General features: G+C 66.0%; 107 protein-coding genes and 2 riboswitches (2 of these 109 running past the window's edge). Of the genes, 52 read left to right on the top strand and 55 right to left on the bottom strand.

What is annotated here, in order from left to right; translation table 11 throughout:
- From RPR59_RS12910 to RPR59_RS12875, 8 genes are all read right to left on the bottom strand, one after another.
- A protein-coding gene (locus tag RPR59_RS12910) for a helix-hairpin-helix domain-containing protein (RefSeq protein WP_313914697.1) crosses the window boundary here: on the bottom strand, window positions 1–126 show its beginning. Its footprint begins 429 nt before the window's first position; the window shows 126 of its 555 coding nt (coding positions 1–126); the start codon lies at window positions 124–126; the stop codon falls past the left edge of the window.
- A gap of 79 nt (window positions 127–205) precedes the next feature.
- Entirely contained in the window at window positions 206–1,195 is a 990-nt protein-coding gene (locus RPR59_RS12905; protein ID WP_313914695.1) for a type II secretion system F family protein, read from the bottom strand.
- 13 nt (window positions 1,196–1,208) lie between these two features.
- Window positions 1,209–2,183 (bottom strand): type II secretion system F family protein, encoded by a 975-nt coding sequence (locus RPR59_RS12900; RefSeq protein WP_313914693.1) that lies wholly within the window; start codon window positions 2,181–2,183, stop codon window positions 1,209–1,211.
- 54 nt (window positions 2,184–2,237) lie between these two features.
- Window positions 2,238–3,524 carry a CpaE/TadZ family protein gene (locus RPR59_RS12895; protein WP_313914691.1) on the bottom strand — a complete coding sequence of 429 codons (1,287 nt, stop codon included), beginning with the start codon at window positions 3,522–3,524 and terminating at the stop codon, window positions 2,238–2,240.
- Window positions 3,524–4,156: a CpaD family pilus assembly lipoprotein gene (locus RPR59_RS12890; protein WP_313914689.1), complete on the bottom strand. Its 633-nt coding sequence runs from the start codon at window positions 4,154–4,156 to the stop codon at window positions 3,524–3,526. Before RPR59_RS12890 ends, RPR59_RS12895 begins: the two co-directional genes overlap by 1 nt.
- Window positions 4,157–4,181: 25 nt before the next feature.
- The gene (locus tag RPR59_RS12885; protein WP_313914688.1) at window positions 4,182–5,729 is read right to left on the bottom strand and encodes a type II and III secretion system protein family protein; all 1,548 of its coding nucleotides are present in this window, start codon (window positions 5,727–5,729) and stop codon (window positions 4,182–4,184) included.
- Between the two features lies 1 nt (window position 5,730).
- Entirely contained in the window at window positions 5,731–6,765 is a 1,035-nt protein-coding gene (gene cpaB / locus RPR59_RS12880; RefSeq protein WP_313914687.1) for a Flp pilus assembly protein CpaB, read from the bottom strand.
- A gap of 54 nt (window positions 6,766–6,819) precedes the next feature.
- On the bottom strand, window positions 6,820–7,293 hold the full coding sequence (locus tag RPR59_RS12875) for an A24 family peptidase (protein ID WP_313914686.1): 474 nt from the start codon (window positions 7,291–7,293) through the stop codon (window positions 6,820–6,822).
- 48 nt (window positions 7,294–7,341) lie between these two features.
- Between RPR59_RS12875 and RPR59_RS12870 the strand changes: the two genes are divergently transcribed.
- Together RPR59_RS12870 and RPR59_RS12865 are read left to right on the top strand one after the other, a co-directional pair.
- Entirely contained in the window at window positions 7,342–8,283 is a 942-nt protein-coding gene (locus tag RPR59_RS12870) for an alpha/beta fold hydrolase (RefSeq protein ID WP_313914684.1), read from the top strand.
- Window positions 8,280–9,383 (top strand): NAD(P)/FAD-dependent oxidoreductase, encoded by a 1,104-nt coding sequence (locus tag RPR59_RS12865; RefSeq protein WP_313914683.1) that lies wholly within the window; start codon window positions 8,280–8,282, stop codon window positions 9,381–9,383. The genes RPR59_RS12870 and RPR59_RS12865 overlap by 4 nt, the downstream gene beginning before the upstream one ends.
- 16 nt (window positions 9,384–9,399) lie before the next feature.
- On the opposite strand, the gene rnhA is transcribed toward RPR59_RS12865, so the two are convergent.
- The 3 genes from rnhA to ispH are packed head-to-tail and all read right to left on the bottom strand — an operon-like array spanning window position 9,400 to window position 11,749.
- Entirely contained in the window at window positions 9,400–9,843 is a 444-nt protein-coding gene (gene rnhA / locus RPR59_RS12860; protein WP_313914681.1) for a ribonuclease HI, read from the bottom strand.
- Complete coding sequence (gene thrB / locus RPR59_RS12855) at window positions 9,840–10,796, bottom strand: homoserine kinase (RefSeq protein WP_313914679.1); 957 nt, start codon at window positions 10,794–10,796, stop codon at window positions 9,840–9,842. Before thrB ends, rnhA begins: the two co-directional genes overlap by 4 nt.
- A 2-nt stretch (window positions 10,797–10,798) precedes the next feature.
- The gene (gene ispH, locus RPR59_RS12850) at window positions 10,799–11,749 is read right to left on the bottom strand and encodes a 4-hydroxy-3-methylbut-2-enyl diphosphate reductase (protein WP_313914678.1); all 951 of its coding nucleotides are present in this window, start codon (window positions 11,747–11,749) and stop codon (window positions 10,799–10,801) included.
- A gap of 117 nt (window positions 11,750–11,866) precedes the next feature.
- Here ispH and RPR59_RS12845 point away from each other — a divergent pair, with 117 nt between their 5' ends.
- From RPR59_RS12845 to RPR59_RS12815, 7 genes are all read left to right on the top strand, one after another.
- Window positions 11,867–12,514, top strand: coding sequence for a hypothetical protein (locus RPR59_RS12845; RefSeq protein ID WP_313914676.1), 648 nt, complete (start codon window positions 11,867–11,869; stop codon window positions 12,512–12,514).
- An 86-nt stretch (window positions 12,515–12,600) separates the two neighbouring features.
- Window positions 12,601–12,698, top strand: a riboswitch (glycine riboswitch).
- A 1-nt stretch (window position 12,699) separates the two neighbouring features.
- Window positions 12,700–12,801: riboswitch (glycine riboswitch) on the top strand.
- Between the two features lie 66 nt (window positions 12,802–12,867).
- Complete coding sequence (gcvT, locus tag RPR59_RS12840; RefSeq protein WP_313914674.1) at window positions 12,868–14,013, top strand: glycine cleavage system aminomethyltransferase GcvT; 1,146 nt, start codon at window positions 12,868–12,870, stop codon at window positions 14,011–14,013.
- Window positions 14,013–14,384 carry a glycine cleavage system protein GcvH gene (gcvH, locus tag RPR59_RS12835; RefSeq protein ID WP_313914671.1) on the top strand — a complete coding sequence of 124 codons (372 nt, stop codon included), beginning with the start codon at window positions 14,013–14,015 and terminating at the stop codon, window positions 14,382–14,384. Before gcvT ends, gcvH begins: the two co-directional genes overlap by 1 nt.
- A 161-nt stretch (window positions 14,385–14,545) precedes the next feature.
- Window positions 14,546–15,904 carry an aminomethyl-transferring glycine dehydrogenase subunit GcvPA gene (gene gcvPA, locus RPR59_RS12830; RefSeq protein WP_313914669.1) on the top strand — a complete coding sequence of 453 codons (1,359 nt, stop codon included), beginning with the start codon at window positions 14,546–14,548 and terminating at the stop codon, window positions 15,902–15,904.
- A gap of 114 nt (window positions 15,905–16,018) precedes the next feature.
- Window positions 16,019–17,692 carry an aminomethyl-transferring glycine dehydrogenase subunit GcvPB gene (gcvPB, locus tag RPR59_RS12825; protein WP_313914667.1) on the top strand — a complete coding sequence of 558 codons (1,674 nt, stop codon included), beginning with the start codon at window positions 16,019–16,021 and terminating at the stop codon, window positions 17,690–17,692.
- A gap of 60 nt (window positions 17,693–17,752) precedes the next feature.
- Window positions 17,753–18,622 carry a formate/nitrite transporter family protein gene (locus tag RPR59_RS12820; RefSeq protein WP_313914664.1) on the top strand — a complete coding sequence of 290 codons (870 nt, stop codon included), beginning with the start codon at window positions 17,753–17,755 and terminating at the stop codon, window positions 18,620–18,622.
- A gap of 60 nt (window positions 18,623–18,682) precedes the next feature.
- Window positions 18,683–19,363, top strand: a complete 681-nt coding sequence (locus RPR59_RS12815) for a DUF938 domain-containing protein (RefSeq protein WP_432280317.1) — start codon at window positions 18,683–18,685, stop codon at window positions 19,361–19,363.
- On the opposite strand, the gene RPR59_RS12810 is transcribed toward RPR59_RS12815, so the two are convergent.
- Window positions 19,360–20,259, bottom strand: a complete 900-nt coding sequence (locus tag RPR59_RS12810; protein WP_313914660.1) for a DMT family transporter — start codon at window positions 20,257–20,259, stop codon at window positions 19,360–19,362. The two genes, RPR59_RS12815 and RPR59_RS12810, sit on opposite strands and share 4 nt — an antisense overlap.
- A 57-nt stretch (window positions 20,260–20,316) precedes the next feature.
- On the opposite strand from RPR59_RS12810, the gene proS reads away from it, so the two are divergent.
- The gene (gene proS / locus RPR59_RS12805; RefSeq protein WP_313914658.1) at window positions 20,317–21,849 is read left to right on the top strand and encodes a proline--tRNA ligase; all 1,533 of its coding nucleotides are present in this window, start codon (window positions 20,317–20,319) and stop codon (window positions 21,847–21,849) included.
- A gap of 55 nt (window positions 21,850–21,904) precedes the next feature.
- Here the strand turns inward: proS and glpD are convergent, their stop codons facing one another.
- Window positions 21,905–23,374 carry a glycerol-3-phosphate dehydrogenase gene (glpD, locus tag RPR59_RS12800; RefSeq protein ID WP_313914656.1) on the bottom strand — a complete coding sequence of 490 codons (1,470 nt, stop codon included), beginning with the start codon at window positions 23,372–23,374 and terminating at the stop codon, window positions 21,905–21,907.
- A 105-nt stretch (window positions 23,375–23,479) separates the two neighbouring features.
- Between glpD and RPR59_RS12795 the strand changes: the two genes are divergently transcribed.
- Together RPR59_RS12795 and RPR59_RS12790 are read left to right on the top strand one after the other, a co-directional pair.
- Window positions 23,480–25,813: a ribonuclease R family protein gene (locus RPR59_RS12795; protein ID WP_313914654.1), complete on the top strand. Its 2,334-nt coding sequence runs from the start codon at window positions 23,480–23,482 to the stop codon at window positions 25,811–25,813.
- Between the two features lie 75 nt (window positions 25,814–25,888).
- Entirely contained in the window at window positions 25,889–26,197 is a 309-nt protein-coding gene (locus RPR59_RS12790) for a hypothetical protein (protein ID WP_313914652.1), read from the top strand.
- A gap of 6 nt (window positions 26,198–26,203) precedes the next feature.
- Here RPR59_RS12790 and RPR59_RS12785 read toward each other — a convergent pair whose 3' ends face one another.
- Window positions 26,204–28,009 (bottom strand): ABC transporter transmembrane domain-containing protein, encoded by a 1,806-nt coding sequence (locus tag RPR59_RS12785; protein WP_313914649.1) that lies wholly within the window; start codon window positions 28,007–28,009, stop codon window positions 26,204–26,206.
- 142 nt (window positions 28,010–28,151) lie between these two features.
- Between RPR59_RS12785 and RPR59_RS12780 the strand changes: the two genes are divergently transcribed.
- On the top strand, window positions 28,152–29,384 hold the full coding sequence (locus RPR59_RS12780) for a polyhydroxyalkanoate depolymerase (RefSeq protein ID WP_313914647.1): 1,233 nt from the start codon (window positions 28,152–28,154) through the stop codon (window positions 29,382–29,384).
- Window positions 29,385–29,416: 32 nt separating this feature from the next.
- Here RPR59_RS12780 and RPR59_RS12775 read toward each other — a convergent pair whose 3' ends face one another.
- The 4 genes from RPR59_RS12775 to RPR59_RS12760 form a co-directional block, all read right to left on the bottom strand.
- Window positions 29,417–29,827 carry a YkvA family protein gene (locus tag RPR59_RS12775; protein ID WP_313914643.1) on the bottom strand — a complete coding sequence of 137 codons (411 nt, stop codon included), beginning with the start codon at window positions 29,825–29,827 and terminating at the stop codon, window positions 29,417–29,419.
- 11 nt (window positions 29,828–29,838) lie between these two features.
- Window positions 29,839–30,309: a pyridoxamine 5'-phosphate oxidase family protein gene (locus RPR59_RS12770; protein ID WP_313914641.1), complete on the bottom strand. Its 471-nt coding sequence runs from the start codon at window positions 30,307–30,309 to the stop codon at window positions 29,839–29,841.
- Window positions 30,310–30,888: 579 nt separating this feature from the next.
- Window positions 30,889–32,067: an acetyl-CoA C-acyltransferase gene (locus RPR59_RS12765; RefSeq protein WP_313914639.1), complete on the bottom strand. Its 1,179-nt coding sequence runs from the start codon at window positions 32,065–32,067 to the stop codon at window positions 30,889–30,891.
- 132 nt (window positions 32,068–32,199) lie between these two features.
- Window positions 32,200–32,613, bottom strand: coding sequence for a MaoC family dehydratase (locus RPR59_RS12760; RefSeq protein ID WP_313918508.1), 414 nt, complete (start codon window positions 32,611–32,613; stop codon window positions 32,200–32,202).
- A gap of 194 nt (window positions 32,614–32,807) precedes the next feature.
- Between RPR59_RS12760 and putA the strand changes: the two genes are divergently transcribed.
- A complete protein-coding gene (gene putA, locus RPR59_RS12755) occupies window positions 32,808–35,789 on the top strand; it encodes a bifunctional proline dehydrogenase/L-glutamate gamma-semialdehyde dehydrogenase PutA (RefSeq protein ID WP_313914637.1) in 2,982 nt (993 codons plus the stop codon).
- Window positions 35,790–36,135: 346 nt separating this feature from the next.
- On the opposite strand, the gene RPR59_RS12750 is transcribed toward putA, so the two are convergent.
- Both RPR59_RS12750 and RPR59_RS12745 read right to left on the bottom strand, forming a co-directional pair.
- Window positions 36,136–37,317, bottom strand: coding sequence for a mechanosensitive ion channel family protein (locus RPR59_RS12750; RefSeq protein WP_313914635.1), 1,182 nt, complete (start codon window positions 37,315–37,317; stop codon window positions 36,136–36,138).
- A 10-nt stretch (window positions 37,318–37,327) separates the two neighbouring features.
- A complete protein-coding gene (locus RPR59_RS12745) occupies window positions 37,328–38,344 on the bottom strand; it encodes a DNA topoisomerase IB (RefSeq protein WP_313914632.1) in 1,017 nt (338 codons plus the stop codon).
- Window positions 38,345–38,461: 117 nt separating this feature from the next.
- Between RPR59_RS12745 and RPR59_RS12740 the strand changes: the two genes are divergently transcribed.
- Entirely contained in the window at window positions 38,462–39,016 is a 555-nt protein-coding gene (locus RPR59_RS12740; RefSeq protein ID WP_313914630.1) for a type 1 glutamine amidotransferase domain-containing protein, read from the top strand.
- 106 nt (window positions 39,017–39,122) lie between these two features.
- Window positions 39,123–40,052: a right-handed parallel beta-helix repeat-containing protein gene (locus RPR59_RS12735; RefSeq protein ID WP_313914627.1), complete on the top strand. Its 930-nt coding sequence runs from the start codon at window positions 39,123–39,125 to the stop codon at window positions 40,050–40,052.
- A 59-nt stretch (window positions 40,053–40,111) separates the two neighbouring features.
- Here the strand turns inward: RPR59_RS12735 and RPR59_RS12730 are convergent, their stop codons facing one another.
- From RPR59_RS12730 to RPR59_RS12720, 3 genes are read right to left on the bottom strand one after another with little or no spacing between them, the layout of a single operon-like run.
- Window positions 40,112–41,863, bottom strand: coding sequence for an asparagine synthetase B family protein (locus RPR59_RS12730; RefSeq protein ID WP_313914624.1), 1,752 nt, complete (start codon window positions 41,861–41,863; stop codon window positions 40,112–40,114).
- Window positions 41,864–41,917: 54 nt separating this feature from the next.
- Entirely contained in the window at window positions 41,918–43,279 is a 1,362-nt protein-coding gene (locus RPR59_RS12725) for a putative O-glycosylation ligase, exosortase A system-associated (protein ID WP_313914622.1), read from the bottom strand.
- A complete protein-coding gene (locus RPR59_RS12720; RefSeq protein WP_313914620.1) occupies window positions 43,272–43,427 on the bottom strand; it encodes a hypothetical protein in 156 nt (51 codons plus the stop codon). The genes RPR59_RS12725 and RPR59_RS12720 overlap by 8 nt, the downstream gene beginning before the upstream one ends.
- A gap of 107 nt (window positions 43,428–43,534) precedes the next feature.
- Between RPR59_RS12720 and RPR59_RS12715 the strand changes: the two genes are divergently transcribed.
- A complete protein-coding gene (locus RPR59_RS12715) occupies window positions 43,535–44,776 on the top strand; it encodes a TIGR04063 family PEP-CTERM/XrtA system glycosyltransferase (RefSeq protein WP_313914618.1) in 1,242 nt (413 codons plus the stop codon).
- The gene (locus RPR59_RS12710; RefSeq protein ID WP_313914616.1) at window positions 44,746–45,618 is read left to right on the top strand and encodes a hypothetical protein; all 873 of its coding nucleotides are present in this window, start codon (window positions 44,746–44,748) and stop codon (window positions 45,616–45,618) included. The genes RPR59_RS12715 and RPR59_RS12710 overlap by 31 nt, the downstream gene beginning before the upstream one ends.
- 1 nt (window position 45,619) lies before the next feature.
- On the opposite strand, the gene RPR59_RS12705 is transcribed toward RPR59_RS12710, so the two are convergent.
- Window positions 45,620–45,934, bottom strand: a complete 315-nt coding sequence (locus RPR59_RS12705; protein WP_313914614.1) for a hypothetical protein — start codon at window positions 45,932–45,934, stop codon at window positions 45,620–45,622.
- 276 nt (window positions 45,935–46,210) lie between these two features.
- On the opposite strand from RPR59_RS12705, the gene RPR59_RS12700 reads away from it, so the two are divergent.
- Window positions 46,211–46,837 (top strand): S24 family peptidase, encoded by a 627-nt coding sequence (locus RPR59_RS12700; protein ID WP_313914612.1) that lies wholly within the window; start codon window positions 46,211–46,213, stop codon window positions 46,835–46,837.
- A gap of 3 nt (window positions 46,838–46,840) precedes the next feature.
- On the opposite strand, the gene RPR59_RS12695 is transcribed toward RPR59_RS12700, so the two are convergent.
- Window positions 46,841–47,020, bottom strand: coding sequence for a hypothetical protein (locus tag RPR59_RS12695; RefSeq protein WP_313914610.1), 180 nt, complete (start codon window positions 47,018–47,020; stop codon window positions 46,841–46,843).
- A 134-nt stretch (window positions 47,021–47,154) separates the two neighbouring features.
- Between RPR59_RS12695 and RPR59_RS12690 the strand changes: the two genes are divergently transcribed.
- The 7 genes from RPR59_RS12690 (at window position 47,155) to RPR59_RS12660 (ending at window position 59,540) form a co-directional block, all read left to right on the top strand.
- A complete protein-coding gene (locus tag RPR59_RS12690) occupies window positions 47,155–47,406 on the top strand; it encodes a hypothetical protein (RefSeq protein ID WP_313914608.1) in 252 nt (83 codons plus the stop codon).
- A 64-nt stretch (window positions 47,407–47,470) separates the two neighbouring features.
- Window positions 47,471–49,450 (top strand): BamA/TamA family outer membrane protein, encoded by a 1,980-nt coding sequence (locus RPR59_RS12685; protein ID WP_313914607.1) that lies wholly within the window; start codon window positions 47,471–47,473, stop codon window positions 49,448–49,450.
- The gene (locus RPR59_RS12680) at window positions 49,447–53,625 is read left to right on the top strand and encodes a translocation/assembly module TamB domain-containing protein (RefSeq protein ID WP_313914606.1); all 4,179 of its coding nucleotides are present in this window, start codon (window positions 49,447–49,449) and stop codon (window positions 53,623–53,625) included. The genes RPR59_RS12685 and RPR59_RS12680 overlap by 4 nt, the downstream gene beginning before the upstream one ends.
- A 64-nt stretch (window positions 53,626–53,689) precedes the next feature.
- The gene (locus RPR59_RS12675; RefSeq protein ID WP_313914605.1) at window positions 53,690–55,465 is read left to right on the top strand and encodes an SLC13 family permease; all 1,776 of its coding nucleotides are present in this window, start codon (window positions 53,690–53,692) and stop codon (window positions 55,463–55,465) included.
- 135 nt (window positions 55,466–55,600) lie between these two features.
- The gene (locus RPR59_RS12670; RefSeq protein ID WP_313914603.1) at window positions 55,601–57,469 is read left to right on the top strand and encodes a PhoX family protein; all 1,869 of its coding nucleotides are present in this window, start codon (window positions 55,601–55,603) and stop codon (window positions 57,467–57,469) included.
- A 324-nt stretch (window positions 57,470–57,793) separates the two neighbouring features.
- A complete protein-coding gene (budC, locus tag RPR59_RS12665; RefSeq protein ID WP_313914602.1) occupies window positions 57,794–58,552 on the top strand; it encodes a meso-2,3-butanediol dehydrogenase in 759 nt (252 codons plus the stop codon).
- 13 nt (window positions 58,553–58,565) lie between these two features.
- A complete protein-coding gene (locus RPR59_RS12660; RefSeq protein WP_313914600.1) occupies window positions 58,566–59,540 on the top strand; it encodes a quinone oxidoreductase family protein in 975 nt (324 codons plus the stop codon).
- 17 nt (window positions 59,541–59,557) lie between these two features.
- Here the strand turns inward: RPR59_RS12660 and RPR59_RS12655 are convergent, their stop codons facing one another.
- The 4 genes from RPR59_RS12655 to rsmI form a co-directional block, all read right to left on the bottom strand.
- Window positions 59,558–60,166 (bottom strand): DedA family protein, encoded by a 609-nt coding sequence (locus RPR59_RS12655; protein ID WP_313914598.1) that lies wholly within the window; start codon window positions 60,164–60,166, stop codon window positions 59,558–59,560.
- Window positions 60,167–60,212: 46 nt separating this feature from the next.
- Window positions 60,213–61,175 (bottom strand): glutathione synthase, encoded by a 963-nt coding sequence (gshB, locus tag RPR59_RS12650; RefSeq protein ID WP_313914596.1) that lies wholly within the window; start codon window positions 61,173–61,175, stop codon window positions 60,213–60,215.
- 126 nt (window positions 61,176–61,301) lie between these two features.
- Window positions 61,302–61,655, bottom strand: coding sequence for a YraN family protein (locus tag RPR59_RS12645; RefSeq protein ID WP_313914593.1), 354 nt, complete (start codon window positions 61,653–61,655; stop codon window positions 61,302–61,304).
- A 39-nt stretch (window positions 61,656–61,694) separates the two neighbouring features.
- Window positions 61,695–62,546 (bottom strand): 16S rRNA (cytidine(1402)-2'-O)-methyltransferase, encoded by an 852-nt coding sequence (rsmI, locus tag RPR59_RS12640; protein ID WP_313914591.1) that lies wholly within the window; start codon window positions 62,544–62,546, stop codon window positions 61,695–61,697.
- On the opposite strand from rsmI, the gene RPR59_RS12635 reads away from it, so the two are divergent.
- Window positions 62,545–63,741, top strand: coding sequence for a penicillin-binding protein activator (locus RPR59_RS12635; RefSeq protein ID WP_432280264.1), 1,197 nt, complete (start codon window positions 62,545–62,547; stop codon window positions 63,739–63,741). The genes rsmI and RPR59_RS12635 overlap by 2 nt on opposite strands.
- Before the next feature lie 27 nt (window positions 63,742–63,768).
- Here the strand turns inward: RPR59_RS12635 and hemW are convergent, their stop codons facing one another.
- The 3 genes from hemW to rph are packed head-to-tail and all read right to left on the bottom strand — an operon-like array spanning window position 63,769 to window position 66,325.
- A complete protein-coding gene (gene hemW / locus RPR59_RS12630) occupies window positions 63,769–64,917 on the bottom strand; it encodes a radical SAM family heme chaperone HemW (RefSeq protein ID WP_313914588.1) in 1,149 nt (382 codons plus the stop codon).
- A gap of 29 nt (window positions 64,918–64,946) precedes the next feature.
- Window positions 64,947–65,612 (bottom strand): RdgB/HAM1 family non-canonical purine NTP pyrophosphatase, encoded by a 666-nt coding sequence (rdgB, locus tag RPR59_RS12625; RefSeq protein WP_313914587.1) that lies wholly within the window; start codon window positions 65,610–65,612, stop codon window positions 64,947–64,949.
- Window positions 65,609–66,325, bottom strand: coding sequence for a ribonuclease PH (gene rph / locus RPR59_RS12620; protein ID WP_313914586.1), 717 nt, complete (start codon window positions 66,323–66,325; stop codon window positions 65,609–65,611). Before rph ends, rdgB begins: the two co-directional genes overlap by 4 nt.
- Before the next feature lie 103 nt (window positions 66,326–66,428).
- Between rph and RPR59_RS12615 the strand changes: the two genes are divergently transcribed.
- From RPR59_RS12615 to RPR59_RS12600, 4 genes are all read left to right on the top strand, one after another.
- Entirely contained in the window at window positions 66,429–66,941 is a 513-nt protein-coding gene (locus RPR59_RS12615) for a DUF6438 domain-containing protein (protein WP_313914585.1), read from the top strand.
- Between the two features lie 32 nt (window positions 66,942–66,973).
- Window positions 66,974–68,017 carry a heat-inducible transcriptional repressor HrcA gene (hrcA, locus tag RPR59_RS12610; protein WP_313914584.1) on the top strand — a complete coding sequence of 348 codons (1,044 nt, stop codon included), beginning with the start codon at window positions 66,974–66,976 and terminating at the stop codon, window positions 68,015–68,017.
- 25 nt (window positions 68,018–68,042) lie between these two features.
- Window positions 68,043–68,630, top strand: coding sequence for a nucleotide exchange factor GrpE (gene grpE / locus RPR59_RS12605; RefSeq protein ID WP_313914582.1), 588 nt, complete (start codon window positions 68,043–68,045; stop codon window positions 68,628–68,630).
- Between the two features lie 143 nt (window positions 68,631–68,773).
- Window positions 68,774–71,521 carry a [protein-PII] uridylyltransferase gene (locus tag RPR59_RS12600; protein WP_313914580.1) on the top strand — a complete coding sequence of 916 codons (2,748 nt, stop codon included), beginning with the start codon at window positions 68,774–68,776 and terminating at the stop codon, window positions 71,519–71,521.
- A gap of 13 nt (window positions 71,522–71,534) precedes the next feature.
- Here RPR59_RS12600 and RPR59_RS12595 read toward each other — a convergent pair whose 3' ends face one another.
- A complete protein-coding gene (locus RPR59_RS12595) occupies window positions 71,535–73,409 on the bottom strand; it encodes a cation:proton antiporter (RefSeq protein WP_313914578.1) in 1,875 nt (624 codons plus the stop codon).
- Window positions 73,410–73,484: 75 nt separating this feature from the next.
- Here RPR59_RS12595 and RPR59_RS12590 point away from each other — a divergent pair, with 75 nt between their 5' ends.
- Window positions 73,485–73,880 (top strand): VOC family protein, encoded by a 396-nt coding sequence (locus RPR59_RS12590; RefSeq protein ID WP_313918506.1) that lies wholly within the window; start codon window positions 73,485–73,487, stop codon window positions 73,878–73,880.
- Between the two features lie 9 nt (window positions 73,881–73,889).
- On the opposite strand, the gene RPR59_RS12585 is transcribed toward RPR59_RS12590, so the two are convergent.
- The 3 genes from RPR59_RS12585 to thrS form a co-directional block, all read right to left on the bottom strand.
- Window positions 73,890–74,783 (bottom strand): glycoside hydrolase family 16 protein, encoded by an 894-nt coding sequence (locus tag RPR59_RS12585; RefSeq protein WP_313914576.1) that lies wholly within the window; start codon window positions 74,781–74,783, stop codon window positions 73,890–73,892.
- Window positions 74,780–75,313, bottom strand: coding sequence for a translation initiation factor IF-3 (gene infC, locus RPR59_RS12580; RefSeq protein WP_313914574.1), 534 nt, complete (start codon window positions 75,311–75,313; stop codon window positions 74,780–74,782). The genes RPR59_RS12585 and infC overlap by 4 nt, the downstream gene beginning before the upstream one ends.
- 134 nt (window positions 75,314–75,447) lie before the next feature.
- Window positions 75,448–77,448, bottom strand: a complete 2,001-nt coding sequence (gene thrS / locus RPR59_RS12575) for a threonine--tRNA ligase (protein WP_313914572.1) — start codon at window positions 77,446–77,448, stop codon at window positions 75,448–75,450.
- A 129-nt stretch (window positions 77,449–77,577) separates the two neighbouring features.
- Between thrS and RPR59_RS12570 the strand changes: the two genes are divergently transcribed.
- The gene (locus tag RPR59_RS12570) at window positions 77,578–78,621 is read left to right on the top strand and encodes a sodium:calcium antiporter (protein ID WP_313914569.1); all 1,044 of its coding nucleotides are present in this window, start codon (window positions 77,578–77,580) and stop codon (window positions 78,619–78,621) included.
- An 8-nt stretch (window positions 78,622–78,629) separates the two neighbouring features.
- Here the strand turns inward: RPR59_RS12570 and metH are convergent, their stop codons facing one another.
- From metH to RPR59_RS12550, 4 genes are all read right to left on the bottom strand, one after another.
- A complete protein-coding gene (gene metH / locus RPR59_RS12565) occupies window positions 78,630–81,239 on the bottom strand; it encodes a methionine synthase (protein WP_313914567.1) in 2,610 nt (869 codons plus the stop codon).
- A gap of 114 nt (window positions 81,240–81,353) precedes the next feature.
- Window positions 81,354–82,403, bottom strand: coding sequence for a homocysteine S-methyltransferase family protein (locus RPR59_RS12560; RefSeq protein ID WP_313914565.1), 1,050 nt, complete (start codon window positions 82,401–82,403; stop codon window positions 81,354–81,356).
- 101 nt (window positions 82,404–82,504) lie between these two features.
- On the bottom strand, window positions 82,505–83,452 hold the full coding sequence (gene metF / locus RPR59_RS12555) for a methylenetetrahydrofolate reductase (RefSeq protein WP_313914563.1): 948 nt from the start codon (window positions 83,450–83,452) through the stop codon (window positions 82,505–82,507).
- Entirely contained in the window at window positions 83,449–84,408 is a 960-nt protein-coding gene (locus tag RPR59_RS12550; RefSeq protein WP_313914561.1) for an ArsR/SmtB family transcription factor, read from the bottom strand. The genes metF and RPR59_RS12550 overlap by 4 nt, the downstream gene beginning before the upstream one ends.
- 148 nt (window positions 84,409–84,556) lie before the next feature.
- Between RPR59_RS12550 and RPR59_RS12545 the strand changes: the two genes are divergently transcribed.
- The 3 genes from RPR59_RS12545 to RPR59_RS12535 all read left to right on the top strand — a co-directional run bounded on the left by RPR59_RS12545 (window position 84,557) and on the right by RPR59_RS12535 (window position 86,102).
- Complete coding sequence (locus tag RPR59_RS12545) at window positions 84,557–84,868, top strand: hypothetical protein (protein ID WP_313914559.1); 312 nt, start codon at window positions 84,557–84,559, stop codon at window positions 84,866–84,868.
- Between the two features lie 98 nt (window positions 84,869–84,966).
- Window positions 84,967–85,152: a hypothetical protein gene (locus RPR59_RS12540; protein WP_313914557.1), complete on the top strand. Its 186-nt coding sequence runs from the start codon at window positions 84,967–84,969 to the stop codon at window positions 85,150–85,152.
- Window positions 85,152–86,102 (top strand): aldo/keto reductase, encoded by a 951-nt coding sequence (locus RPR59_RS12535; RefSeq protein WP_313914555.1) that lies wholly within the window; start codon window positions 85,152–85,154, stop codon window positions 86,100–86,102. The genes RPR59_RS12540 and RPR59_RS12535 overlap by 1 nt, the downstream gene beginning before the upstream one ends.
- 10 nt (window positions 86,103–86,112) lie before the next feature.
- Here RPR59_RS12535 and RPR59_RS12530 read toward each other — a convergent pair whose 3' ends face one another.
- On the bottom strand, window positions 86,113–86,928 hold the full coding sequence (locus tag RPR59_RS12530) for an LD-carboxypeptidase (RefSeq protein ID WP_313914553.1): 816 nt from the start codon (window positions 86,926–86,928) through the stop codon (window positions 86,113–86,115).
- Window positions 86,929–86,991: 63 nt separating this feature from the next.
- On the opposite strand from RPR59_RS12530, the gene RPR59_RS12525 reads away from it, so the two are divergent.
- From RPR59_RS12525 to RPR59_RS12505, 5 genes are all read left to right on the top strand, one after another.
- Window positions 86,992–88,386 (top strand): UDP-N-acetylmuramate--L-alanine ligase, encoded by a 1,395-nt coding sequence (locus RPR59_RS12525; RefSeq protein ID WP_313914551.1) that lies wholly within the window; start codon window positions 86,992–86,994, stop codon window positions 88,384–88,386.
- Window positions 88,387–88,471: 85 nt separating this feature from the next.
- On the top strand, window positions 88,472–89,071 hold the full coding sequence (locus tag RPR59_RS12520) for a hypothetical protein (protein WP_313914549.1): 600 nt from the start codon (window positions 88,472–88,474) through the stop codon (window positions 89,069–89,071).
- Window positions 89,068–89,277 carry a helix-turn-helix transcriptional regulator gene (locus RPR59_RS12515; protein WP_313914546.1) on the top strand — a complete coding sequence of 70 codons (210 nt, stop codon included), beginning with the start codon at window positions 89,068–89,070 and terminating at the stop codon, window positions 89,275–89,277. The genes RPR59_RS12520 and RPR59_RS12515 overlap by 4 nt, the downstream gene beginning before the upstream one ends.
- Window positions 89,274–89,471, top strand: coding sequence for a hypothetical protein (locus RPR59_RS12510; protein WP_313914545.1), 198 nt, complete (start codon window positions 89,274–89,276; stop codon window positions 89,469–89,471). Before RPR59_RS12515 ends, RPR59_RS12510 begins: the two co-directional genes overlap by 4 nt.
- Before the next feature lie 41 nt (window positions 89,472–89,512).
- A complete protein-coding gene (locus tag RPR59_RS12505) occupies window positions 89,513–90,229 on the top strand; it encodes an alpha/beta hydrolase (protein ID WP_313914543.1) in 717 nt (238 codons plus the stop codon).
- Window positions 90,230–90,401: 172 nt separating this feature from the next.
- On the opposite strand, the gene RPR59_RS12500 is transcribed toward RPR59_RS12505, so the two are convergent.
- Window positions 90,402–91,109, bottom strand: coding sequence for an SIMPL domain-containing protein (locus tag RPR59_RS12500; RefSeq protein ID WP_313914540.1), 708 nt, complete (start codon window positions 91,107–91,109; stop codon window positions 90,402–90,404).
- 102 nt (window positions 91,110–91,211) lie between these two features.
- Between RPR59_RS12500 and RPR59_RS12495 the strand changes: the two genes are divergently transcribed.
- The 4 genes from RPR59_RS12495 to RPR59_RS12480 all read left to right on the top strand — a co-directional run bounded on the left by RPR59_RS12495 (window position 91,212) and on the right by RPR59_RS12480 (window position 93,318).
- Entirely contained in the window at window positions 91,212–91,631 is a 420-nt protein-coding gene (locus RPR59_RS12495; protein ID WP_313914537.1) for a VOC family protein, read from the top strand.
- A gap of 73 nt (window positions 91,632–91,704) precedes the next feature.
- Window positions 91,705–92,433, top strand: coding sequence for a hydroxyacylglutathione hydrolase (gloB, locus tag RPR59_RS12490; RefSeq protein ID WP_313918504.1), 729 nt, complete (start codon window positions 91,705–91,707; stop codon window positions 92,431–92,433).
- A gap of 40 nt (window positions 92,434–92,473) precedes the next feature.
- Window positions 92,474–92,896 carry a hypothetical protein gene (locus tag RPR59_RS12485; protein ID WP_313914535.1) on the top strand — a complete coding sequence of 141 codons (423 nt, stop codon included), beginning with the start codon at window positions 92,474–92,476 and terminating at the stop codon, window positions 92,894–92,896.
- Window positions 92,893–93,318, top strand: a complete 426-nt coding sequence (locus RPR59_RS12480; protein WP_313914533.1) for a hypothetical protein — start codon at window positions 92,893–92,895, stop codon at window positions 93,316–93,318. The genes RPR59_RS12485 and RPR59_RS12480 overlap by 4 nt, the downstream gene beginning before the upstream one ends.
- Window positions 93,319–93,369: 51 nt before the next feature.
- On the opposite strand, the gene hslU is transcribed toward RPR59_RS12480, so the two are convergent.
- The 6 genes from hslU to RPR59_RS12450 all read right to left on the bottom strand — a co-directional run bounded on the left by hslU (window position 93,370) and on the right by RPR59_RS12450 (window position 98,078).
- Window positions 93,370–94,677, bottom strand: coding sequence for an ATP-dependent protease ATPase subunit HslU (hslU, locus tag RPR59_RS12475; protein WP_313914531.1), 1,308 nt, complete (start codon window positions 94,675–94,677; stop codon window positions 93,370–93,372).
- A 79-nt stretch (window positions 94,678–94,756) separates the two neighbouring features.
- Window positions 94,757–95,881 (bottom strand): FAD-dependent oxidoreductase, encoded by a 1,125-nt coding sequence (locus RPR59_RS12470; RefSeq protein WP_313914530.1) that lies wholly within the window; start codon window positions 95,879–95,881, stop codon window positions 94,757–94,759.
- Window positions 95,871–96,422, bottom strand: a complete 552-nt coding sequence (gene hslV, locus RPR59_RS12465; RefSeq protein WP_313914528.1) for an ATP-dependent protease subunit HslV — start codon at window positions 96,420–96,422, stop codon at window positions 95,871–95,873. Before hslV ends, RPR59_RS12470 begins: the two co-directional genes overlap by 11 nt.
- 259 nt (window positions 96,423–96,681) lie before the next feature.
- On the bottom strand, window positions 96,682–97,095 hold the full coding sequence (locus tag RPR59_RS12460; protein WP_313914526.1) for a holin family protein: 414 nt from the start codon (window positions 97,093–97,095) through the stop codon (window positions 96,682–96,684).
- A 36-nt stretch (window positions 97,096–97,131) separates the two neighbouring features.
- On the bottom strand, window positions 97,132–97,671 hold the full coding sequence (locus tag RPR59_RS12455) for a glycoside hydrolase family 108 protein (protein ID WP_313914524.1): 540 nt from the start codon (window positions 97,669–97,671) through the stop codon (window positions 97,132–97,134).
- Between the two features lie 227 nt (window positions 97,672–97,898).
- On the bottom strand, window positions 97,899–98,078 hold the full coding sequence (locus RPR59_RS12450) for a hypothetical protein (RefSeq protein WP_313914522.1): 180 nt from the start codon (window positions 98,076–98,078) through the stop codon (window positions 97,899–97,901).
- 84 nt (window positions 98,079–98,162) lie between these two features.
- Between RPR59_RS12450 and RPR59_RS12445 the strand changes: the two genes are divergently transcribed.
- Window positions 98,163–98,870, top strand: coding sequence for a Crp/Fnr family transcriptional regulator (locus RPR59_RS12445; RefSeq protein WP_313914520.1), 708 nt, complete (start codon window positions 98,163–98,165; stop codon window positions 98,868–98,870).
- Between the two features lie 95 nt (window positions 98,871–98,965).
- On the top strand, window positions 98,966–99,697 hold the full coding sequence (locus RPR59_RS12440) for a metallophosphoesterase family protein (protein ID WP_313914518.1): 732 nt from the start codon (window positions 98,966–98,968) through the stop codon (window positions 99,695–99,697).
- A 19-nt stretch (window positions 99,698–99,716) separates the two neighbouring features.
- Here the strand turns inward: RPR59_RS12440 and RPR59_RS12435 are convergent, their stop codons facing one another.
- The 4 genes from RPR59_RS12435 to rplM form a co-directional block, all read right to left on the bottom strand.
- On the bottom strand, window positions 99,717–100,469 hold the full coding sequence (locus tag RPR59_RS12435; protein ID WP_313914516.1) for a class I SAM-dependent methyltransferase: 753 nt from the start codon (window positions 100,467–100,469) through the stop codon (window positions 99,717–99,719).
- 135 nt (window positions 100,470–100,604) lie between these two features.
- On the bottom strand, window positions 100,605–104,138 hold the full coding sequence (locus tag RPR59_RS12430) for an autotransporter domain-containing protein (RefSeq protein ID WP_313914514.1): 3,534 nt from the start codon (window positions 104,136–104,138) through the stop codon (window positions 100,605–100,607).
- A 200-nt stretch (window positions 104,139–104,338) separates the two neighbouring features.
- The gene (gene rpsI, locus RPR59_RS12425) at window positions 104,339–104,875 is read right to left on the bottom strand and encodes a 30S ribosomal protein S9 (protein ID WP_313914513.1); all 537 of its coding nucleotides are present in this window, start codon (window positions 104,873–104,875) and stop codon (window positions 104,339–104,341) included.
- On the bottom strand, window positions 104,875–105,354 hold the full coding sequence (gene rplM / locus RPR59_RS12420) for a 50S ribosomal protein L13 (protein ID WP_313914511.1): 480 nt from the start codon (window positions 105,352–105,354) through the stop codon (window positions 104,875–104,877). Before rplM ends, rpsI begins: the two co-directional genes overlap by 1 nt.
- A gap of 224 nt (window positions 105,355–105,578) precedes the next feature.
- Here rplM and mntR point away from each other — a divergent pair, with 224 nt between their 5' ends.
- Window positions 105,579–106,019, top strand: coding sequence for a manganese-binding transcriptional regulator MntR (gene mntR, locus RPR59_RS12415; protein ID WP_313914508.1), 441 nt, complete (start codon window positions 105,579–105,581; stop codon window positions 106,017–106,019).
- Between the two features lie 76 nt (window positions 106,020–106,095).
- Entirely contained in the window at window positions 106,096–107,460 is a 1,365-nt protein-coding gene (locus RPR59_RS12410; protein WP_313914505.1) for an Nramp family divalent metal transporter, read from the top strand.
- Here RPR59_RS12410 and RPR59_RS12405 read toward each other — a convergent pair.
- Genes RPR59_RS12405 through RPR59_RS12395 form a run of 3 tightly spaced genes read right to left on the bottom strand, consistent with a single transcriptional unit; the run spans window position 107,365 to window position 109,611 of the window.
- Window positions 107,365–108,279, bottom strand: coding sequence for a hypothetical protein (locus RPR59_RS12405; protein ID WP_313914503.1), 915 nt, complete (start codon window positions 108,277–108,279; stop codon window positions 107,365–107,367). The two genes, RPR59_RS12410 and RPR59_RS12405, sit on opposite strands and share 96 nt — an antisense overlap.
- Entirely contained in the window at window positions 108,260–108,577 is a 318-nt protein-coding gene (gene cutA / locus RPR59_RS12400; RefSeq protein WP_313914501.1) for a divalent-cation tolerance protein CutA, read from the bottom strand. Before cutA ends, RPR59_RS12405 begins: the two co-directional genes overlap by 20 nt.
- Entirely contained in the window at window positions 108,574–109,611 is a 1,038-nt protein-coding gene (locus RPR59_RS12395; RefSeq protein ID WP_313914499.1) for a COX15/CtaA family protein, read from the bottom strand. Before RPR59_RS12395 ends, cutA begins: the two co-directional genes overlap by 4 nt.
- 117 nt (window positions 109,612–109,728) lie before the next feature.
- Between RPR59_RS12395 and RPR59_RS12390 the strand changes: the two genes are divergently transcribed.
- The 3 genes from RPR59_RS12390 to dxs all read left to right on the top strand — a co-directional run.
- Window positions 109,729–110,118, top strand: coding sequence for a MerC domain-containing protein (locus RPR59_RS12390; protein ID WP_313914497.1), 390 nt, complete (start codon window positions 109,729–109,731; stop codon window positions 110,116–110,118).
- Window positions 110,119–110,158: 40 nt separating this feature from the next.
- Window positions 110,159–110,617 (top strand): Fur family transcriptional regulator, encoded by a 459-nt coding sequence (locus RPR59_RS12385; protein ID WP_313914493.1) that lies wholly within the window; start codon window positions 110,159–110,161, stop codon window positions 110,615–110,617.
- 63 nt (window positions 110,618–110,680) lie between these two features.
- Window positions 110,681–112,096 carry the 5' portion of a 1-deoxy-D-xylulose-5-phosphate synthase gene (gene dxs / locus RPR59_RS12380; RefSeq protein WP_313914491.1) on the top strand. Its footprint extends 510 nt past the window's final position, so only the first 1,416 of its 1,926 coding nucleotides appear in the window; the start codon lies at window positions 110,681–110,683; the stop codon falls past the right edge of the window.

Here is a 112,096-nt window from a genome sequence, read left to right as displayed (position 1 = left end):
CGCCTCCAGCGTACGATACCGCTCTTTCCACCTGCGGCCGCCGGGGTGGCTTGCAAGGCCGAAGAACCAGCCGGCGATCAACGCCAGCGCCAGAACGGCGAACTGGGTCGTGGTTTCAAAGATCATCGTTCGCCTCCGCAGCCTCTGGATATTTCGGGAGGTTAACGATTGTTCCGGCGGGGACGTTCCCTGTGCCGTCGAAGCGTTACTTGATCAATGCGTCCTTGATCGAGCAGGCGGCCGGGCCGAGGATGACGACGAACAGCGTCGGCAGGATGAACAGGATCAACGGCACCGTCATGATGGCGGGCAGGCGCGCTGCCTTTTCCTCGGCGCGCATCATGCGTTCGTTGCGGAATTCGGCCGACAGCACGCGCAGGGCGGAGGCGAGCGGCGTGCCGTATTTCTCTGTCTGGATCATGGTCGTGACCACGCCCTTCACCGCGTCCAGCCTGACGCGCATCGCCAGGTTCTCGAACGCCTGGCGCCGGTCGGTCAGAAAGCCCAGCTCGATGGCCGTCAGGGAGAATTCCTCGCCCAGTTCGGGATAGGCCCGGCCCAGCTCCTTCGCGACGCGGTGGAAGGCGGCGTCGACGGTCAGGCCCGCCTCGGCACAGATCACGAGCAGGTCGAGCGCATCGGGCAGGCCCTTGCGGATCGCGTCGGACCGCTTGGTGATCTTGTTCTTCAGATAGATGTCCGGTCCCTTGTAGGACAGGACCAGCGTACCCGCGACGAGGCCGTATGCCTTGAGCGGGCTCCAGGTCGCGAACATGCTCGTGCCGTAGACGATATAAGCCACCAGGCCGCCGAATATGATCGGCAGGACCATCCGGCCGAAGATCACCGCGACGGCATAGTCCTTGGACCGGATGCCCGCCTGCAGCAGCTTGATCTGCGCCGCCTTCACCTGGTCGTCCTGCAGGACCTTCATCGACTGCAGCAGGTTGCGGATCCAGTCGGTCGTGTCGTTCTTCTGGACGAGCTTGGCACGGCGCTTGGAGGTGGAGGCGGTGATGCCGGCCTTCAGTTGTTCGCGCCGGTCGTTCAGCGCCTTCACGCGCTTCGCCATCGGGTTGCGAACGGTCGTCGCGGCATAGATCGCGGCCATTACCGACATCGCCGCCACCGCGGAGAGCAGGGTGGCAACCCAGAGGACGTCGATGCCGAGGATCGTGGGGCCGGGTGCAGTCATCGCGGGTTCGTCCTCAGATCTCGAAGCTGACCATCTTGGCCATGATGAAGGCGCCGATGCCCATCCAGACCAGTCCGCCGATCCCCGCCACCATCAGGCGTTCGTCGATGAAGAAGTTCAGCATATATTCCGGGTTGATCACATAGATCAGCAAGAAGACGATGAACGGCAGCGAGCCGACGATATAGGCCGATGCCTTGGATTCCGACGACATCGCGCGGATCTTCAGCTTCATCTGCGCGCGCTTGCGCAGGACGTCGGCCAGGTTGGCGAGGGTTTCGGCCAGGTTGCCGCCGGTTTCCCGCTGAATGGCGATCGTGATCACGAAGAACTGGAATTCGGGCGTGCCGAGCCGGTCGGCCGTTTCCTGCAGCGCGACGTCGAGCGTGCGCCCGATCTTCATCTTGTCGGCGATGGCGCGGAATTCCTCACCCACCGGCCCGTCGATCTCCGCGCCCACCACGCCCATGGTCTCGGTGATCGGCAGACCCGAGCGCAGGCCGCGCACGAGCAGTTCGATCGCGTCGGGAAACTTTATGGTGAACTTGTTCACGCGGCGCTTGATCATCCGGCCGACGACGAAATGCGGCAGCCCCGCGCCCATGAACAGGCCCAGGAACAGCGCCAGCAGCAGCGGCGCGCCGCGCGTCCAGAACAGGATGGTGGCGACCAGCAGGATACCGACGGTCGCCATGCCGTATTGGCCGACGGTGATGTTCCTGCCGGTCATGGCGAGCCGCTTCTTCAGAAGTGCCGGGTTGGGCAGGAAACGTGCCGCCGCCAGATCCATGCGCGTTGCGCGCGCGGCGGAGATGCGGCGCATCTGCGCCTCCATCTTCGCGCCCGTAGATGCCGCATGCCGGGTGCGCACATTGCCGAGCCGCCGCGCCGCCGCGCGTTGCGGCGACGGGCCCATCAACGCGAAGGCGAACAGCGCCACGACGCCGATCGCGCCCAGGCAGATCAGGAACAGCGGCATCAGCGCCATGATTCGGTCGCCTCCGTGTCGGTGCCGGGCCGGTCGCGGGACCGGGCCAGCGGGTTACGCCTTGGCCGGCTGCGCCTTTTTCGGACGCAGCGAACCCAGCCTGTCGAGCAGGGATCCGCCCTTGCCGCCCTTCTTTCCGCCGGCCGCGGTCTCGCCGCCGCTTTCCTCGCTCGCCTGCACGACATGCTCGGCAAGGTGGGCCAGCGGCGCCACCGTCTTGGCATTCTTGCCCGCCTCGGCGAGCGGCTTGCCCAGCTTGGCGGCCTGTGCGGCGAGCTTCTGGTCGAAGGGAACGACATAATCGACCTTGTGCTCGATCGAGCCTTCGAAGTCCTTGCGACTGATTTCCAGTTGCGCCGCCGGATGCACGCGGTTGGCGACCAGTATCACGCGGGTCTGGGGCGCGTTCGACTTGAACCACGAGAGGATGCGAATGGTGTCGCGCGCCGCGGCCAGGGTCAGCTCGGTAACGACGACGGCGACCTGAACGTCGCTCGCCAGATGCGGATGCTGCACGATCATGGCCCTGGGCATGTCGATCACCGTGCACTCGAACGCGCCGCGCAATTCCTCCTGCAACTGGAAGAAGGCGGAGCCATCGCTCATCATCGGCGAATTGATCGGCGCCTCGGCGGACAGGATGGCGAGCTTGTCCGAAGCGCGCACCATCGCGCGCTCGATGAACAGCCCGTCGATCCGGCCCGGATTCTCGATCGCGTCGGTCAGGCCGCGTCCGGGTTCGAGGTCGAGCGACAGCGCCCCGGTGCCGAAATGGACGTCGAGGTCGAGCAGACCGGTGGTGCGGCCGCCCTTGGCGCTCAACAGCCAGGCGAGCGACGTCGCCACGGTCGAGGCGCCGACGCCGCCGCGCGTGCCGATCACCGCGAGCGAGCAGTGCGGATGGTCCGGCACATCCTCGCTCAGCTTCGGCGCGTTCAGCATCGCCTGGGCCTGCACAAAGGATTCGCGCATCATGTCGGGATTGAGCGGCTTCAGCAGATAGTCCTGGATGCCGCTGGCGAGCAGGTCGCGGTACAGGCGGACATCGTTCACCTGGCCGGTGGCGATAACGACCGTTCCGGGTTCGCACACTTCCGCAAGCGCGTTGATGTCGTTCAGCGGATCTCCCGATTCGGAAAGGTCGACGAACAGGATGTTGGGGCTCGCCGACACCGAAAGCGTCTGGACGGCATTGCGCAGGCCGCCCTTGTTGACCTTTTCGCCGGCCCAGCCCTGTTCGATCGCGATCGGCCGCAGGGCTTCCGCCGTGTTGTCATCGCAGACGAAGGCGATGAAGGGTTCGCGCTGGCCGGTGCGCCCGGCTGACCAGGGAGCGTTCATCAGTTGCCCTCCATGCTGCCGGCATCCTTCAGGTCGCCCTTGCCGGTCGGTTCTTTGTTGCGGAACGTGTCGATGGCCTTGATTGCCGTCGACGGGTCGGTCGTGCCGGCACCGGGCTGGCCGCGCACCAGATCCTGGGGTTGCGCGACCATGGCGGCGAGGTTGGAATTCACCGCGCAGCCGTAGTTGGTGTCGGTATGCGCGTCGAAATTGGGCTGATCGACACCGCGCAGATCCGGGCAGCCCGGCACAGATGCCCTGCTGCGCACGACCACCACCCGGGCCGTGCCGGGGGCCGCAGTGCCGCTGGTGACCGGTGCGTTCCTGCTGAGCAGGATGCCATGGCGCGACGCCGCGTCGGCGACATCGTCGACGACGGCAGGGTTCTGCGCGTTGGCGTCGTCGACATAGACGGCGTCGCCGTAACCGAGCCGCATCGTGCCGAGCCAGTCGGCGAGACGTTGCTGCTCTCCGGTGGCGAGCCCGCCCGCGGCGGTGGCGAGGTCGATGCTGTATTCGGCGCGGCTGACGACCGGCTGATGCGGCGATTCGAGCCCGCGATAGGCGCTGCCGGCGCATCCGGGCAGAAGGAGCGCCGCGGCGAGCGGGGCCAGGATCACGGAACGGGACATTGCATTCATCTCCTGACGCTGCGCGTTACTGGATGCTGAAACCAGGTGAGGCGATTTGCGGCTGCTGCCCGGTCGGCTCCGCCCGCGATGTCGTGGCCTGCTTTTTCGGGACGGGCTGCTGCGGCGCCGGTCCGGGCGGGACGGACCCGGCCGCGCCCAGCGACGGGCTGGCCGCGCCTTGCGATTCGGTGGTCGGCTGCGGCCGCGGCGCATCGGACTGGCTGCGCACCTGGCCCAGCAGGACGCGGCCGAGATCGGTCGGCGCCTGATATCCGTCGGTGGGCAGGGCGATGTTCCGGGAATCGGTCGGCTTCACGAGATAGGGCGTGATGACGATGACCAGCTCGGTTTCGCTGCGCTGGAAAGCGTTGGACCGGAACAGCGCGCCCAGCACGGGCAGGTTGCCGATGCCCGGCGTGCCTTCGAAGCTGTTATTGTGCGTGTTCGACAACAGTCCGGCGATCATGAAACTCTGGCCGGAACCCAGCTCCACGGTCGTTTCCGTCCGCCGGGTCTTCAGCCCCGGAACGTTGGTCCCGTTCACATCGACGGCGTTCGCATAGTCCAGTTCCGACACTTCCGGCCGGACGCGCAGCGAAATGCGCCCGTCGGCGAGCACCGTCGGCGTATAGGACAGGCTGACGCCATATTGCTTGTATTCGACCGAGACGGCGCCCAGCCCCTGACTGATCGGGATGGGGATCTCGCCGCCTGCGAGGAAGGTCGCGGTTTCCCCCGACAGCGCGGTCAGATTGGGATTGGCGAGCGTCGACACCTGGCCGTTGCGTTCGCCCAGGTCGAGCGCGCTGAGCAGGTCGAGCCCGAGCAGGTGACCGGCAAAGCCGAGCGTGGTCCGCTCGTTGCTGCCGCCGAAGTCGAAATTATAGGTCGTTCCGCCCGTGTCGGGATCGGTGTCGATCGATCCGGCGCTGCGGCCCGAACCTATGCCGAACAGGAAGCCGCCGGTGCGATCCTGGGTCAGCAGGTTGTTGCCGATATTCTTCACCAGCGACCGAGACACTTCGGCGACGCGCACCTGCAGGTTCACCTGCAGGGGCGTGGCGGTGCGCAGGCGCGTCAGCACCTTCGTATTCTCTCCGACGAAGGCCTGGACGAGCTGCTGCGCATCGGCCGCGTCATCCGGATTCGCCACCGTGCCGGTCAGCAGCATCATGCCGTTCATCGGCGTGGCGGTGATGTGCGCCTCGGGCATCGCCATGCGCAGCATCGACTGGACCGAATTGATGTTCTGGCCGACGCGCACCGTGGTCGCATAAACGACGTCGCCGGATTTGGACGTGGCATAGACGTTCGTCTCGCCCGGCCCTTTGGCGAAGATGTAGAGCTGGGTGGGCGAGCGCACCTGGACGTCGGCGACCTTGTCGTCGGCGACGAACAGATCGCTCATCGGCTTGGTGAGCGTCACCAGCCGGCCGCGGCCGATGTCGAGCTGCACGACCGAATCGGGTTCGGGGCGCACATTCTGGGCGGCGGCAGGTGTCGCCGCACCGATCGCGGCGGCGGTGGTGGCGAGCGCCAGTGACAGCCGCAGCGTGTTGAGCTTCATTCGCATTTCAGTTCTTTCCCCCGACCGGGACCACCGTTACGGCGTTGCCGCGGGCAACCCGCACCGTCGGACCGGTGATGACATTGCTCTGGCCCACGCCGCTGGCGGCGACGCTGCCATCGCCCGGTGCCGACATCTGCGGCGGCCCCATGGTCGCCTCGCCGGGCACCGTCGCCCGCTGGAAGCGCGAAACGTCTGCTCCGGTGGAATAGGTCGGGCGGGTGTCGATCGGCTGTGCATCGACGAAGGCGAGCATCTTCTTTTCCGCGTCCGGATCATCGGGCACGTCGACGGCGCCCGACGCGATCGCCTGCTCCAGCTCGCCGCGATTGTCGGCAAGCGAACGCAGCGATAGCGAAAGCTGGCCGATCGTCTGCGCGACGGCGATCTTTTCCGCGATCTTGGGCGTCACCTCGACGGTGACGGTCGAATAGGTCTGGACGTCGACCTTGCCGTCTTCGCCCACCTTGTTGTCGGTGCGCTGGTCGGTGGCGAGCACGCGCAGGTTGCGCAGGACGGTTTCCGACGCCTTCAGCGCCGGCCCGTCCCCGCCGCCTTCCACCGACTGCGTCAGGATCAGGTCGACACGGTCGCCGGGAAAGACGAATCCGGCCACTGCGCTTTGCGCCGATACCGGCACCGTCACGGCGCGCATACCGGGCGACAGCGCCGCGGCCAGGAAGCCCCGATCGCCGGGCTTCACCAGGGCGCCCTGGGTGATGGGCTGACCGGCGGGAATGGCGAAGCGCACGACCGTGCCCTGCAACGTCGGCAGGTCGGTCTTGCCCTTCAGGTAATAGGCATCCTCGACCAGTTCTTCCGGCCAGGGCTGGAATTTCAGCGAGGCGGCATCGAGGATGGTGCCGACGGGCAGCGCTCGGGCCGCGACCAGCACTTCCTTGCCGGACACCGTGGCGGGCGCGGGCATATTGGCGTCGGCCCTGGGTGCCGACGATCCCGTCATCAGGCTGCGCGCCATGAAGGCGGTCAGGGCCGCCATCACAAGCGCGCCCACCAGAAGCATGATCTTTCTGCCGTCCATGACGATTCGCAGCCTTTCGAAAGGGGTTCGGGCCGGTTGATCCAGCGTTAAGTATCAGCCCAATGGGTTAAAAATCGGTTCGCGGAACAGCAGCAGCGCCGCCATCGCGATCGCCACGCCATACGGTATCTCCACCCGTGCCGCGGATTTTCGCACTTTCTTATCGACCAGCATCGCGATGGTCAGCGCGCCGCCCAGCAGCGACATCCAGATGAGCATCCAGGCCAGGGGCTGCAGCGGCAGCCAGAGCGCGAGCGCGCCCAGCATCTTCACGTCGCCGCCGCCCATCTGGCCGGCGAAGAAGGCGCAGGCGAACAGGGCGAAGACGCCCAGCCCGATTGCGAGCTGAATCGCCATGCCGGGCCAGATCGACAGGTCGTTCGCCCACCACCAGACCGGCGCCAGCAGCGCGATCGCGGCATTCTTCCAATTGGCGATCTCGCGCGTACGGGCATCCTCGATCCCGGCGGCGACGAGCAGGACAAGCAGCGCCAGTGTCAGCGCCTGCAGGATATTTTCCCCCAGCATGGGACAGCCATCTAGACGCGATGGCTTGCTAAAACGTAACCACTGGCCATGGCAGATTCCGCCGCTTTGGCCCGATCAATTCCCGACGATGCGCGGATCACCCGCTGGCGCGGCCCCGGCGGCGGTGATCTGCGCCGCTTCGACCGGCCGGCCGCGGGTGCGGCGTGCGGCGCTATCCTGTTCCAGGGCGGACGCGGCGATTTCGCCGAGAAATATCTGGAAAGTTTCGCGTATTGGCACCGCGCCGGCTGGCACGTCACGTCCTTCGACTGGCGCGGCCAGGGCGGGTCCGGCCGATTCGGCGCCAGCCGTGGCGGCGACATCGACGACTTCGCCACCTATGTCGCGGATCTGCGCGCTTTCTGGGCGGACTGGCAAGCGCAGGCGCCGGGACCGCATGTGATCGTGGGGCACTCGATGGGCGGGCATATCGTGCTGCGCGCGCTGGCCGAGGGAGCCGTCACCCCCGCGGCGGCGGTGCTGGTGGCGCCCATGCTGGGGCTGCGCTCCCCCCTCGGCGCCCGGCTGGGTGAAGCGGTGGCGCGGTGGATGACCCGGCTGGGCGATCCCGGCCGGCGGGCGTGGAAGGGCAATGAGAAACCGGCCACGACCGATACGCGCGAATCACTGCTGACCCACGATCATCGCCGCTACTTGGACGAGATCTGGTGGCAGCGGCACGATCCCGACTTGCTGCTCGGTCCGCCGAGCTGGCGCTGGCTGCACGAGGCGTTCCGTTCGACCCGGACATTGCGGGAGAGCGATTCGCTGGCGCGCGTGGGGACGCCGGTGCTGGCCCTCGTGGCGGAGGCCGACGGGTTGGTCGACCCGGTTGTGGCGAAGCGCATGCTGGCCCGGCTGCCCGATCACCGCACCGTCTGCTTCGGTCGCGAATCGGCGCACGAGATCCTGCGCGAGGCCGACCCGGTGCGCGACCGCGCCCTGGCCGTGATCGACAGATTCCTGGCGGAACGGGTGGCATCGTCATGAACCGATATGACATCGTCATCGTCGGCGCCGGCATGGCGGGCGCCAGCCTGGCCGCGGCGATCGGGGATGCGGCGTCGGTGCTGCTGATCGAGGCAGAGGATCAGCCCGGCTATCATGCGACCGGACGATCGGCGGCATTCTGGTCGGAAACCTATGGCGGGCCGGGCGTGCAGCCGCTCACCACGGCTTCCGGCCCGTTCCTCAATGCCCCGCCGCCCGAATATGGCGGCGAATCCTTCCTTCTGACGCGCGGCGAACTCATCATGGGGCGCGGGGAGGACGCCGAACTGCTCGACGGGTTCGAGCGCCGCTTCGCGGGTTCGGGCGTGGCCCTGCGCCGCTCCAGGCCGCGGGACCATGTTCCCGGCATTCTGCCGGCCTGGAATGACGGATTATGGGGGCCGAGCTGCGCCGACATCGATGTCGCACGGCTTCATGCGGCATGCCTGAAGCAGGCGCGCCGACAGGGTGTGGCGCTACGGTCGCGGGCGGAGCTGGTGTCGGCGGCGCGGCAGTCCGGCGGCTGGGCGCTGGAGCTTGCCGATGGCGGACAGGTGGGTGCGGCCGTGCTGGTCGACGCCGCCGGGGCCTGGGCCGACGCGGTCGCCCGGCTGGCGGATGTGCGGCCGCTGGGCATTCAGCCCTATCGCCGGACCGTGGTGCAGGTGCGGGTCGATCCGCCCGCGCCCGCCGATCTGCCGCTGGTAAGTGACGTTCGGGGCGGCTTCTACTTCAAGCCGGAACCCGGCGGCCGCCTGTGGCTGTCGCCGCATGACGAGACGCCGACCGACCCCTGCGATGCGGCGCCCGAGGAATTCGACGTGGCGCTGGCGATCGACCGGCTGCAACACGCCGTCGACTGGCGGATCGCGGCCGTGGAGCGCAAATGGGCGGGGCTGCGCAGTTTCGCGCCCGACCGGCTGCCCGTTTACGGCTTCGCGCCCGATACGCCCGGCTTTTTCTGGTTCGCCGGGCAGGGCGGTTTCGGTATCCAGACGGCGCCGGCGGCGGCCCGGCTCGGCGCGGCGCTGCTTCTGAACGAACCCGCCCGAATGGCACCGGCCCTGGACCCTGAACGCTACGCTCCGGCGCGGTTCTGAAGATGCGAGGACGGCATCACCGCGCCGCCGTCGCCGCATCGCTTGCCAGGCGGTCGGCGCGTTCGTTGTCGGGGTGGCCGGCATGGCCCTTGACCCAGACCCATTCGACCTCGTGCCGATCGGCGGCGGCGACCAGCGCCTGCCACAGCTCGGCATTCTTCACCGGCTTCTTCGCCGCCGTCTTCCAGCCATTGCGGCGCCAGCCGTGAATCCACTTGGTCAGTCCGTCCATGACATATTTGCTGTCGGTTGACAGCGTTACCCGGCAGGGGCGCGTCAGCGCGTTCAGCGCCTGTATTGCGGCGGTCAGTTCCATGCGGTTGTTGGTGGTATTCGCCTCGCCGCCCGCCAGTTCCTTCTCATGCCCGGCGGCGCGGATCACGGCGCCCCAGCCGCCGGGGCCGGGATTGCCCTTGCACGCGCCGTCGGTGGCGATCTCGACATGGGTGAGCGGCTTCATGCGAACGCTTCCTCGCCCAACCGCTCATAGATTTCCAGCCGGCGCAGATAGGCCAGCGGGTCCTTGCGCGTCACCATCGCGTCGGCCGGCGTATTGAGCCAGTCCCAGGCTCGCGTCAGAAAGAAGCGGATACACGCGCCGCGCGCCAGAACGGGCAGGGCCGCGCGTTCGTCGTCGCGCAGGCCGAAGGCTTCGGCGTATCCGGCCATCAGCGCGTGGGAGACATCGCGCTCCAGCGTGCGCCCCGCATCGTCGAACGCCCAGGCGCCGTGCATGATGGCAAGGTCCAGGGCACGAAGGTCGGTGCAGGCGAAATAGAAATCGATCAATCCCGTCACCTCGTCGCCCAGCATCAGGACGTTGTCGGGAAACAGGTCGGCATGGATCGCGCTGCGGGGCAGGCCCGCGGGCCAGGCTGCGGTAACCTGGGCCAGGGCCGTATCGATCCGGGCGAACAGGTCCGGCGCGATTCGGTCGAGATCGCCGCCGCAGCGATCGAGCAGCGGGCGCCAGCTTTCCAGCCCCATGCTGTTCGGCCGGACGCGATCGAAATCGCCGAGCGCAGCATGCATCCGGCCCAGCGCGGCGCCGGCGGAGCGGGCCTGGGCGGGCGTGGGCCGCGTGACCGAAACGCCGGGCAGGAAGCGGATGAGGCAGGCGGGCCGGCCGGCCAGTTCGTGGATCTCCCTGCCTGCGCGGTCCGCGATCGCCGGCGGCACCGGCTGGTCGCGCGCCGCCAAATGGTCGAGCAGGGCCATGAAGAAGGGCAGATCCTCTGCGGAAACGCGTTTTTCGTACAGGGTGAGGATGAACCGGCCGGTGGTGGTGTCGACCAGATAGTTGCTGTTCTCGACGCCTTCGGCGATGCCCTTGGCCGAACGTAATTCGCCCGCATCGAACCGGGTGAGAAAGTCGCGCAGCGTCTCGGTGGGAACGCGGGTATAGACCGCCATCGTCAGGCGGCTTCGAGGCCGCGCGGCAGCTTGAAGGCGATGTTTTCGCGCGCCGTTTCCACCTCGCGCTCGATCACGTCGAACCGCTCCGCAACGCGGTCGACGACCTCGCGAACGAGAATCTCGGGTGCCGATGCGCCGGCGCTGATGCCCAGCGTTCCGACCCCTTCCAGCCAGGCGAAGTCGAGGTCGGACGCGCGCTGGATCAGCTTGGCATCCTTGCCCTCGCGCTCGGCGACCTCGACCAGGCGCAGCGAGTTGGACGAATTGGGCGCGCCGATCACCAGCACCAGGTCGCAGGCCGATGCGATCGCCTTGACCGCGGTCTGACGGTTGGAGGTCGCATAGCAGATGTCGTCCGCGCGCGGCGCGACGATGTCGGGAAATCGGCGCCTCAGGACGTTCACGACCGCCGCTGTGTCGTCGACGGACAGGGTCGTCTGGGTCAGGAAGGCCAGGTTGTGCGGATCGGCAGGGGTAAGCGCTTCGGCATCGGCGACGGTTTCGATCAGCGTGATATCGCCCGCATCCACCTGGCCGAACGTGCCGATCACCTCCGGATGGCCGCGATGGCCGATGAACAGGATGTGCTTGCCGCTGCCGATCAGCCGCTCGGCCTGGCGATGCACCTTGGATACCAGCGGGCAGGTGGCGTCGACATAGGTCAGCCCGCGTTCCTCCGCCTTGCGCGGCACGGCCTTGGGCACGCCGTGGGCGGAAAAGACGACCGGCGCATCCTCGGGAACCTGGTCCAGTTCCTCCACGAACACGGCGCCCTTGTCGCGCAGGCTGTCGACCACGAACCGGTTGTGGACGATTTCATGCCGGACATAGACCGGCGCGCCGAACCGTTCGAGCGCGACCTCGACGATCTTGATGGCACGGTCGACACCGGCGCAGAAACCGCGCGGCGCCGCGATCAGAAGTTCGATGACCGGTTTTTGCTGGCTCATGATGGCGCTTGCCTCTACGCGATTGCTTGCACGGCGCAAAGGCGGTTCCTATGGTCCGCCACCGCCGCGGGCCGGACGTATCACGGCCCGTCCCAGTATCGAAAGGTGTGTTGGATCGTGAACTTGTGCAAGCCCGGTATCGCTGCAGCCCTGCTGACCGTGCCGTTTATCGCCGGATGTTCGAACCAGGGCAAGATCGACCCCACCGGCGGCATCACCGCCGTCCGCACAGCCTGCCCGCGCGTGGGCGTGCCCGCCGGCACCGGCGACATCACCCTGTTCGATCCTGCGAACAGCCGGCTGGCGAGCGACATCGACGTCACCGCCACGATCACCAATGTCCGCGCCAACTGCACCGACGCCACGTCGGACGTGGTCAGCGCGATCAGCTTCGATATCTTTGCCAGGCGCGCGGAAGCGGGGCCGGCCCGCGACGTGACGCTGCCCTATTTCGTCACGGTCGTTCAGGGCGGCACCTCCGTCACGGCCAAGCGCGTGGCGCGGGTCACCGTTCATTTCGACCAGGGACAGTTGCGGGCGCGGACGAGTGCGCAGGGCACGGCGATCGTGAACCGTGCCGCCGCGACCTTGCCGCAGGATATTCGCGACCGGATCACGCAGAAGCGGAAGGCGGGTGATATGTCGGCCGCCGTCGATCCGCTGAGCATCCCCGAAGTGCGTGACGCCGTGCGCTCCGCGACGTTCGAGGCGCTGGTCGGCTTCCAGCTCACCGAGGACCAGCTCAAATACAACCTTACGCGGTGACAAAAATCGCGTCGCGCGGTCGCGAGAGCGTTTGACTCCGCCTACGCGATTCTCCACAACATGGCGTCGATGCCGGGCGACCGGCATGGGCCAGCGCGGGAGAGCGTCCGACCCTTTCGGGGGCGGGCCGCCGAAGGAGCAACCGCCCCGGAAACTCTCAGGCCAACGGGACCGCGCGGGCAGGACACTCTGGAAAGCGGACGCGTTGCAATGGCGCGTCCCACCGAAGGGGTAAGCGGGCTGTTCCAGGGCAGCTCCGTGAAACTCTCAGGTTCCATGACAGAGGGGGCGATGGACGTTCCGGTGCTTGGCGGCGCTTCCATCCTGCTCGCTCCTGTGAAAGGCCGTGACCGTTGACCGAGACCGAATCTTCCGAGACCTTGGCCACATTGCCGCTCGATGGCTGGCACCGCGCGCGCGGTGGCCGCATGGTGCCGTTCGCCGGCTATCACATGCCCGTTCAATATGAAGGCGTGATGGCCGAACATAGCTGGACGCGCCGATCGGCCGGGCTGTTCGACGTCAGTCATATGGGGCAACTCACCGTCAGCGGGCCGGATGTCGATGCCGCGCTAGAGGCGCTGATGCCGGCAGATTTCAAGGGGCTGGGCGAGGGGCGGATGCGCTATTCGCTGCTGCTCGCCGACAATGGCGGCATTCTCGACGATTTGATGGCGACGCGCCTGCCGGACGACAATGTCTTCGGTGCGGCGGGCTTTTACGTCGTGGTGAACGGTGCGGTGAAGTTCGAAGATATCGGCCATCTGCGCGAGCATCTCGCCGACGAGATCACGCTCAACCATATGGAGGGTCGCGCGCTGCTGGCGCTGCAGGGCCCGAAGGCGGCGGATGCGCTGGGCCGCCTGGTTCCCGGCGTCGGCGATCTCGCCTTCATGCGCGGCGGCTCGTTCGGCTGGCAGGGGCGCGGGCTGTGGATCAGCCGGTCGGGCTATACCGGCGAGGACGGGTTCGAGATCTCGCTGCCCGCCGAGACGGCGGAAGCCTTTGCTGAGGCGCTGTGCGCCGAACCGGAGGTAAAGCCGATCGGTCTGGGCGCGCGCGATTCGCTGCGGCTGGAAGCAGGCTTGCCGCTTTATGGCCACGATCTCGATCCCGACACGACGCCGATCGCCGCCGATCTCGGCTTCGCCCTGTCGAAGCGCCGGCGCGGGGAAGGCGGCTTTCCCGGCGCCGAGCGCATCCTGAAGGAACGCGAGGACGGCGCGATCCAGAAGCGGGTCGGGCTGGTCATCGACGGGCGACAGCCGGTCCGCGAGGGTGCCGATGTGGTCGAGGCGGACGGGACGATGGTCGGCCGCGTCACCTCGGGCGGCTTCGCGCCCACTATCGGCAAGCCGATCGCCATGGCCTATGTCCCCTGGGCGAGCGCCGAACCCGGCACCACCATCCACCTGTCGCAGCGCGGCAAGCTTCACCGGGCGGAAGTCGCGGCCATGCCCTTCGTCCCCCATCGTTACGTTCGTGCAGGAGCAAAATAATGCCCCGTTTTTTCACGCAAGACCATGAATGGATCGACGCCGACGGCGATACGGCGACCGTGGGCATCACCGAATATGCGCAAGGCCAGCTCGGCGACATCGTGTTCGTGGAAACGCCCGATGCCGGCAAGGAATTCGCGCGTGGCGACGATGCCGCGGTCGTCGAATCGGTAAAGGCGGCGTCCGACGTCTATTCGCCCGTGTCGGGCACCGTGACCGAGGCCAATGGCGATCTCGACGACAGCCCCGAACTCGTCAACGAGGACCCGGAAGGCAGGGGCTGGTTCTTCAAGCTGGCGCTGAAGGACAGGCGCGAACTCGACGGCCTGATGGACGAAACGAAATACAAGGCCTTCGTCGACGGGCTTTGATTCTTTTCGGCCCCTCCTTTCAAGGGAGGGGCTGGGGCGGGTGGCGAGCGCAGCGAGCTTGGTCACCGTCACCCAGCAATGCACCGCCGAGGGTATCGAGCCCTCACCGCCGCATGACCCACCCCCTGCCCCTCCCTTGAAAGGGAGGGGGGAGATAGACGATGCGTTACCTGCCGCTTACCCCCGATGATCGCACCGCGATGCTCGCCGAAATCGGCGCGGGATCGGTCGACGAGTTGTTCGCCGACGTGCCCGATCATGCCCGTCTCGACGGTCCGATCCGTGATCTGCCCGGCCATGCCAGCGAAATGGCGGTCGAGCGCCATATGGCAAAGCTGGCGCGGAAGAACCTGACCGCCGGCGACGGGCCGTTCTTCCTCGGTTGCGGCGCGTACCGGCATCATGTCCCGGCGACGGTCGATCACATCATCCAGCGCGGCGAGTATCTGACCGCCTACACGCCCTATCAGCCGGAAATCGCGCAGGGCACGCTGCAGATGCTGTTCGAATTCCAGACGCAGGTCGCGCGCCTGTTCGGCTGTGACGTGGCGAATGCGTCCATGTATGATGGTTCGACCGCCTGCTGGGAAGCGATCACCATGGCCGGGCGCGTGACGAAGCGCCACCGCGCGGTGCTGTCCTCGGGGCTGCATCCGCATTATGTTTCGGTCGCCAATACCATGGCGACGTTCACCGGCGATACGCTGATCACCGCAACGCCCGAACTGACCGCGGAGCCGGATACAGACGCGCTGATCGAGGCGATTGACGACCAGACGTCGTGCGTGGTCGTGCAATATCCCGACATTCTAGGCCGCATCGGGGACCTGTCGGAACTGGCGGAAGCGTGCCATGCCAGGAAGGCGCTGCTGATCGCCGTGGTTACCGAGCCGGTGGCGCTGGGCGCGATCAAGGCACCGGGAGAGATGGGCGCCGATATCGTCGTCGGCGAGGGGCAGTCGCTGGGCGTCGGTCTCCAGTTCGGCGGGCCCTATGTCGGCCTGTTCGCCTGCTCGCAAAAGCTGGTGCGGCAAATGCCGGGCCGGCTGTGCGGCGAGACGGTCGATGCCGAGGGCAAGCGCGGTTACGTGCTGACGCTGTCGACGCGCGAACAGCATATCCGCCGCGAAAAGGCGACGTCCAACATTTGCACCAATTCGGGCCTGTGCGCGCTCGCGTTCTCGATCCACATGACGCTCCTGGGCGAAAAGGGGCTGCGGCAACTGGCGCAGGCCAACCATACGCTCGCCTGCAAGGCCGCCGACCGGCTGGCGCAGGTCCCGGGCGTCGAGCTGGTCAATACCGCCTTCTTCAACGAATTCACGGTGAAGCTGCCGACCGAGGCGCGGCCGGTGGTGCGGGCGCTGGCCGACCAAGGGGTGCTCGCGGGCGTGTCGCTCGGCCGGCTCTACCCGGCGGACGACATGCTGGCGGGCGGGCTGGTCGTGGCGGTGACCGAGACCACGACGGAGGATGACATCGAACAGCTTGCAACAGCGCTGAAGGAGGTGCTGGCATGATCCGTCGCGTCCCCGTGTCCGTTTGCGCTGAGCTTGTCGAAGCGCCGTTCTTCTTTTTGACCCAAGAAAAAGGGCAGGGCTTCGACACGCTCAGCCCCAACGGGAAGTAATCCGATGGCTTTGAACCAGAGCGGCTGGAAGCCCGAAATGACGAGCGGCGAGGAGCGCGGCCCGGTGGCAACCTTCACCGGCGCGCGCGCGCTGATGCGCGACGAGGCGCTGATCTTCGAGATCGGGTCGACCGACACCACTGGCGTCGATTTCGACATCCTCCCCGGCACGGGGAGGGAGACCAGCGAAGCTGGTGGAGGGGGGGCTCCATCAAGTGCAGCGTCTGCCGATAGCCCCCTCCACCGTCCTGCGGACGGTCCCCCTCCCCATGCTGGGGAGGATCGGCTCGGCGGCCTCGCGCGCACCCGAGAGATCGGCCTGCCCGGCCTGTCCGAGCCGGAAACCGTGCGCCATTACACGCGCCTCAGCCGTCAGAACTACGCCATCGACACCGGCATCTTCCCGCTGGGTTCGTGCACGATGAAGCATAATCCGCGGCTGAACGAACGTGTCGCGCGGATGCCGGGATTCGCCGATATCCACCCGCTGCAGCCGACCGACACGGTGCAGGGCGCGCTCGAGGTGATCCACCAGCTTTCGTACTGGCTGGTGACGCTTACGGCCATGCACTCGGTGGCGATGAGCCCCAAGGCGGGCGCGCATGGCGAGCTGTGCGGCATCCTCGCCATCCGCGCGGCGCTCGAGGCGCGCGGCGACACGCGTCAGGTGATCCTCGTGCCCGAAAGCGCGCACGGCACCAACCCGGCGACCGCCGCCTTTGCCGGCTACAAGGTCGAGGGGATTCCGGCGAACAAGCAGGGTCGCGTCGACCTGAATGCACTGAAGGCGCGGCTGGGCCCCGATGTGGCGGCGGTGATGATCACCAACCCCAATACCTGCGGCCTGTTCGAACCCGACATGAAGGCGATTTCGGACGCGGTCCATGCAGCGGGCGGCTTCGTCTATTGCGACGGCGCCAATTTCAACGCGATCGTCGGGCGGGTGCGGCCGGGCGACCTGGGCGTCGATGCGATGCACATCAACCTGCACAAGACCTTTTCCACCCCGCATGGCGGCGGCGGGCCGGGATCGGGACCGGTGGTCTTCTCGCAGGCGCTGACCCCTTATGCGCCGCTGCCCTTCGTCGAGAAACGCGACGACGGCTTCCATCTGGTCGAAGAGGAAACCGCCGACGAGAACCACGCTCACAGCTTCGGCCGCATGGTCGCGTTCCACGGTCAGATGGGCATGTTCACCCGAGCGCTCGCTTACATGCTGAGCCACGGCGCCGACGGTCTGAAGCAGGTGGCGGAGGACGCCGTCCTCAACGCCAATTATGTGCTGCGCAGCCTGTCCGACGTGCTGCAGGCGCCGTTCGGCGACAGCGGGCCGTGCATGCATGAGGCGCTGTTTTCGGACAAGGGGCTGGCCGAGGGCTTCTCCACGCTCGACATCGCCAAGGCGCTGATCGACGAAGGCTATCATCCGATGACGATGTATTTCCCCCTCGTCGTCCACGGCGCGATGCTGATCGAGCCGACCGAGACGGAATCGAAGGCCGGGCTCGACCAGTTCATCGGCGCGGTGCGCTCGGTGGTCGCGCGCGCGAAGGCGGGCGACGAGGCGCTGAAGGGCGCGCCCTGGTACGCGCCGCGCAGGCGGCTCGACGAAACGCTGGCCGCGCGCAAGCCGGTTCTCGTCTGGCGAGATCCCGAACCGGCGCAGGCGGCGGAATAAGGGAACCTTACCGCCGGTCCGGCGTCATCGCTGGATGACACCGCAGCCATATCGCCGCCGATGAGCAACCGCGAGCACGAGGAGCGCGAGGCGGCGCAGTCGCACGAAGCGGAAGAAAATGCGGCCGACCTCAGCCATGAGGAGGAGGTCGACGTCGAGGAACGGCGCGCGCCGCCGGCCAGGATCGTTCACGAGGTCATCCGCCGCCAGGGGATCGAGGAACTCGAACGCCCCGACATGTCGCTTCTGTGGTCGGCGATCATCGCCGGCGTCTCCCTCAGCATGTCGGTGCTTGCCAAGGCGGTGCTGGACCTGCGCCTTCCCGAAAGCGCGGCCAAGCCGGTCCTGGTGGACCTTGGCTATACCGTCGGGTTCGTCATCGTCATCATGGGTCGGCTGCAACTTTTCACCGAAAGCACCATCACCGCGATCCTCCCGCTGGTCACGACGCCGAGCTGGCACAGCCTCGGGCGTACGGCGCGGCTGTGGCTGATCGTCTTCCTCGCGAACATGGCCGGCACGTTCGCCTTCGCCCTTTTCTCCGATATCGGCGGATTCGGCTCGGCCGAGCTGAAGCAGGCCATCATCGCCGTCAGCGAGCCCCTGCGCGGCCGCGACGCCGGGAATATACTGCTCGCCGGAATTCCCAGCGGGTTTCTGATCGCCACGATCGTCTGGGTCATGCCCAGCTCGGCCGGGCAGCGGATCTGGGTCATCATGCTCATTACCTGGGTCATTGCGCTGGGCCATCTGTCGCATGTCGTCGCCGGCGCGGCGGAGGCATGGGTGCTGTGGCTTGCCGGTGCGGAATCGCTAGGCTGGGTGATCTTCCATTTCATTCTGCCCGCGCTTGCCGGCAACATCATCGGCGGCACCGCCCTGTTCGCCTTCCTCGCCCATGCCCAGGTCAAGCGCGAAATCCACGAATGAGCGCGATTGGCGCACCCGTCGCGACGCGCTACACCGGCTGGCAGGGGGGAACGCATGATGATGAAAGATCGCGGCAGAACCAATGACGCCGGCCCCGGGGGCTGTGCGGGCACGCCCGATCCCACACCCTGGATCGCGGCCGCGGATAGCGGCGCCACCCGCAAGCACGCGCCCGCCACGCTCAGGAACCGCGACGCCATCGCCGGCCTGCTCGCCACCTGCCTGCCGGAGAAGGGCACGGTGCTGGAGATTGCGAGCGGAAGCGGCGAACATTGCGCCTGTTTCGCCGCGCGCTTTCCCCGGCTCCACTGGCAGCCGAGCGATCCCGAACCGTCCGCCCGCGCCTCGATCGCGTCGTGGTGCGCGGATCGCGCGAATGTCGCGCAGCCGCTTGCGATCGATGCCGCCGCCGAAGACTGGCCGATCGCGCGCGCCGATGCGATCCTGTGCATCAACATGGTGCATATCAGCCCGTGGGAGGCGACGCTGGGCCTGATGCGCCATGCCGGCCGCCTGCTGCCCCCGGGCGCGCCGCTTGTCCTTTACGGCCCCTATTTCCGCGACGAGGTGGAAACCGCTTTGTCCAACATCGCCTTCGACCAGAGCCTGCGCGAGCGCGATCCCCGCTGGGGCCTGCGCCGCCTGGAAGATGTCGAGATCGCGGCCGGCGAACACGGCTTCCTGCCCGAACGGGTGGTCGACATGCCGGCGAACAATATCGGCGTGATCTTCCGGCGCTAGGCGCCGGCGCGCAGCCGGGCCAGCCGGTGTTCGCGCCAGACGATATAGAGCCCGCTCGCGATGATGATCGGTGCGCCGATCAGCGTGGCGGTGGTAGGCAGGACCCCGAACAGCAGAAAACCGTACATCGTCGCCCAGATCAGGCTGGAATAATCCATCGGCACGACAGCCGATACCGGCGCGAATCGCAATGCGGCGGTCAGGCTCAACTGCCCCATGCCGCCGATGATACCGATGCCGGCCAGCATCGCCCAGGTGGCGGCGTCGTGCGGCTGCGCCTGGAAGGCATAGACCGCGCCCAGCGGCGGCACCGACAGGGCGGAGAACCAGAACACGGTCGTGCCCGCGCCCTCGGTTCTGCCGATCTGGCGCAGCAGGATGGCGATCAGCGCAACGAAGAAGGCGGCGCCAAGGCCGACCACCGCGCCGAACAGCGGAATGTCGCCGCCGCCCGGCTGCGCGACGATCAGCACGCCGATGAATCCCGCAATCACCGCGCCCCAGCGGTGCCGCCCCGTCGGCTCGCGCAACAGGAGGGCGCCCAGGATCGTGGCGAAGATCGGCGCGGTGAATTGCAGCGTCGTGGCCTCGGCCAGCGGCAACAGCGTAAGCGAACCGAAATTGCACACCATGCCCATCAGCCCGACCACGGTGCGCGCGCCGTGCGCGCCGATTCGGCTGGTCCTGAGCGCGTTCAGCCCCGCGGTCGCCGCGACGAAACCCAGCACCAGCGGGATGGCGCAGAGCTGGCGAAAGAACATGATCTCGCCCAGTTTCGCGCCGCGCGCTTCACTGAGCTTGATCAGCGCCGCCATTGATGCAAGGCACAGAATCGCGAACAACCGCAGGCCCAGGCCCGTCAGCGTCCGGTCCCGCTCCGGTTCGTCGCTTCCCATTGACCCGCTTTAGGTTGCCGTTACAGGCTGGATAAAGCGTAATCTTTGAAAGCCGTCATGCCCAAGCACGCCCTGCCCGTCACCCGCGAAGACGATTTCGCCCAATGGTATCAGCACGTCATCACCGAAGCCGATCTGGCCGAGGAATCGGGCGTGCGCGGGTGCATGGTCATTCGGCCCTGGGGCTATGGCATCTGGGAACGCATCCAGCGTCTGCTCGACGACCGGATCAAGGAAACGGGGCACGAGAACTGCTATTTTCCGCTCTTCATTCCGCTGTCGAACTTCGAGAAGGAGGCCGAGCATGTCGACGGCTTCGCCAAGGAGATGGCGGTCGTCACCCATCACCGGCTGGTGATGAAGGACGGCAGGCTGATTCCCGATCCCGAGGCGAAGCTGGAAGAGCCGCTGATCGTGCGCCCGACCTCGGAAACGGTGATCGGCAACGCATTTTCGCGCTGGATTCAGAGCTGGCGCGACCTGCCGGTGATGATCAACCAGTGGGCCAATGTCGTGCGCTGGGAAATGCGTACCCGCATGTTCCTGCGCACCTCGGAATTTCTCTGGCAGGAAGGCCATACGGCGCATTCGACCGAGGAGGAGGCGCGACTGGAGACGCTGCGCATGCTCGAGGTCTATCGCAGCTTTGCCGAGGAATGCGTCGCCATGCCCGTGATCGCGGGCGAGAAGCCGGAGAATGAGCGCTTCCCCGGCGCCGATGCGACCTGGTCGATCGAGGCGATGATGCAGGACGGCAAGGCGCTGCAGGCCGGCACCTCGCACTTTCTGGGGCAGACCTTCGCCAAGGCGCAGAACATCCGCTATCAGAATTCCGAAGGCGAGTTCGACCATGCCTGGACGACGAGCTGGGGCATGTCGACACGCATGATCGGCGGGCTGATCATGGTTCACGGCGATGACGACGGCCTGCGCGTGCCGCCGCGCATTGCACCGCACCAGATCGTCATCGTGCCGCTGTTGCGCGGCGGGCCCGAGGATGAGCAGATCAAGCGGTACTGCAACGAATTGTGGTACGAGCTGCGCAAGCAATACGCCTTTGGCGAACCGCTGCGCGTCTGGCTGGACACCAAGGAGACCAGGCCCGTCACCAAGCGCTGGGGATGGGTGAAGAAAGGCGCGCCCGTGATCCTGGAAGTCGGCGGCCGCGACGTCGCCGGCGGCAACGTCTCGGTCATCCGCCGCGACCGGCTCCACCGCGAGGACGGCAAGCTCGACAGCACCGTGATGGCCAAGGGCGAATTCCTCGACGCGGCCAAGGCGATCCTGGAAAGCGCGCAGAAACGGGCGTTGCTGGGCGCGCGCGAGCGGATGGAGGCGAGCATCAGCCGTTCCATCACCGATTTCGACAAGCTGGTCGATTATTTCCGCAGCGGCGGCAAGCATCCCGGCTGGGCCGAGGTGCAGTGGGCGCGCCCGACGGGCGCCGAGCTGGACAAGGTCGTCGAGCGGCTGAAGGCGCACAAGCTGACCTTTCGCAACGTGCCCAACGATGCGCGCGATGCGGACGGCACCTGTATCTTTACCGGCGAACCGGCGGTCGAGCGCATTCTGGTGGCGCGCGCTTATTGATCCCGCCGCGGCTGTGGCGCCTTGTCGACAGGCCGGACGCGATCCGGTCGGACGTTCAGGCGACCGCTTCTTCCGTCGACTGCATCCACCAGTCGGCGAAACCGGCGCGCTCTTCGTCGCTCATCAGCAGTCCCAGTTTACTGCGCCGTTCTAGCGCGTCCTCGACCGTCACCGCCCATTCGCGCCGCTGCATCCAGCGCGCTTCCAGTTCCGTCAGACCGGAACCGAAGTGCCGGCCCATCGCCGCCTCGCTGTCGATCCCGTCGAGCATCTCGGTCAGCCGGGCGCCATAGGCCCGCGCCATGCGCAGCGAGCGGGAATCGCCCAGGAACGGCCAGCGCTCGCGCACCGAATCGAGAAAGCGATCGAAATCGGGAATGGCGCCGCCGGGGAAGGGGCGGTTGCGCGTCATCGGGCGCGGATCGATGCCGAGCGGCGGGCCGATCTTCGCCAGCGCATCCTCCGCCAATGCGCGCGCCGTCGTGATCTTGCCGCCGAACACCGAAAGCACCGGCGCGGCGTCGACATCGCATTCCAGCTTGTATTCGCGCGTCACCGCGCTCGCATCGCTTTCGCCGTCGTCATAGAGCGGCCGCACGCCGGACCAGTGCGATGTCACTTCGTCCGGTCCGACATGGCGGCTGAAATAGTCGTTCACGGCGGCGCAGAGATAGTCGACCTCGTCGCGCTCGATCCGCGCGTCGTCCGGGCTGTCGACCGGTATGTCGGTGGTGCCGACCATGGTATAGTATCCCAGATAGTTGATCGCGAAGACGATCCGTCCGTCGGGTTGCTGCAGGATATAGGCCTGCGCTCCGTTATACAGGCGCGGCACGACGATATGGCTGCCTTTCACCAGCCGCACCCGGTTTTTCGTGCGCACGCCGATCCGATCCAGCGTTCCGGCGACCCATGGGCCGGTGGCGTTGACCAGCCCGCGCGCGGTCACGCTGCGTCCGTCGGACAGCATCGCCTGCCAGTGGTCGCCATGCCGGATGGCGGCGGTCAGTTCGGTGCGGGGCGCGATTTCCGCACCGGTTTCGGCCGCGTCGATCGCATTGTGCAGCGTCAGCCGCGCATCGTCGACCCAGGCATCGGAATAGACGAAGCCCTTCATCGGCCATTTGAGCTGGCGGATATAGACGCTGTCTTTGGCCTTCAGCGAGCGCGACCGCGGCAGCGACGATTTGCCCGCGAGCAGATCGTAGAGCCACAGCCCCGCGCGGATCACCCAGCGCGGCCGCCCGCCATGCTGCATCGGCAGGACGAAGGTCATGGGCTCGATCAGGTGGGGGGCTGCGCGCAGCAGCCGCTCACGTTCCCGCAACGCCTCGCGCACCAGGCCGAATTCGTAATATTCCAGATAGCGAAGCCCGCCATGGATCAGCTTGGTCGAGGCCGAGGACGTATGCCCGGCCAGGTCGTCCTTTTCGACCAGCAGCACCTTGAGCCCACCCAGCGCCGCTTCGCGCGCGATGGCGCAGCCGTTGATCCCGCCGCCGATGATGAGGAGGTCGTAGGTCACGCCCCTGCTCTAGCGGCAACCGACATCGCGGCGAAAGCCGGAAAGTGACGCCGCTTCCGTCCCATTGCTGGCGTGCGGCCCGCGAAATTCCTATATCGGACGTCAATGGCAAAAGAAAAGACAACCAAACAAGCCGGACTGCCGACACGGCAGCAGATACTGGATTTCATCGAAAGTTCCGACCAGCCCGCGGGCAAGCGCGAGATCGCGCGCGCCTTCGGGTTGAAGGGGCAGGACAAGATCGGCCTCAAGAAGCTGCTGCGCGACATGGGCGACGAAGGGCTGATCGACAGCGCACCCGGCCGCGCCTTTCACAAGATGGGCGGGCTTCCCAGGGTAACGGTGCTGCGCATCACGGATGTGGATGACAGCGGCAATGTCTGGGCGCAGCCCGAACGCTGGGAGGCCGAGGGCATCCCCGAGCCCCGCCTGCGGGTGAAGGAGCGCTCGAAACGCGGCGCGCTCGGCGTAGGCGACCGTATCCTCGCGCGCACCGAGGAGGCAGGCAAGGGCTGGATCGCCCATCCGATGAAGAAGCTCAAATCGTCCGGGGAACAGATGCTGGGCGTTCTCCACGAGGAGAATGGCGCATTGTTCCTGAAGGGCGTGGAGAAGAAGGAGCGGCGCGAATTTCGTGTGTCCGATGTCGGCGATGCCGAACCGGGCGACCTGGTACTGGCGGAGAAAGCGGGCAGGCCGCCGCGCATGACCGCGCGTATCGTGCAGCGCCTGGGCGACCCCTTCGCCCCGCGCAGCTTCTCGATGATCGCGATCCACAAGCTGGGTATTCCGGACACCTTCTCCGACGAGGTGCTGGAAGAAGCGCGGCGCGTCGCAAGGCAGAAGCTGGGCGAGCGCGAAGACCTGCGCGACATCCCCATCGTCGCGATCGACCCCGCCGACGCGCGCGACCATGACGACGCCGTCTGGGCCGCGCCCGATGACGATCCCGACAATCAGGGCGGCTGGAAGGCGATCGTCGCCATCGCGGACGTCAGCTTCTACGTCCGCCCCGGCTCCGCGCTCGACCGCGAGGCGCGCCGGCGCGGCAATTCGGTCTATTTCCCCGACCGCGTCGTGCCGATGCTGCCCGAGACGCTGTCGGCCGGTATCTGCTCGCTGAAGGAAGGCGAGGACCGTGCGGCGGTGGTCTGTCACCTGCGGATCGGCAAGGACGGGACGCTGAAGGCGTGGCACTTCACCCGCGCGGTCGTCCGTATCGCCGCGAACATCGCCTATGAGGACGCGCAGGCGGCGATCGACGCCGCCAACGACCGAACCCGTTCGTCTCGAGCGAAGTCGAGAGACGCCGAGGCGAACGGGCAGGGGGCACGTGTTTCGACTTCGCTCGACACGAACGGCGGGTTGCCCCGCGAACTGGTGGACACCTCCCTCAAACCCCTCTGGGCCTGCTGGGCCGCGCTCAACAAGGCGCGCAGCAAGCGCGAGCCGCTCGACCTCGACCTGCCCGAGCGTCGCATCGAACTCGACGAGCAGGGCCGTATCCTGTCGGTCGCCCCGCGCGAGCGGCTCGATGCGCACAAGCTGATCGAAGATTACATGATCGCCGCCAATGTCGCCGCGGCGAAGGCGCTCGAGCGCAAGAAGGCGCCGGTCATGTACCGCATCCACGAGACGCCGGGGCGCGAGAAGCTGGTCGCGCTCAAGGACTATCTCGACACCTTCGACATCAGCTTCACCCTTGGTCAGGTCATCAAGCCCGCCACCTTCAACCGGGTGATCGACCGCGTCGGCGATGCCGATTTTCGCCCGCAGGTGATGGAGCAGATCCTGCGCACGCAGACGCAAGCCTATTACGGCCCCGCCAATCATGGCCATTTCGGGTTGTCATTGGGCAGCTATGCGCACTTCACCTCGCCCATCCGCCGCTATGCCGACCTGATCGTCCACCGCTCTCTCGTCGAGGCGTTCGGCCTCGGCCCTGGCGGGTTGACGAGCGAGGAAGCCGCCAACATGGAACATATCGGCGAATCCATCAGCCAGCTCGAACGCCGTGCGATGGAGGCCGAACGCGACACCACCGACCGCTATGTCGCCGCCTATCTTTCGGAAAAGGTGGGGCAGGTGATGGAGACGCGCATCACCGGCGTGCTCAATTTCGGCTTCTTTGCGACCGTCGACGGGATCGGCGGCGACGGGCTGGTGCCCGCGCGCGATCTCGGAAGCGAATATTTCCGCTATGACGAGGCGGGGCAGAAACTGGTGGGAGAGGATTCGGGCGAGGAATTCACGCTCGGTCAGCGCCTGCCGCTGAAGCTGGTCGAGGCCAACCCGGTGTCCGGGGCGCTGCGCTTCGAACTGCCCGATGGCAAGGGTTCGGCATCTACGGGCACGTTCAAGCACAAGGGAAGGCCCAGGCGCGTTATCAAGCACCGCGGCCGGCCGAAAAACATCAAGCACCAGGGCAGGAAGGGTTAGCGGGCCATCAGGGAACGCCGTGGCCGCCTCCGGGGTTGGACGACATGAGCGTAATCACCGATCAAGAGCGAGGACATGGCTACATTCCCGGCAATCCGCACCAGGCGCTGGCGCAGGATCATCGCCCATTTCCTGTCCAAGGGCGCGAGTTCGCGCGACAAGGCGATCGCCTGGGAGCCGCAGAACGAGGCCGACCGCAGCCTTTTCGAGGATCTGCGCGCGCGCGGCGTCGTCAAACAGGACAATCGCGGCGGATTCTATGTCGACATGGATGCCTATGGCCGCGACGCCGAAATACGCGGACGTATCCGCACCGGCGCGATCGTCGCGACCTTGCTCGGCATGATCGGTGGCGCCGCCGCGCTCAGGAAGCGCAGAGGCTGAATCGCGTCAGGCGGCTTGGCTGAACTGCAGGCTGGCGAGCCGGGCATAGAGCCCGTCGCGTCGGATCAGGTCGGCATGCGACCCGGTCTCGACGATCCGGCCTTCGTCCATCACCACGATCCGCTGCGCCGCACGCACGGTCGCGAGGCGGTGCGCGATCACCAGGGTCGTGCGGTTCGCCATCAGGCCTTCCAGCGCCTCCTGCACCAGCCGTTCGCTTTCGGCATCGAGCGCGGAGGTCGCCTCGTCGAGGAGGAGGATGGGGGCATCACGCAACAGCGCGCGGGCGATGGCGATGCGCTGGCGCTGTCCGCCGGACAGGCGGGCGCCGCCTTCGCCGAGGAAGGTGTCCAGCCCGTCCGGCAGCGCGCGCAGGAAGGAAGCGGCATTTGCAGCCTCTGCCGCCCGCCACAATTCCGCGTCGCTCGCTTCCCACCGGCCATAGCGCAGATTGTCGCGCGCCGACGCGCCGAAGATCACCGTCTCCTGCGGCACCATGGCGATCTGGGCGCGCAGCGCCGCCGGATCGGCGCGGTGCACCGGCACGCCGTCGACCCGCACCTCGCCGCTGGAAGTGTCGTAGAAGCGCTCGATCAGCGCGAACAATGTCGACTTGCCGGCGCCCGAAGGGCCGACCACCGCCACCGTCTCCCCCGGCGTCACCTCCAGCGAGAAATCATGGAGCGCCGCCAGATCCGGGCGGCTGGGATAATGGAAGGTCACGTGATCGAACGTGATCGCGCCGAGAACCGGGGCCGGCAGCGCGACGGGGTCGGCGGGCGCGGTGATCTCCGGCTCCGCCGCGAGCAGTTCGGACAGCCGCGCCGCCGCGCCCGACCCGCGCAGCAATTCGCCCAGCACGTCGCTGAGCGCCTGGAATGCGCCCGTGACGATCACCGCGGTGAAGACGAAGGCGGTTAGCGATCCGCCCGACAATTCTCCGCTCGCGACCGCATGGACGGCATCCCACAGGATCAGCGTCACGGCGCCGAAGACGAGGGTGATGACGAATGCCGTCAGCACCGCGCGGATGCCGATGCGGCGTTTGGCCGTGGCGAAGCCTTCACCCACTGCCGTTTCGAACCGTTCGCCTTCGCGCCGTTCCTGCCCGAACGCCTGGACGATCTTCATCGCCCCCAGCGTTTCCACCGCGATCGCGCCGATATCGGCGATCCGGTCCTGGCTGCTGCGCGAATATTGCCGCACCCGGCGCCCCAGCAGGATGATCGGCAACAATACCGCTGGAATGCCGATGATCAGCCACAGCGCCAGCCGCGGCGCCAGCGTGAACAGATAGGCGATGCCGCCGACCGCCAGCACGAGATTCCTGAGCGCCACCGACAGGGTGGTGCCGACGACGACCTCCACGACGGCGGTGTCGGCGGTAAGGCGCGACGCGATTTCCGAGGGGCGGTTCTCCTCGAACCAGCGCGGCGTGAGGCGCAGGAGATTGCGCTGCACCGCGATCCGCATGTCGGCGACGGTGCGCTCGCCCAGCCAGGACACGAAATAGAATCGCGCGGAAGAGGACAGGGCCAACACGATGATGACCAGCAGCATCTCCTCGAAATAAGGCGCGATCGTCTCGGTGCCGGCGCCGGTGGCGAAGCCGTGGTCGATCACCTGCTGGAACGTATGCGGGATCCACAGCGTCGCGACGGCGGCGACCGTCAGCGCCACCAGCGCGCACGCGATCTGCAGCTTGTATTTCGCGGTGTGGCGCCAGACGATCAGGAGATTGCTGAGCTTGCGCTGCTCGGGTCGGGCGGTGGCGGGAGCGGGCGGGGTCGGAGTCGGGGGCGTATCGGCCATGCGCCCGGTTAGCGCGATCGGCCGCAGGAAGAAAGGCCGCCGGCCGGATGACCGGCGCGCGTTGCGTTGCAGCATGAAACCGCTATACCTTGCGATCCCGTGGCCGTTTTCACAGGGTGGCGGGCACGCAAGAAGGTCCTCGATGCTTTACGACGCGTACGAAATGCAACGTTCCATGCTGGCGGGCGCCAGCGCGCTGGCCAATTTCGGCGCGGGATGGCTGCAGAATCCGAACAATCCGTTCGCCTATTTCGGCGGCGGCCCCGTCATGGCGTCCGCGCTCGAGGTCTTCGCCCATGCCGCCGCGCCGCGCGGCAAACCCGAATTCGGGCTCGACACGACCACGGTGGATGGCAGAACCGTGGCGGTCCGCGAGGAAATCGTCCTGCGCAAGCCGTTCGGCCAGTTGAAGCGGTTCGTGCGCGAAGGCGTGGCGGGCGGCCCCAAGCTGCTGATCGTCGCGCCGATGTCGGGCCATTTCGCCACGCTGCTGCGCGGCACGGTGGAACGCATGCTGCCGTTCGCGGACGTCTATATCACCGACTGGCGCGACGCCAAGCACGTGCCGGTGTCGGCGGGGCGGTTCGATCTCGACGACTATATCGACTATGTGATCGATTTCCTCGCGAAGATCGGGGAGGAGGGCGATCCGCGCGCGCACATGCTGGCCGTGTGCCAGCCATCGGTGCCCTGCTACGCCGCGACCGCCGTCATGGGCGCGGACAAGCATCCGAACCGGCCGCGCACGCTCACCATGATGGGCGGCCCGATCGACACGCGAGAGGCGCCGACCGCGGTGAACCTGCTCGCGACCGAACGGCCGCTCGCCTGGTTCGAACAGAATGTGATTGCCACCGTTCCGGTGACCTATGCCGGTGCGGGGCGGCAGGTTTATCCCGGATTTCTGCAGCTTGCCGGATTCATGTCGATGAATCTCGGCAACCACCTGATGAGCCATTGGGAGATGTTCAAGCATCTGGTCCAGGGCGACGAGGAAAGCGCGACCGCCACGCAGGGATTCTACGAGGAATATCGCTCGGTCTGCGACATGACGGCCGAATTCTATCTCCAGACGGTCGAACTGGTATTCCAGGAGCATGCGCTGCCGAACGGCGCGATGTGCCATCGCGGCGAACGGGTCGATCTGGACGCCATCACCGATACCGCCCTGTTGGCGATCGAGGGTGAGCGCGACGACATCTCCGGCCTGGGCCAGACGAAGGCGGCACTGACGCTCGCGGAAAAGCTGCCGGCGAAGGACAAGAAATACTATATGGCCTCCGGTGTCGGCCATTACGGCATCTTCAACGGTTCCAAGTGGCGCACCCGCATCGCGCCGGTGCTGGAGGACTGGATCACGGCCCACCAGGACTGAGGACGCCCGGTCGCGCACGGCACGGCGCGCTCTCAATCCCACCAGGTGGCGATCCAGCCCCAGACCAGCCAGGCCGCGAGCGCCCAGACGGCGACCACGATCAGCACGCCCGGTATCGAGACCGGCCGCTCCGACGCCGCCTCGGCGGCCGCGCGGTGCTCCGCCATCCGGCCGCGCGGGATCAGTCGCTCGAACAGCCATATTCCGGCCGGGATGAGCACCATGTCGTCGACCAGGCCCAGAACCGGAATGAAGTCGGGGATCAAGTCGAGCGGTGAGAGCGCATATGCGGCCACCAGCAGCCCGACGATCCGCGCCGGCCACGGCGTGCGAGGATCGCGCACCGCCAGCCAGACGGCATGCGCCTCGACGCGGACACGATGAGCAAGCGACGGCCCCATGCGCCACGCATCGCTGCGCGCCGGGGGCCGGTCAAGCCGCAAGTGCTCCCGCGTCAGAGCGCGACGTCGGTATGCTCGCCCATTTCCCCGGTTCTCACCGTCCTTCCGGTCAGCAGCTTGAACATCCCTTTGGCGCTGGTGTCGGCCTCCCAAATCTCGGCATCGCCGAGTTCGAAGCGCATCATCTTCAGCTTCGGGTCCTGGCGCCCGCCCTCGTACCAGGCCTCCACCGCCTTCGACCAGTAACGGTCGATGACCGCCGGATCCGTTTCCTCGACCAGCGTGCCGCGGATGCAGGCGAACAGGTCGTGCCCCTTGGCGGCGAACTGCGCCATCGCCTTGCCGCCCTTGGCGATGCGGTTGGATTTGGTGGTGTAGAACCAGAAGGCGCTGTTCGCGTCCTTGTCGAGCTGCGCCGTCATCGGTTCGGAATGTTCGCCGTCGCCTTCGATGCCGACCATCACGAACGGGCTGTCGGCCAGCTTCTTCCACATTTCCTTTCGGATATCGGCGGCCTCGGTCATGGATCGTCTCCTATGGGTGCTGTCGGCTGCACCAACGCGTCTCGGGCGCCGGTGTTTCCGCCCTCGGGTCTACGCAGCCGAACGGGGTTCAGCGCGATGACGATCCGGCGCGAGCGCCGCCCAGCGCGCGAAGAGGTCGACAATGTCCCCCGCCGGTGACCAGCCGCGCCACTTCCGCCCCTCCTCCCCTCCCTTTCAAGGGAGGGGTCGGGGGTGGGTGCGAGCGCAGCGAGCTTCAACACCAGCCAAAGCGAAGCCGAGGCATCGAGCCCCGGTTTCGCTGAACCCACCCCTTGCCCCCCCCCCTCGAAAGGGAGGGGAAATAGAACCACCTCCCAACCCGTCGTTCCTGCGAAGGCAGGAACCCATGTCTCTCGCCGCACCACACCACGCAGAAACCATTTTCCTACATCCACCGGTCTGTGCCACCACCGGCATTGCTCTTTGATATCGGTTATACTCTCCCGCGCGCCCGCGCACCCGCGCGTCGAGGTGCGACTCTGTGCGACCTTTGGCGGATTTCCGCACCCGCGCCTGCCCGCCTCCGCCGCGGCGGCGGGGCGGAGGCTGTCGACCGCCTCAAAGCACCTCGAACAGGCCGGCCGCGCCCATGCCGCCGCCGACGCACATCGTCACGACGACATATTTGGCGCCGCGCCGCTTGCCCTCGATCAGGGCGTGGCCGGTCATGCGCGCGCCCGACATGCCATAGGGATGGCCGATCGAGATCGACCCGCCATTGACGTTGAGCAAGTCGTTCGGAATGCCGAGCTTGTCCTGGCAATAGAGCACCTGCACCGCGAACGCCTCGTTCAGCTCCCACAGGCCGATATCGTCCATTTTCAGGTCGAAGCGGTCGAGCAGCTTGGGGATCGCGTAGATCGGACCGATGCCCATCTCGTCGGGCTTGGTGCCCGCCACCGCCATGCCGACATAGCGGCCGAGCGGGGTGAGCCCCCGCTTCTCGGCCGTCCTTTCCTCCATCAGCACGCTGGCGGAGGAACCGTCGGAAAGCTGGCTGGCATTGCCCGCCGTGATCGTGCCCTCGGGGCCGACCACCGGCTGCAGGCCCTTCAGTCCTTCGATACTGGTTTCGGGACGGTTGCCCTCGTCCTTCGACAGCGTGACCTCCTTTTGGGAAACTTCCTTCGTTTCCTTGTCGGTCACGTTCATGGTCGCGGTGACGGGGATGATCTCGTCGTCGAACTTGCCCGCTGCTTGCGCGGCGGCGGTACGCTGCTGCGATTGCAGGCTGTACTGGTCCATCTGCTCGCGCGTGATGCCGTAGCGCCCGGCCACCACCTCGGCGGTCTGCAGCATCGGCATATACATGTCGTCGTGCATGGCGAGCAGCTCGGGATCGGGCGCGACGCGCATCTGCGGCGTCTGGACGAGGCTGATCGATTCGACGCCGCCGCCGACCGCGATGTCCATATTGTCGACCATGATTTCCTTGGCCGCCGTGGCGATCGCCATCAGGCCGCTCGCGCATTGCCGGTCGACCGACATGCCCGCGACCGACACCGGAAGGCCTGCGCGCAGCAGCGCCTGGCGCGCGATGTTGCCGGCCTGGTGCCCCTGCTGGAGCGCGGCGCCGAAGACGACGTCCTGCACTTCCTCGCCGGCGATCCCGGCGCGCTCGACCGCGGCCCTGATCGAATGGCTGGCGAGCGTCTGCGCCGGCAGGGCGTTGAACGCGCCGCGATAGGCGCGGCCGATCGGGGTGCGGGCGGTGGAGACGATGACGGCTGAACGCATGATGGTTTCCTCTCTTTCTCTCCCCTCCCGCTTGCAGGAGGGGCCGGGGGAGGGCGATCCCCCTTGTTGAACGGGTGTTTCGCGAGCGCGTGTTCGACCTTGCTTGACCTCTTCCGCAAGCGGGAGGGGCACTCAAACGAATATCTGGCTGATCCACTCGGCGACCATTGCCGGCTTCTCCTCGTCTTCGATCTCGACGGTGAATTCGGTGGTCTGCTGCCACTGGCCGGCGCGCTTTTCCTCCAGCGACAATAGCTTGAACCGGCCGCGCACGCGCTTGCCCGAGCGCACCGGCTGGAGGAAGCGTACCTTGTTTCCGCCGTAGTTCACCCCCATCTTCATGTCTCGGATCGGCGGCTGATCCGTCTTCGATGCCAGTAACGGCATCAGCGACAGCGTTAGAAAGCCGTGCGCGACGGTGCCGCCGAACGGCGTCTGCCTCGCCGCCTCGGGATCGACATGGATGAACTGGTGATCGCCGGTCGCATCGGCGAAGGTGTCGATCATCGCCTGGGTGACCTCCACCCAGTCGGAAACCCGTTCCATTCCTGCGCGTTGGGCCAGTTCGTTGATGCTGATCGCGTCCACAACCGCTTCCTTTGCCGACCTATCTGTGCATAGCGTCGGCAGTTCATAGGCTGTGCTGCGGCCCGCCCGCAAGTCTCGCCCCGACCGAAGGTACGAATATGACCACAGACGTAACGTCCGCGGCCCGAAACTCCATGCGCCGTCTACACCGGATGCCCGAACCCGATGTTCTAAAGCCGATGCTGAACGATGCGCGAATCACCCCCGAATCGCGCCCCCGGGTCGAACGCTACGCCCGCAACCTGATCCGCGACATCCGCGAGGCGGAATCGGAAAGCTGGATCAACCAGTTCCTGCAGGAATATCAGCTCAGCTCGCCGGAGGGTATCGCCCTGATGAGCCTGGCCGAGGCCTATCTGCGCGTACCGGATGCGCGCACCGCCGACCTGCTGATCGCCGACAAGCTGAACGACGGCAAATGGCGCACGCATGAGGGGCGCTCCAGATCCCGGATCGTCAATTCCGCGACCTGGGGACTGGTTTTGGGCCGCGCGCTCACCGACGAGGGGGACCAGGGCACGCTCAAACGCCTGATTTCGCGCACGAGCGAGCCCTTCGTGCGTCAGGCCGTCGGCGCGGCGATGAAGGTGATGGGCGAGGTCTTCGTCATGGGCCGCGACATCGAGGAAGCGCTCAAGCGGATGCGCAAGCCCGCGAACCGGCATTTCTCCGCCAGCTTCGACATGCTGGGCGAGGCGGCGCAGACGCAGGAGGACGCCGACGCCTTCTACGATGCCTATTGGGACGCGATCAAGAAGATCGGTGCCGACCAGAATCCCGACCACACCATCTCGATCAAGCTGTCGGCGCTGCATCCGCGCTACGAAGTGCCGCAATATGACCGCTGCGTTCCGGAGATCACCGATCGCCTGGCCCAGCTCTGTGCCGAGGCGATGCACCAGAATGTCGCGGTGACCGTCGATGCCGAGGAGGCCGACCGCCTGGAAATGAGCCTCGACATCGTCGGCGCGATCGCCAAACGACCGGAATTCCGCGAATGGAACCGCTTCGGCCTTGCCGTTCAGGCGTACAGCAAGCGCGCCCGCGCCGTTATCCAGTGGGCCAATTCGCTCGACCGGCCGATGAACGTGCGACTGGTCAAGGGCGCCTATTGGGATACCGAGATCAAGCACGCGCAGGTCGAGGGGCTGTCGGATTACCCGGTCTATACCCGCAAGGCGGCCACCGATGTCTGCTATCTCGCCTGCGTCAGGGACATGCTGGCGGCCGAGAATATCGGCTGCGCCTTCGCCACCCACAACGCGCTGACCGTCGCGACCATCCTCGACTGGGCGGGCGACCGCCGCGATTTCGAGTTCCAGCGCCTGCACGGCATGGGCGAGGGCCTTTACGACCGGCTGGTCAACGAAGAGGATTATCACTGCCGCATCTACGCGCCGGTGGGCGGGCACCGCGAACTGCTCGCTTATCTCGTTCGGCGCCTGCTGGAAAATGGCGCCAATTCGAGCTTCGTCAATCAGCTCTCGAACGACGCCTATGACGATTCCGACCTGCTGAAGGACCCGGTGGAGAAGGTGGAGGCGGTGAACTGTACCCGTCTGCCGCAGATTCCGCTGCCGCGCGACATCTTCGGCGAATGGAAGAACAGCGAGGGCATCGACCTCAACGACCGGCCGACCCTGCTCGAGACCGCTCGCGGGGTGAACGCGATTCCCTTCGAACCCGAAGGCGGCGACGCGGTCCATGCCGATCCCCATCATCCCACGGGCCGCAGCCGCGCTGCGATCGAGGCCGGCCGGACGCCGGACGCCGATGTCCACAACGCCGTGACGCGCGCGCAGGCCGCCTATCCCGAATGGGACCGGCGCACGGTGAACGAGCGCGCCAACATCCTCGAGCGTTGGGCCGACCTGATCGAGGAGAACCGGATCGAACTGATGGGGCTGGTGGTGAAGGAGGCGTTCCGTTCCATCCCCGACGCGCTCAGCGAAGTGCGCGAAGCCGCTGATTTCTGCCGCTATTATGCGCAGCGTGCGCGTAAGGACCTGACGGTGCACGAACTGCCGGGGCCGACGGGCGAATATAATGCGCTCAAGATGGAGGGCCGTGGCACCTGGGCGACCGTTTCGCCGTGGAACTTCCCGCTCGCCATCTTCACCGGCCAGAATGCCGCGGCGCTGGTCTGCGGCAACAGCGTGGTCGCGAAACCGGCGCCGCAGACGCCGGCGATCGCCCGCAAGGTGGTCGATCTCGCGCATCAGGCCGGCGTACCGGAGGATGCGATAACGCTGGTGACCGGCGGCGCCGATGTCGGGGCGGAGATGATGTCGGACCAGCGCATCGCCGGCGTCGCCTTTACCGGCTCGACCGCAACGGCAAAGAAGATCGCGCAAACCCTGCTCGTCGGCGAGCATCGCCCGATCATCCCGTTCATCGCGGAAACCGGCGGCGTGAACGCGATGATCGTCGATTCGACCGCGCTGCCCGAACAGGTGGCGGCCGACGTGCTGACCTCGTCCTTCCGTTCGGCGGGCCAGCGTTGCTCGGCGTCGCGCCTCCTGATCCTGCAGGAAGACAATGCCGACGAGATGATCCATATGCTGTCGGGCGCCATGGACATGCTCCATGTCGGCGACCCCGGCGATCCGGCGACCGATGTCGGCCCGGTCATCGACCGCGCGGCCTATGACAAGATGATGGCCTATCGCGAGACGATGCGCCCGCGCTGGATCAAGACGGTCGCGGTCCCGGAGGACGAAGGGCTTTTCGTCCCGCCGACGATGATCCAGATCGACGATATCGAGGATCTCGATACCGAATGGTTCGGCCCGATCCTGCACGTCACGACCTGGAAGGCCGGCAAGCTCGAAGAGACGATCAAGCGCGTGAACGCCAAGGGTTACGGCCTGACGATGGGGCTGCACAGCCGCATTGCCCGCAACGCCGATCTGCTGCGCACGCACGCCCGCGTCGGCAACGCCTATGTCAACCGCTCTATGATCGGCGCGGTCGTCGGCTCGCAGCCCTTCGGCGGCGAGGGTCTGTCCGGCACCGGCCCGAAAGCGGGCGGCCCGCATTATCTGCCGCGCTTCTGCGCCGAGCGGGCGGTGTCGATCGATACGACGAGCGCCGGCGGCAACGCCTCGCTGCTCAGCCTCGACGACGGAATGTGAGGGAAAGGGCCGCCGGGGATGAACCGGCGGCCCGTTATGCACCGTTACTGTCTCATGGCGTCTTCCTCCCCTCCCTTTCAAGGGAGGGGCCGGGGGTGGGTGCGAGCGGAGCGAGCTTCAATGACGGGTAAAGCGAAGCCGAGGCATCGAGCCTGGCCTCGCTCACCCACCCCTTGATCCCCTCCCTTGAAAGGGAGGGGAGATGGATGACGGCTTCCACGCGCCCCGCTCCTGCGCAGGCAGGAATCTCATGTCTCCATCGGCTTCCGCGCCGCCTGACGCATCAGCGGCGATGATGAGCTTGGCCGTTTCGCGGTGGCCCTCCGCCGTGTTCGGCGGTTCCTCCTTATGCCCCGCGCATCACCGTGCCCTTGGCCGGCTCCGGCACGCCCGGATCCACCGGCTTGCCATCGGGACCGGCGGCAAAGGTCATCTGCGTCGGATAGGCGATGTCGATGCCGTCATCGTTGAACTTCCGCAGGATGGCGATGCCGATCGCCGAGCGGCGCTCGTAGAAGATTGCAAAGTCCGGGCCTTCGCTGTCGAACACCAGCTCGAAATCCAGACTGCTGGCGCCGAAGCCGACGAAGCCGCAGCGCGAGAAAGTGCAGTCGTGCCGTTCGACGATCTCCTGCATCATCGCAGGGATCTTCGCGCAGACCTCCGGCGGTGTCTGATAGGTGACGCCGATCATGAACGTGCCGCGACGGTGGATGCGGTGGGTGTTGTTGGTGATCTGCTTGTCGAGCAGGTTGCGGTTGGAAATGATCAGCTCTTCGCCGCTGAAGGCACGCAGGCGGGTCGACTTCAGCCCGATCTGTTCGATCGAGGCGAAGGTGTCGTCATAGGCGACGCTGTCACCCTTGCGGAACGGCCTGTCGAAGATGATCGACAGCGCCGCGAAGAGGTCCGCGAAGATTCCCTGCGCGGCCAGGCCGATGGCGATGCCGCCGACGCCCAGGCCCGCGACCAGGCCGGTCACGTCCACGCCCAGATTGTCGAACACCACGATCAGCGCGACGGCGAAGACCAGGAAACTCACCAGCAGGCGGATGATCCCCATGGCGCTGCCCAGCGCCTCGCCATGCCCGCCGCTTTCCGTGCGGTGGGTGATGAAGCCCAGGATGATCTCTCGCGCCCAGACCGCCGCCTGGAAGACCGCCGCCACGGTGAACAGGAAGATGACCGTCGTCTGCACCAGCAGCGGCGCGTAGGAATAGCCGACGACCAGCTTGATCGCGGTCATCAGGATGAAGAAGTTGGTCGTTTTCGCGAACGCCCGGCCGATGATGTGGCGCCAGCCGGTGCTGTCCGGCTTGCGGCTGCCCAGCTTCGCGCCCCAACGCTTCACGCCCTGCAGGACGACGAAGATCACGGCCGCGACGACAACCGCGATCGCGATCTGCAACCAGTGGTGGTCGATCCACTGCCAGCTCGATCGGAACAGATATTCCGCCTGTTCGTGAAATCCCGCGGTGTCGATGCGGGCTTCGTTCGTGGCGGCGGCGGCCGCGGCGTTGCTGTTCATGATACTCCTGTCAGGCTGCATTGGCAGGATGCGGCGCATCGGCGACCGCTTCGCTTTCGAGAAACGCGATCAGACCGCGTTCGTGCCGCGACAGATAACGCGTCGCGCGCGGAAGGCAAAGCTCGGCGCGGAATCCTGTCTGCCCGTCCTTGCACAGATCGATGAGGCGGGGATGGACGTAGGATTTGCGCGCGACCGCCGGCGTGTTGCCGAGCGCGTCGACCACCGGCTCCAGCATGCGCTTGAGGCTGAGGTCGCTTTCGGCCTCGGCCAGCGCTGTGAAGGCGAGTACGCTCGCGCCCCAGGTGCGGAAATGCTTGGCGGTGAACTCTTCGCCCATCGCGTCGTGAATATAGGCATTGACATCACTGGACGTCACCGGGTGCGCCGTGCCGGCATCGTCCAGATAATGGAACAGGTGCTGGCCAGGCAGGTCGTGGCAGCGCTTGACGAAACGGCTGAGCGAGCCGTCGGTCACGCGGGCGACGCGTTCCTTGCCGGATTTGGCGCGATATTTCAGCTTCAGCGTGCTGCCCGACACCGTGGCATGGCGCTTGCGCAGCGTCGTGGCGCCGAAGCTCTTGTTCGCCTTGGCATAGCCTTCATTGCCGATGCGCAGATTGCCGAGATCGAGCAGCCGCACGACGGCGGCGACGGCGCGCTCGCGACACAGATCGTGCCGGCGCAGATCGGCCGCGACGCGTTTGCGCAGGTCGGGCAGCCGGTGGCCGAACGCGACGCAGCGATCGAATTTCGCCGCTTCCCGGTGCTCGCGGAAATCGGGATGATAGCGATATTGCCGCCGCCCCTTCTCGTCGAAACCAACCGCCTGGATATGGCCGGCGGGGTCGGGACAGAACCAGCAGTCGCGATAGGCCGGCGGCATGCCGATGGCGTTCAGCCGGTCGATCTCTTCGCGATCGGTGATGCGGTTGCCGTCGGCATCCCAATAACCCCATCCGCCGCGAACCTTGCGTCGCGTGATACCGGGGCGGCTATGGTCGGAAAATTGCAGGTCGGGGGGCACGATCGGTCCTCTTGGAACGCGAAGAATGCGCGGGCGTCCCGCTTCGTTCCGGAACCGCCCCGCCGGCTCGGTGGTTTAGGTCCCACTATCCACCCCCTTGGAAAACGGAGAGAAACCATGGCCGATCTCGCCAACAAGCGCGTGCTCATTCTTGCCACCGACGGGTTCGAGAATTCCGAACTGTTCGAATTCCGCAAGGCGCTGATGGAAGCCGGCGCCGACGTCGAACTCGCATCGATCGAAACCGACCCGATCACCGGCGTCATTCACGATTCGGAAGAAGGCGATTCGATCACCCCCGACATGACGCTCGATCAGGTCGACGTTTCCCGCTTCGATGCGCTGGTGCTGCCCGGCGGCGTCGGCAATCCGGACAAGATGCGGTTGCAGGAAAAGGCGGTGAAGATCGTCGGCCGGTTCATGGACGAAGGCAAGACGGTCGCCGCCATCTGCCATGGGCCGTGGCTGTTGATCGAAGCCGACGTGGTCGACGGCCGCAAGGTTACGAGTTGGCCTTCCGTGCGCACCGACCTGGCGAATGCCGGGGCGGAGGTCGAAGACCGCGAGGTCGTCGTCGACGGCAACCTGATCACCAGTCGCAAGCCGGACGACATCCCGGCATTCAACAAGGCGGTCATCGACGCCCTGGCCAAGGTGGAAGAGGCGGCGTGACGGACATGCGAGCGGTCGTAACCTTCTGGTGAGACCGCGATGCTAGACAAGGGCGCGTGGCCGAACGGCGGTCGCGCGCCCTTTTTCGTGCTGGAGATCCGATCCGATGCGCCTCGCTTTCCTCTCGCTCAGCCTTGTCGCACTGACGGCGCCGGCGGCGGCGCAGTCCGGCGGCGCCTTCACCGTCGTGCGTACCGACCGGTCCTATCCCCGGCTTGCCGACGCAGTCGCGGCGATCGGCGGCGGCGACGGCACGATCCGCATCGCCCCCGGCCGCTACCGCGATTGCGCGGTGCAGGAAGCCGGAAGCGTCACCTATCGCGCCGACCGGCCCGGCACTGTCGTCTTCGACGGCGCGATCTGCGAGGGCAAGGCGACGCTCGTCCTGCGCGGCCGCAAGGCGGAGGTCGACGGCATCGTCTTCACCCATGACGAAGTACTCGACGGCAACGGCGCCGGCATCCGCATCGAAAAGGGCGACCTCGTCGTCCGCAACGCCATGTTCATCGACAGCCAGTCCGGCATCCTGTCGGCCAGCGATCCGTCGAGCAGCGTCACCATCGACCGCTCCACCTTTTCCGGGCTCGGCAAGGATCCGACCGGCAACGGTGCCCATGCCATCTATATCGGTGACTATGGCGCGCTGACCGTCACGCGCTCCCGGTTCGAGCGCGGCACCGGCGGGCATTACGTCAAGAGCCGCGCGCCGCGCGTGCAGATCGTCGACAACAGCTTCGACGACAGCCGCGGCCATCACACCAACTACATGATCGACCTGTCGAACGGCGCCTCCGGCCGCATCGCCGAAAACAGCTTCCTGCAAGGGCCGGACAAGGACAATTATTCCACCATGATCTCGGTCGCGCCGGAAGGGGCGGAGAACAGCTCCGCCGGGCTGGTGGTAGAGCGGAACCGCGCCTGGCTGGCGCCCGATTTCGACAATCGCACGACCTTCGTCGGCAATTGGTCCGACGACGACGTTGCGGTGCGCGATAACGACCTTGCCGAACGGATTACACCACTGGCCGACCGGTAGGGCGGAGTGCCCGTTCGCGCTCGCCGGCCGTGACGGGTCGGCCGGCGGGAAACGGCCCGTCAATGGCGCAGCCGCGAGCCCAGGTGCTGCGCAAGATATTCCAGGCAGGCGATCCGGCGCCACAAGCCGCTGTCGGTGATGTTCTCCATTCGAAAATAGCGGCGCATCGCCGGGAAGTCCGGATCGACCACGCGCGCCATATAGTCCGGCGTCAGCAGCCCGCCATGTTCGTCGCCCATCGGCCCCAGTCGGCGCCGGATAGCGTAGCTGCGGGCGCGCAGCCAGGTCGGCCGGATGCGCGAGGACCATTCGCCGAGCCGGTGGGCGCGCCCCGGCGGGACATCGAAGGAATGACCGTAGGCGGACATGTGCCGGGCGAGTGCGGGGTCGATCGCGCTCAGCAGCGCCGATTCGAACCGGCCTGCCCGCTTCATCCCGATCGGCAGCGTCATCGCCTCCGCCACCACTGCGTGGTCGAGGAACGGCATCATATAGGCGCCGTAGCGCGCCTCGATACTGATCTCCCGACCGAACAGAGCGCGGCAACGCACCCGCGGATAGAGGTGCTCGATGCGGAGCCGCGCAATGGGCGTGCGGATGGTATCGGCCTCGGCCGCCAAGGCGATCTTGCCGGCGATGCGATCGAGAAACCGCTTCGGATCGAATAGCGGCGTCGCGTCGCCGCGAGTGAAGCGGGCGAAAAAGGTGCCGGCCACCGCGGCCGCATCCCTGGGCCGATCGCTCAGGTAGAAAAAGTCGCGGTAGATTTCGCCGCAACCGCCCGACGTCGCCAGCCCGCCACCCGCGTGGCGCGCATCGCGCGCGGCCGCATTGCCGCCATTGTCGAAGATGTTGCCATAGGTCGGCAGCGCGTCGAATTCGTGGAAATTGCGCCGCGTGCGCTCGGCGAAGGCATCGGCGTCGAGCGGCGCCTGCTGCTTGTCGATCCACTCCACGGAGAAGCCTTCCGCCCGACCGATCGCACGTGCGACGGCCACGTCCCCGCTGTCCGGCGGACCATAGACATATACATGCGGTGTCGATCCCGCCGCGCGCAGCGCCGCAAGCAGAAGGCGCGAATCGATCCCGCCTGACAGCGGGCAGTGCACATGATTGCCGAAATGGCGCACATGCGCCTCGACCACCGCCATCAGCCGGTCGCGGTGGGCGGCGATTTGCCGATCGATCGATGCCTCGGCCGCGGTGTCGGGAAGGGGCTTGGGCGTTGCGTGCAGGGTAATGCCGGCGGGTGTGAACTCCGCGATTTCGCCGGGATTCAGCGTCCGCAGCTCGCGAAACACGGTATCGTCCCCGATCGGCACGACGTTGAACGCGAATTCGTACAGGCCCTGGGTGTCGAACGCGACGCTCGGCAATGCGCACAGCGCGGCGAGCAGGGAGGTCGAGCACAGCCGATGCTCGCGGTCGACGAATAGCTGGAAGGCGCCGAAATAATCGGTGAAGGCGAACAGGCGGCCGTGCTTCTTCACGAGGGCGACGAACTGGCCGCCGATGCGCGACCAGTCGGGCGTCCGCGGAAGATCGCTGTCGCGCAGCAGCGCCGACAGCGCCGGCCCGCCCATGCGCCCGTCATAAACCAGCGTTCCCGCGACGGCGATGAAGTCTTCGCCCTCGCGCCACAACGATTCCGGCCCTCCGGCGATCGATTCCCAGGCGAGGATGTCCCAGCCGGGCGCGGCGAGTGCGCGCGGCGCGCCGAAGCCGTGCCGCGTGAATTGCGCGCGCGCCGCCGCCAGCGGTTCGGCAGCGGCGTCGGCGGTCGGGCGATGGGCGAGGAACAGTCCGGCCATGGCGTACCGCCTACCGCCAAAGCGTTAAGAACCCGACCATGTGATTTGCGTGGTTCAGGTCGGCAGGGGCTCTGCCAACCGCCGCGGACGGCGCATCGGTTCACGCGCCAGCGCCTTGCGCTTGCGAGTCAGATAGGTGTCGAATCCGATCTGCGTGCCGACGAGCATATAGACGAACGGGTTGAGGGCGATGCCGACGAATGCGGCGCCCAGCAGATAGACCATATGCGCCTGCTGCAAGGCGCTCGCCAGCGGCGCAATCCACGCGTCGTCACCTTCGGCCCGGCGATAGCGGCGGCGAATGATCTCCATGCGCATCAGCCCGCCGAAATGGATGCACAGCCACAACAGCAGACCAGGCCAGCCCTGTTCGCCGAGCATCTCGAAATAGGCGCTGTGATAGGCGCGGGCCTGGTCGGTTTCCAGCGTGCGCGCGACCTCGGCATTGTTCTCGCTGCCCTGGGTGGAGACCAGATTGTAGCGCACATGGTTCTGGCGATAGGCCTCGAACCCGCCGCCCAGCGGATGGTCCTTCACATAATCGAGCGTCCAGGCCCAGACCGCCAGCCGGGTCGATGCGGACTGGTCGGCCTGGTAATTGGCGATGGTTTCCATTCGCGCGGTATAGGTCTTGGGCAGCAACGGGGCGGCGGCCAGACCGATCGCACCGAGGCAGGTGAGGTACAGGACCCGTCGCTTCACGTCGCGCAGCATCAGAATGGCGAGAAAGCCGATGCACACCAGTCCGGTGCGCGCGGAGGTGCCGATCGGGATCAGCAGGCAGGCGAATATCAGCCCGTAGCAGAACAGCTTGACCCGCCAGTCGGGCCGGAAGATCGTGCCGTGCTTCGTGAACCACAGGATGATCGGGATCGCACATATCGCCACGGCGGAGATGATGCTGCCCTCGAACAGCCCGGAATTGTTCGAAACCATCAGGTTCAGCTCGCCATAGCCGCCGCCCGACGCCAGCGTCTTGATACCGCCGACGATCACGATCGAGGAAAGCGACAGCAGCATGAAGGCGAGCAGCGCCTCGATCCGCAGCCGCGTGCGCAGGGTGAGCGGCAGGAACATGGCGAAGACCAGCGCCTTGGACACCCAGTCCCATTTGAACTGTGCTTCCACCGGGAAATCGGCGTTGATCGTGGTGTACCAGCAATAGCCCAGAAGGAGGAGCATCAGGAATTGGCGCGGCGCCACGCGCACGTCCCGCTTGTCGTCGGCGATCAGCCAGCCCAGCGCCGCCAGTCCGAAGGTGATGGCGGAGATCGGAATGGAATTGAGGAGGAAATAGCTCAGCCGCTGGGGCGAGACCACGTCGATATAGACATAAGCGAGAACGAACAGGAACGGACGCCGGAACCCCAGCGACAGCAAGGCGACGAGAAAGCCGACAAAGGCGAGATCACGCACGCGGGCGTCTCCGGCCGGGGCGGGGCGCGCCGTCCTCGGCCCGGCCGGACGCGGCGCTTTCGTCGTCAAGGTCCGGACGGTGCAGCAACAGCCATGCCGCCAGCAGCAAAAGGCCATGCGACAGGCCGAGCGCGAAATTGTCGATCATTTCTGGCCGCCTTCGAATGAACCGGACACTATTGGTTGCGCGCACCGCTTTATGCCCGGTGGGGTTGACGCGGCGTTAAACACTCGCGTGGCAGAAGCGCGGACGTCATGCGGATATTGCACGTTCTCGACCATGGATTGCCGCTTCACAGCGGATACAGCTTTCGCACCCGTGCGATCCTGAAGGCGCAGATGGCGCGGGGCTGGACGATCGCGGCGATCACCGGACCGCGGCACGGCGATGCGCGGGTGTCCTTCGAAACGGTCGACGGCATCGACTTCCATCGGACGCCGCCGCCGCGCGGCTGGCCGAGCCCACTGGGCGAACTCCAGGAAATCGCGTCCTTCGGCAAGCGGATCGCGCAGGTCGCCCGCGACTTCCGCCCCGATATCCTGCATGTCCATTCGCCCGCGCTGAACGCGGTGGCGGCGCTGCGCGCGGGCCGGCGTTCGGGGTTGCCGGTGCTGTATGAAATTCGCGCATTCTGGGAAGATGCCGCCGTCGGGAACGGAACGGGGCGCGAGGGATCTTCGCGCTATCGCGCCACGCGCGCTTTGGAAACCCATGCGGCGCGTCGCGCCGACGCCGTAGCGGTGATCTGCAACGGATTGCGCGACGATCTGATCGCCCGCGGCATTCCGGGCGACAAGATCATGGTCTCGCCCAACGGGGTCGACCTGACGGTCTTCGGCGAACCGCCGCCACCCGATCGGGAACTGGGGGCGTCACTCGGGTTGCGGGGCAAGGAAGTGCTGGGCTTCATCGGCAGCTTCTACGACTATGAAGGGCTGGACGATCTGATCGCGGCGATGCCGGCGTTGGTGGCGCGGCGTCCCGATGCGCATCTCCTGCTGGTCGGCGGCGGCCCGTGCGAACTCGCCCTGCGCGATCAGGCGAAGCGGTCCGGCGTCGCCGATCATATCCGCTTTGTCGGCCGCGTGCCGCATGCGCAGGTGGAGCGTTATTACAGCCTGACCGACATTCTGGTCTATCCGCGCAAGCGCATGCGGCTGACCGATCTCGTCACGCCGCTGAAGCCATTGGAGGCCATGGCGCAGCGGCGCCTGGTCGCGGCATCGGATATCGGCGGCCACCGCGAGCTGATCCGCGACGGCGAAACCGGCATGCTGTTTCCGCCGGATGACCCGGCTCGCATGGCCGACGCGCTGGCCGCGATGCTCGGCGATCGCGACGATTGGGAGGCGCGGCGCGGACGCGGCCGGCGGTTCGTCGAACAAGAGCGTAACTGGTCGTCAAACGTTTCTCGCTACGAACCCGTTTACCAACATCTCCTCGCGTCCAGTGATTCGGAAATGCCATGCCCGCACCAGCGTTCCTTTCCCGCTTGAACTCGCCCGCCACGGTCGCGGTGGCGGCCGCCATCGTCACGGCCGCGGCGCTATGGTCGATTCCGATTCATGTGATCGAAGCGTGGGTGGTGCAAAGCGGCCTGCCCGCCATCCTGCCGGCGGCGGCGCCACCGCTGGGCCTGTGGGCGCGCGGCGGCATCCTGATCGCCGGAGTGGGGGGCGTCGCACTCGTCGTCTCGCTGGTCTTCGCCCGCATGGCCGGCCCGACGAGCTTTCCGATGTTGTCCTATCGCCCGGCCGACGACGTGAGCGAGAGCGACGAGACGATCGACTATTCCGCGCCGCAGATCCGCCGCGCCGACGCGCATCCCGATGCACCGCCCCGTCCGCCGCTTCGCGCCGCCATCGATCTGATGGAAAAGGAATCACGGACCGCCGAGGCAAAAGCACTGAAGCCCGAGCGTCCCCCGGAACGACCGCTGCCGACCGACCTCGATCGGCCGCTGTCGCAATACGATCCCGGCGCCGTGCCCGCGACGCCGGCGACGCCCAGCGAATCGGTCCGTCCGCTGGCGGGCCTGCGCAGGCCGCAGGTCTTTGACCACGGCGAACGGTTCGAGACGTTTGCGTTGACACCGCCCGCTGATCTGACGGGTGAGCATATGCCCACCGGCGCGACCGCATCCGACAATCGCGAGGGCGCCCTCGCCGCGCCGCAGACCGATGCCAGCGTCCATGCCCTGCTCGATCGTCTCGAACGCGGCGTGGCGCGCCGTCATACCCGCACCGCGCGGACGGAGACGGCCTCGCACCAGCCGGCCGATCGTTCGGCGCTCGACGAAACGCTGGCGCAACTGCGCAGGATGGCGGCAGCCGGCTGATTCAGCGGTCCTCCACCGTCAGCGCCTCGATCCCCGCCACGATTTCCCCGGCGCAACTGCGTCGGCCGATCAATACCAGGTCCGCCACCAGATGCCCGCGGACCGGCAATTCGGCGTCAGGCAGCGCCGCCAGCCATGATTCCACGCTTTCGTCATCCGGTGCGCGAAGCCAGATCGTGTGTCGCGCACCGGTGAAGGTCGCGCTCGCCCATTGCGTCTCGTCGGCGACCATGATCCCGACCGACAGTCCCTTGCCTTGCGCGGAGCGCAGGAGGCTCCGCTGCAACAGCGTCGATGCGTCCGGCCCCCGGCTCATCGCGGCGCCTCCGCATGCGAGGCCATGAATGCCTCGACGCGCTCGACCGTGGCCGGCCGTGGTTCGCGCCCCCTGCGCAGGTCGCTGACCAGGCGTGGATCGCCGATCGCCAACCGGCCAAACTTGGTCGCGGAAATGTCGTTTCGGCGCAGATACCGTTCGATTTTCCATAATACTGCCATCGCTCCTCGAACTCCCGATTCTCACCAAGATGTTCTTGTTCTGTTCCGACATTTCCTACTTGTCTAGGAAAAATCCTACGCGTAGAAGCACAGCATGCCGGACGATGACCCTCGCCGGGTTCTGGAGACCCTCATTCGCGAGCGGGGGGAAAGCTATGCTGGCCTTTCGCGCCTGCTGGGTCGCAACGCGGCGTATCTGCAGCAATTTGTGAAGCGCGGATCGCCGCGCCGGCTGCCGGAACGGGAACGCGGGGATCTGGCGCGCTATTTCGGCGTACCCGAATCCTGTCTCGGCGGATCGCCCGCACCGGAGCCGCTGCAGCGCGTGCCGGTCCTGGATGTCGCCGCCACGGCGGGGGCGGGCGGGTTGCTGGCGCAGGAGGACCGGCGGCGCTACCGCCGATTCGATGCCGATTTGCTGCGCTCGATCGGCGTTCGCGACGATGCGGCGTCGATCATTCGCGTGATCGGCGACTCCATGGCGCCCACGCTATGCGACGGCGACGAAATATTGGTGGATACGGCGCAGCGCACCGTTCCCGATTCCGGTGGCCTGTTCGTGATCCGCGATGGCGACGGCCTGCGGGTGAAGCGGCTGCGCCCCGATGGCGAGCGGATGGTCGTCGCGAGCGACAATCCCGATTTCGCGACACAAGGGGTGCCGCGCGAATCGCTTGCGGTAATCGGACGGGTGGCGTGGCTCGGCCGCGTGCCGGGGTGAGGTTCAGCGGCGGATGCGCTGAAAGATTTCGACGCCGATCAGTGCGCCGACGCCCGCGGCGAGGCCCAGCAACACGCCGATCGTGATCTCGCCCGTGGCGATGCCGAGGGCGAAGCCGCACAGGATGCACAGGGTCATCAACGCGCCGCCGGCGATCGGCGTTTTGGGGCTTCGGTCGGTCATGCGAACTCCTTGCCATGTCCCGCTGCGGGACGCCACCGTCCCGTTTCGGTGCATGTGGCACACGGTTTCGCCGGGTCGCGTGCGTGCGTTTACCTTCATGTCCCGGCAATGCTCGCTCAATGCCGTGATCTGGCATGGCTCTTGTGAACCCGCCGCGCATGTTCGACACCCCCGTTCCCCATCCGCCCTATATCGCCAGCATCGCCGATGTCGATTGCGCTCATGCGCTGATCGCCGAATATGGCGACGGTGCGGGGTTCGAGGCGTCGGCCCGTGCCGATCGCAGCCGCGATCTCGGCAACCACGTGCATTTTTGCCGCTGGCGCCAGATCGAGCGATTGATCCTGATGCTGGCGATCGATCGCTCCATCGGCACGGTGCATTGATTCCCAGCCGCGCGGCGGACGGGAAGTGATTGTGGGTTCGGCCTTCAGCGCCTAAAACGACGCCATGTCCCGTCCCCTCGGCCGGTGTACCCGGATTGCCGGCGCCGGCCTTTTCGCTTTCTTGTTGGCGCCGACCGCACGTGCGCAGGAGACCGCGCCCCCGTCCGGCGCGCCGGATCGCCCGACCCCCGCGCCCGGCGTCGACGTGCCCGATCCGGCCTCGCCGCTGGCACCGCTACCCGATCTGGGCGTCGACTGGCCCGATCTCTCACAGGCGCCCGCGGACGGGCCGGCGCAAGTGACGCAGAGCGACATCGCGGCGGAAGTCGGCTACCGATACCGCATCGCCGGCGTCGACGATCTCGAGGACAGCCTGTTGCAGCAGCGCTTCAGGGAATTGTCGACGCTGGAGGCGAACCGGGATGATCCGGCCAATCTCGCCCAGATCGACCGCCGGGCGAAGGAAGACTCCGACCTGCTCGTCACGTTGCTGAAAGCGCGGGGATATTACGATGCGCGCGTGGCGACGCGCGTGGCGCGGGAAGGCGGCAGCCTTCTCGTCACGCTCGATGCCGTGCCGGGCACGCGCTACACCTTCGCCGACGTGCGACTGGACGGGCTCGACCGGGCGGGCGCGAAGGCGGATGCCCTGCGCGACGCATTCGCGGTGTCACGGGGCGATCCGGTCGATGCCGACAGGATCGCCGCCGGGGAGGCTGCGCTGCGCGAGCGCATCGGCGATCTTGGTTTTCCCTTTGCCGAGGTGGACGAACCGAAGCTGACGATCGACCATGCGACCAGGACCGGGGTGCTGACCGTCAATGTCGATCCCGGCGGCGATCGCCGTTTCGGTCGCATCATCACGCCCGACACGCGGGTATTCGGCGCCGGCCATGTGCAGGAGATCGCGCGCTTCGCACCCGGTCAGCCTTATGACGCGGCCGAGGTCGACGATCTGCGCCGCGCGATCGTGCAGACGGGGCTGGTGTCCTCGGTACGCGTCCGTCCGGTGGAGGGCGAGACGCCGGACACCGTCGACTTGCGGGTTGCGATGACGCCGGCACCGCCGCGCACGATCGCCGGCGAAATCGGCTACGGCACCGGTGAGGGCGCACGGGCGGAGGCGAGCTGGACCCACCGCAACCTGTTCAAGCCCGAAGGCGCGCTCACCATCCGCGGCGTGCTCGGCACGCGCGAACAGGTCGGCAGCGTCGTCTTTCGCCGCAACAACTTCCAGGCTCGTGACCGTGTGCTGACCGGCCAGATATCCGCCGCCCATGTCGAGCGGGACGCCTATGAGGCCAACACCTTTCAGCTCGGCGCCTCGCTGGAACGGCAGACCAACATCTTCTTTCAAAAAGCCTGGACGTGGTCGCTGGGGGCCGAATTGCTGGCATCGGACGAACGCGACGTGATCGTCACGACGGGCGAGCCGCGACGGCGGACCTATTTCATCGCGGCACTGCCGACCAGCCTAAACTATGACGGGTCGGATGACCTGTTGAACCCGACGCGCGGTTTCCGCCTCGGCGCGCGGCTGTCGCCCGAACTGTCGCTCAGCGGTGATGTCTTCGGCTATAGCAGGTTTCAGCTCGACGGCAGCGCCTATCAGCCGCTGAGCGACGACGTGGTGCTGGCGGAGCGAATCCGGCTGGGCACGATCTTCGGCGCGCCACGCGATGCCGTGGCGCCCTCGCGGCGCTTCTATGCCGGTGGCGGGGCATCGGTGCGCGGCTATGGCTATCAGGATATCGGGCCGCGCGACCCCAATAACGATCCGATCGGCGGGCGCAGCCTGACCGAATTCTCGATCGAGGCCCGGATCAAGGCGTTCGGCAATTTCGGCGTGGTGCCGTTCTTCGACGCCGGTAACATCTATACCTCGCCCTTGCCAAAATTCTCCGGCTTCCGCTACGGCGCGGGGCTGGGCGTGCGCTATTATTCCAGCTTCGGGCCGATCCGCGTCGATGTCGGCACGCCGCTCAATCCGCAGCCCGGAGATCGCAGCATCGCCGTCTATGTATCGCTGGGCCAGGCCTTTTGACGGAAGAGCGAGATATCGAGGCGCCCGACGACGCCCCGCTCGAACGTGCGCCGCGCTGGCGCTGGCCGCGGCGGATCGCCGGCGGGTTGTTCCTCGTCCTCGGCCTGCTGGCGGCGGTGATGGCGGTGCTGGACACCGATATCGGCCACCGCTTCGTCACCGATCGTATCGCCGGGATCGAGACGCCGAGCGGCCTGCGCTTTCGCATCGGCCGGATCGACGGCTCGCTATATTCCGAGGCGCGCCTGCGCGACGTGCGTATCTACGACCCGGAAGGGCTCGTCTTCGCCGCGCCGCGCGTGGCGTTGAACTGGCGGCCGCTGTCCTGGGTTTCCAACCGCCTCGACATCCGCAGCCTGATCGTGCCGCACGCGACGCTGGCCAAACTTCCCGAACTGCGCGAGACGAAGAAGAAGGGGCCGATCCTGCCTGGTTTCGACATCCGCATCGACGCCTTGCGGATCGACGATCTGACGATTGCGAAGCGCATTACCGGCGTGGAACGACACGGGCAGTTGCGCGCGAAGGCGGATGTGCGCTCCGGCCGGGCGCTGGTGCTGCTGCGCGCCGAGGTTGCGGGCAGCGACCGGGTCGCCCTATTCCTGGACGCGGATCCCGATCGCGACCGGTTCGATCTCGATGTGATGGCGCGCGGGTCGGCGGATGGTCTGCTGGCGAAGCTGACGAGTGTTGCCCGGCCGTTGCGCCTGGCGGTAACGGGCGATGGCCGCTGGAGCGATTGGTCCGGCCGCGCTTTCGCCAGCGCCGGCGACACCACGATCGTCGATATGAGGCTCGGCAATCGGGAAGGGCAGTACACGCTCGCCGGCATCGTCGCTCCGGCATCGCTGACCCATGGAAAGCTGCAGCGGCTGAGTGCTCCGCAAATACGTGTGACCGGAGCCGCAACGCTCCGGAACCGCGTGCTCGACGGCAATATCGCGCTGCGATCGCGCGCGCTGGACGTGCAGGCGACCGGGGCGGTCGATCTCGGCGGACGGGCGTATCGCGACGTCAGATTGCGGGCGAGCCTGCTGCGACCGCCGGCGCTCTTTCCCAACATGACCGGGCGCAATATCGAACTGCGGGCGATTCTCGACGGAGGGTTCGCGACCGCCGCGTTCGACTATCGCCTGGTCGCGGACCGTTTCGCCATAGACGATACCGGGTTCGAGGAAGTACGCGCCAGCGGCAAGGGCCATCTGTCGGAAGCGCCGGTGACCGTGCCGATCACCGTCCATGCCGGGCGCGTAACGGGTGTGGGCGACGTCGCCGGCGGAATCCTGCACGACCTTACCGTTTCCGGCGCGCTTCGCGTGACGGCGGATGCGATTACCGGCGACGATCTGAAGGTGCGCTCCGACAAGCTGAACGCCCAGATCACGCTGCGCCTCGACCTCCATACGGGCCACTATGTCGTCGGCTTTTCCGGCGGTCTGCGCCGATACGAGATTCCGGGTCTCGGCATCGTCGACGTCGAATCGAAGCTGAACGTCGTGCCGGGCGCCGGCGGCCACGGCTCCCGCGTGGCCGGCCATGGCAGCGCGCAGATGGTGCGGCTCGACAATGCCTTCTTCCGCTCGCTGACCAATGGGCTGCCGCATATCGAGTCCGATCTCGAACGCGGACCCGACATGGTGTTGCACTTCAAGAACCTGAAGCTGACGTCACCGGGGCTGACCCTGACGGGAACCGGCTATCGCCGTCGGGATGGCACCTTCCATTTCGAGGGGCGCGGCACGCAGACCGATTACGGACCGCTGACGATCGTGCTGGACGGCAAGATCGATCATCCGACGCTGGACCTGGAATTCGCCGCACCCAACGATGCCCTGGGCTTGCGCGACGTGGTCGCGCATCTCGACCCCACGGATGCGGGTTTCGCCTATCGCGCGCAGGGCCGGTCGAGACTCGGTCCGTTCACCGCGAACGGGGCGATCCTGTTGCCGCGCGGTGACACCGCCAGAATCGTGGTCGCCGGCCTGGATGTCACCCAGACCCATGCGACCGGCGCGCTCGACATTGTCGAGGGCGGCTTCTCGGGGCAGCTCGATCTGTCGGGTGGCGGTTTGTCGGGGCAGCTCGCCCTTCAGCCGGTCGGCGATATCCAGCGGATCTCCGGCACGATCAATGCGCGCCGCGCAGCGCTCGGGCCGGGTATGCGGGTCGCGCGAGGGCATCTCGAGTTCGCGGCGCTCCTGGCCCCCGCCGGGACGTCGCTGGAGGCAACCGCATCGCTCCAGGGATTGCAACGCGGCGCGCTGTCGATCGCGCGGCTGAACGGGTCGGCCAGATTGCGCGGTGGCGAGGGCGAGGTGCGCGCGTCGTTCGCCGGATCGCGCGGGCGCATGTTCGATCTCGACACCGTAACGACGATTGCCGACGGCCGCTATCGCGTCCGCGCCGAGGGCACGCTCGACAAGAAGCCGATCCGGCTGGACAGCCCGGCCGTTCTCTCGCGCAGCGGCGACGGCTGGCGACTGGAGCCGACGACGCTCACCTTCTCCGGCGGCAGTGCCAGCATATCCGGTATGTTCGGCAGCGCCGGCACGCGCCTGGAGGCACAGGTCGACGGCATGCCGATGACGGTGCTGGACATCGCCTTTCCCGAACTCGGCCTCGGCGGCACGGCATCGGGGGCCCTGCACTATGCCGCTGGGGCCGACGGCGGCGCGCCGACCGGTCGGATCGACATGAAGATTCGCGGACTCACGCGGTCCGGCCTGGTGCTGTCCTCGAAGCCGGTGGATGTCGGTCTCGCCGCTATATTGCAGCCGGACAAGGCCGTCATGCGCGCCGTCGCCGCCAGCGAAGGCAAGACCATCGGTCGGGCCCAGGCGCGGCTCGCCCCCCTCAGCGCCGGTGATTTCGTCGACCGGTTGGCGGGGGCGCCGCTCTTTGCGCAGATCCGCTATGACGGGCCGGCCGACACGTTGTGGCGGCTGACCGGCGTGGAACTGTTCGATCTGTCGGGGCCGGTGGCGATTGGCGCGGACGTCGGAGGGACGCTCAACGATCCTCGTATCCGCGGCTCGCTGCAGACCAGTGATGCGCGTATTCAGAGCGCGGCGATCGGCACCAATCTGGAACAGGTGAAGGGACGCGGCCGGTTCAACGGATCGCGCCTCGTGATCGACTCCTTCACCGCCTCGGACGGGCGCGACGGCAGCGTGAGCGGCTCGGGCGCCTTCGACTTCTCGTTCGGCAGCGGCATCGGCATCGATCTGAAACTGCAGGCGACGAAAGCGCGGCTGATTGCGCGCGATGACATCGCCGCCGTCGTTTCCGGGCCGATCGCGATCCGGTCGGACGGCAGCGGCGGTACGATCTCCGGCGATGTCACGCTCGACAGCAGTCGCTATCGCCTGGGCCAGGCGACCGCCGCGACCGAAGTGCCGCAGATCGACACGCGGGAAATCAACCTGCCCTTCGGCGGCGAGGCGGAGGAGGAACCGGCGGCGCCCTGGACGCTCGATCTGCGGGCGAAGGCCGATAACAAGATGGTGGTCACGGGCCTGGGGCTGTCGAGCGAGTGGTCGGCCGACCTGCGTATCGGCGGTCAGCCCACCGACCCCCGCATCCGGGGTCGGCTCGACCTGATCCGCGGCGATTACGAATTCGCCGGGCGCACCTTCGACCTCGAACGCGGCGCCATCCGGTTCGAGGGCGCGCAGCCGCCCAATCCGGCACTGGACATCGAGGCCAATGCGGACACGCAGGGCCTGTCGGCGACGATCCGCGTGACCGGAACCGCGGCCCAGCCGGAAATCGGCTTTTCCAGCACGCCGGCCCTGCCCGAGGACGAACTCCTGTCGCGCCTGCTGTTCGGAACATCGATCACCGACCTTTCGGCGCCGGAGGCGTTGCAGCTCGCATCCGCCGTCGCGGCCTTGCAGGAAGGCGGTGGCGGGCTCGATCCGATCAATGCCGTTCGCCGCGCGGCCGGGCTCGACCGGCTGCGCATCCTTCCCGCCGATCCGCAGACCGGCCAATCGACGTCGATCGCGGCCGGCAAGTACATCACGCGCAACACCTATGTCGAAATCATATCGGACGGGCAGGGATATTCGGCGACGCGGGCGGAGTTCCAGATCACGCGCTGGCTGTCGCTGCTGTCGAGCGTGTCGACCATCGGACGGCAAAGCGTGAACGTCCGCGTCTCGAAGGATTATTGATCCCGGCGCGGGAGCCGGGGAGCGTCTGGAGAGTTTGGCGCACACCGGTTTCGCGCGAGGGCGGATGACATTTTCCCAGATTTTATCGGTTCTGCTGCTCACGGCGATGATGGGCCTCTTCATCTGGGGCCGCTGGCGCTATGACATGGTGGCGGTCGCGGCGCTACTCGCGGGCCTTGCGATCGGGCTGGTCGAGCCGGAAGACGCGTTCCGGGGCTTTTCCGACGACATCGTCATCATCGTCGGGTCCGCCCTCGTGATCAGCGGCGCGGTCCAGCGGTCGGGCGTGATCGAGCGCATGATGCTGCTGCTTCAGCACCGGGTGACCCGGTTCCGCTCGCAACTGATGCTGCTCTGCGGTTCGGTCGGCTTCGCTTCCGCGCTCGTCAAGAATATCGGCGCGCTGGCGATGATGATGCCGATCGCCTTTCAGATGGCGAAGAAGTCCAATGCCTCGCCCTCGGGCTTTCTCATGCCGATGGCCTTCGCCTCGCTGCTGGGTGGGCTGATGACGCTGGTCGGCACTTCGCCCAACATCATCGTCAGCCGCGTCCGCGCGGAAATGGTGGGTGAGCCGTTCCGCATGTTCGACTATCTGCCCGTCGGTCTCGGCCTGACGGTGGTGGGTCTGATTTTCCTGCGCTTCGGCTACCGCCTGCTGCCGCGCGACCGGCGCGGGGCGCCCACCATGGGCGAGGTGCTCGACGTCAAGAAATACGTCACCGAGGTGGAGGTGCCCGAGGACAGCAAGGCGATCGACGAGACCCTCTCCGCCTTCGCCGAACGCCACGACAACGAGGTGACGGTAACGGCGGTGCTGCGCGCCGGCATCCGCAGCACGTTCTTTCCCGACACGACGATCCGCCAGGGCGACACGTTGATCCTGGGCGGCGCACCGGACAGCCTGGAACGCGTGATCGCGAGCGACGCGCTTGCCCTGGTCGGGCAGGACAGCGAAGCGGCGGAAGGCGGCGAGAAGTCCGAGGTCGGTGTGATCGAGGCGGTGATCCAGGCGGAATCGCCGCTGGTCGGGCGAACGGCGGGGCGTATGCTGCTGCGCGAACGGTTCGGCGTGAACCTGATCGCGGTGTCGCGCGAGGGCGAGCGGCTCGTGCGGCGGCTCGGCAATATCGAGCTTCGCGCCGGCGATGTGATCGTTCTGCAGGGCGCGCTCGACCGGTTGCCCGAGCGGCTCGGCGATCTCGGCTGCCTGCCGCTGGCGGAGCGGCAGTTGCGGCTGGGCAATGCGCGGCGCGGGTTGCTTCCGATCGCTATTCTCGCGGTGGCGATGGCGGCGACGGCGACCGGATATGTGCCGGTGGCGGTGGCCTTCTTCGCCGCCGCCGGGCTGGTGATGCTGACCGGCGCCCTGCCGGTGCGCGAAGCATATACGCATGTCGAATGGCCAATCCTGATCATGCTGGGCGCGCTGATCCCCGTGAGCGACACGCTGCGCACCACTGGCGCCAGCAAGGTGATCGGCACCGGGCTGTCCGATTTCGCCGCCACGCTTCCACCGTGGGGCGCGGTGGCGCTGATCCTGGCGGCGGCGATGGCGGTGACGCCATTCCTCAACAACGCCGCGACGGTGCTGGTCATGGCGCCGATCGCCGCGACATTCGCCAGCGGACTGGGCTATCGGCCCGAACCCTTTTTGATGGCGACCGCCGTGGGCGCGGGCTGCGACTTCCTCACCCCCATCGGGCATCAGTGCAATACGCTGGTAATGGGGCCGGGCGGATACCGGTTCGGCGACTATGCGCGGCTGGGCGCGCCATTGTCGCTGCTGGTGCTGGTCGTCGGCACGCCGCTGATCCTGTGGTGGTGGCCGATTGCCTGAGCCGTCGTCACGAAAGAGTCCTCGGATTGTTCGACGAGTGTCATCGAACAGCCACCAAACCGTTATCCGAGCGCCGTAGCGTCGCGAATCGCAGCCCGGGTGCTTGCCGGGCGCCACGGATCCGAGGGGGAGACAATGTCCTATCTTACCGATGACGCGCGCGCAGCCTATCGTTCGGCGAACCGGATCACGAGCATCGATGCTCCCACGCTGGAGGACATCATTGCGGAAAATCCGGACCGGCGTACCATTCTCCGCCGGGGGCTGATGCTGTCGGCATTGCCTGCGCTCGGCCCGCTGGCCGCCTGCGACGACAATGACGGCGACGTGCAGATGCCTACGCCCGAACCGTCGCCGACGCCTTCGCCCACTCCGACGCCCACCAGCTACGAGGTCACGTTCGAGGCGGTCGCCGCGAACCAGGAGGACGACGTCACCGTGCCGGCGGAGTACACGGCCGAGACGATCTTCAAGGCGGGCGATCCGGTGATCGCGGGCGCGCCGGGCTATTCGGGGAACTTCCAGTCGTCCGACAAGACCGAGCTTCAGGCCGGCGGCAACCATGACGGCATGCATTATTACGAGATCGAGGGCGTCGACCCGAATACCGGCGGGCTGCTGGCGATCAACCACGAGTTGCCGGACTTCAACATCCTGTTCGAAGGCGGTCGGCCCGATCCGCAGACGGCGACCGACGAGCAGAAGAAGATCGCGCTGTCAGCAGTCGGCGTTTCGGTGATCGAGGTGGCCAAGGCCGATGACGGAAGCTGGTCGGTCAAGACCGATTCGACCTACAACAAGCGCTATACCGGCAACACGGTATACCGGGTCGGCGGACCGGCCGGCGGGCTGGTAGGCTCGACCGTCAAGGGTACGCTCAACAACTGCTCGAGCGGTCCGACGCCCTGGGGCACATATCTGACCTGCGAAGAGACGATGGACAATTATCTCGATCCCACCCAGCCCGAGGAAGGCTATGGCTGGGTTGTCGAGATCGATCCCTATGGCGAACTCGCCGAACCGACCAAGCGCACCGCAATGGGCCGGTTCAACCACGAGAATGTCGCCTATATGACAGATGCCGACAATCGCGTGGCCTTCTATATGGGCGACGACACCACGCCGGGCTGCATCTACAAGTTCATTCCCGGCCGCGCATTCGAGTCCGACAACCGCAGCGCCAATATCGACCTGCTCGATTACGGCACGCTCTATGTCGCGCGCTTCAACGGCGACGGCTCGGGCGACTGGCTTGAACTGTCGCGCGGCAAGAACGGCCTCGTCATGGGCGCGACCGACCCCGGCAACACGTCGCAAGGCGACACGCAGCCGACCACGGTCGACTTTCCCAACCAGGCGGCCGTGCTGATCAACGCCCAGTCCGCCGCGCGTGTTGCGGGGGGCACGGTGATGGACCGGCCGGAATGGATTTCGGTCGCGCCGGACAAGACGGTGTTCGTCACGCTCACCAACAATTCGGGACGCGAGATCACCGATGCCGCCAATCCGCGGGTCGAGAACCGGCACGGTCATATCATTCGCTGGAAGGAGGAAGGCGATTCGCCGCTTGCGACCGGCTTTACCTGGGACATCCTGCTGCTCGCCGGCGACCCGTCGCTTGACACGCCCGAGGACAATCTGGAGGGCAATATCGAAGGCGACACCTTTTCCAGCCCCGACGGCATCCGCGTTGACCCCCAGGGTCGGCTCTGGGTCGAGACCGACCACTCGATCCCGGGCAATTCGGGCGTCGAAGGCGAGACGATCGAGGACGTTTTCGGTCACAACGCCATGTTCCATATCGATCGCGATACGGGCGAATCGAGGCGTTTCCTGGTCGGCCCCGAAGGCTGCGAAATCACCGGTATCGCCTATACGCCGGACCTGATGAACTTCTTCATCAATATTCAGCATCCGACCGGCAACTGGCCGGTTGATGGACAAGAACCGCGGTCGTCGACGGTCGTGGTCCGCCGTACCGACGAGAAGCCGGTCGGCGCCTGAAGCGGGCTGAGGGTTGCGGGCGAGAGGCGGGCTCCTGCGCAGTCGGGGACCCGGCTTTCCGCTTTCGGCCGCAGCGGCTGGCAGCCTCACCGTGCAGCCAGTCAAGCCGAATCGCGCGCGATCGTCAGGTGGCGGTGACATGGGAAAATAGCGTCGGTCTGACGTGGAAGCCGCGTTCCACCTCGTCGGGCCGACCGGGACCGCCCACCTCCGGCGCGGCGCCTTACCTTTGCGGATCAGGCCCGCTTGTCGTGCGGGTTGCAACCCGAAACCCGCCCGCTCGTTGGCGACAAGGACCTTTCCGGTAATCGATGGAGTGAGCATATGGCGCGGTTCGACGGCAAGACGGTGATCGTGACGGGGGCGGGTTCAGGCATGGGTGCAGCGGCCGCCCGGCGCTTTTCCGCCGAGGGCGCGAATGTCGTCCTTGTCGACATCGAAAAGGACGGGCTCGACCGCGGGGCAAAGGATTTGCCCGGCGAGCGCACCCTCATCAAGCAGACCGATACCGGCAAGAGGCAACAGGCCGAAGAGGCGGTGCAGGCAGCGGTCGACCGCTTCGGCGGCGTCGACGTGCTGATCAACAATGCCGGGACGCTCGCCCAGGGCGACGTGACCGAGACGGCCGAGGAGGACTGGCAGCGCGTCCTCGACGTCAACGTCACAGGCTATTTCCACATGGCGAAGGCCGCGATGCCGCACCTGAAACAGGCGAAGGGTTCGATCGTCATGACCTCGTCCGTCTCCGGCCTCGGCGGCGACTGGGGCATGGTCGCCTATAACGCATCGAAGGGCGCGGTATCGAACATGGTGCGCGCCATGGCGCTCGACCACGGCAGGGACGGGGTGCGGGTGAACGCGGTCTGCCCGACCTTCACCGATACCGGCATGACCCAGGACATGAAGACAGACGAAACGATCGCGGCATTCCTGCAGCGAATCCCGATGCAGCGCATCGGCCAGCCGGAGGACATCGCGGCGGTCATGGCGTTCCTGGCGAGCGACGATGCCGGGTTTGTCACCGGCGTGAACCTGCCGGTCGACGGCGGGCTCAGCGCGTCCAACGGCCAGCCGGCACAGTAAGGGAGGGGCGGGCATGGCGCATGTCGCACGCATCACCAGGACCGGCGGGCCGGAGGTCATCGAATGGGTGGAAACAGACCTTCCGAAACCCGGTGAGGGAGAGGTCCGGATACGCGCCACCGCCGTCGGGCTGAACTATATCGATACCTATCACCGTACCGGCCTCTATTCGATCGAGTTGCCCGCCATATTGGGGTCCGAAGGGGCCGGCGTGGTCGAAGCCGTGGGCGAGGGGGTCACCGGATTTGCGGAAGGCGACCGGGTCGGCACCTTCGGCCCGTCACGCGGCGCCTATGCGACCGAACGCAACGTGAAGGCGGCGGAGCTGGTGAAGCTGCCCGACGGCATTGCCGATCGCGATGCGGCCGCGCTGCTGCTGAAGGGGTGTACGGCCGAATTCCTGATCGAGCGCTGCGCCCGGGTCGAGCAGGGGCAGACGGTGCTGGTCTATGCCGCGGCGGGCGGCGTCGGGCACATCCTCGTCGGCTGGCTCAAGGCGATCGGCGCGACGGTGATCGGCGTCGTCGGTAGCAAGGGCAAGGCGGAGACCGCAAAGGCCATCGGCGCCGATCATGTGATCCGCCACGATCAGGAGGACATCGCCGCCCGCGTGCGCGAGATCACGAACGGCGCCGGCGTGCCGGTGGTGCTCGACGGCGTGGGCAAGGCAACGTGGCAGGCGTCGCTCGACAGTGCCGCCCGGCGCGGTCTGATCGTCAGCTACGGCAATGCGGGCGGGCAGGTCGATGGTGTCAATCTGGGCGTGATCGCGCAAAAGGGATCGCTGTTCGTGACGCGGCCGATCTTGTTCGATTACGTACCGGGCCCTGCCGACAAGCAGGCGGCGGTCGATCGGTTGTTCGCGATGGTCGAAAAGGGTGCGGTTTCCGCGCGCATCGGCCAGACGTTCGCGCTCGCCGATGCCGCCGAGGCGCACCGCGCGATCGAGGCGAGCGATACGGAAGGTGCGACGGTGTTGTTGCCCTGAATCGCCGCCACCGGCCTTCAGGTCCGCGAACCAGTCGGACGCCAGGTCATCACGCGGTAGAGATACCAGAGCACCACCAAAACCACCATCGCGATCGAGGCGGGGCCGATGAATCGGTCGATCGCGGTGAAATTGCGCCCCAGATAGAGGCCCGCGCCGGCCAGAAACGTGTTCCAGATCGCGCTGCCCGCCGTCGTCCACGCGAGAAAGCGCCACAGCGGCATCCGGGAAAGCCCGGCAGGTAACGAGATCATGGTGCGGAAAGTCGGCAGGAAACGGCAGACGAACACCATCCATCCGCCATGCTTGCGGAAGAAGCGGTGGACCTTTTCGACCTCTTCCCATTCGACGGTCAACCATCGGCCCCAGCGATCGACAAACGGCCGCAGCCGTTCGTAACCGATGCGCCTTCCGACCCAATACCAGAAACAATTGCCGATCACGGTGCCGGATGTGCCCGCGACAACCAGCAGCGGCAGGTTCATGTGGCCGCGTGCGACGGCGATGCCGCCCAGGCCCATGATCAGTTCCGACGGCACCGGCGGCACGACATTTTCGAGTGCCATTAGGAACGCGATGCCCCAATAGCCGCCGGCCGCGATCATATTGATGACGAAATCGCCCATGCGGCGGCCAACGCGCGTCGGTACGCGGAAGTTCAGACCGGCGCGCTCAGGCTTCGCCGCGCTCCGCCAGCCGGCGTTCGATCGCTTCCCAGATCATCGTCGCGGTGTCGGTGCCGTTGAACTTGTCGATGGCGACGATGCCCGTGGGCGACGTGACGTTGATCTCCGTCAGCCACTTGCCGCCGATCACGTCGATACCGACGAACAGGAGGCCGCGCTTGCGCAATTCGGGGGCGAGCGCATCACAGATTTCCCGTTCGCGCGTCGTCAGCTCCGTCTGCACCGCCGACCCGCCGGTGGCGAGGTTGGAGCGGATTTCGCCTTCGCCCGGAAGCCGGTTGATCGCGCCTGCGATCTGGCCGTCGACCAGCACGATGCGCTTGTCGCCCTCGGCGATCTCGGGAAGGAAAGCCTGCACCATGTGCGGTTCGCGATAGGCGGTGTTGAACACCTCGATCAGCGAAGACAGGTTCTGGCCCCCTTCGTCGATCTTGAAGATCGCCTTGCCACCATTGCCGTGGAGCGGCTTCACCACGATTGATCCGTGCTGCGCCAGGAACTTGCGTGCCTCGGAAACCGACCGGGTGATCAGCGTCGGCGGCATGAAGCGTGCGAAGTCGAGCACGAACACCTTTTCGGGCGCGTTCCGGACGCTGGCGGGATCGTTCACGACCAGCGTCCTGTCGGCGATGCGCTCCAGCAGGTGCGTGGCCGTGATGTAGCTGAGATCGAAGGGCGGGTCCTGCCGCATCAGCACGACGTCTACATCGGTGCCGAGGTCGATATCGACGGGTTCGCCCGCATCATAATGGTCGCCCGCCACGCGCCGCACCGTCACCGGCCGCGCCTTCGTCCACAACCGCCCGTCGGCATAGCTCAGGTCGCGCACGTCATAGTGGTAGATTTTGTGCCCGCGCGCCTGCGCCGACAGCATCAGCGCAAAGCTCGAATCACCGGCGATGTTGACGGTCTCGATCGGGTCCATCTGGACGGCGATGGTCAGCGGCATGGTTCTCGTGTCTCCGTTCGCCCTGAGCTCGTCGAAGGGTTGTCCTTCTTCCGTCAGGTACAAGGGAAGTGCAGGGCTTCGACAGGCGCAGCCCGGACGGTGATCTAGTATTCCGTCGCCGCCAAGTCATCCGATCCAGGCATTTTCGATATGCTGCGGACGGCTCCCCGGTGCGAGGAGGACAACATCGATGCGGATATCCTCGCCATTCGCCGCATAGCGAGGCCCAAGGATTTCGGCCGCGGCAGCGACGCGGGCGAGGCGGCGTTCGTCGATCGCGAAGTCGCGTTCGGCCACGGTCGCGCGCGCCTTCACCTCGACGAAGGCGATCAGCTTGCCGCGTTTCGCCACAAGGTCGATCTCGCCGGCAGGCGTGCGGACGCGGCGGTCGAGGATGCGCCAGCCCTTGGCGCGCAGATACCAGGCCGCGATGGTCTCGCCTGCACGCCCGCGCTGTTCCGCCGCGCGCCGGTCACGCATAGCGTCGCCCCTGCGCAGGAGCGACGGTGGCGCTGGCGTTCACCGCTCGTCCTTCATCGCGATGGCGCGGGCGTAGAGCTGCTTCCTGTCCAGCCCGAGCGCCTTCGCCACTTCGCCCGCCGCCTTGGCCGGGGGCAGGCGCGTCAGGGCTTCGCGCAGCGCGGCGTCGGCATCGGCTTCGGTCGCCGGCGGCGCTTCGCCGGGTGGGCCGACGATGACCACGATCTCTCCCTTGGGTGGCGCATTCTCGTAGCGTTCGACGAGCGAGGACAGCGTGCCGGTCACGCATTCCTCGAACTTCTTGCTGATCTCGCGCGCGACGCCGGCTTCGCGGTCGCCGAGGCCATCGGCCAGCGCGCGCAGGCAGGCGGCGAGGCGCGGTCCCGATTCGTAGAGGATCAGCGTCGCGCGGATATTCGCGACCTCCTGAATTGCGGTGGCGCGCGCCTGCGCCTTGGCGGGCAGAAAGCCGAGGAAGAAGAACCGGTCGGTGGGCAGGCCGGCCAGCGTAAGGGCGGCGATTGCGGCGCAAGGGCCGGGGACGGTCACAACCAGGTGACCGGCGGCGCGGGCATCGCGCACCAGCTTGTAGCCGGGATCGGAAATCAGCGGCGTGCCCGCATCGGAAACCAGCGCGACGGCCTTTTCGCCCATCTGCGCCACCAGGCCGGGGCGCACGGCATCGGCATTATGGTCGTGATACGGTGCCATCGGCCGCTTCACGCCGATATGGTGGAGCAGCTTGGCGGTGACGCGGCTGTCCTCGACCGCAATCAGATCGGCGGCCTGCAGCACCGCCGCGGCGCGCGGCGACAGATCACCGAGATTGCCGATTGGTGTGGCGACGATATACAGGCCGGGATCGAGTTCAGCGTTCACGGGGAGTGTCATGGCAGAGGCTGTAGCGAAACCGCAACGGGGCATGAGCCTCTTCCGCATGGCTGCGATGGTCGGAGCGCTGGCACTCAGCGCCTGTTCCACGCTGATTCCGCGCGGCGCGCCGCCGGTGCAGCCACCGCCGGAACAGCCCCCGGTTTCCGAACCGGCGCCGGTCGAACCCGGCATTCCCCAGGATACGGAGCGGCACCGGGTCGCGTTGCTGGTGCCGATGAGCGGCAGCAATGCCGGGGTGGGGCAGTCGCTGGCCAATGCGACGCAGCTCGCACTGCTCGACACCAAGAGCGAAAAGGTCCGCATCACCACCTACGATACGGCGCAGGGCGCGGCGGCTGCGGCGCGTAAGGCCATTGCGGACGGCAATCGGCTGATCCTCGGTCCGCTGCTCGCCGAAAATGTGCGCCAGGTAACGCCGATTGCCCGCGCGGCGAACGTGCCGGTGCTGAGCTATTCAAACAATATCGCGGTGGCGGGCGAGGGGGCCTTCATCCTGGGCTATACGCCCAACCAGTCGATCGACCGCGTGGTCGCCTACGCCAAATCGAGGGGCATGACGCAGTTCGCAGCGCTGGTGCCCCGCGGCCTCTATGGCGAGCGCGCCTCCGACGCCCTGCTCAAGGCGGTGCGCAAGGCTGATGGCCAGGTGGTTTCCATCCAGCCCTATGACCGGTCCCGTGCGTCAATGAAGGCGGCGGTGGACGAAATCCCCGATTCGTCGCCCTATCAGGCGATCCTCATCGCCGACAGCGCCGGCAATGCCGCCCTGGCGGTGCCGATGGTGCGGGCCGATCGCGGTGCGGACGTGAAGATCCTCGGCACCGAATTGTGGAATACCGATTCGGCGGTGGGCGACAATGCGGCGTTGAACGGCGCGTGGTTCGCGAGCGTGCCGGATGGGCTCTACCGCCAATATGCGACGAAATATCGTCAGCGTTTTGGCAAGGCGCCGTACCGTCTGTCGACGCTGGGATATGATTCGGTCCTGCTCGCCGTTCGCGTCGCGCGGGACTGGCCGGTCGGCGAGCCGTTTCCGACCACCGAACTGATGGACGAGGGCGGCTTTGTCGGATTGGACGGTGCATTCCGCTTCAATCGCAATGGCGTCGCCCAGCGCGCGCTGGAGGTTCAGGAAATTCGAGACGGCAATATGGTGACGATCTCTCCGGCGCCCGAGCGGTTCGGCGAATAGCCGCTGGGCTCCGCCTGCTTCGGCGGATCAGTCGCGCACGATTGTCGGCAGGATCGCGTCGAGCACCGGCATCCCTGTGTCGGTAACGCGCAGCCGGTCGCCGGTGCGGGCCATCAGGCCTTGATCGGCAAGGATCGCCACCTTGCCCAGATCGATGAAGTTCTGCGCCGGCGCTCCGCCCAGACCGGCGACGTGGCTCAGGTCGATGCCGGCGTCGAGGCGCAGGCCCATCAGGATCGCCTCCACGGCGCGCGTGCGCGGCTCCAGCGCCTCTTCGGACCGGATGCCGTGGCCGTTGCGGGCGATCGCCGACAGCCAGTTTTCCGGCTTCTTGTGGCGAAAGCTCGCATGGCTGCGGCGCCGGCCGTGCGCGCCGGGACCGATGCCGGCATAGTCGCGGTACTGCCAGTAAGCGAGATTGTGGCGGCTTTCCGCGCCCGGCCGGGCATGGTTGGAAATTTCATAGGCCGGCAGCCCCGCGGCCGCGGTGATCGCGCGGGTGTCGGTGAACAACTCGGCCGCGTCGTCGCCTTCGGGAAGACGCAACTCGCCCTTGGCCGCGAGGGTGGCGAACCGCGTCCCCGGTTCGATGACGAGTTGATAAAGCGAGAGATGCTCGGTGCCGAAGGCCAGCGCACGGGTGAGTTCGTCGCGCCAGGCGGAGGGCGTCTGGCCGGGCCGGGCATAGATAAGGTCGAAGCTGACGCGGTCGAATGCCGCGCGCGCGGTGTCGAGCGCGGCCAGCCCCTCGCGCACGTCGTGGGCACGGCCGAGGAAGCGCAACGCCTGGTCTTCCAGCGCCTGCAGCCCGAGCGACACCCGGTTGACGCCGGCGCGCGCAATGTCGTCGAAGCGCGCCGCCTCCACCGAGGACGGGTTGGCTTCCAGCGTGATCTCGATCCCCGGTTCGAACGGCCAGTGCCGGTTCGCCGCCGCGATCAGTGCTTCCACCGTTTCCGGCGGCATCAGCGAGGGCGTGCCCCCGCCGAAGAAGATGGAGCCCAGGCGGCGGCCGGGCAACAGCGCCGCTTCATGCGCCATGTCCGCCAGCAGCGCTTCCCGCCATGCCTGCTGATCCACCGATTCGCGGACATGGCTGTTGAAGTCGCAATAGGGGCATTTCGACACGCAGAACGGCCAGTGGACGTACAGCGCCAGTGATGGTTCGTTCGACATCGGCAGCGGTTTCGGCGGTCAGTGGTGGCTCAGAATACAGCCTTTACGAGCTGCGCGAAGGCATCCGCGCGGTGGCTCATGCCGTGCTTTCTGGCCGGATCCATCTCGCCGAACGTCTCGTTTTCGCCGAGCGGCTGAAACACCGGGTCGTAGCCGAAGCCCTTCTTCCCGCGCGGCGGCCAGACGAGCGTGCCCTCGACCTTGCCTTCGAACCATTCGACATGGCCGTCGGGCCAGGCCAGCGCCAGCGTGCAGACGAAATGCGCCGAGCGGCTGACATCGGGGCCCTGTTCGGCGAGCTTTCCCTCGACCTTGCCCATGGCGAGATACCAGTCGCGCCCCGGCGGCCCTTCCAGCGGCTGCCGCTCGGCCCAGTCGGCGGTATAGACGCCGGGTGCATTGCCCAGCGCCTCCACGCAAAGGCCGCTATCGTCGGAAAGCGCGGGAAGCCCGGAAAGGTCCGCCGCCTGAATCGCCTTCAACTCGGCATTGGCATAGAAGGTGGTGCCGTTTTCCACCGGCACCGGCAGGTCGAGTTCGGCCGCCGATACCGCCTCGACGCCGTACGGTTTCAGCAGTTCGCGAATCTCGCGCACCTTGCCCTCGTTATGGCTGGCGATGACCAGCTTGCCGGGTTCGAGCTTGCGGATCGCCTGCGGCGCGTCGCCGCCGATGCCTTCGTCCTCGCCGCTCATTTGCCCGTCGCCTTCAACTGCGCGGCGAAGATGTCGTTGCAGCCGATGCGCGCGAGCCGCAGCAAACGCAGCAGGCCTTCCTCGTCATAGCAGGCGCCCTCTGCGGTGGCCTGCGCCTCGGCGATCTTGCCGTCCGACAGCAGCACGAAATTGGCATCGGCATCGGCGGCCGAATCCTCGTCATAATCGAGGTCGAGAACGGGATTGCCCTGATAGATGCCGCAACTGACCGCGGCGACCTGCTGCGTGATCGGATCGGCCGCGATCGCGGCCGAGGCCAGCAACTTGTCGACCGCCATGCGCAGCGCCACCCAGGCACCCGAAATGGAGGCCGTGCGCGTGCCGCCATCGGCCTGGATCACGTCGCAGTCGAGCGTGATCTGGCGCTCGCCGAGCAGCTTGAGATCGGTGACTGCGCGCAGAGACCGTCCGATCAGCCGCTGGATTTCCTGCGTCCGGCCCGACTGCTTGCCACGCGCCGCCTCCCGGTTGCCGCGAGTATGCGTGGCGCGTGGCAGCATGCCGTATTCGGCCGTCACCCAGCCTTCGCCCTTGCCGCGCAGCCAGGGCGGCAGGCGCTCTTCGACGGATGCGGTGACGAGAACGCGCGTGTCGCCGAAGCCGATCAGCACCGATCCCTCGGCATGACGGGTGAAGTTCGGCTCGATGGTGATGTCGCGCATCTGATCGGGGGCGCGGCCGGATGGGCGCATAATCGGTTCTCCTTCGTTACAGGAACGGCACCTAGACGGCACGAAGCCAACGCGCCAGTGCCGCCTGGTGTTCGCAAAGACACGGATGGAAGCGGAGTATATCATGCGCACTATCATCGCCTCCCTCGCCGCCGCGACCGCGCTGGCCGGCTGTGCCGCCGACGAGGGGCCCGGCCGGATGCCGGCAACGCAGGACCCTGCGGTGCAGGACGGCCCGACGATCACCTATTCGACCGCTCCGTGTTTCGGGGTTTGCCCGGTCTATACGGTCACGGTGCATGCGGACGGCCACGGGACGTTCGTCGGCAGGCAACACGTCGCCGCCGAGGGCGAGCGGGAATTCGTCGCGACTCAGCACGATCTGCAGCTATTCCAGGAAGTGCTCGCTCCCTATCGCCCGGCGTCGGGCGAGAAGATCATCGCGCCGGGGCAGAATTGCGAGCATCAGGCCACGGACATGGCGAGCGTGGACGTCCGCTGGACGGCACCGGACGGCACCACCCAGCACCTCGACTATTATTATGGCTGCGACATGGAAAAGAATCGCGAAATGGCGAAGGCGCTGCGAAACGCGCCGCAATATCTTCCCATCGGCGCAATGATCGAAGGCCGTTGAGTGGCGGCACGCGCGCTCCTAGATTCCCCGACATGACAACACCGCCCATCGCCGAACTCAGCGACCGCGCGCGCGACGTGTTCCGGACCGCCGTCGAGTCGTATCTCGATTCGGGATTGCCGGTCGGCTCGCGCACGCTGTCGAAGATTTCCGGGCTCAACCTGTCGCCCGCCTCCATCCGCAACGTCATGCAGGATCTGGAAGAGATGGGCCTGCTCGCCGCGCCGCATACCAGCGCGGGGCGGATGCCGACCGATCATGGCCTGCGCCTGTTCGTCGACGGCATGATGCAGGCGATGGAACCGAGCGTGGAGGAGCGCGCGACGATCGAGTCGCGCGCGGGCGAGGCGGGATCGGTGGAGGAGGCGCTGTCCAACACCACCGCCGCTCTGTCCGGCCTGTCGGCATGCGCCGGCATGGTCATGGTGCCCAAGCGCGAACCGGTATTGCGCCAGTTCAGCTTCGTGCCGCTTTCCGACGGCAAGGCGCTGGCCGTGCTGGTGGGCGACGACGGTTCGATCGAGAACCGCGTGGTCGACATATTGCCCGGAATGACGCCTTCGGCGCTGGCGGAGGCCGGCAACTACATGACCGCCATGCTTGCCGGCGGCACGCTGGCCGAGGCGCGCAACCGCCTGGCGCAGCAGATCAGCGACGAACGCGCCGAACTGGACGCGACCGCCCGCGCGCTGGTCGAGCGCGGCATCGCGGTGTGGACCGAGGACGGCGACAACCGTCCGGTGCTGATCGTGCGCGGCCAGGCGCGGTTGCTCGACGAGGCGGCGGCCGAAGACCTCGACCGCGTGCGGCAACTGCTCGACGAGCTGGAGGGGAAGCAGGAGATTGCCCGCCTGCTCGAGCGTGCTCGCGACGGTGATGCCGCGCGTATCTTCATCGGCGCGGAGAACGAATTGTTCGCGCTTTCCGGCTCTTCGGTGATCGCCAAGCCCGTGCGCGCGATGGACGGCCGGGTGGTGGGCGTGGTCGGCGTGATCGGGCCCACCCGGTTGAACTATGCGCGCGTCGTACCCATGGTGGATTTCACTGCTGCGACCGTGGCCAGGCTGCTGGCCTGAGCCCTTCAGATTTGAACAGGAAAACATGAACGAGAACGAAAAGATCGATTCCGCCGAAGGCGAAACCGAAGACCTTCGCGAGGAAACGGCCGAGGCCGCGCCCGAGGTTGCCGAACATGACGACGCGGCCGAACGCATCGCCCAGTTGGAGGCCGAGCTGGCCGAGGCACAGGCGTCCGTCAAATATGCACAGGCGGAGGTGCAGAATGTCCGCCGCCGCGCGGAAAAGGAGGCGCAGGACGCGCGCACCTATGCCGCGACCGGCTTTGCCCGCGATATCCTGTCGGTCGCCGACAATCTGTCGCGTGCGCTCGCCGCGATCCCGGATGAGCTGCGCCGGGACGACAGGAACAAGGGGCTGATCGTAGGTCTGGAGGCCACCGGCCGCGAGCTGGAAACCGTCTTTTCGCGCCACGGTATCAAGCGCATTACGGCGATGGGCGAACCGCTCGATCCCAATCGTCACCAGGCGATGATGGAAATGCCGAGCGAGGATGCGGAACCCGGCACCATCGTGCAGGAGATGCAGGTCGGCTATACGATCAACGACCGGCTCCTGCGCCCGGCGCTGGTGGGCGTGGCGAAGAAGCCGGACGATGCTTCGGAGGGTTGAACCCCGCGGCATCCTTCAGTCCCATCGCGCATGTGTCCCCGCGCAGGCGGGGACACATGCGCTCTCGCCTTCGCGGGAGCACATCGGATGCGCTACGCGGCAAAGGATGACGCGCGGCGTCTGAGTCCCTATCTCTTGGCACAATGTCGCAACGCATCGACAACATACCGCAACGCCGCGCGATCATTGATCGCCGCGCCCTGGCGGAAGAACTGGACGCGCTGGAAGGCGATTCCACCGCCAGGCTGCGCCAGGCCGCGACCCAGCGGCTGAAACAGGCGCTGAAGGATGGCCGTGCCGAGATCGAGCGCCGCTTCCTCGAAAAGCCGTCGAGCGGTCTGTCGACCGCTGCCGCCGGCGCTTTCCTGATCGACCAGGTTCTGCGGCTGCTGTGGGATTTCAACCATAAGCGGCTCTATCCCAACAACAATCCGACCGAGGCCGAGCGGATGACGCTGATCGCGGTCGGCGGCTATGGCCGCGGCGAGATGGCGCCGCATTCGGACGTCGATATCGGCTTTCTGACCCCGTGGAAGCAGTCGGCATGGTCCGAACAGATCATCGAATCGATGCTCTATGGCCTGTGGGACATGGGGCTGAAGGTCGGCCACTCGTCGCGCTCGCTCGACGAGATGGTGCGCATGGCGAAATCGGACGTCACCATCCGTACCGCGCTGATCGAGGCGCGCTACATCTGGGGCGACACCGCGCTGTATGACGAGGCGGCCCGCCGCTTCAAGACGGAGGTACAGCGCGATACCGTGCGTCCGTTCATCGCCGACAAGCTGGCGGAGCGCAATGCGCGGCACGAGAAGATGGGCGACAGCCGCTATGTCGTCGAACCGAATGTGAAAGAGGGAAAAGGCGGACTGCGCGACCTGCAGACGCTCTTCTGGATCGGCAAATATGCCTATGACGTGCGGCGCGCGGCCGAACTGGTCCAGGCGGGGCTGTTCACCGCGCACGAATATCGCCAGTTCAACCGGGCGGAGAATTTCCTCTGGGCGGTGCGCTGTCACCTGCACCTGATCACCGGCCGGGCCGAGGATCGGCTGACCTTCGACGTGCAGCGCGAGATCGCGGACCGGATGAACTATGCCGACCGGCCCGGCAAGTCGAAGGTCGAGCGCTTCATGCAGTTCTACTTCCTGCAGGCGAAGCGCGTGGGCGACCTGACGGGGCTGTTCCTCGCCCATCTGGACGAGAAGTTCGCTGCGCGGGGACGGCGCTTCGGCCTGCCGACGATTCGCCGGTCGCCGCGCAAGCTCAGGGGCTTCGTCCTCGATCGCGGCCGGCTGGCGCTGCCGCGCGACAATTTCTTCATCGAGGAGCCGGTCCGCCTGCTGGAGATCTTCCAGCTCGCGGACAAACACGGCCTGGAAATTCACCCGCTGGCGATGCGCGCCGCCTCGCGCGATGCGAAATGCGTCGACGACGTCCGCGACGATGCGCGGGCCAACGCGCTGTTTCTCGACGTGCTGACGAGCGAGCGGGACCCCGAGACCGTTCTGCGCTGGATGAACGAAGCCGGCGTATTCGGGCGCTTCGTGCCCGATTTCGGCCGGGTCGTCGCGCAGATGCAGTTCGACATGTATCACCATTATACGGTCGACGAGCATACGATTCGCGCGATCGGGCTGCTCAGCCGGATCGAACGGGGCAAGCTGGCCGAGGATCACCCGATCGCGACCGGCGTCTTTCCCAACATCGTCTCTCGCCGCGCATTGTATGTCGCGGTGCTGCTGCACGATATCGCCAAGGGGCGCGGCGGCGACCACAGCGTTCTGGGGGCGAAGGTCGCGCATTCCTTGTGTCCGCGCTTCGGCCTGTCGCCGGCCGAGACCGAAACCGTGGCCTGGCTGGTGCGCCATCACCTTTTGATGTCCGACACCGCGTTCAAGCGCGATCTGGCCGATTTCAAGACCATCGTCGATTTCTGCGAAACGGTGCAGAGTCCGCAGCGGCTGATGATGTTGCTGGTGCTCACCACCGTCGACATCCGTGCCGTCGGCCCCGGCGTCTGGAACGGTTGGAAACGGCAGCTTCTCACCAATCTCTACGACGCGGCGGAGGAGGTGCTGCGCCTCGGCCACAAGCACAAGGGGCGTGGGGAGCGCATTGCGGCGAAGCAGGCGGCGCTCGCCGAGATATTGGGCTGGGACGATGCCGCCATGGCCGCCTTCACCGCCAGCCTGCCGGAATCCTACTGGGTGGCCGAACCGGTCGGGGTGTTGCAGCGCAATGCCGTTTTGGTGCGCGAATCGGGCGACGTCTCGCTCGCGATCGAGGCCGAGCCCTGGTCGGATCAGGACGCCACGCTCGTGACCGTCTATGCCGACGATCATCCGGGACTGTTCTACCGCATTGCCGGCGCCATCCATGCCGCCGGGGGCAATATCATCGACGCGCGCATCCACACGACGCGCGATGGCCGGGCGCTCGATAACCTGCTGGTGCAGGACGCGAACGGCAAGCCGATCGACGAGTCGCGGCAGCTCGCGCGCCTGAAGGACAGCATCACCGACGCGCTGGCCAACCGGGTGAAGCTGGTCGAACAGCTTCGCGCAAGGCCGTTGCCGGGGCTGCGGGCGGAGGCGTTCGACATCCCGTCCGATGTCCTGATCGACAACCGCGCCTCCAATCGGGTGACGGTGGTGGAGGTGAATGCGCGCGACCGGCCGGCGCTCCTGCATCACCTGGCGCGCGCCCTGTTCCAGTCGAAGGTGACGATCCACTCCGCCCATGTCGCCACTTATGGCGAGCGCGCGGTCGATACCTTCTACGTGACCGATCTGATCGGCGACAAGATCACCAACAGCCAGCGGATCAAGGCGCTCGAGCGCCGCCTGCTGGACGCCGCGGATGCGGGCAAGGAGACGGCGGCGGCCTAGGGCCGATCGACATTCAGCCCTGATCGGCGGCCGCGGCCTTGGCGTCGGTCTTCGCCTTGGCCTGTTTCGCCTCGCTGGCCCGCGCTTCGTGCCGGGCCGTCTTGTCCGCTTCCGATTCCGGCGGAATGAAGCTGATCACCTGATCGCCATCCTCGACGAACGGCTTCTGGCTCGCGGCGAAGAATTCGAGCATTCCGTCGGGGTGCTGCACGGCGATGGGTTCGCCGCCCTCGTCCAGGTTGTTGCGGAAATCTGCGAAGGTGAACTTTTCGGTGATCCTGGTGCGGCTGAACTCCCAGCCTTCGTTGACCAGCCGTTGCAACTCGTCGCTCGTCCGCTCGCTTCCCATCAACACCCGTCCGCGCGGGGTGACGCCGCCGCGCTTGGTCTTTGCGGGGGCCGTCTGGGTCAGCTTCTCGAACCCCATTTCGGGGCCGAGGTCGGCGCAGATGAGCGAATTGTAGGCGTCGTTGTCGGACGCTGCGAGCAGTTGCTGATACTGGCCGAGATCGAGGTGATCCTGCATCACCTCGTCGAGAAGATCGCCGCGATAGACTTCCAGGTCCTGCCGCCTGGGATTGCGCAGGGCGAATGTGGAACTGTCGGCAATGGTCACCGGATAGCCCAGCGACTTCAGATAGACGCCGAGCGCGGTCGTCCAGTCGTTCGCGCCGACGAACAGGATGCCGTCGCCCTTGCCCTGGTCTATCCCCAGCCGCTTCGCGACCAGTCGGGCGGAAAAGCCGTGCGCCAGGATCGTCACGATGACGACGCCGAAGCTCAGCGGCACCAGCGCCTCGGTATCGGGAATGCCGTATTCGGACAGGCGGATCGCGAACAGGCCGGTGATGGCGACCGCGACAATACCGCGCGGCGCGATCCAGGCGATGAACAGGCGTTCGCGCCAGGGCGTGCTGGAAAAGAGCAGGCTGACGAGCACGGTGAGCGGCCGCACCACGAAGAGCAGCAGCAGGAGGAAAAGGATGAAACGCGCCTGGAATGCCGACAGCGTCTCCCAGTCGAGCGAGGCGGACAGGATGATGAACACGCCGGAGATCAGGAGAACGGTAAGGTCCTCCTTGAACCGGCGCAGCACGCGGGTGGAATGGACAGGCCGGTTGGCCATCACGACGCCCATCAGCGTAACGGTGACGAGCCCGGTCTCGTGCTTCACGATATCGGCAATGACGAAGCCGGCGATCACCACGATCAGCAACACCGGTGACTTCAGGAACTCAGGCACGTAACCGCGCGGAAACAACCAGGTGACGGCAAATCCCAGGGCCACGCCCAGAAAGCCTGCCGCGGTCGTCGCCGCGAGGACGTCCATGCCCACCGCGAGCAGCCCCGCATCCTGTCCCGAATAGGTGATGTAGCCGAAAATCCCGACGGCGAGCAGCGCGCCGATCGGATCGTTGACGATACCCTCCCAGCGCAGGGTATCGGATACGCGCGGCGGCAGGTGGAGCGTGCGCAGCATCGGGCCGATGACGGTCGGCCCCGTGACCACCAGGATGCCGCCGAACAGCAGCGAAACCTCCCAGCCCAGGCCGGCGCCGTAATGCGCCGCCCAAGCGCCCAGGAACCATCCCAGCGGCACTCCGATCAGAACGAGCCGCAGCACCGCGCTGCCGGCGTGGCGCAGATCCCGGAAGTTGAGGCTCAATCCCCCTTCGAACAGGATCACCGCGACGGCGAGCTTGATGATCGGTTCCTGCAACGGGCCGAGATCGCGTTCCGGCACGATGATGCCCAGTACCGGTCCGGCAATGATGCCGGCGAGCAGCATCAGGGCGATCGCCGGCTTGCCGGTGCGCCAGGCTACCCATTGCGCGCCGATGCCGATGATTCCGATCAGCGCCAGCTTTACGAGCAGCGAATCGATCATTGCGCGACCGTAGCTATGCCGGAGGCCGGGCGCGAGCTAGACTGTTGCGATCCTGAGGATCGAGGAGAGCGAATCATGGGCGTCCTTGGTATAGGCGGCATATTCTTTCGCGCCCGCGATCCGGACGCGCTGTCGTCGTGGTATCGAGAACATCTGGACATCGGCGCGGGTTGCAATGCCGAAGGCGCCGGCGATCCCGACAAATGGTTCTGGATGACACGGGGTGGCCCCGTGGTGTTCGCTCCCTTCAGGCACGACACCGATTATTTCGCCGCCGGCAAGACGTTCATGCTCAACCTGCGCGTGTCCGATCTCGAAGGTCTGCTGGAACGGTTGAGCGCGGCCGGAGTCGATATCGAGACCCGCGCGGAGTGGGATTCGCCGGAAACCGGACAGTTCGCCCGCATCCATGATCCGGAAGGTAACGCCATCGAATTGTGGGAGCCGCCTGCCGCGCCGGGAGCTGCCTGAGCGGCCGCGTCACTGGCCCGGATTCTGCCATATACGGACATAGTCGACCATCATGCGCGCCGGGAACGCATCGGGATCGATTCCTTTCTTGCCGCCCCAGTCGCCGCCGACGGCGATGTTGAGGATCAGATATTCGGGCCGGTCGAACGGCCAGCGCGCATGGTCGCCGCTGCCGTCATTGGCAAAGCGCATATAGGCGCGGCCGTCGACGCCGATCAGGATACGCTGCGGCGACCAATCGAGCTGATAGCGGTGAAAGCTGGTGCATGCGTCGTCGAGCGTCACTTGCGACCCGATCTGTGTGCCGGCGACATGATTATAGGCTTTGGTGTGAATCGTGCCGTGCACCACGCCGGGGTCGAAACCGACATGCTCCATGATGTCGATCTCGCCCTGGGCGGGCCAGTCCTCGCCACCGGTGCCGAGCATCCAGATGGCCGGCCAGGTGCCGCGACCGCACGGGATCTTCGCCGAAACCTCGAAAAAGCCGTACTTCCATTCCGCCAGGCCGCGGGTGACGAGCCGGGCGGAAGTATAGTCCTGCCCGCCATAATCGTCGGGCGTATCATCATCCAGCCGTTCGCGTCGCGCCTGGAGGATCAGCTTGCCGTCGGCGATCCGGGCGTTTTCGGGTCGCCCGGCGCTGTAATATTGCTTTTCGTGATTGTACCAGCCCTGCTTGTTCCGGCTGGTGTCGTAGCGCCACTTCGCCGGGTCGGGCAGGCCGGGAGAATCGAACTCGTCCGACCAGACGAGCCGATAATCGGCCGGCCGTTCCAGCGGCATGTCGACGCGACCGTTCTTCGCGGACAGCCCCGAACCGGACGCATCCTGCGGTGCCGGTGCGTCCGCCAGCAAGGAAACCGCGCCGAGCGCGAGCGCTGCGGCGCGGCGGACGGTCATTGTTGCTTCGGCGCCAGCACCATCAGCATCTGGCGGCCTTCCATGCGCGGAAAGGATTCGACCTTGGCGTCCTCGGCGCAGTCTTCGGCAACGCGCTGCAGCAGCGCCATGCCGAGTTCGCCGTGCGACAGTTCGCGGCCGCGAAAGCGCAGCGTGACCTTCACCTTGTCGCCTTCGCCGATGAATTTGTGCACGTTGCGCATCTTGGTGTCGTAATCGTGATCGTCGATGTTTGGACGCATCTTGATCTCTTTGATCTCTTGCGTCTTCTGCGTCTTGCGCGCGGCATTGGCCTTTTTCTGGGCCTCGTATTTGTACTTGCCGACATCGAGGAACTTCGCCACGGGCGGGTCGGCGTTGGGCGACACCTCGACGAGGTCGAGGCCGACTTCGGCGGCCTGCTCCATCGCCTCGCGCGTATACATCACACCCAGATTTTCGCCATCATGGTCGATCACGCGGACCTTGGGCGACTGGATGAATTCATTGTACCGGGGGCCGTTCATCGGCGGGGGCGTATTACGCCGCATGGGGGGACGTATGTTGGTCTCTCCTGTCCAAAATTGCACGAGCTTATAACATAAGGGATTCACCGCCGCTTTTGAAGACGGCGCCGACCACGACGCCAAACGGGACGGCGTACGCTTCGTTCCAGCCGTTGCGATCAGCGCAGATCGGGCGGTGTTGCGTCGGTTTCGAGTTGCGCCAGCGCGTCGTCCAGCGACAGTATTTGCTGCTTCGCGCCAACGCCTAGTTGCCTCAATGCCACGGTGCCTTCATCCGCCTCGCGCTTGCCCACGACGAGGAGGTTGGGAACCTTGGCGAGGCTGTGTTCGCGCACCTTGTAGTTGATCTTTTCGTTGCGAAGGTCGATCTCGACGCGGATACCCGCCGCGCGCAGCTTGGCGGCCACTTGCCCGGCATAGTCGTCGGCATCGGACACGATCGTCGCGACGACCGCCTGCACCGGCGCCAGCCACAGCGGCAGCTTGCCCTCGAAATGTTCGATCAGCATGCCGATGAATCGCTCGTAGCTGCCGAAGATCGCGCGGTGGAGCATGATCGGCCGGTGCCGCTCGCCATCCTCGCCGACATAGGTCGCGTCGAGCCGCTCGGGCAGCACGCGGTCGGACTGGATCGTGCCGACCTGCCAGGTCCGACCGATCGCGTCGGTCAGGTGCCATTCCAGCTTGGGGGCATAGAAGGCGCCTTCGCCGGGCAGTTCCTCCCAGCCATATTCCGGCGTGGCCTGCCCCGCCTCGACCACGGCGTTCCGCAGCTCGTCCTCTGCCTGGTCCCAATCGGCGTCCGAGCCGAACCGCTTGTCGGGGCGTAGCGCCAGCTTGATCGCGTATGTGAACCCGAAATCGCGGTAGATGCGGTCGGCCAGTTCGCAGAAGGCGCGGACCTCGTCCACGATCTGGTCCTCGCGGCAGAAGATATGCGCATCGTCTTGCGTGAACTGGCGCACGCGCATCAGGCCGTGCAGCGCGCCGTGCGGCTCGTTGCGATGGCAGCAGCCGTTTTCATAAAGGCGCATCGGCAGGTCGCGATAGCTCTTGATGCCCTGTTTGAAGATCAGGACATGCGCCGGGCAGTTCATCGGCTTCAAGGCCATCCAGTCCGCGTCGTCGGAGACGATCGGACCCTCATCCTCGACATTGGGCACCTCGTCGGGGATGACGAACATGTTCTCGCGGTACTTGCCCCAATGGCCCGACTGCTCCCACTGGCGCGCGTCCATCACCTGCGGCGTCTTGACCTCGCGGTAGCCGGCGCCGTCGATCGCGCGGCGCATATAGGCCTCCAACTCGCGCCAGATGACATAACCCTTGGGGTGCCAGAAGACGGAGCCGTGCGCTTCGGCCTGAAGGTGGAACAGGTCCATCTCCGCGCCCAGCTTGCGGTGGTCGCGCTTGGCCGCTTCCTCGAGCCGGTGGAGATGCTGGTCGAGCTGCTTCTTGTTGAGCCAGCCGGTGCCGTAGATGCGCGTCAGTTGCGCATTGTTCTGGTCGCCGCGCCAGTATGCGCCGGCGACACGCATCAGCTTGAAGGCGTTGGGGTCCAGCTTGCCGGTCGAGGCGAGGTGCGGCCCGCGGCACATGTCGAGCCAGTCCTCGCCCGACCAGTACACCGTCAGTTCCTCGCCCTCGGGAAGCTCGGCCGCCCATTCGGCCTTGAACGTCTCGCCGTCCGCCTTCCACTTGGCAATCAGGTCCTCGCGGCTCCATACCTCGCGCTTGAGCGGTTTGTCGGCGCGAATGATCTCGCGCATCTTTTCCTCGATCGCGGGCAGGTCGTCCATCGAGAAGGGGTCGCGGCCCTCGGGCGCCTTCACGTCGTAATAGAAGCCGTCCTCGGTTGCCGGGCCGAACGTGATCTGCGTGCCCGGCCACAGCGCCTGGATCGCCTCGGCCAGTACATGCGCATAATCGTGGCGCACCAGCTCCAGCGCTTGCGGCTCGTCGCGCGCGGTGATCAGCGCCAGATCGGCATCGCCGGGAAGCGGCCGATTGAGATCGCGCACCTCGCCGTCCACGCGCGCTGCCAGTGCGGCCTTGGCGAGCCCCGGTCCGATGGCGGCCGCGACGTCCGCGGGGGTAGTCCCCGGCGCTACCTTCCGGACGGAACCGTCGGGCAGCGTGATTGTGAACATCTCGGACATCGGCGAAACTGACTTTCCTCAAAAGGGTTGTTGGACTGCGCCGTCTATGCCCGTGCGGGCGGGGCGGGTGCAAGCGCTAAGCGGGCCTGGTGCGGGCCGGTGTCAACGGCCGAAGGGGGAACAGCCGCCATGTCGCAAATCCTGCTATGGACTGCCGTCGCCATCGTCGGCGCATTGGTGATCTGGACGGGCAGCGGACTGCTCGAACGATCGAGCGAGCGGCTGGCCGAATATTACCGGCTGCCGGAAATCGTCAAGGGCGCCGTCGTCGTGGCGGTGGGATCGAGTTTCCCGGAGCTGACCACCACGGTGCTGTCGGCGGCGCTGCACGGCGCCTTTGAACTGGGTGTAGCGGCGATCGTGGGATCGGCGCTGTTCAACATCCTGGTCATTCCGGCAATGTCGAGGCTGTTCGGCGGCAGGTTGGAGGCGAACCGGGACCTCGTCTACAAGGAATCGCAATTCTACATGATCGCGGTGGCGGTGCTGCTGCTCGCCTTCTCCTTCGCCGTGATCTATCATCCGCGGGGCGGGGCGGGCGCGTTGCAGGGCGAGATGACCCGCCCGCTCGCGCTGCTGCCGCTGCTGCTCTACCTGCTCTATATCTTCGTCCAATATCAGGACGCCGTCGACGACCGCGCCGAGGAGGCGAGCCAGGACATTCGCCCGCTCGCCGAGTGGGGCCGGCTGGCCTTGTCGCTGGTGCTGATCGTGGCAGGCGTCGAGGCGCTGGTGCGCGCCGCGATCAATTTCGGCGACATCTTCGCCACGCCCGGTTTCGTTTGGGGGTTCACCGTCGTTGCCGCGGGAACGTCGGTGCCCGATGCCTTCGTCTCGGTCCGTGCGGCGCGGGGCGGGCAGGCGGTGACGAGCCTGTCCAACGTGCTGGGCAGCAACATCTTCGATCTGCTCGTCTGCATCCCCGCCGGTATTCTGATCGCGGGCGCCGCCGTCATCGACTTCGCCGTGGCGGCACCGCTGATGGCGGTGCTGACGGTTGCGACCATCGCCTTGTTCCTGACCATGCGGACCAATCTCGCTCTCGGCCGGGGCGAGGCGGTCTTCCTGCTCGCCCTGTATGGCGGGATCGTCGCGTGGATCTGTCTGGAAAGCTTCGGCGCGGTCGATTTCGTCCCCGGCCTGCCACCGAGCGGGGGCGCGGCGCCGCCCTGAGCCGAGCCTCAATCCAGGTTCGGCCGCAGCCAGCGCTCCGCCGTCTCAATCTCGACCCCGCGCCGCCTGGCATATTCCTCAAGCTGGTCGCGGCCGATCCGAGCGACGCCGAAATAGGAGGAATCCGGGTGGCCGAAGTAAAAGCCGGACACCGCCGCCGTCGGCAGCATCGCGAAGCTTTCCGTCAGCGTGATGCCGGTATGCTCGGTTGCGTTCAGCATGTCGAACAGCATCGACTTCTCGCTATGGTCGGGGCAGGCCGGATAGCCCGGCGCCGGGCGAATGCCGCGATATTCTTCCTTGATCAGCGCCTCGTTGGTGAGCTGTTCGTTGGGGGAATAGCCCCACAATTCGGTGCGGACCTTCTGGTGAAGCCGTTCGGCCAGCGCTTCGGCCAGACGGTCGGCAAGCGCCTTCAAAAGGATATCGGAATAGTCGTCATGGGCTTGCCTGAAGCGCGTCGAATGTTCCTCGATGCCGTGGCCCGCCGTCACCGCGAAGCCGCCGATCCAGTCGTCGTCCTCGGCGATGAAATCGGCCAGGCACATATTGTGGCGACCTTCGCGCTTGTTGATCTGCTGGCGCAGGAACGGCATCCGCACCTCTTCTTCCTCCCGCGAGCGGGAAGGGAATATCACGACGTCGTCGCCGTCGCGGCGGCACGGCCACAGCCCGACCACGGCCTTTGCCTTCAACCATTTCTCCGCGATGATCTGGTCGAGCATCTTCTGCGCGTCATTGAACAGATTGGTGGCGCTCTCGCCGATCACCTCGTCCTCCAGGATGGCGGGGTAGGTGCCCGCCAGCTCCCATGAGCGGAAGAAGGGCGTCCAGTCGATACATTCGCGCAGGTCGGCCAGATCCCAGTCGCCAAAGACGTGCAGGCCCGGCCTGGCCGGTGCGGGTGCCTTCTGCGCGGGATCGATCTCGAATGCCTTTTCGCGCGCTTCCTCGATCGAGATGAGCTTGGACTGACCCTTGCCGGCGCGCGCGTCGCGAACCTTCTGATAGTCGTCGGCGATCTGCTCGACATAGGCCTGCCTGCCGTCGCGGCTGACCAGCGTCGTCGCCACACCGACCGAGCGGCTGGCGTCGAGCACGTGGATCGTCGGCCCGTCATAGGCCGGCGCGATCTTCAGCGCGGTATGCACTTTGGACGTCGTCGCGCCGCCGATCAGCAGCGGCATCGTCATCTTCGCGCGCTTCATTTCCTCGGCGACCGTCACCATCTCGTCGAGCGAGGGGGTGATGAGGCCGGACAGGCCGATCATGTCGGCGTCCTCGTCTCTCGCCTTCGCCAGAATGTCCGACCAGGGCACCATCACGCCCATGTCGATCACGTCGAAGCCGTTGCACTGCAGGACGACGCCGACGATGTTCTTGCCGATGTCGTGCACATCGCCCTTGACCGTCGCCATGATGATCTTGCCCTTGCCGCGATCACCTTCTTCCTTCTCCTCCTCGATGAAGGGGAGGAGGTGGGCGACGGCCTTTTTCATCACGCGCGCGGACTTTACCACCTGCGGCAGGAACATCTTGCCCGATCCGAACAGGTCGCCGACCACGTTCATGCCGTCCATCAGCGGCCCCTCGATCACCTCGATCGGCCGATCGAACTGCTGGCGCGCTTCCTCGGTATCGTCGACGACGTGCGCGTCGATGCCCTTGACCAGCGCATGCTCCAGCCGCTTGGCCACGTCCCAGCCACGCCATTCGGCGGCCTGTTTCTCGGCAACCGGATCGGTGCCCTTGAACTTCTCCGCGAGCGCGATCATCCGCTCGGTCGCGTCGTCGCGCCGGTCCCAGATCACGTCCTCGCAATGCTCGCGCAGCTCGGGGTCGATATCGTCATAGATGTCGAGCTGGCCGGCATTGACGATCGCCATGTCGAGCCCGGCGGGAATGGCGTGATAGAGGAACACGCTGTGCATCGCGCGCCTGACCGGCTCGTTGCCGCGAAAGCTGAACGACAGGTTCGACAGCCCGCCCGAGATGTGGCAGTGCGGGCACTGTTCCTTGATGTCCCGGCATGCCTCGATGAAGTCGATCGCATAGCGGCGATGCTCGTCGATGCCGGTGGCGATGGCGAAGATATTGGGGTCGAAGATGATATCTTCGGGCGGAAAGCCGATGCCCGTCAGCAGCTTGTAGGCCCGCACGCAGATCTCGACCTTGCGCTCGCGCGTGTCGGCCTGTCCGGTCTCATCGAACGCCATCACCACGACGGCGGCGCCGTAGGCCATGCACTTGCGCGCAGACTCGAGGAACTGCTCCTCGCCTTCCTTCATGCTGATCGAATTGACGATCGGCTTGCCGGAGACGCATTTCAGCCCCGCCTCGATCACGCTCCATTTCGAGCTGTCGACCATGATCGGCACGCGCGCGATGTCGGGTTCGGCGGCGATCAGCTTCAGGAAGGTGACCATGGCCTCTTCGGAGTCCAGGAGGCCTTCGTCCATGTTGACGTCGATCACCTGCGCGCCGTTTTCCACCTGGTCGCGCGCGACCTCGATGGCGGTGGCATAGTCGCCGTTCATGATCAGTTTCTTGAAGCGCGCCGATCCGGTGACATTGGTGCGCTCGCCGATATTGACGAAATTGGAAGAGGACTGGGTCATTTAATTCCTTCTCCCCTCCCGCCTGCGGGAGGGGTCGGGGGAGGGGCAATCGATTCATGCGGGCGGGTGGGGGAGTTTGCCCCCCCTAACCCCTCCCGCGAGCGGGCGGGGGAGCTACGCCGCCATGGTCATGGGTTCGAGGCCGGCGAGCCGGGTGCGAACCTCCGGCGTCGGAAGCTCGCGCGGGCTCAGCCCCTTCACCGCGTCGGCGATCGCGCGGATATGCGCCGGCGTGGAGCCGCAACAGCCGCCGAGGATGTTGACCATCCCCTGCTCGGCCCAGTCCTTCACGAGGCCCGCGGTCGTTTCCGGCCGCTCGTCATATTCGCCGAGTTCGTTGGGCAGGCCGGCATTGGGATAGGCCATGATGAGCGTATCGGCGATCTTCGACAGCGTCGCGACATGCGGGCGGAGCTGTTCCGCGCCGAACGAGCAGTTCAGACCGATCGTCAGCGGCTTCGCATGCCGCACCGCGTGCCAGAACGCCTCGACCGTGTGCCCCGACAGGTTGCGGCCCGACAGGTCGGTCAGCGTCATCGACAGCATGATCGGCAGGTCGCGGCCGAGATCGGTCCCCGCCTCCAGCGCCGCCATGATGCCGGCCTTGGCGTTCAGCGTGTCGAACACTGTCTCGATCAGGATGAAATCAGTGCCGCCCTCGACCAGCGCGTCGATCTGGTCGCGGTAGACGCCCTTGAGATAATCGAAATCGATCTCGCGGAATCCGGGATCCTCGACATCCGGACTCAGCGACAGCGTCTTGTTGGTCGGCCCGATCGCGCCGGCGACGAAGCGGGGGCGGCCGTCCTTTTCCTCGAACGCATCGGCCGCCTTGCGCGCGATGCGGGCGGATTCGATGTTGATGTCCCTGACCAGCTCCTCGGCGCCGTAATCGGCCTGGCTGATCGTGTTGGCGGAAAAGGTGTTGGTCGCGACGATGTCCGACCCCGCCTCCAGATAGGCGCTCGTCACCTTCTCGACGATCTCCGGCTTCGACAGCGCGAGGATGTCGTTATTGCCCTTCTGGTCTTTGGAAAGCCCCAGGTCACCGGCAAAATCGGCCTCCTGCAGCTTATAGTTCTGAACCTCGGTGCCGAAGGCGCCGTCGTTGATCAGGATGCGCTCGCGCGCTTCTTCCATCAGTCGTTCGCGTGCAGTCGTCATGTTTCTACCTCGTCGTCCCGACGGAAAACCGGGATCGTTCAATTCCTCAGCGCGCGTGCGCCGCACGGGGTCCCGGCCTCCTGCCGGGGTGACGGATGATGTCAGGCGGCCGCCTTCTTCTTGTCCGCCTCGCCATCGGCACGCATGCCGAGCAGGTGACAGATGGCGAAACTCAGCTCCGCCCGATTGAGCGTATAGAAATGGAAGTGCCGAACGCCGCCGGCATAGAGCTTGCGGCACATCTCGGCCGCCAGCGTCGCCGACACGAGCTTGCGCGCATCGGGATGATCGTCGAGCCCCTCGAACAGCCGGTCCATCCAGGCGGGGATTTCCGCACCGCAGATACCGGCGAACTTGCGCGTCTGCGCGACGTTGGACACCGGCAGGATACCCGGCACGATTTCGCGGTCGATACCGGATGCGGCCGCCGCGTCGCGAAACTTGAAGAACGCCTCGGGCGAGAAGAAGAACTGCGTAATCGCCCGGTCGGCGCCGGCGTCGAACTTGCGCTTCAGATTGTCGAGGTCCGCCGCGGTGTCGGCCGAATCGGGATGGCATTCGGGATAGGCCGCGACCGAAATTTCAAACGGATGGCGCTTTTTCAGTCCGGTCGTCAGCTCGGCGGCATTGGCGTAGCCGTCCGGGCGCGCCCGAAATTTCTGGCCCTGTTCGGGCGGATCGCCGCGCAGCGCCACGATATGGCGGATACCGGCATTCCAATATTCCTCCGCCACCTGGTCGATTTCGTCGCGGCTCGCCTCCACACAGGTCAGGTGGGCGGCGGCGTTGAGCGGCGTCTCGCGCTGGATGCGCGCCACCGTCTGGTGCGTGCGCTCGCGCGTCGAGCCGCCCGCGCCATAGGTGACGGAGACGAAACGCGGCCCGAGCGGCGCCAGCGTCTGCACCGAATCCCACAGCGTCTGTTCCATCTTCTCCGTCTTGGGCGGGAAGAATTCGAAGGAGACCTCAAGATCGCCCGAAAGATCCGCGAATAGCGGTTCATCGAGCGCGCGACGGGCGTCTTCCATCTGGTCGACCGAAATCGTCATGCGGCGTTCCTCTTTATTCCCGGCTGGCCGGCCTTGCGCCCCAGCCAGAGTTTCACGGTAAGTTCCCCGCCCTCGAGCGTTTCCGTGCGGACCGGAAACAATCCGGCCTCCACGAACCAGCCGAGCACCTGTTCGTCGGAAAAGCCCAGGCGGGCATGGGCGTCGCGCGTGCGCAATTCCTCGCGCTGGTGCGGCGCGAAATCGACGATCAGGAGCCGCCCCCCCGGCTCCAGCACGCGCGCCGCCTCGGCGATCACGGATTCGGGTTGCTGCGCAAAGTGCAGCACGTGGTGCAGCACCGCTGCGTCCGCGGTTTCACCGGCAATGGGCAGCGCGTAGAAATCGGCCTGGCGCAGCTCGGCATGGGTCAGCCCGCGCTCGGACAGCTTGGCTCGTGCCAGGCGCAACATCTCCGACGAGCGATCGATACCGATGGCGCTGTCCGACTGCGGCGCGAACAGTTCCAAGATGCGGCCCGTGCCGGTGCCGATGTCGACGAGGCGACTGAGCGACGTCTCCCCCAACGCTTCCAGCATTGCCGCCTCGACCTCGCTTTCGGCGATGTGGAGCGAGCGGATCGCGTCCCATTCGCCGGCGTGCGATTCGAACCACTGGGCAGCGGCCGCGGTCCGATCCCGCCGCACCGCTTCGAGCGACGCGAAATCCTGCTCCAGTTCAGGATCGACCCCGTCTTCGCTCCACCGGTCGAAGGCGGAGAGGATCGGTCGGACCCGGTCGCTCTCGCCGAGCGTGACGAAGACCCAGCTTCCTTCCTTGCGGCGCTCCGTCAGCCCGGCATCACACAGGATCTTTACATGCCGCGATACACGTGGCTGGCTCTGTTCCAGCACCTGGGCGAGTTCGCCGACCGACAGCTCCATCCGGCGCACGAGGGCGAGAATGCGGAGCCGGGTCGCATCCGCCAGCGCACGGAAGATGTCGAGTGCAGTCGTCATTCCACAATCATATAAAGATTTCTTTATATGTGGTCAATCGACGAGCGGCGTTTTGGTTGCGGGGCACGCCCTGCTTGTTTAGCGTTCCGCCGTGGAACCGGTGTTCGGCGAAATCGTTCACCGGCCGTAACGATAAAGGGAGTTCCGGATGAAAAAAGCACTGCTTCTACCCGCCGCGCTGACGATTGCGTTCGGTGTCGCCGCCTGTTCCGACAATGCGCAGGACGAAACGGCCGAGGCTGCCAACGCGATCAGCGCCGATACCTCCGCGACGATGGACAATGCGGTGGACGATACCTCCGCAGCCACCGACCAGGCCTTCGACCAGGCCGAGCAGGCGGCCGACGAGACCGGCGAGTCGATCGAAAACGGCGCCGCGGCCGTCGGCCAGACCGCCGATGAGGCGACGAAGCAGGCCGGTCAGGAAGTCGAAGAAGCCGGCGAAGACATGCAGCGCTGAACGCGTTCGGCACGCCGATCGGCGCGCATGCCGGTCGGATCGAATTCTCAGGGGCCGCGTTCGGTGGAGCGCGGCCCCTGCTTTTGGAGAGATCATAGATGCGGTTCGTCTTTGCTGCGGCCTTGTTGCCGGTGATCCTTTCCGCATGCGGGCCGAACCGGAATGCCGACGGACCCGGCGGCGTCACCGTCGGCGAGGCGGAGGCGCTGAACGACGCCGCGGCGATGCTGGACAATGACAGCGTTTCCGCAAATGCCGTCGGCACGAACGAGGAGAGCGAATGATGACCGAGATGCGAAGCTTCGGCGCGACCGACCTGAAAACCCCGCCGCTGGTGCTGGGCGGCAACGTCTTCGGCTGGACCGCGGACAAGGCGACGAGCTTTCGCATTCTCGACCGCTGGGTCGAACGCGGCGGAACGATGATCGACACCGCCGACGTCTATTCGGCCTGGATCGAGGGGCATTCCGGCGGCGAATCCGAAAGCGTGATCGGCGAGTGGCTGCAGCGATCGGGCAAGCGCGACGAGGTGCTGATCGCGACGAAGGTCGGCATGCTGCCCGGTGAGGGCGGGAAGGGGCTTTCCCCCATGCGCATCGCCGCTGCGTGCGAAGCATCGCTGCAACGGCTGAAAACCGATCGTATCGACCTGTATTACGCCCACAAGGACGACGAAGATCAGCCGATGGAGGATGTGCTCGAGGCGTTCGCCCGGTTGATCGAGGCCGGGAAAGTCCGCGTGATCGGCGCATCCAACTTCCATGCCGCCCGGCTGAAGCAGGCGATCGATACGGCGACGCGCGAAGACCTGCCGCACTATCACGTGCTGCAGCCCGAATATAATCTCGTCAGCCGGGACGGTTTTGAAGGCGAATTGCAGGACCTGTGCATCCAGCACAATATCGGCGTCGCGCCCTATTACGGCCTGGCCTCCGGCTTTCTCACCGGCAAGTATCGCAGCCGCGACGACCTGGGCAAAAGTGCGCGCGGCAGCCGCGTGGAGCAGTATCTGGAAGGACGCGGCAAGAACGTGCTCGCCGCCATGGACAAGGTTTCGGAAGAAAGCGGCGCCAGCCACGCCCAGGTCGCGCTGGCCTGGCTGGCGGCGCAGCCCGGCGTCACCGCGCCGATCGCCAGCGCCACGAGCCTGGAACAGCTCGACGAGCTGATCGGAAGCTGGGACGTTGCGCTGACGCCCGACCAACTGGAATCGCTGACCAACGCCGGCACCTGAGTGCGGGCGATCAGCGCAACCCGAACGGGACGACGCGGTTGTCGCGGCTGTGGCCGATCCGTGCGCGGCCCAGATAGGGCACGCCCATATCCGCACACCAACGCCGGACGATCTGCTCCGGCGTTTCGGCGAAGGGGGGCTCGTTCGGCTGTACGTCCACCACCTCGCCCAGGCGGATGCCCGCCACGCCCTGCAACTGGGTGGCGTTGGCGACCGTGAACAGCATGCGGTCGATGCGGTAGAGCGGCTCCGACACCTCTTCGATCATCAGGACGTGATCCGCCAGATCGGGCAGCCAGGGCGTGCCGATCATCGCGTTCAGAATGGCGAGGTTGAACGCCGCTGCCGGGCGGTCGCCCAGGCTGGGCTCCAGCACGGACGGGTCGCGTGCGGTCATCCAGCTCAGCGCCCTGGCGACGCAGTGCCCCTGGTCCTTGCGGCCGATCTCGACCGGCATCGGCGCATGCACCGGCGTGCCGATCCCGCGGGCATAAAGCGCGCCCAGCAGGAACCCCATGTCGGAATAGCCGACATACATCTTGTTCCGTGCCGCCTCGGTCAGGTTCGGCATCACCGCGGCGAGGATGCGGTTGGAGCCGTATCCGCCGCGTGCGAACCAGATGGCGTCGAAAGCCGGATCGTTGGCATAGCGCAGAAAGGCCTCCGCCCGAACCGCGTCGGACCCGGCGAAATGCCCGTCTTCGAGAAAGCATTGCGGATCGAAATGAAGCGCGACATCCGGATAGGCGATGGCTGCGAGCGCGGCGGTGGCCGCCGCGACCTGTTCGTCGATCGGCCTGCCCGGTGCAACGACGGCGATCCGCATATCCGTTCCTGTCTCCCTCGCGCGGCTTGCTCCCGCGACGCAAACCGCCGATAGCGCGCGGCCATGGCCAATCGCAAATCCTGTTTCTTCGTCGGCATCGGCGGCAGCGGCATGATGCCGCTGAGCCTGATCCTCGCAAAGCGCGGATACCGGGTGGCCGGGTCCGACCGTTCGCTCGACCAGGCGCGGCTGCCGGCGAAATTCGAAGCGCTGGAACGGCGCGGCATCCGCCTGTTCCCGCAGGACGGCAGCGGTATTACCTCGCCGAACCAGATCGTCATCGCCTCCACCGCGGTGGAGGAAACGGTGCCCGACATGGTGGCCGCGACGCGTATGGGTGCCGAGCGGATGTCGCGGGCCGAAATGCTCAGCCGCCTGTTCAACGAATCGACGATGCGCATCGGCGTGGCCGGCACCAGCGGCAAGTCGACCGTCACCGGCATGATCGGCTGGATCCTCCACGCCGTAGGCCGCGATCCGACCGTCATGAACGGCGCGGTCATGAAGAATTTCGTGGCACCCGACGCTCCCTTCGCCAGTGCGCTGGTGGGAGAGGGTGACGCCTTCGTCAGCGAAGTGGACGAAAGCGACGGATCAATCGCGCTCTATTCGCCGGACGTGGCGGTGCTCAACAATGTCAGCCTCGACCACAAGAGCCTGGAGGAGCTTCGCCGCCTCTTCGGCGACTTCGCGGCAAAGGCGAAGACGGCCGTGGTCAATGTCGGTGATGCGGAGACGGCCGCGCTTGCCGCCGGGCTGAACCGGGAAAATCTGTTCACCTTCGCCGTGGAGGGCGAGGCGGACATGGTCGCGGAAAATCTGTCGCCGGAGCCCTTCGCGATCGGTTTCGATCTCGTGACGGGCGGTGAGTGTCGGCGCGTCAGACTCGCGGTCCCCGGCCGCCATAACGTCGCCAATGCGCTTGCCGCGATCGGCGCGGCAATGGCGGCGGGCATCCCGCGCGATATCGCCGCCGAGGCGGTGCAGGGCTTTGCCGGCCTCAAGCGTCGGTTCGAGCTTGTGGGAGAGGCGAACGGCGTCGCTATCATCGACGATTTCGGCCACAACCCGGACAAGATCGCCGCGACGCTCGACACGCTCCACGAATTTCCCGGCCGGCTGCTCCTGATGTTCCAGCCGCACGGCTATGGCCCGTTGAAGGTCATGCGGCGCGAGCTCGTCGAGATGTTCGCCAAGAAGCTGAAGCGCGAGGACCAGCTCGTCCTGCCCGATCCGGTCTATCAGGGCGGCACCGTGGCGCGGGAGGTCACCAGCGCCGACATTGTCGCCGACATCGCCGCGACCGATGCCGATGCGCGGTATATCCCCGACCGCGACTCCGCCGCCGCGCATCTGGTCGCCACCGCCAGACCAGGCGACCGCATCGTTCTGATGGGCGCCCGCGACGACACGCTCAGCCAGCTCGCTGCAAGGATGCTGGACGATCTGACAAGCTAACGCGCAAAAATGGAAAGCATAGTTGACAAGGCGCTGCTGGTGAACGTAAAGCCTGCTTGTCATTTCAACAAGGGAGCTTGTCGCCATGGTTTTGGATGAAGAGGATCGGGCGCCGCGGATCGGCCCGGCGGTCACAGTCTATATCTTCTCGCTGCTGGCCGGCATCGCCGCGCATCGGGCCTATCATCCGACCGGGCTCTGGCTGGTCGCGATCTATGCGGTTCCCGTCGCCGCCTTGGGGTGGATGATCGTCCAGAAGCGCCGGATACGGGCCTTTCACGGCGGCGCGGCCTGCGGCTCGGCTTGCGACAGCAAGGTTTATCAGCGTCGGATCATCGCCCTCGCCGCGGCGTACGTTGCGCTTCTGTTTCTCGCCAATTGGTTGACCGACCGGTTCGCACTGGACGGATTCGCGGCGATGTCCGTTGCGGTCCTTCCGGCGCTTCCGCTCGTCGGCGTGATTGTCGCAATCGGCCGCCTGATCCTTGACGAAAAGGATGAGTATCAGCGGGTTCTCCATGTCCGCCAGATGCTGGTCGCTACCGGCTTCATGCTCGCCGTCTGCTCGATCTGGGGCTTTATGGAGAGCTTCGGCCAGGTGCCGCACGTGCCGGCCTACTGGGCCTTCATCATCTGGTGCGGCGGCCTCGGCCTGGGCACCGTCTATAACGAGATGCGGCCATGAAGAATCGCCTGCGTGTGCTGCGCGCGGAACGCGAGTGGAGCCAGCAGGATCTGGCCGCCCGGCTCGAAGTTTCTCGCCAGAGCGTGAACGCGATCGAGAAGGGGCGGTACGATCCTTCGCTTCCGCTCGCTTTCAAGATCGCCGACATCTTCGGTCTTGCTATCGAAGAGGTCTTCGTCAATCCCGCACGGGAGGATGTGGCATGACCGGGAAATCGCTGAAACCCTGCCTCTATCTGGTCGTCGCCCTGCTTGTCGCGATGATCGGCAAGGCGCGTCCCGACGTCGATCGTTCCGCACAGCGGCCTCCGACAGCCGAGCGCCATTTCGAGTTCGAGTTCAGCTTGCTCGGCGCCAGAGCGCACTTCGCAACGAGCGTCGTTCCTACCGCGTCCGACTGACGCTCTTTCTTGCCGGCGCGTTAGCGCCTAGACGATCCGGCATGGTGGATATGCAGAAGCAGGCGGCGGGGATCGCCTATCGCAAGACCGAGGGCGCGGGGCCGACGGTGATTTTCTGTCCCGGCTATGCCTCGGATATGACCGGCACCAAGGCGACCGCGCTGGAGGCCTGGGCGCAGGAAAACGGACGCGCCTTCATCCGCTTCGACTATCGCGGGTGCGGTGAGAGCCAGGGGGCGTTCGAGGATTTCACCCTCACCGATTGGCGCGACGACGTGCTGGCGGTGATCGACGAACTCGCGGACGGGCCGGTGGTGCTCGTCGGATCGTCCATGGGCGGCTGGCTGATGCTGTTGGCGGCGCTCGCGCGGCCCGAGCGGATCGCGGGTCTGGTCGGTGTCGCGGCCGCGCCGGATTTCACCGATTGGGGATTCACGCAGGAGGAAAAGCTCGCGTTGCTCACCGAGGGGCGGCTGGAGCAGGAAAACCCTTATGGCGACGCGCCGACGGTGACGACGCGCGCCTTCTGGTCGGCGGGAGAGGCCAGCCGCGTGATGATCGGCGCGATCGCGATCACCGCCCCGGTCCGCCTGCTGCAGGGGCAGCGGGACCGCGAAGTGCCGTGGAACCGGGCGGAAACGCTGGCCGGCCTGATCCAGTCGGATGACGTTCAGACGATCCTCGTCAAGGACGGCGACCACCGCCTGTCCCGCGACCGCGACATCGCGCTGCTGCTGCGGACGATCGAAGGGCTGTAGGCGGGCAAGGTACGTTCCCGCTCTACCGACAGGGTTTTATCCGTACTCCTGCGAAAGCAGGAGCCCAGAGCTTCGGCCATGCACTTGCGGCCCTGGGTTCCTGCTTTCGCAGGACCGCGCATCCGCCCTGCGCGGATATGCCAATGCGGATATGCACGCGTCGCCACGGCGCTTATTTCAGGTAGAAATCGACCGTCGTCACGACGCGCACCTTCTTGAACGGCGAATCGGCGACGCCGTATCCCTGTTGTTCGCCGTCGCGGGCCTCGATCGAGAAATAGCCCTGGGTGGCGCTCTTGATGCCGCCCACACCGGTATCGCTGTCCTTGGCGAACTGTTCGGCCGCGGCGCGGGCGTCCTTCGTGGCGGCGGCGACCATGGACGGCTTGATCTGGTTCAGCTTCGTGAAGCTGTAAACCATGCCCGACCCCTCCTGCAGCACGACGCCGCGGCGAACGAGGTCGAACTGGCGCGCAACCGCCTTGCGCGCCTTGGCGATGTCGGTCGTGCGCAGTTGCAGCCGCTGGTTGATTGTCACCGTCTGCACGCCGTTATTGTAGAACTGGTTCACGCCGGCGCCCGCAGGCTGTAGCGCATTTTCGGGAAAGCCGAGCTGGTGAAAGAACTGCTGGATCGTTTCGGTATCGCGGTCGATCGCCGCCTGGACTTGCGCCAGGTCGAGGCCCTGTTCCGAATAGTTCAGCGTCCAGGTCGCCAGGTCGGCGGTCACGTCGCGTTCGGCCAGGCCGCGGACCGTGACCGACCGATCCGCGTGCCGCGCGCGCACCAGTCCATTGCCGAGCAGATAGCCGCCGATGACGATACCGATCGCGAGGATCCCCGCCGCGATCAGCAGCGACAGGCCGCGGCTGTCGGACATTTGCCTTTCCATCCTCGCCGATCCTTCCGATATGGAGCCCGAAACGCGTTACCGATTCATCCATGAACCATCTCTGACATACGGCCAAGGAAGGGACTTTCCATGCCCCAATATCTCCACACCATGATCCGCGTGACCGATCCGGACGCGACCATCCGGTTTTTCAACCTGATCGGGCTGGAAGAGGTGCGGCGTTTCGATGTCGAAAAGGGCCGCTTCACGCTGATCTTTCTCGCCGCGCCGGGCGAGGAAGGCAAAGCGGAGGTCGAACTGACCTATAATTGGGAGCCGGAGGAATATTCCGGCGGACGCAATTTCGGGCATCTCGCCTATCGGGTCGAGAATATCTATGAAACCTGCCAGCGCCTGATGGACGCCGGTGTCACGATCAATCGCCCGCCGCGCGACGGTCATATGGCGTTCGTCCGCACGCCCGACGGCATTTCGGTCGAGCTGTTGCAGGACGGCCATCTGGAACCGGCCGAACCCTGGGCGTCGATGGAGAATGTCGGCACGTGGTGAGAGCGGGCGCCGGCGATCGGCTCCGCCGCTCGCCGGCCTCGACGCGGAACCGGGCAGCGCGTATCTTGTCGCCATGGTAGAGATTGTCCGCATCCCGGCGCTGTCCGACAATTATATCTGGCTCCTTCACGACCCGCGTTCGGAAGAGACGCTGGTGATCGACCCTGCCGAGGCCGACCCCGTGCTGGCTGTCGCCCGCGAGCGGGGCTGGACCATCACGCAGATCTGGAACACGCACTGGCACCCCGATCACACCGGTGGCAATGCCGAGATCAAGGCCGCGACCGGCGCACAGGTCACGGCCCCCGCGGCCGAGGCGGAGCGTATTCCCACCGCCGACCGCATGGTTGGCGAGGGCGACCGGCCGACCCTTGGCGCGCACCAAGCCACGGTGCTCGAGATGCCGGCGCACACCGCCGGGCACGTCGCATATTATTTTGCCGATGATCGCCTGATCTTCGTCGGCGACATCCTTTTCGCCATGGGCTGCGGTCGCCTGTTCGAAGGCGATGCCGAACAGATGTTCGCCAACATGCGCCGCCTCGCGGCACTGCCTGAGGATACGAAGGTATATTGCGGCCATGAATATACCGAGGCGAACGGCCGTTACGCCTTGGTCGCCGAACCGGACAATCAGGCGATTCGCGATCGCATGGAAGAGGTGGCCCGCGTGCGCAAGCGCGGAGAGGCGACGGTGCCGACCACGATCGGGCTCGAACGCGCCACAAATCCGTTCCTGCGCGCCGCCAATGCGAGCGAGCTTGCAAAACGCCGCGAAGAAAAGGATAATTTCCGCGGGTAACCCATTGGTAGTGAGACTTGGGGGCGAAAGGAGTTTCGCGATGTTTCGCTACACGTTGCCGTTCCTCACCATTCTGGCGGGGTGCGCCATGTCCCCTGCCGACCAGGAGCGCCAGGCCGCGGCCGACGCCAGCGCAAGGGCGCAGATCGCCAGTAAGTTGCAGGGATTGGAACCCGGCGAACCGGTAAGCTGCATATCGCGCACGCAGGTGCGCCAGGCCGACCTTCTGCGTGGCACGATCCTGTACCACGCGTCGGGCGACCTGATCTATCGCAACGACCTGGGCCGGGGATGCGGCAATTTCGATTTCGACAACGACGTCCTGCAGACGCGGTCGACCATTAATCAGATATGTGCCGGCGACATCTTCACGACCGTTTCGCGCGCGGACGGTCATTTCACCGGAAGCTGCTCGTTCGGCAAGTTCACGCCCTATCGCCGGGCGGAAGGAGAGGAACCATGATCAAGCCCATCGCCCTGACCGCCGGCGCCATCGTCGCGGCCTGCCTGGCGGGATGCGCCGCCACGCCGGAACAGGTGGCCGAGCAGAAGGCGCAGACCCAGCGCGAATTCGCCCAGACCATCGGCAACCGCAAACCGGTCAGGACGGAAGATTGCATCAATCCTTCGCTGATCGAGGGGCCGCAGATCGTCGGTGACAAATATGTCGTCTACCGCGAATCCGGCCGGCGCTATTGGGTGAGCGAGATCGACCACTGCCCGGCGCTCGCCCCGCTCAACAGCCTGATCGTCGAGCTTCACGGCTCGCAATTGTGCCGCAACGACCAGTTCCGCGTATTGGAACCCGGCGCCAGCATTCCGTCCGCTTATTGCCGCTTCAATCGCTTCACCGCCTATGAGCGGCCGGATACCGCCGGCGAATGAGGTTATGCCGTGTCCGGGCGCAGCCGCGCCCGGACCGTGCCGGCAGCAGCGCTACAGGATGTAGCGGCTGAGATCGGTGTTGCGGGCGATGCCGGCGAGCTGGTCGTCGACATAGGCGGCGTCGACCGTCAGCGTTTGGCCGCCGCGTTCCTCCGCGTCGAAACTCACCTCTTCCAGCAGCTTTTCCATCACCGTCTGCAACCGCCGCGCGCCGATATTCTCGACGTCGAGATTAACCTCCGCGGCAATCTTCGCGACCTGCTTGATACCGTCTTCGGTGAATTCCAGCGTGACGCCCTCGGTGCCGATCAGCGCCTGATATTGCTGCGGCAGCGAGGCGGTCGTATCGGTCAGGATCGACACGAAATCCTCCTCGGTCAGCGCCTTCAGCTCGACCCGGATGGGCAGCCGGCCCTGCAGTTCGGGCAGCAGGTCGCTGGGTTTGGCGACATGGAAGGCACCCGACGCGATGAAGAGGATATGGTCGGTCTTCATCGGCCCGTATTTGGTCGAAACCGTCGTGCCCTCGATCAGCGGCAGCAGGTCGCGCTGTACGCCTTCGCGGCTTACCGACGCGCCTGATCCGCGGCCTTCCGACACGGCGATCTTGTCGATCTCGTCGAGAAAGACGATGCCGTTCGCCTCAGCATCGGCCAGCGCCACGCGGTTGACGTCGTCCTGATCGAGACGTTTTTCCACTTCTTCCTCGACCAGCTTTTCCCAGGCCGACAGGACGGTCAGCTTGCGCCGCTTCATCTGGTTCTGGCCGAACGCCTTGCCCATCATCTCGCCCAGGTTGATCATGCCGACCTGTCCGCCGCCGCCCGGCATTTCGAACGGCATCTGGGGCGCGGCCTCCAGTTCGATTTCGATCTCCTTGTCGTCCATGTGACCGTCCTCCAGCCGCTGGCGGAAGGATTCGCGTGTCGCCTGGCTCGAATCCTTGCCCGTCAGCGCGTCGAGCAGACGCCCGAGCGCGGCTTCCTCGGCCTTGTCCTTCACCGAATCGCGGCGGCGGTCCTTTTCCAGCCGGATCGCTTCTTCCACCAGGTCGCGGGCGATCTGGTCGACGTCGCGGCCGACATAGCCGACTTCGGTGAACTTGGTCGCCTCCACCTTGACGAACGGCGCGTCGGCGAGCTTTGCCAGCCGGCGGGAAATCTCGGTCTTGCCGCAACCGGTGGGGCCGATCATCAGGATGTTCTTGGGCGTCACCTCGTCGCGCAGCTCGGGCGCGAGCCGCTGGCGGCGCCAGCGGTTCCTGAGCGCCACCGCAACGGCGCGCTTGGCGTCCTTCTGGCCGATGATGTGGGAATCGAGGGCGGCGACGATCGCCTTGGGAGTCAGTTGGTCTTGCATTGCTCTCTCGAAAGCGGCGCGAACGGTCGTCCGCGCCCGTTATCGGTTGGCCGCGATATTGGAAGCACCGGGCAGCGGATCAACCACAGCCCGCGCGCGATGCGATGCGCCGATGCTCGCGAATGATCGTGCGCGTGGTCTCCGGATTCGGCTCCAGCGACCAGTCGCCCAGATCGGCGGTGCCGCCCAAAATCATACCGTCGCTGCGCGAAAACATGTACATGCCCCGGCTCGTCTCCAGGGCGTAGTCGACTTCGGGTTGGGGCAGCATGACGGCGAGCTGGCCGCGCATCGGCTGCATCTCCTCGTCGCCGAACAACCGCTTCGCACCCAGTCCCGTGCAGTTGAACACCAGCTTTTCCGGCAGCGTCGCCACGTCGCCGGGCGTGGAGAAGCCACGCACCACCACATTACCGCCCGCAATCCGCACGTCGCGCAGCATCGCGCGCAGGAAACGCGGCGGCTCGATCAGCATGCCCTTGAACTGGCGAACATAGGGGCTGTCGAACCCGTGTTCGTCCGGCCGAAGCGCGCGCGATTCCGGCAACATCGACGCCATCAGCCTGTCGGTCTTGCTCTGGCCGAAGGGATGATCCGAAAGCTCGTAATTGGTCATCCAGCGGATGCCATATTCCTCGCCCACCATGATCTGGTAGCGTCGATAGGCATAGGACGCGGCCGCGACGAGCTGGCGCGCGAATGCCGGCGTTACGGTGTCGAAATCATAGAGCAGGGAAGGATACCATTGTCCGCCGGCGATGTTCGATGTCGTCTCCGGCGGCAGCGCCCTGGCATAGATGGTGACCGGATAGCCTGCTTCCTGCACCAGCCGGGCGGTGGTCAGCCCGACCACGCCGGCGCCGATTACGGCAACGGGGCCCTGGTGCCCCTGCAGGCCCAGATTGGTCGCCAGCCGCGACGTGCCCCAGCTCAACGTGATGCCCGAACCGCCATGGCCGTAATTGTGCACCAGCCGCTTGGGGCCGAGCTGCTCCGCCCGGACGACAAAGCCGGAGGGGCGATAGGGACGAAGGCCGACCAGCGAGCGGATCAACCGGTCGTCGGAGACCTTCGGCCGCGGCAGGCAGGCCGCCGCCCCGCGCGCGGGGCGGGTTGCCGCCGTGGTCGCGGTGCAGCCCGCCAGTACCGAGGCGCCGGCCGCCCCGATGATCCCACGGCGGCTCAGCGCAGCATCAGGTCGCACTGTCGAGCTGCTCGATGGTCAACTGGTCGTTGGTATAGACGCAGACATCGGCGGCGATTCCCATCGCCTTGCGGCAAAGCGTCTCCGCGTTCTTTTCGTAATCCACCAGCGCGCGCGCAGCGGCGAGGGCGTAATTCCCCCCGGACCCGATCGCTGCGATCCCGCCGTCCGGTTCCAGCACGTCGCCGGTGCCGGTGACGACCAGCGTCAGGTCTTTGTCGGCGACGATCAGCATGGCCTCCAATTGGCGCAGATATTTGTCGGTACGCCATTCCTTCGCCAGTTCGACGGCCGCGCGCAACAACTGTCCGTGATGCCGCTCCAGCTTCCCTTCCAGCTTTTCGAACAGGGTAAAGGCGTCGGCGGTCGCGCCGGCAAAGCCGCCGATCACCTTGCCGTCGCCCAGTGGGCGGACCTTGCGGGCATTGGGTTTCATGATGGTCTGGCCGGCGGTGACCTGGCCATCACCTGCGATCACCACCTTGCCGCCGGTTCGCACGGAAAGAATGGTCGTGCCGTGCCACGTGTTTTCGTTGCTCATGGCCGGCCATATGGCAATCCGCCGCCGCCGCCGCAATCGGATGGTCACGACGGCGCCGACCGATCCGGTCCGAACGGAGTGCTCCGCGAGGACCGCTCGCACCTTGACCCGCGAGGGAAAGCCTATGTGTGGCCACCATGCACGCGCCGGGCGACGAAGGTACGTTGCGGGGCCGTGCACGCTTCCGCGCCCGCGCCGGCGAGCGGTGGCGGGCCCGGTATCCGGGCGTCGGAATAGAGCGCCGCCCGAATGCGGGACCCTATTTCTCGACACCCTTCGCTTTCCCCCATTGGCGCGCCGCGGTGTACCCCAGATATCCGGTGCCGAAGAGCGTATAGAGCGGATCCGGAATCCCGGCGAGATACGCGTTCATCCCGTCGGCGATCGACTGCGCGATTTCCGGTCGCACCGCCGCGATCAGGCCCATGGGAATGGACCACAGGATGATGGCGTACATGACGTACAGGAAGCTCGGCCGTGCGCGGCTCGTCCACGGGTCGTTCGACCCCGCTTCCGCCACGATCGCCGACATTTGCGTTTCCAGTGTGCGCATCTGCTGACTGCCCTGCAGCTTCAACAGTTCCAGCTTGGCCGCATCGCGTGCTTCCGGGTCGGGAATGACCCTGTCGAGCAAGGTCGCGATCGGTCCGATGATGTTGCCCAGCAATCCCATTGCCTGTCCCCTCGAAAAATGTGCCGTTTGACGAAACTATCCAATTCGGTTTGCCAGCCAGCCATAAAGGAAGGTCTCGTTCGCGGGTCTCCGCTCGGCCAGGTGCAGATAGCGCTCGCCCTGCAACGCATCGACCGCCTTGATCAGTACCTGTTCGCCCCGAGTGCCGCGGGTGGTGAGAAAGGCGTCGAGCGCGGCCAGCGTCCGCGGCCCGATGCGGCCGTCCGTCGCGAGATCGGGATAGTCGCTGGCGCCCCGGTTCAGGGCATTGAGGGCGCGTTGCAGGAAAGCGGCGGCGACCGCGGGTCCCATGTTGACGCCGCTGTCCAACAATTCCGCTGCAAGCTGCGGCGCGCGCCGCGCCACGGCATCCAATCGGGGCGCCGTCCAATATTGCCGGCGATAGATTAGCCGCGCGCGGCCGCGTGAGAGGTCGCGCATCGGCCCGTCATAGCCACAGCGGCGCGCCGTGGCCTGCGTGATGCCCCAGCAGGTCGGGCCACCCCTGTCATCGGGATTGTCCACGAATCCGCCCTCGCGGTCGATCAGTTCGTCGATCAACGCGTTCTCGTCCATCTTCCATCTCCTTCAGTCGACTCAGTCGTTATAACCAAATAGGTTTAGTGTAGGAAAATGGTTTTTGGTCGATGTGCGAGGTTGGTGAGCGCTCGGGGACGGATGGGCGGCCGGCACGGCCTCAGGCGGGAATATTACGGGACCTGGCGCAACGAACCGACTGAGTCGTTTGAAAGCGACATCCGCCGTGCGGGGCCGGCCCGAAATTGGGGGGCTGAGCGCCGACCTCAGGACTTCGCGCGGAGTTGCGCTTCCGCCTGGTCCGCCGCAATCTTCAGGCGTTTGGCCGACTGGCGAGCGGCGTCGGGTGTGAACGATGCCACCACGCCGTCCGGCCCGTCGATCAGAACTTCGCCTTCCTCAGCTCTGGCGGCGATGGGCCGATCGGATGGCTTGCGTGGCGACATACTATCCTGCAAGAGGCGAAAAGGGTTGAAACGGGCAGGAAAGGTTGCGGTTCCTCGGCTCCGCCAACCGGGTTGAGGGCTGGAATGAGCATAGACGCATTTTTGCAGACGCATCGCGTGCCGCGCCTTTCTTCGGAGGAACGCTCCGCACTCGAAGGGGCCATCGCCCGGACCGTGCGCTATGACGCCCGCGCCGTGATAGTTCGCGAGAATGTGCCGCTGAGGCAATGTACGCTCCTGCTGAAGGGATTCATCCATCGGTACAAGATGACGACCGACGGCAAGCGTCAGATCCTGGCCTTTCATATTCCCGGCGATTTCGTCGATCTGCACAGCTATCCGCTGAAACATCTCGAGCATTCGGTCGCCGCCTCGACGGCGGTCGAGGTTGCGGTCTTTCCCCACGCGGCGGTGCGGGAACTCACGGCACAGTCCACCAGGATCACGGAAGTGTTGTGGCGATCGACACTCGTCGATGCGGCCATCAATCGCGAATGGATGGTATCGATCGGCGCGCGCGGCGCCGCGGCTCGTGTCGCGCATCTTTTCTGCGAGCTGCAGCTTCGCCTCGACCGGATCGGCGGCAGTGACAGGGACGGCTTCGATCTGCCCATGACCCAGGCCGATCTGGCCGATGCGCTCGGCCTGACGCCGGTGCATACCAACCGGATGTTGCGCGAATTGCGCGAGCAGGGGCTTGCCGAATTCCGGGATCATCACGTGACGATTGGGGATTTCGGGCGCTTGCGCGAATTCGCGGATTTCGATCCCGGCTATCTCTTTTTCGACTAGGTCGACCTGGGCCGGCATCGCCGACTCCCAGGGGAACGACCAGCGACGTCGCGCGCTTCGTCCTTCGTCGGAATGAAGCGAAGCGAGATTGAAGGGTGATCCGGTTATTTCACGTCAGCGACGTTCATTTCGGGGCGGAGGACCAGGCCGCGCTGGATTGGTTCGCCGCGGCGGTGGACGCCGAACAGCCCGACGCGATCGTGATGACAGGCGACCTGACCATGCGGGCCAGGTCGCGCGAATTCGAAGCCGCGGCCGAGTGGCTGGGGTCGTTCGGCCGGCCGCTGACGGTGGAAGCCGGCAATCATGACCTGCCCTATCACAATCCGCTACGCCGGCTTTTCCGGCCTTACCGTCGGTATCGCAAGGTAGAGCGGGCGATCGAGCGGCCGCTGGAGATCGAGGGCGTCGCGGTGGTGCCGCTCAAGACGACGGCCAGGTTTCAATGGCGGCTGAACTGGTCGAAAGGATATGTGAGCCGGCGACGGCTGGACCGGGCGTTGGAGACGATAGAGAAGATGCAGGACCGGGACGACGTGGTGCTCGTGGCCTGTCATCACCCGCTTATCGAACCCGGTACGCAGGCGACATCCAGAACCCGTGGCGGCCGCTCGGCGCTGGAATCGCTCGCCGATGCCGGAGTGCATGCCGTATTGAGCGGCCATGTGCACGATCCCTACGACCGGATGCACCGCGTCGGCGGCCGGACCGTCCGGCTGATCGGGGCCGGTACGCTGTCGCAGCGTACCCGTGAAGCGCCGGCGTCGTTCAACGAAATCATCGTGGACGGCCGGAGGATCGAAGTCTCGCCGCGCATGATGGGATAACCGCCGGATGCGGTTCCGGTCAGGCCCGGCGCGTGCCGATCAGGGTGCCCTTGGTTCCGGCTTGTACCAGATCGAAGCGGAAATTGGGCCAGCGCTCCCGCCAGCGCGCGGCGACCCTACGCTCGCCTGGCCGCGCTCCGTCGTCGAGCAGGACGGTGCCGCCGACCGGCATGCGATCGAACAGCGTTTCGGCAGCGCCGCGGATGCACGGATGAACCGTCCATGGCGGACCGTCGATCACGAGAAGATCGATTCGCTCCGGCAGATGCCCGTCGAGATCGTACCAGATCCCGCGCCAGGGTTCCGGCGCCTGACGTAGCGGCGCGACGTAAAGGTCCGCCGTCACGCAGTTGTCGGCCAGCCAGTCCCGGGTGGCGTGGACGAAATCGGCGTGCTGGTCGAAGCTCGTCAGCCGGCCCTGCCCGAATATCTCCAGCGCGCGGCCGATCACGAGGCTGCTGGCGCCGGCGCCGAGTTCGACGACGTGGCGTGGACGCTGCTGCTCGATATGGTCGACGATCAGCGCCAGAAAACCGGTGTCCGCTTTCCAGCTCCCCAGGTGCGGCAAGGCATTGACCGGCAGGTCTAGCCGCGCGCACAATTCGGCCTTGGCGGCGCGCGATCCTCCGGAAAGGCTCCGCAGCAACCAAGGCCACTGGATCGCGCCGAAGGCCAGGACCTGCAACTTGTCGCGCCACGATCGTTTCAAGCCGGCCGGCCACAGATCGCGGTCCGCGAGCGGCAGTAACGAAGTCGTCTCGCGCATAGTCATCGGGGCTACCTCATCGGTCGGCGTCCGGCCGTACAACCTGCCGTCGCCGCTGTGAAGCGAAGTGCGGCGGAGCGGAACGCGAAAGGGGCGACCGCGCGGGCCGCCCCTTCCTTGCATCATCGCATGCGATCGGGATCAGAAGTGGATCGTCGCCGTTCCGCGATAGGTCTGGTTGCTGACATCGTCGCGCCACAGGCTGGTGTCGATGGCGAAGGTGAAGTCGAACGCCTTGCCGTGAACGGTGCCGCCGGCGCTCAGTTCCGCCCAGTCCTGATCGGTGCCGGGCAGGGGGAAGAACGCACCGAAGCTGTCCGTTCCGGCGAAATTGGCACCGAACAGCACGGGTTTTTCATCGAAATCGTGGACATAGTTCATGGTCAAGAATGCCTCGCCGATCTCGCTGAGCATCGTGTCGGCGGTCGCGCCGAGCCGTCCCTGCACGCTGTCGTAATCGCCGAGGTCGTAGCGCAGCGCCGGACCGCCGCCACTTTCCTCGGTCGCGTCGAAGTCGACATGGCTGAACCGCATCGAGGCGCGCGGCGTGAGGTCGAACTCGGCCACCGACACCGGCGCGCCGATGCCGACTTCACCCGACAGCACCAGCGACTTGTCCGAACCGGAAAGGCGATAGTCGCCGCCCGCACCCGACAATGTCCGCCGCGTGCCGGTATCGAAGATGCCGGCGCTCAATTGGCTGTCCAGGACCAGCGCCGTGCCGAGGCGCGTCAGGCCGTAGAGCGTGGCCTGGTACAGGTCGCCCTTCGCGATTTGCGGCAGGCCGGCGACGTCGCCGTCCATGTCGGCATAGCTCAGGCCGATCCCGGCGACTCCGCCGTCGTCGAACCGCGTTTCGAGACCGCCGGACAGAAAGGCGCCTTCGAATTCGTCCCTGCCATAATCGTTGATGCTCGGCATGCCCCGGCTCTTGCCGTCGATATAGCCGGCGGCGAGAAAGGCACTCATGTTGCCGGGCAGGGCATCGTCCATCGTTTCCGGCTGCGCCCCGGCACCCGCACCACCGCCCATCGGCATGGCCGTATTCGGATTGGCAGTAACCGCGGACGCGATTGCCATCGGCCGGCCGTACATGGCGAGCGTCCCGCCCATGCCGCCGTCACCCAGGCGCCGCAGACGATTGCGGAAGAAGGTCGACATCGTGTCGACCGCAGCGGTGCTGAGCGCGCCCTTCAGGGCGATATTGCGCGGTGCATAGGATTCCAGCGTAGCCCGGATGGCATCGGCGGAGGCGAGATCGAGATTGCCGTACAGATCGGCGTAGCGATCGTAACTGTCGCGATTCCGATCGAGCAGACCGGCATAGGCACTCTGCGCCGGCGAACCCTGATTGACGACATCGGCATAACTGCCGGCCTCGAGTTCCACCGTTACCGCGGTGTCGGAATAGCTGAGTTCCGGCGTCAGGATCGCGCTGATGGACTGCGGTGCCTCGAACGCCCCCTCATAGCCGCCTTCGGCGGTGAAGATGGTATATACGTCGCCGTCGCGCGGCCGCGAGTCGGATGCAACGGTGAAGCCGAGCCGACCGTCGATGCTCGCCATGCCGTCCAGCGGGGTGCCGTCGGCATCCGTCATCGTGGTGTGAACCGCCACGCGATCGGAATCGCCGTCATTCCCCAGGTCGATCATCAGGCTGTTCATCGAGGCCAGGATCACATTGCCGTTGAAATCCAGCGTACCGGTCGTGCCGACGCCGCCCGGTGCGATGACGCCGGCCATGCTGGTGAAATACGGCGTGTTGATCGTGCCGCTGCCCTGCAGACCACCGGTCATCAGGAAATAGTCGCCGCCGGTCGTGAGTGAGCCGTCGACGCGCATCATGCCCGAATATTGGGTGACATCCATCAGGCTGGTGAGGGAACCGTCGGCACGAATGTCCAGCGCCGCTTCGGCATTCGCCATTGCAAAGCGGTCGATGGTGACCGTTTCGTCCAGCGTCGTCGTGCCCGCTGCGGACAAGGTGACGTCGAAATATCGGGGCGCCGTTCCGGTCGTGCGGTCGCCATCGGCGTTGTTCGGTACAAAGCCGGACGCGCCCGGCAGGCCGTTGGCCAATGTCGGATTGGGGAGCGCAGGCGCGTCTGCCGCCGCGTCTGCGGTTCGCGACGGAGCGGTTCCCTCGCCCTCGTCCGAACTGCGGAGCGAATCGGTCGAAGCCGTGCCCTTGTCATTGGAGAGGCTGCCGGTTCCGGCCGCCGGATAAACCACCGTCTCGTCGCCGGTGCTGACGTCGAGACAGTCGGAAATGCCGCCGATCAGCGGGCCTTCGATGCAAATCTGGCCGAACTGGCCGTCAGTTCCGTTGACGCCTTCGCCGGGAATGGTCGGAATGCCGTTCACCAGGTTACCGTTCTCGTCGATCACGGCATAGGCGGGATCGAGATCGGTCACCCAATGGTCGGGGTCGCTCCAAGCCCCGTCGCCTTCTTTGGCACTGACATAATGGTACGGATTGTTCGCCGCGATCCAGTCCCAATACAGATAGAGCGGCTGATAGAAGCTCACCGCGCCGTATCCGTAAGACGCCCCGCCGAACAGGCGGGCATACCCGCCCGACAACACGCCGATGACCACCGGCTTGTCGAAGGTATCGTCGAGGATCAGCGGACCGCCCGAATCGCCGGACGCCGTTATGCCCTCATGCGGGGTCGCGTCGTCGCGAAATGCGTTGACGTCATATGGGTTTGCCGCCGCCGTACCGCGACGGGGATCGTCGAAATCGAGAAAATACAGATTCTGGTACAGGCCGTTCGAGGGAGAGCCGAGAAAATATTCGAACGTGTCCAGGTTGGTGAGCGCGCCGAGCATGTTTTCGGCAGCGCGGCGGCGATAGTCGGACCCGGTCACGCCCTGTTCGCCGGTTCCGTTGTTGCCATAGCCCTGGATCTGGACGTGATAGCCCGTGCCCGAAGCGGTAGGTTCACCGTCCGGAGCCGGAAGCGCGGAGAAAAGCAGCGTCCAGGTGGGAATGCCCGCAGCCGGCGTGTCGAGGCCCGCTACGGCAACGTCGCTGTACAGGAAGCTTTCGGCATCTTCTTCGAGCGAACCCGGATTGTACGCGACATAGTCGGCATTATACATCGCCGCCGAAACGTCGGTGTCGTAGCCGCCATACAGCCAGTTGCCGAATGCGTGGGTTTCGCCATTGTTGTTGACGCCGAAGCCGAAGCCGATCGGCTTGCCGCCCGAAGCAGCACCATAATCGGTGGCAGCGGCTTCGTTGACGCAATGCGCCGCGAAAATTACCGTCCGCGGGTTTATCAGCGTGCCCGTGCAGGTGCCGATATAGCCGTTTTGTTCATCGACGATCATCTGACCGATGCCGGTGACGTCGTTCACGTCCACAGCGGTATCAGGAGTATCGGGATTGGAAATCACAATCTGCGGTTCGGGTGCAATTTGCGTCGGAAGGCCGAAGTGATTTTGAGGTTCTGGCGTCCTGAGAGCCGGCAACTCGAACTTGCGCTGGGGCGTGGCCTCGCCAACGAAATCGAGACTCTCGATCTGCGAAGTGTCGGCCGTGGCTACAGGGCCGGCAACGTCGGACGACTGGGCCTGTGCAGTCCCCGCCGCCCCGAAACAGACGGAGGCAGAAGCCAGCAACAGCGCGCGGCGAACATGGACCTTTTGGCCGAAATTCCGGTAATTCATTGATTTCCCCCGATTTGCGACTCCGCAGATACTACGAGCATCGCACGCGAGCCTCAACTCGTCTTGGATTCGCCAACATATTTCCCCGCACGAAAGCGGGCCGAATGTAGCGGCAATGTCACAATGACGGCGGACGCGCACGAAAAAGGGCGGCCCGTTGCCGGACCGCCCTCCTTGGTGATGGCGATGTGCCGAGTCGCTTAGCGCTTCGAGAACTGGAAGCTGCGGCGGGCCTTGGCCTTGCCGTACTTCTTACGCTCGACCGCGCGGCTGTCGCGGGTGAGGAAGCCGGCCGCCTTGACCGGCGCGCGCAGCGCCGGCTCATAGCGGGTCAGCGCCTGGCTGATGCCGTGCTTCACCGCGCCGGCCTGACCCGACAGGCCGCCGCCCTTGACGGTGCAGACGATGTCGTACTGGCCGCGGCGCTCGGTGACGTCGAACGGCTGATTGATCACGAGACGCAGCGAGGGGCGCGCGAAATAGACGGCCTGATCGCGGCCGTTGATCGTGATCTTGCCCGAGCCGGGCTTCAGCCACACGCGGGCGACGGCGTCCTTGCGGCGGCCGGTCGCATAAGCGCGGCCATGTTGGTCGATCTCCTGCTCGCGCAGGGGCGTGGTCGGCTGGGCCGGGGTCTCGGCGGCCATGTCCTCGGGCGCGGCGGCCGCATCGGGCGCCTGCTCCTGGCCCTTGGTCAGGTTGCCGAGGTCGGAAAGGGACTGACGATTGTCGGACATCAGGCGGTCACCTTGTTCTTGCGGTTCATGCCCGCGATATCGAGGACTTCCGGATTCTGCGCTTCGTGCGGATGCTCCGAACCGGCATAGATGCGTAGGTTGCGCATCTGCTGGCGGCCCAGCGGACCGCGCGGGATCATCCGCTCGACGGCCTTTTCCAGCACGCGCTCGGGAAAGCGGCCTTCCAGCACCTTGGCCGGGGTCGTTTCCTTGATGCCGCCGGCATAGCCGGTGTGCTTGTAATAGACCTTGTCGGTCAATTTCTTGCCGGTGAACTTCACCTTGTCGGCGTTGATGACGATGACATTGTCACCGCAATCGACGTGCGGGGTGAAGCTCGGCTTGTGCTTGCCGCGCAGGACATTGGCGATGATCGTCGCTGCGCGACCGACCACCAGGCCGTCGGCATCGACGATGTGCCACTTCTTTTCCACCTCGTGCGGCTTGGCCGGCTTGGTGGTCTTCATCAGCGCCTTCATGGTGCTTGACCTTATCTGGTTGAAACGAATCGTGCCGCCCGGTCAGAGCGGCAACGTTGCGCGCCATCTGACGGATCACCTTGGCCAAGTCAAGCGAAACCGGGGGTCAGCGGACGGGTATGATGATACCATGACGATCGCCGGGCAGGGACTGACCCCGCTTTGCCGGCGCCGACCGGCGCCTCGATGTTGACGACGCCGCGATGCGGGTGGAGGCAGTGTTCATGGACACGAACAGCAATCGCCGGGCGGCCGCATTTCGCAAGACGCGCGAGGCGCACCAGACGGAAGTGGCGGAGGATTATGTCGAACTGATCGGGGATCTGATCGAAGAGGCGGGAGAGGCCCGCCTTACCGACATCGCCGACAATATGGGCGTCAGCCAGGCGACGGCGTCCAAAATCGTCGCGCGGCTCCGGCGTGAGGGGCTGGTCCAATCTAGGCCGTACCGCGCCATTTTCCTGACCGAACAGGGCGAGGCGATGGCGCGCGATTCCCGGCGTCGGCACCAGATCGTCTATGAATTCCTGCGGGCGCTGGGCATCGACGAAGCGACCGCGAATGCGGATTCCGAGGGGATGGAACATCATGTCAGCGGCAGGACGCTGGACGCCCTGGCGGCTCTGACCCGCACGCTTTCCAAAGGCGATGTTGCATCGGAATAAGCCGTGGCTATATTTTCGTGACGTAGCGAAACCGTGAAGCGTGGCGAGGCGTTGCCGCCGATGATGACCGGATCTCATGTCCAGCACCGATAACAATCGGAACGGTAATCCGAAGCCGGGCCGTGGATGGCTGTCGCGCGGCGCCCCGTCGCTGCCGGAAGCGTTCCGTTCGATCGCCGTGCCCGGAGCCGGAAAGCCATTGCGCAAGCTCGCGGCGTTTACCGGGCCGGGCTTCATGGTTGCCGTCGGTTATATGGACCCTGGCAATTGGGCGACCGATCTCGCGGGGGGATCGGCCTTCGGCTACAGCCTGTTGTCGGTCATCCTGCTTTCCAACCTCATGGCGATCGTGCTTCAGGCTCTGGCGGCGCGGCTCGGCATCGCCACGGGCAGGGATCTCGCCTCCGCCTGCCGCGATTCCTACAACCGGCCGGTAAGCTTTCTCCTCTGGATTCTGTGTGAAATCGCAATCGTCGCCTGCGACCTGGCAGAGGTGATCGGGACCGCGATCGGTCTGCAGCTTCTGTTCGGCCTCCCCCTCGTCTGGGGCGTGTGCCTCACCGGGCTGGACGTATTCCTGATCCTTGCCCTGCAACGGCGCGGGTTCCGCCGGATCGAAGCCTTTGTGATGGCGCTGCTGGCGGTGATCGCGCTTTGCTTCGGCTACGAATTGCTGGTGGCGCAGCCGGAGGCGGCGGCGGTGCTGGCCGGGTTCGTGCCGCGCGCCGAGATCGTCGGCAACCCCGCGATGCTCTATATCGCGATCGGCATTCTGGGGGCGACCGTGATGCCGCACAACCTCTATCTCCATTCCGCCACGGTGCAGACCCGCGCATTCGAGGAGAGCGAAACGGGAAAACGGGAAGCCGCGCGATACGCAACCGTGGACAGCACCGTCGCACTGATGCTTGCCTTGTTCGTCAATGCGGCGATCCTGATCCTTGCCGCGGCCGCGTTCCATACGATCGGGCGGACGGATATCGCCGAGATCCAGGACGCCCACGCACTGCTTACGCCGACGCTCGGCGCGGCGGCGGCGAGTACGCTGTTCGCCGTGGCGCTGCTCGCGTCCGGCCAGAATTCCACCGTCACCGCCACGCTTGCCGGTCAGGTGGTGATGGAGGGGTTCCTGCGTATCCGGCTGCCGCCCTGGTTGCGGCGGCTCATTACCCGCGGCATCGCCATCGTGCCTGCGGTGATCGTTGCCGCACTGTACGGGGAAACCGGCACCGCACGCCTGCTGGTGCTGAGCCAGGTCATCCTGTCGATGCAGCTTCCCTTCGCAGTGATACCGCTCGTTCAGTTCACGTCGGACCGGGCCAAGATGGGCGGGCTGGTATCACCGCTATGGCTGCGTGGCCTCGCCTGGGCCATTGCGTTTCTGATCGTCGTTCTGAACGTCAAGCTGCTGCTCGATACCTTCGGCCTGACCGGCGCCTGACGGAGCGGGCCCGAGGCGGGTTTCCGTAACGTGCACCTGTCGAACGTCGCCGAGCGAGAGCCGCAAGACCTTGCGGCTTTCGCGCAGCAGCCCGCTTCGTGGGTCGACCTTCAGGGATCGCTTCTGGACGAGATGGGCTGTCCGATCCGCCGATCCCGGTACGCTGATGTCGCCTGAAACGTTGCTGTCGCGTCGAAGGATGCCGCCCGGCATGCGCCAGGAACGCGCGGTCCCGTCGAGCATTTCACCATGCCCGAAAGGGGGGCGGGCCTTGCGCCTGACGGCATGCACGGGCTCGACGCCCTCGACGACGATATCGGGTCGGACGGCGGCCTGCAGCATGGAGCCGAGCACGACGCGCCGTCGGCTTTCCGGCATTGCTTTCAATCCTCGGAGGATTTTGGCCTGCGCCTTCGCCGTTGCTTTTCGCCCCATTTGTTCGGCCAGCGCGTCGGCGAACACGCTCCAGAGTGCATCTTGGTCTTCGATGCGCGTGACGGTGCCGGCGGCATCGAGATGAAACCGCAGGGTCCGCCCGAGGAACGCCGCCATGCCCGTCTCAAATAGTGCCCCGGTGGGATCGCCGGTATCGCTGTCGACCCGATCGATGGTCAACTCGGCAACGTAACCGTCCGTCGCGCGGTGAAAGACGAGCGTGCGCTCGATACGGAACATGCGCGTCACCGCGCCGTCCGTACGCGTCTGCTTCGTGGCGTAGCGCAGCGGCCGGTTCACGGGCGGGGCGAAAACGGGTTGCTGCTGCGGTGCGTTCGAGGCGAGCAGCGCGGGCGCGGCCAGGCTAATCGCGAACGGATTCATCGACCCATTCCGCCACCGGCCGCATGACGGCTGCGGGCCAGATCTCGATGACCGGAAGATCGTAGGGATGAAGCTGCACGATCTCGTCGCGCAACGCCTCGGCGCGGTCGGTGGCGGTTTTGAACAGGACGGGCGTCTCCACATCCTGGGCGACGCCTTCCTCCCACCGGTAGATGGACACGCAGCCCGCCATGACGTTGGCGCAGGCGGCGAAATTGTCCTCGATCATGCGCTGCGCGACGGCCTGTGCGCTGTCGGCGTCGGGAAAGGTGGTGTAAACGAGCGCGATATCGCTCATGCGGGTCGTCTCCCCAGAACGTGCGCCCCCCAGGTCGTCGCGACGACCAGCAGCGCGCCGGTGAGTTGGTGCAGGGCCGCCAGCCAGATCGGCACATGGGCCATGACCGTCGCGATGCCGAGCAGGATTTGCGTGCCGAAGGCGATATGGATCGCGACGGAGGCGGCGCGGACACCCGCCCGGCGGGCGCGCCGCGCGAGGACGATCAGTGCGGCCACCGCCACCCAGGCCCACCAGCGGTGAAAGAAATGGACCACATAGGGATCGTTGAAGAAGGCGTGCAGGAAACTCTGGTTCGCGAGTTCGTCGGCGGGAAAGAATCGCCCGTTCATCAACGGCCACTCGTCGGTTACCAGCCCGGCGTTCAGCCCTGCCACGAACGCGCCGAGCATCAACTGGATCGCCAGGACGATGCCAGTCGTCGCACCCGTCGGGGTCAGTCGCGCGGGGCGGGCGCCGGGATCGCGGCTCAGCGCGCGCAGGTCGAGCGCGGTCCAGACGATGCCCGCCAGGATGAACAGCGCGGTCAAGAGGTGGGTCGCCAGCCGAAAGTGGCTGACGTCGGTACGATGGACGAGGCCGGAGGCCACCATCCACCAGCCGATCGCGCCCTGCAGCCCACCGAGCGCGAGCAACGCTGTCAGCCGCCAGCCATAACCCTCCGGAATCCGGCGCCGAATCGCAAACCAGACGAGCGGAATGGCGAAGGCGAAGCCGATCAGCCGCCCGAGCAGCCGGTGGAAATATTCCCAGAAGAATATCGCCTTGAACCCCGCCAGCGTCATGCCCCGGTTGAGCTGCTGATATTCCGGGATGCGCTTGTAATGTTCGAACTCGGCCAGCCACTGCGCATGCGTCAGTGGCGGGATGATGCCGCTGATCGGATCCCATTCGGTGATCGAAAGGCCGGATTCGGTCAGCCGGGTAATGCCGCCGACGACCACCATCGCCACGATCAGCCCGGCGACGGCGAACAGCCAGGTCGCGATCTGGCCGGGGCGGGCGGAGGAGGGGCTGCGTATCGGATCGGACACGCCGGCGGTGTAGCCAGCCCGAGCGAGCAAGGCCAGATCGAATCCTTCCGGCAACCGCGCGGCGGGTATCGACAATGATATATTGTAACGTGAAGCCTTTGGGGCTATGTGGTTGCCATGACGAGCGATGCTCCCCTCGTACGGTTCTGGCGGCGGATCGAACCGCGGTTCGACAATGCGGCGATCGCGCTCAGCGGGCTTTGCCTGGTGCACTGCGTCGCGAGCGTGGTGCTGCTCGCGGTATTGGCGTCGGCCGGAGCGTTGCTCGATCCGCGCATCCACGAAATCGGCCTCCTGCTCGCCATCGCGTTGGGCGCGGTTGCCTTGGGCAGGGGCGTCGTGGCGCATGGGCGGTGGCAGCCGCTGCTGCTGGGGGCCTGTGGTCTCGTCTTGATGGCGTTGGCTCTGTCGATGCCGCACGGCGCGCCGGAGGCTGCCCTCACGATGGTCGGCGTATGCTGCCTGGCTGTCGGCCATGTGCTGAACCGTCGCGCCCGCCAGGGCTGAGGCGCTTGCCGCTCCGGTGGCGCACGCCTAGATTACTGTCATGGAACAGCATGTGCATCGCGAGCATGAGGGCGAGGCGTTGACCCACGCCGCGCAGGAAACGCTGAAACGATCCGGCGAACAATGGACCGCGATGCGCGAAAGCGTGTTCACCGCGCTTGCGGGCTTCGATCGCCCGGCCTCTGCCTATGACGTGGCCGAATCGGTATCGAACCTGCAGGGGCGCCGGGTCGCCGCCAACAGCGTCTATCGCATTCTCGACCTGTTCGTGCAGTCGAACCTCGCGCGGCGGGTGGAAAGCGAAAACGCCTATATCGCCAACGCCCATCCGGATTGCCTGCACGATTGCATCTTTCTGGTGTGCGACGTGTGTGGCCGCACGACCCATATCGACGACGACGTCGTGACGCAGGACGTTCGCGCCGCCGCGTGGAAGGCCGGCTTCACGCCCAAGCGCCCGGTGATCGAGGTCCGCGGGATATGCGCCGATTGCACCTGAGCGCCCGTGTGCCGAAAGGTGGTAACAATCGACACGTTCGCGAAGCTGGGCTAACCATGCGCCATGGCTGACCATCCCGCTACGCCGTTGCTCGACACGGTCCGGACCCCCGACGATCTCCGCACGCTGAAGCCGAGCCAACTTCGTCAATTATCGGATGAATTGCGCGAGGAAGTCATTTCCGCGGTCGGCGAAACCGGCGGTCATCTCGGCTCCGGCCTCGGCGTCGTCGAACTGACGACGGCCATCCATTATGTATTCAATACGCCGCACGACCGGCTGGTCTGGGACGTCGGCCACCAATGCTATCCGCACAAGATCCTGACGGGGCGGCGCGACCGCATCCGAACGCTGCGTCAGGGCGGCGGCCTGTCCGGCTTCACCAAGCGGAGCGAGAGCGAATACGATCCCTTCGGCGCGGCACACAGCTCGACCTCGATCTCGGCCTCGCTGGGGTTCGCCATCGCCAACAAGCTGTCGGGCCGGCCGGAAAAGGCGATCGCGGTGATCGGCGACGGCGCCATGTCGGCCGGCATGGCGTATGAGGCGATGAACAATGCCGAACAGGCCGGAAACCGGCTGATCGTCATCCTGAACGACAACGACATGTCGATCGCGCCGCCGGTGGGCGGCCTGTCGGCCTATCTCGCCCGCGTGGTGTCGTCGAGCGAGTATCTGGGGCTGCGCAATTTCGCCAAGCGGGTGACGCGCAAGCTGTCGCCGCGCATGCACAAGGCCGCCGGCAAGGCCGAGGAATATACGCGCGGCATGGTGACCGGCGGCACGTTGTTCGAGGAACTGGGCTTCTATTATGTCGGACCGGTCGACGGGCATAATCTGGAGCATCTGATCCCGGTTCTGGAAAATGTCCGGGACGCCGAGCAGGGGCCGATCCTCGTCCATGTCGTCACCAAGAAGGGCAAGGGCTACGCCCCGGCGGAGAATGCCGCCGACAAATATCACGGCGTGAAGAAATTCGACGTCATTACCGGTGCACAGGCCAAGGGGCCGCCGGGACCGCCGAGCTATACCAACGTCTTTGCCAAGGCGCTGATCGCCGAGGCGGAGCGCGACGAACGCATCTGCGCGATCACGGCTGCAATGCCGGGTGGCACCGGCCTGGACAAGTTCGAGAAGGGATTCCCCGACCGCACGTTCGACGTCGGCATTGCCGAGCAGCATGCAGTGACCTTCGCGGCCGGATTGGCGGCGCAGGGGATGCGGCCGTTCTGTGCGATCTATTCGACCTTCCTCCAGCGCGCCTATGACCAGGTCGTGCACGATGTCGCGATCCAGAATCTGCCGGTACGCTTCGCCATCGATCGGGCGGGGCTGGTGGGCGCCGACGGCGCGACCCATGCGGGGAGCTTCGACGTGACCTACCTCGCGACCCTGCCCAATTTCGTCGTGATGGCGGCGGCGGACGAGGCCGAGCTGGTGCACATGGTGCATACGGCGGCCGAGCACGACACGGGGCCG

The sequence above is a fragment of the Stakelama saccharophila genome (genome assembly GCF_032229225.1).
Classification (GTDB): Bacteria; Pseudomonadota; Alphaproteobacteria; order Sphingomonadales; family Sphingomonadaceae; genus Sphingomonas; species Sphingomonas saccharophila.
The sequence above is the reverse complement of the archived record's forward strand: the minus strand, read 5'-3'. Positions and strand labels throughout refer to the sequence as shown.

Bases quoted from the DNA above. Each gene is read 5' to 3' on its own strand.
- RPR59_RS12905 (WP_313914695.1), bottom strand. From the start codon at position 1,195: ATGACTGCACCCGGCCCCACGATCCTCGGCATCGACGTCCTCTGGGTT.
- RPR59_RS12900 (WP_313914693.1), bottom strand. From the start codon at position 2,183: ATGGCGCTGATGCCGCTGTTCCTGATCTGCCTGGGCGCGATCGGCGTC.
- RPR59_RS12895 (WP_313914691.1), bottom strand. From the start codon at position 3,524: ATGAACGCTCCCTGGTCAGCCGGGCGCACCGGCCAGCGCGAACCCTTC.
- RPR59_RS12890 (WP_313914689.1), bottom strand. From the start codon at position 4,156: ATGTCCCGTTCCGTGATCCTGGCCCCGCTCGCCGCGGCGCTCCTTCTG.
- RPR59_RS12885 (WP_313914688.1), bottom strand. From the start codon at position 5,729: ATGCGAATGAAGCTCAACACGCTGCGGCTGTCACTGGCGCTCGCCACC.
- cpaB (WP_313914687.1), bottom strand. From the start codon at position 6,765: ATGGACGGCAGAAAGATCATGCTTCTGGTGGGCGCGCTTGTGATGGCG.
- RPR59_RS12875 (WP_313914686.1), bottom strand. From the start codon at position 7,293: ATGCTGGGGGAAAATATCCTGCAGGCGCTGACACTGGCGCTGCTTGTC.
- RPR59_RS12870 (WP_313914684.1), top strand. From the start codon at position 7,342: ATGGCAGATTCCGCCGCTTTGGCCCGATCAATTCCCGACGATGCGCGG.
- RPR59_RS12865 (WP_313914683.1), top strand. From the start codon at position 8,280: ATGAACCGATATGACATCGTCATCGTCGGCGCCGGCATGGCGGGCGCC.
- rnhA (WP_313914681.1), bottom strand. From the start codon at position 9,843: ATGAAGCCGCTCACCCATGTCGAGATCGCCACCGACGGCGCGTGCAAG.
- thrB (WP_313914679.1), bottom strand. From the start codon at position 10,796: ATGGCGGTCTATACCCGCGTTCCCACCGAGACGCTGCGCGACTTTCTC.
- ispH (WP_313914678.1), bottom strand. From the start codon at position 11,749: ATGAGCCAGCAAAAACCGGTCATCGAACTTCTGATCGCGGCGCCGCGC.
- gcvH (WP_313914671.1), top strand. From the start codon at position 14,013: ATGCCCCGTTTTTTCACGCAAGACCATGAATGGATCGACGCCGACGGC.
- gcvPA (WP_313914669.1), top strand. From the start codon at position 14,546: ATGCGTTACCTGCCGCTTACCCCCGATGATCGCACCGCGATGCTCGCC.
- gcvPB (WP_313914667.1), top strand. From the start codon at position 16,019: ATGGCTTTGAACCAGAGCGGCTGGAAGCCCGAAATGACGAGCGGCGAG.
- RPR59_RS12820 (WP_313914664.1), top strand. From the start codon at position 17,753: ATGAGCAACCGCGAGCACGAGGAGCGCGAGGCGGCGCAGTCGCACGAA.
- RPR59_RS12815 (WP_432280317.1), top strand. From the start codon at position 18,683: ATGAAAGATCGCGGCAGAACCAATGACGCCGGCCCCGGGGGCTGTGCG.
- RPR59_RS12810 (WP_313914660.1), bottom strand. From the start codon at position 20,259: ATGGGAAGCGACGAACCGGAGCGGGACCGGACGCTGACGGGCCTGGGC.
- proS (WP_313914658.1), top strand. From the start codon at position 20,317: ATGCCCAAGCACGCCCTGCCCGTCACCCGCGAAGACGATTTCGCCCAA.
- RPR59_RS12795 (WP_313914654.1), top strand. From the start codon at position 23,480: ATGGCAAAAGAAAAGACAACCAAACAAGCCGGACTGCCGACACGGCAG.
- RPR59_RS12790 (WP_313914652.1), top strand. From the start codon at position 25,889: ATGGCTACATTCCCGGCAATCCGCACCAGGCGCTGGCGCAGGATCATC.
- RPR59_RS12785 (WP_313914649.1), bottom strand. From the start codon at position 28,009: ATGGCCGATACGCCCCCGACTCCGACCCCGCCCGCTCCCGCCACCGCC.
- RPR59_RS12780 (WP_313914647.1), top strand. From the start codon at position 28,152: ATGCTTTACGACGCGTACGAAATGCAACGTTCCATGCTGGCGGGCGCC.
- RPR59_RS12770 (WP_313914641.1), bottom strand. From the start codon at position 30,309: ATGACCGAGGCCGCCGATATCCGAAAGGAAATGTGGAAGAAGCTGGCC.
- RPR59_RS12765 (WP_313914639.1), bottom strand. From the start codon at position 32,067: ATGCGTTCAGCCGTCATCGTCTCCACCGCCCGCACCCCGATCGGCCGC.
- RPR59_RS12760 (WP_313918508.1), bottom strand. From the start codon at position 32,613: ATGGAACGGGTTTCCGACTGGGTGGAGGTCACCCAGGCGATGATCGAC.
- putA (WP_313914637.1), top strand. From the start codon at position 32,808: ATGCCCGAACCCGATGTTCTAAAGCCGATGCTGAACGATGCGCGAATC.
- RPR59_RS12750 (WP_313914635.1), bottom strand. From the start codon at position 37,317: ATGAACAGCAACGCCGCGGCCGCCGCCGCCACGAACGAAGCCCGCATC.
- RPR59_RS12740 (WP_313914630.1), top strand. From the start codon at position 38,462: ATGGCCGATCTCGCCAACAAGCGCGTGCTCATTCTTGCCACCGACGGG.
- RPR59_RS12735 (WP_313914627.1), top strand. From the start codon at position 39,123: ATGCGCCTCGCTTTCCTCTCGCTCAGCCTTGTCGCACTGACGGCGCCG.
- RPR59_RS12730 (WP_313914624.1), bottom strand. From the start codon at position 41,863: ATGGCCGGACTGTTCCTCGCCCATCGCCCGACCGCCGACGCCGCTGCC.
- RPR59_RS12720 (WP_313914620.1), bottom strand. From the start codon at position 43,427: ATGATCGACAATTTCGCGCTCGGCCTGTCGCATGGCCTTTTGCTGCTG.
- RPR59_RS12715 (WP_313914618.1), top strand. From the start codon at position 43,535: ATGCGGATATTGCACGTTCTCGACCATGGATTGCCGCTTCACAGCGGA.
- RPR59_RS12710 (WP_313914616.1), top strand. From the start codon at position 44,746: ATGCCCGCACCAGCGTTCCTTTCCCGCTTGAACTCGCCCGCCACGGTC.
- RPR59_RS12705 (WP_313914614.1), bottom strand. From the start codon at position 45,934: ATGAGCCGGGGGCCGGACGCATCGACGCTGTTGCAGCGGAGCCTCCTG.
- RPR59_RS12700 (WP_313914612.1), top strand. From the start codon at position 46,211: ATGCCGGACGATGACCCTCGCCGGGTTCTGGAGACCCTCATTCGCGAG.
- RPR59_RS12695 (WP_313914610.1), bottom strand. From the start codon at position 47,020: ATGACCGACCGAAGCCCCAAAACGCCGATCGCCGGCGGCGCGTTGATG.
- RPR59_RS12690 (WP_313914608.1), top strand. From the start codon at position 47,155: ATGGCTCTTGTGAACCCGCCGCGCATGTTCGACACCCCCGTTCCCCAT.
- RPR59_RS12685 (WP_313914607.1), top strand. From the start codon at position 47,471: ATGTCCCGTCCCCTCGGCCGGTGTACCCGGATTGCCGGCGCCGGCCTT.
- RPR59_RS12675 (WP_313914605.1), top strand. From the start codon at position 53,690: ATGACATTTTCCCAGATTTTATCGGTTCTGCTGCTCACGGCGATGATG.
- RPR59_RS12670 (WP_313914603.1), top strand. From the start codon at position 55,601: ATGTCCTATCTTACCGATGACGCGCGCGCAGCCTATCGTTCGGCGAAC.
- budC (WP_313914602.1), top strand. From the start codon at position 57,794: ATGGCGCGGTTCGACGGCAAGACGGTGATCGTGACGGGGGCGGGTTCA.
- RPR59_RS12660 (WP_313914600.1), top strand. From the start codon at position 58,566: ATGGCGCATGTCGCACGCATCACCAGGACCGGCGGGCCGGAGGTCATC.
- RPR59_RS12655 (WP_313914598.1), bottom strand. From the start codon at position 60,166: ATGGGCGATTTCGTCATCAATATGATCGCGGCCGGCGGCTATTGGGGC.
- gshB (WP_313914596.1), bottom strand. From the start codon at position 61,175: ATGCCGCTGACCATCGCCGTCCAGATGGACCCGATCGAGACCGTCAAC.
- RPR59_RS12645 (WP_313914593.1), bottom strand. From the start codon at position 61,655: ATGCGTGACCGGCGCGCGGCGGAACAGCGCGGGCGTGCAGGCGAGACC.
- RPR59_RS12635 (WP_432280264.1), top strand. From the start codon at position 62,545: ATGGCAGAGGCTGTAGCGAAACCGCAACGGGGCATGAGCCTCTTCCGC.
- rsmI (WP_313914591.1), bottom strand. From the start codon at position 62,546: ATGACACTCCCCGTGAACGCTGAACTCGATCCCGGCCTGTATATCGTC.
- hemW (WP_313914588.1), bottom strand. From the start codon at position 64,917: ATGTCGAACGAACCATCACTGGCGCTGTACGTCCACTGGCCGTTCTGC.
- rdgB (WP_313914587.1), bottom strand. From the start codon at position 65,612: ATGAGCGGCGAGGACGAAGGCATCGGCGGCGACGCGCCGCAGGCGATC.
- rph (WP_313914586.1), bottom strand. From the start codon at position 66,325: ATGCGCCCATCCGGCCGCGCCCCCGATCAGATGCGCGACATCACCATC.
- RPR59_RS12615 (WP_313914585.1), top strand. From the start codon at position 66,429: ATGCGCACTATCATCGCCTCCCTCGCCGCCGCGACCGCGCTGGCCGGC.
- hrcA (WP_313914584.1), top strand. From the start codon at position 66,974: ATGACAACACCGCCCATCGCCGAACTCAGCGACCGCGCGCGCGACGTG.
- grpE (WP_313914582.1), top strand. From the start codon at position 68,043: ATGAACGAGAACGAAAAGATCGATTCCGCCGAAGGCGAAACCGAAGAC.
- RPR59_RS12600 (WP_313914580.1), top strand. From the start codon at position 68,774: ATGTCGCAACGCATCGACAACATACCGCAACGCCGCGCGATCATTGAT.
- RPR59_RS12595 (WP_313914578.1), bottom strand. From the start codon at position 73,409: ATGATCGATTCGCTGCTCGTAAAGCTGGCGCTGATCGGAATCATCGGC.
- RPR59_RS12590 (WP_313918506.1), top strand. From the start codon at position 73,485: ATGGGCGTCCTTGGTATAGGCGGCATATTCTTTCGCGCCCGCGATCCG.
- RPR59_RS12585 (WP_313914576.1), bottom strand. From the start codon at position 74,783: ATGACCGTCCGCCGCGCCGCAGCGCTCGCGCTCGGCGCGGTTTCCTTG.
- infC (WP_313914574.1), bottom strand. From the start codon at position 75,313: ATGCGGCGTAATACGCCCCCGCCGATGAACGGCCCCCGGTACAATGAA.
- thrS (WP_313914572.1), bottom strand. From the start codon at position 77,448: ATGTCCGAGATGTTCACAATCACGCTGCCCGACGGTTCCGTCCGGAAG.
- RPR59_RS12570 (WP_313914569.1), top strand. From the start codon at position 77,578: ATGTCGCAAATCCTGCTATGGACTGCCGTCGCCATCGTCGGCGCATTG.
- metH (WP_313914567.1), bottom strand. From the start codon at position 81,239: ATGACCCAGTCCTCTTCCAATTTCGTCAATATCGGCGAGCGCACCAAT.
- RPR59_RS12560 (WP_313914565.1), bottom strand. From the start codon at position 82,403: ATGACGACTGCACGCGAACGACTGATGGAAGAAGCGCGCGAGCGCATC.
- metF (WP_313914563.1), bottom strand. From the start codon at position 83,452: ATGACGATTTCGGTCGACCAGATGGAAGACGCCCGTCGCGCGCTCGAT.
- RPR59_RS12550 (WP_313914561.1), bottom strand. From the start codon at position 84,408: ATGACGACTGCACTCGACATCTTCCGTGCGCTGGCGGATGCGACCCGG.
- RPR59_RS12545 (WP_313914559.1), top strand. From the start codon at position 84,557: ATGAAAAAAGCACTGCTTCTACCCGCCGCGCTGACGATTGCGTTCGGT.
- RPR59_RS12540 (WP_313914557.1), top strand. From the start codon at position 84,967: ATGCGGTTCGTCTTTGCTGCGGCCTTGTTGCCGGTGATCCTTTCCGCA.
- RPR59_RS12535 (WP_313914555.1), top strand. From the start codon at position 85,152: ATGACCGAGATGCGAAGCTTCGGCGCGACCGACCTGAAAACCCCGCCG.
- RPR59_RS12530 (WP_313914553.1), bottom strand. From the start codon at position 86,928: ATGCGGATCGCCGTCGTTGCACCGGGCAGGCCGATCGACGAACAGGTC.
- RPR59_RS12525 (WP_313914551.1), top strand. From the start codon at position 86,992: ATGGCCAATCGCAAATCCTGTTTCTTCGTCGGCATCGGCGGCAGCGGC.
- RPR59_RS12520 (WP_313914549.1), top strand. From the start codon at position 88,472: ATGGTTTTGGATGAAGAGGATCGGGCGCCGCGGATCGGCCCGGCGGTC.
- RPR59_RS12515 (WP_313914546.1), top strand. From the start codon at position 89,068: ATGAAGAATCGCCTGCGTGTGCTGCGCGCGGAACGCGAGTGGAGCCAG.
- RPR59_RS12510 (WP_313914545.1), top strand. From the start codon at position 89,274: ATGACCGGGAAATCGCTGAAACCCTGCCTCTATCTGGTCGTCGCCCTG.
- RPR59_RS12505 (WP_313914543.1), top strand. From the start codon at position 89,513: ATGGTGGATATGCAGAAGCAGGCGGCGGGGATCGCCTATCGCAAGACC.
- RPR59_RS12500 (WP_313914540.1), bottom strand. From the start codon at position 91,109: ATGTCCGACAGCCGCGGCCTGTCGCTGCTGATCGCGGCGGGGATCCTC.
- RPR59_RS12495 (WP_313914537.1), top strand. From the start codon at position 91,212: ATGCCCCAATATCTCCACACCATGATCCGCGTGACCGATCCGGACGCG.
- gloB (WP_313918504.1), top strand. From the start codon at position 91,705: ATGGTAGAGATTGTCCGCATCCCGGCGCTGTCCGACAATTATATCTGG.
- RPR59_RS12485 (WP_313914535.1), top strand. From the start codon at position 92,474: ATGTTTCGCTACACGTTGCCGTTCCTCACCATTCTGGCGGGGTGCGCC.
- RPR59_RS12480 (WP_313914533.1), top strand. From the start codon at position 92,893: ATGATCAAGCCCATCGCCCTGACCGCCGGCGCCATCGTCGCGGCCTGC.
- hslU (WP_313914531.1), bottom strand. From the start codon at position 94,677: ATGCAAGACCAACTGACTCCCAAGGCGATCGTCGCCGCCCTCGATTCC.
- hslV (WP_313914528.1), bottom strand. From the start codon at position 96,422: ATGAGCAACGAAAACACGTGGCACGGCACGACCATTCTTTCCGTGCGA.
- RPR59_RS12460 (WP_313914526.1), bottom strand. From the start codon at position 97,095: ATGGGATTGCTGGGCAACATCATCGGACCGATCGCGACCTTGCTCGAC.
- RPR59_RS12455 (WP_313914524.1), bottom strand. From the start codon at position 97,671: ATGGACGAGAACGCGTTGATCGACGAACTGATCGACCGCGAGGGCGGA.
- RPR59_RS12450 (WP_313914522.1), bottom strand. From the start codon at position 98,078: ATGTCGCCACGCAAGCCATCCGATCGGCCCATCGCCGCCAGAGCTGAG.
- RPR59_RS12445 (WP_313914520.1), top strand. From the start codon at position 98,163: ATGAGCATAGACGCATTTTTGCAGACGCATCGCGTGCCGCGCCTTTCT.
- RPR59_RS12435 (WP_313914516.1), bottom strand. From the start codon at position 100,469: ATGACTATGCGCGAGACGACTTCGTTACTGCCGCTCGCGGACCGCGAT.
- RPR59_RS12430 (WP_313914514.1), bottom strand. From the start codon at position 104,138: ATGAATTACCGGAATTTCGGCCAAAAGGTCCATGTTCGCCGCGCGCTG.
- rpsI (WP_313914513.1), bottom strand. From the start codon at position 104,875: ATGTCCGACAATCGTCAGTCCCTTTCCGACCTCGGCAACCTGACCAAG.
- rplM (WP_313914511.1), bottom strand. From the start codon at position 105,354: ATGAAGGCGCTGATGAAGACCACCAAGCCGGCCAAGCCGCACGAGGTG.
- mntR (WP_313914508.1), top strand. From the start codon at position 105,579: ATGGACACGAACAGCAATCGCCGGGCGGCCGCATTTCGCAAGACGCGC.
- RPR59_RS12410 (WP_313914505.1), top strand. From the start codon at position 106,096: ATGTCCAGCACCGATAACAATCGGAACGGTAATCCGAAGCCGGGCCGT.
- RPR59_RS12405 (WP_313914503.1), bottom strand. From the start codon at position 108,279: ATGAATCCGTTCGCGATTAGCCTGGCCGCGCCCGCGCTGCTCGCCTCG.
- cutA (WP_313914501.1), bottom strand. From the start codon at position 108,577: ATGAGCGATATCGCGCTCGTTTACACCACCTTTCCCGACGCCGACAGC.
- RPR59_RS12390 (WP_313914497.1), top strand. From the start codon at position 109,729: ATGACGAGCGATGCTCCCCTCGTACGGTTCTGGCGGCGGATCGAACCG.
- RPR59_RS12385 (WP_313914493.1), top strand. From the start codon at position 110,159: ATGGAACAGCATGTGCATCGCGAGCATGAGGGCGAGGCGTTGACCCAC.